The sequence below is a fragment of the Flavobacterium ajazii genome (genome assembly GCF_010614725.1).
GTDB lineage: Bacteria > Bacteroidota > Bacteroidia > Flavobacteriales > Flavobacteriaceae > Flavobacterium > Flavobacterium ajazii.
On record NZ_JAAEHL010000010.1, the window covers coordinates 57,672 to 173,014 of the forward strand.

Annotated in this window: 89 protein-coding genes and 3 tRNA genes (2 of these 92 cut by a window edge); 40 read left to right on the top strand and 52 right to left on the bottom strand. The window is 34.5% G+C overall.

Annotated features, from left to right (window positions below):
• The 3 genes from gap to GWR14_RS17545 all read right to left on the bottom strand — a co-directional run.
• Positions 1-330, bottom strand: partial view of a type I glyceraldehyde-3-phosphate dehydrogenase gene (gene gap / locus GWR14_RS17535; protein WP_163396584.1) — the 5' end (the start) only. Its footprint begins 675 nt before the window's first position; the window shows 330 of its 1,005 coding nt (coding positions 1-330); the start codon lies at positions 328-330; its stop codon lies beyond the left edge, outside the window.
• A gap of 75 nt (positions 331-405) precedes the next feature.
• Positions 406-1,392, bottom strand: coding sequence for a 6-phosphofructokinase (pfkA, locus tag GWR14_RS17540; RefSeq protein WP_163410384.1), 987 nt, complete (start codon positions 1,390-1,392; stop codon positions 406-408).
• 278 nt (positions 1,393-1,670) lie between these two features.
• Positions 1,671-6,149: a translocation/assembly module TamB domain-containing protein gene (locus tag GWR14_RS17545; RefSeq protein WP_246236343.1), complete on the bottom strand. Its 4,479-nt coding sequence runs from the start codon at positions 6,147-6,149 to the stop codon at positions 1,671-1,673.
• Positions 6,150-6,367: 218 nt separating this feature from the next.
• On the opposite strand from GWR14_RS17545, the gene tsaD reads away from it, so the two are divergent.
• The 8 genes from tsaD to GWR14_RS17585 all read left to right on the top strand — a co-directional run bounded on the left by tsaD (position 6,368) and on the right by GWR14_RS17585 (position 13,369).
• Entirely contained in the window at positions 6,368-7,390 is a 1,023-nt protein-coding gene (gene tsaD / locus GWR14_RS17550) for a tRNA (adenosine(37)-N6)-threonylcarbamoyltransferase complex transferase subunit TsaD (protein WP_163410386.1), read from the top strand.
• 2 nt (positions 7,391-7,392) lie between these two features.
• Positions 7,393-8,106 carry a 16S rRNA (uracil(1498)-N(3))-methyltransferase gene (locus GWR14_RS17555; protein WP_163410387.1) on the top strand — a complete coding sequence of 238 codons (714 nt, stop codon included), beginning with the start codon at positions 7,393-7,395 and terminating at the stop codon, positions 8,104-8,106.
• A 47-nt stretch (positions 8,107-8,153) separates the two neighbouring features.
• Positions 8,154-8,792 (top strand): DUF4159 domain-containing protein, encoded by a 639-nt coding sequence (locus GWR14_RS17560; protein ID WP_163410388.1) that lies wholly within the window; start codon positions 8,154-8,156, stop codon positions 8,790-8,792.
• Positions 8,793-8,802: 10 nt separating this feature from the next.
• Complete coding sequence (locus GWR14_RS17565; protein WP_163410389.1) at positions 8,803-9,297, top strand: TrmH family RNA methyltransferase; 495 nt, start codon at positions 8,803-8,805, stop codon at positions 9,295-9,297.
• 157 nt (positions 9,298-9,454) lie between these two features.
• Positions 9,455-10,414 carry a zinc metalloprotease gene (locus GWR14_RS17570; protein ID WP_163410390.1) on the top strand — a complete coding sequence of 320 codons (960 nt, stop codon included), beginning with the start codon at positions 9,455-9,457 and terminating at the stop codon, positions 10,412-10,414.
• Between the two features lie 107 nt (positions 10,415-10,521).
• The gene (locus GWR14_RS17575; protein ID WP_163410391.1) at positions 10,522-11,613 is read left to right on the top strand and encodes an AI-2E family transporter; all 1,092 of its coding nucleotides are present in this window, start codon (positions 10,522-10,524) and stop codon (positions 11,611-11,613) included.
• Positions 11,614-11,615: 2 nt separating this feature from the next.
• Complete coding sequence (locus GWR14_RS17580) at positions 11,616-12,803, top strand: THUMP-like domain-containing protein (RefSeq protein WP_163410392.1); 1,188 nt, start codon at positions 11,616-11,618, stop codon at positions 12,801-12,803.
• 2 nt (positions 12,804-12,805) lie between these two features.
• Positions 12,806-13,369, top strand: coding sequence for a hypothetical protein (locus GWR14_RS17585; protein ID WP_163410393.1), 564 nt, complete (start codon positions 12,806-12,808; stop codon positions 13,367-13,369).
• 1 nt (position 13,370) lies between these two features.
• On the opposite strand, the gene GWR14_RS17590 is transcribed toward GWR14_RS17585, so the two are convergent.
• The 5 genes from GWR14_RS17590 to GWR14_RS17610 all read right to left on the bottom strand — a co-directional run bounded on the left by GWR14_RS17590 (position 13,371) and on the right by GWR14_RS17610 (position 18,999).
• Positions 13,371-14,018, bottom strand: coding sequence for a M15 family metallopeptidase (locus GWR14_RS17590; protein WP_163410394.1), 648 nt, complete (start codon positions 14,016-14,018; stop codon positions 13,371-13,373).
• 142 nt (positions 14,019-14,160) lie between these two features.
• Positions 14,161-15,264 (bottom strand): fatty acid desaturase family protein, encoded by a 1,104-nt coding sequence (locus tag GWR14_RS17595; protein WP_163410395.1) that lies wholly within the window; start codon positions 15,262-15,264, stop codon positions 14,161-14,163.
• Positions 15,265-15,379: 115 nt separating this feature from the next.
• Positions 15,380-17,116, bottom strand: a complete 1,737-nt coding sequence (locus GWR14_RS17600; RefSeq protein WP_163410396.1) for a CocE/NonD family hydrolase — start codon at positions 17,114-17,116, stop codon at positions 15,380-15,382.
• A gap of 117 nt (positions 17,117-17,233) precedes the next feature.
• Positions 17,234-17,938 carry a LytR/AlgR family response regulator transcription factor gene (locus GWR14_RS17605; RefSeq protein ID WP_163410397.1) on the bottom strand — a complete coding sequence of 235 codons (705 nt, stop codon included), beginning with the start codon at positions 17,936-17,938 and terminating at the stop codon, positions 17,234-17,236.
• Entirely contained in the window at positions 17,935-18,999 is a 1,065-nt protein-coding gene (locus tag GWR14_RS17610; protein ID WP_223150983.1) for a sensor histidine kinase, read from the bottom strand. Before GWR14_RS17610 ends, GWR14_RS17605 begins: the two co-directional genes overlap by 4 nt.
• Before the next feature lie 195 nt (positions 19,000-19,194).
• Here GWR14_RS17610 and GWR14_RS17615 point away from each other — a divergent pair, with 195 nt between their 5' ends.
• The 3 genes from GWR14_RS17615 to GWR14_RS17625 all read left to right on the top strand — a co-directional run bounded on the left by GWR14_RS17615 (position 19,195) and on the right by GWR14_RS17625 (position 20,931).
• Positions 19,195-19,755, top strand: a complete 561-nt coding sequence (locus GWR14_RS17615) for a Crp/Fnr family transcriptional regulator (RefSeq protein WP_163410398.1) — start codon at positions 19,195-19,197, stop codon at positions 19,753-19,755.
• A 72-nt stretch (positions 19,756-19,827) separates the two neighbouring features.
• Positions 19,828-20,154 (top strand): DMT family transporter, encoded by a 327-nt coding sequence (locus GWR14_RS17620; RefSeq protein ID WP_163410399.1) that lies wholly within the window; start codon positions 19,828-19,830, stop codon positions 20,152-20,154.
• Positions 20,155-20,484: 330 nt separating this feature from the next.
• Positions 20,485-20,931 carry a GNAT family N-acetyltransferase gene (locus GWR14_RS17625; protein ID WP_163410400.1) on the top strand — a complete coding sequence of 149 codons (447 nt, stop codon included), beginning with the start codon at positions 20,485-20,487 and terminating at the stop codon, positions 20,929-20,931.
• Here GWR14_RS17625 and GWR14_RS17630 read toward each other — a convergent pair.
• Entirely contained in the window at positions 20,928-21,797 is an 870-nt protein-coding gene (locus GWR14_RS17630) for a LysR family transcriptional regulator (RefSeq protein ID WP_163410401.1), read from the bottom strand. The genes GWR14_RS17625 and GWR14_RS17630 overlap by 4 nt on opposite strands.
• A gap of 63 nt (positions 21,798-21,860) precedes the next feature.
• Between GWR14_RS17630 and GWR14_RS17635 the strand changes: the two genes are divergently transcribed.
• Together GWR14_RS17635 and GWR14_RS17640 are read left to right on the top strand one after the other, a co-directional pair.
• On the top strand, positions 21,861-22,382 hold the full coding sequence (locus tag GWR14_RS17635) for a GNAT family N-acetyltransferase (protein WP_163410402.1): 522 nt from the start codon (positions 21,861-21,863) through the stop codon (positions 22,380-22,382).
• A 2-nt stretch (positions 22,383-22,384) separates the two neighbouring features.
• Positions 22,385-23,272: a DMT family transporter gene (locus GWR14_RS17640; protein WP_163410403.1), complete on the top strand. Its 888-nt coding sequence runs from the start codon at positions 22,385-22,387 to the stop codon at positions 23,270-23,272.
• A 44-nt stretch (positions 23,273-23,316) separates the two neighbouring features.
• Here GWR14_RS17640 and GWR14_RS17645 read toward each other — a convergent pair whose 3' ends face one another.
• The 20 genes from GWR14_RS17645 to GWR14_RS17740 form a co-directional block, all read right to left on the bottom strand.
• Complete coding sequence (locus tag GWR14_RS17645; protein WP_163410404.1) at positions 23,317-23,694, bottom strand: helix-turn-helix transcriptional regulator; 378 nt, start codon at positions 23,692-23,694, stop codon at positions 23,317-23,319.
• A gap of 191 nt (positions 23,695-23,885) precedes the next feature.
• The gene (locus tag GWR14_RS17650) at positions 23,886-24,443 is read right to left on the bottom strand and encodes a Crp/Fnr family transcriptional regulator (RefSeq protein ID WP_163410405.1); all 558 of its coding nucleotides are present in this window, start codon (positions 24,441-24,443) and stop codon (positions 23,886-23,888) included.
• Positions 24,444-24,793: 350 nt separating this feature from the next.
• Positions 24,794-25,774, bottom strand: coding sequence for a M20/M25/M40 family metallo-hydrolase (locus GWR14_RS17655; protein ID WP_246236344.1), 981 nt, complete (start codon positions 25,772-25,774; stop codon positions 24,794-24,796).
• 26 nt (positions 25,775-25,800) lie between these two features.
• Positions 25,801-26,133, bottom strand: coding sequence for an L-rhamnose mutarotase (locus GWR14_RS17660; RefSeq protein WP_163410406.1), 333 nt, complete (start codon positions 26,131-26,133; stop codon positions 25,801-25,803).
• A gap of 5 nt (positions 26,134-26,138) precedes the next feature.
• A complete protein-coding gene (locus GWR14_RS17665) occupies positions 26,139-27,188 on the bottom strand; it encodes a sialidase family protein (RefSeq protein ID WP_163410407.1) in 1,050 nt (349 codons plus the stop codon).
• 94 nt (positions 27,189-27,282) lie between these two features.
• A complete protein-coding gene (locus GWR14_RS17670; RefSeq protein ID WP_163410408.1) occupies positions 27,283-28,614 on the bottom strand; it encodes a sugar MFS transporter in 1,332 nt (443 codons plus the stop codon).
• A 142-nt stretch (positions 28,615-28,756) separates the two neighbouring features.
• On the bottom strand, positions 28,757-30,325 hold the full coding sequence (locus tag GWR14_RS17675; protein ID WP_163410409.1) for a SusD/RagB family nutrient-binding outer membrane lipoprotein: 1,569 nt from the start codon (positions 30,323-30,325) through the stop codon (positions 28,757-28,759).
• Between the two features lie 11 nt (positions 30,326-30,336).
• A complete protein-coding gene (locus GWR14_RS17680; protein ID WP_163410410.1) occupies positions 30,337-33,447 on the bottom strand; it encodes a SusC/RagA family TonB-linked outer membrane protein in 3,111 nt (1,036 codons plus the stop codon).
• 250 nt (positions 33,448-33,697) lie between these two features.
• The gene (locus GWR14_RS17685) at positions 33,698-36,358 is read right to left on the bottom strand and encodes a glycoside hydrolase family 3 protein (RefSeq protein WP_163410411.1); all 2,661 of its coding nucleotides are present in this window, start codon (positions 36,356-36,358) and stop codon (positions 33,698-33,700) included.
• A gap of 12 nt (positions 36,359-36,370) precedes the next feature.
• Complete coding sequence (locus GWR14_RS17690; RefSeq protein ID WP_163410517.1) at positions 36,371-38,611, bottom strand: GH92 family glycosyl hydrolase; 2,241 nt, start codon at positions 38,609-38,611, stop codon at positions 36,371-36,373.
• An 11-nt stretch (positions 38,612-38,622) separates the two neighbouring features.
• Complete coding sequence (locus GWR14_RS17695; protein WP_163410412.1) at positions 38,623-40,107, bottom strand: alpha-L-fucosidase; 1,485 nt, start codon at positions 40,105-40,107, stop codon at positions 38,623-38,625.
• 36 nt (positions 40,108-40,143) lie between these two features.
• Positions 40,144-41,997: a glycoside hydrolase family 35 protein gene (locus GWR14_RS17700; protein ID WP_163410413.1), complete on the bottom strand. Its 1,854-nt coding sequence runs from the start codon at positions 41,995-41,997 to the stop codon at positions 40,144-40,146.
• 191 nt (positions 41,998-42,188) lie between these two features.
• On the bottom strand, positions 42,189-44,501 hold the full coding sequence (locus GWR14_RS17705) for a glycoside hydrolase family 20 protein (protein ID WP_163410414.1): 2,313 nt from the start codon (positions 44,499-44,501) through the stop codon (positions 42,189-42,191).
• A gap of 265 nt (positions 44,502-44,766) precedes the next feature.
• On the bottom strand, positions 44,767-45,792 hold the full coding sequence (locus GWR14_RS17710) for an isoaspartyl peptidase/L-asparaginase family protein (protein WP_163410415.1): 1,026 nt from the start codon (positions 45,790-45,792) through the stop codon (positions 44,767-44,769).
• A 33-nt stretch (positions 45,793-45,825) separates the two neighbouring features.
• A complete protein-coding gene (locus GWR14_RS17715) occupies positions 45,826-46,905 on the bottom strand; it encodes a putative glycoside hydrolase (protein ID WP_163410416.1) in 1,080 nt (359 codons plus the stop codon).
• 6 nt (positions 46,906-46,911) lie between these two features.
• Complete coding sequence (locus tag GWR14_RS17720; protein ID WP_163410417.1) at positions 46,912-48,081, bottom strand: glycoside hydrolase family 18 protein; 1,170 nt, start codon at positions 48,079-48,081, stop codon at positions 46,912-46,914.
• A 32-nt stretch (positions 48,082-48,113) separates the two neighbouring features.
• Positions 48,114-49,181: a carbohydrate-binding family 9-like protein gene (locus GWR14_RS17725; protein WP_163410418.1), complete on the bottom strand. Its 1,068-nt coding sequence runs from the start codon at positions 49,179-49,181 to the stop codon at positions 48,114-48,116.
• A gap of 3 nt (positions 49,182-49,184) precedes the next feature.
• Positions 49,185-50,150 carry a glycoside hydrolase family 130 protein gene (locus GWR14_RS17730; RefSeq protein WP_163410419.1) on the bottom strand — a complete coding sequence of 322 codons (966 nt, stop codon included), beginning with the start codon at positions 50,148-50,150 and terminating at the stop codon, positions 49,185-49,187.
• Between the two features lie 356 nt (positions 50,151-50,506).
• Entirely contained in the window at positions 50,507-52,384 is a 1,878-nt protein-coding gene (locus tag GWR14_RS17735) for a sodium:solute symporter family protein (protein ID WP_163410420.1), read from the bottom strand.
• Between the two features lie 37 nt (positions 52,385-52,421).
• Complete coding sequence (locus GWR14_RS17740; protein ID WP_163410421.1) at positions 52,422-54,665, bottom strand: GH92 family glycosyl hydrolase; 2,244 nt, start codon at positions 54,663-54,665, stop codon at positions 52,422-52,424.
• A 121-nt stretch (positions 54,666-54,786) separates the two neighbouring features.
• Here GWR14_RS17740 and GWR14_RS17745 point away from each other — a divergent pair, with 121 nt between their 5' ends.
• Positions 54,787-55,845 carry a sensor histidine kinase gene (locus GWR14_RS17745; RefSeq protein WP_163410422.1) on the top strand — a complete coding sequence of 353 codons (1,059 nt, stop codon included), beginning with the start codon at positions 54,787-54,789 and terminating at the stop codon, positions 55,843-55,845.
• A gap of 67 nt (positions 55,846-55,912) precedes the next feature.
• On the top strand, positions 55,913-56,626 hold the full coding sequence (locus GWR14_RS17750; protein WP_163410423.1) for a LytR/AlgR family response regulator transcription factor: 714 nt from the start codon (positions 55,913-55,915) through the stop codon (positions 56,624-56,626).
• Between the two features lie 333 nt (positions 56,627-56,959).
• Here GWR14_RS17750 and nagB read toward each other — a convergent pair whose 3' ends face one another.
• The 9 genes from nagB to GWR14_RS17795 all read right to left on the bottom strand — a co-directional run bounded on the left by nagB (position 56,960) and on the right by GWR14_RS17795 (position 75,359).
• Positions 56,960-58,873 carry a glucosamine-6-phosphate deaminase gene (nagB, locus tag GWR14_RS17755; RefSeq protein WP_163410424.1) on the bottom strand — a complete coding sequence of 638 codons (1,914 nt, stop codon included), beginning with the start codon at positions 58,871-58,873 and terminating at the stop codon, positions 56,960-56,962.
• A gap of 130 nt (positions 58,874-59,003) precedes the next feature.
• Positions 59,004-61,100 (bottom strand): alpha-L-fucosidase, encoded by a 2,097-nt coding sequence (locus GWR14_RS17760; RefSeq protein WP_163410425.1) that lies wholly within the window; start codon positions 61,098-61,100, stop codon positions 59,004-59,006.
• 269 nt (positions 61,101-61,369) lie between these two features.
• A complete protein-coding gene (locus GWR14_RS17765) occupies positions 61,370-63,601 on the bottom strand; it encodes a DUF6055 domain-containing protein (RefSeq protein ID WP_163410426.1) in 2,232 nt (743 codons plus the stop codon).
• 278 nt (positions 63,602-63,879) lie between these two features.
• Positions 63,880-66,687: a M16 family metallopeptidase gene (locus tag GWR14_RS17770; RefSeq protein ID WP_163410427.1), complete on the bottom strand. Its 2,808-nt coding sequence runs from the start codon at positions 66,685-66,687 to the stop codon at positions 63,880-63,882.
• A gap of 399 nt (positions 66,688-67,086) precedes the next feature.
• Positions 67,087-68,481, bottom strand: a complete 1,395-nt coding sequence (locus GWR14_RS17775; RefSeq protein WP_163410428.1) for a TlpA family protein disulfide reductase — start codon at positions 68,479-68,481, stop codon at positions 67,087-67,089.
• Positions 68,482-68,506: 25 nt separating this feature from the next.
• Entirely contained in the window at positions 68,507-69,907 is a 1,401-nt protein-coding gene (locus GWR14_RS17780) for a RagB/SusD family nutrient uptake outer membrane protein (RefSeq protein WP_163410429.1), read from the bottom strand.
• A gap of 4 nt (positions 69,908-69,911) precedes the next feature.
• Complete coding sequence (locus GWR14_RS17785) at positions 69,912-73,406, bottom strand: SusC/RagA family TonB-linked outer membrane protein (protein WP_163410430.1); 3,495 nt, start codon at positions 73,404-73,406, stop codon at positions 69,912-69,914.
• A gap of 142 nt (positions 73,407-73,548) precedes the next feature.
• Positions 73,549-74,736 carry a FecR family protein gene (locus GWR14_RS17790; RefSeq protein ID WP_163410431.1) on the bottom strand — a complete coding sequence of 396 codons (1,188 nt, stop codon included), beginning with the start codon at positions 74,734-74,736 and terminating at the stop codon, positions 73,549-73,551.
• A 68-nt stretch (positions 74,737-74,804) separates the two neighbouring features.
• Positions 74,805-75,359 (bottom strand): RNA polymerase sigma factor, encoded by a 555-nt coding sequence (locus tag GWR14_RS17795; RefSeq protein ID WP_163410432.1) that lies wholly within the window; start codon positions 75,357-75,359, stop codon positions 74,805-74,807.
• Positions 75,360-75,650: 291 nt separating this feature from the next.
• Between GWR14_RS17795 and GWR14_RS17800 the strand changes: the two genes are divergently transcribed.
• Entirely contained in the window at positions 75,651-76,427 is a 777-nt protein-coding gene (locus GWR14_RS17800) for a carbonic anhydrase family protein (RefSeq protein ID WP_163410433.1), read from the top strand.
• Between the two features lie 241 nt (positions 76,428-76,668).
• Here the strand turns inward: GWR14_RS17800 and GWR14_RS17805 are convergent.
• From GWR14_RS17805 to GWR14_RS17815, 3 genes are all read right to left on the bottom strand, one after another.
• Positions 76,669-76,742, bottom strand: a tRNA-Arg gene (locus tag GWR14_RS17805).
• A 14-nt stretch (positions 76,743-76,756) separates the two neighbouring features.
• Positions 76,757-76,831, bottom strand: a tRNA-Pro gene (locus GWR14_RS17810).
• A 13-nt stretch (positions 76,832-76,844) separates the two neighbouring features.
• Positions 76,845-76,928 (bottom strand) — tRNA-Ser (locus GWR14_RS17815).
• Between the two features lie 241 nt (positions 76,929-77,169).
• On the opposite strand from GWR14_RS17815, the gene GWR14_RS17820 reads away from it, so the two are divergent.
• The 4 genes from GWR14_RS17820 to GWR14_RS17835 all read left to right on the top strand — a co-directional run bounded on the left by GWR14_RS17820 (position 77,170) and on the right by GWR14_RS17835 (position 81,261).
• Positions 77,170-78,348 (top strand): acetyl-CoA C-acyltransferase, encoded by a 1,179-nt coding sequence (locus tag GWR14_RS17820; protein ID WP_163410434.1) that lies wholly within the window; start codon positions 77,170-77,172, stop codon positions 78,346-78,348.
• A 68-nt stretch (positions 78,349-78,416) separates the two neighbouring features.
• Positions 78,417-79,178: a C40 family peptidase gene (locus tag GWR14_RS17825; protein ID WP_163410435.1), complete on the top strand. Its 762-nt coding sequence runs from the start codon at positions 78,417-78,419 to the stop codon at positions 79,176-79,178.
• A 95-nt stretch (positions 79,179-79,273) separates the two neighbouring features.
• Positions 79,274-80,053, top strand: coding sequence for an ApaLI family restriction endonuclease (locus tag GWR14_RS17830; protein WP_163410436.1), 780 nt, complete (start codon positions 79,274-79,276; stop codon positions 80,051-80,053).
• Positions 80,050-81,261: a DNA-methyltransferase gene (locus GWR14_RS17835; RefSeq protein WP_163410437.1), complete on the top strand. Its 1,212-nt coding sequence runs from the start codon at positions 80,050-80,052 to the stop codon at positions 81,259-81,261. Before GWR14_RS17830 ends, GWR14_RS17835 begins: the two co-directional genes overlap by 4 nt.
• 59 nt (positions 81,262-81,320) lie before the next feature.
• Here the strand turns inward: GWR14_RS17835 and GWR14_RS17840 are convergent, their stop codons facing one another.
• On the bottom strand, positions 81,321-82,166 hold the full coding sequence (locus GWR14_RS17840) for an AraC family transcriptional regulator (RefSeq protein ID WP_163410438.1): 846 nt from the start codon (positions 82,164-82,166) through the stop codon (positions 81,321-81,323).
• Positions 82,167-82,282: 116 nt separating this feature from the next.
• Here GWR14_RS17840 and GWR14_RS17845 point away from each other — a divergent pair, with 116 nt between their 5' ends.
• The 4 genes from GWR14_RS17845 (at position 82,283) to GWR14_RS17860 (ending at position 85,149) form a co-directional block, all read left to right on the top strand.
• On the top strand, positions 82,283-83,269 hold the full coding sequence (locus tag GWR14_RS17845; RefSeq protein ID WP_163410439.1) for an aldo/keto reductase: 987 nt from the start codon (positions 82,283-82,285) through the stop codon (positions 83,267-83,269).
• A 437-nt stretch (positions 83,270-83,706) separates the two neighbouring features.
• Positions 83,707-84,312, top strand: a complete 606-nt coding sequence (locus GWR14_RS17850; RefSeq protein ID WP_163410440.1) for an NAD(P)H-dependent oxidoreductase — start codon at positions 83,707-83,709, stop codon at positions 84,310-84,312.
• A gap of 2 nt (positions 84,313-84,314) precedes the next feature.
• Complete coding sequence (locus GWR14_RS17855) at positions 84,315-84,593, top strand: putative quinol monooxygenase (protein ID WP_163410441.1); 279 nt, start codon at positions 84,315-84,317, stop codon at positions 84,591-84,593.
• Positions 84,594-84,684: 91 nt separating this feature from the next.
• Positions 84,685-85,149, top strand: coding sequence for a DUF3291 domain-containing protein (locus GWR14_RS17860; RefSeq protein ID WP_163410442.1), 465 nt, complete (start codon positions 84,685-84,687; stop codon positions 85,147-85,149).
• 115 nt (positions 85,150-85,264) lie between these two features.
• Here the strand turns inward: GWR14_RS17860 and GWR14_RS17865 are convergent, their stop codons facing one another.
• Positions 85,265-85,972, bottom strand: coding sequence for a class I SAM-dependent methyltransferase (locus GWR14_RS17865; RefSeq protein WP_163410443.1), 708 nt, complete (start codon positions 85,970-85,972; stop codon positions 85,265-85,267).
• A gap of 229 nt (positions 85,973-86,201) precedes the next feature.
• On the opposite strand from GWR14_RS17865, the gene GWR14_RS17870 reads away from it, so the two are divergent.
• The 3 genes from GWR14_RS17870 (at position 86,202) to GWR14_RS17880 (ending at position 89,656) form a co-directional block, all read left to right on the top strand.
• The gene (locus tag GWR14_RS17870) at positions 86,202-87,083 is read left to right on the top strand and encodes a LysR family transcriptional regulator (protein WP_163410444.1); all 882 of its coding nucleotides are present in this window, start codon (positions 86,202-86,204) and stop codon (positions 87,081-87,083) included.
• Between the two features lie 319 nt (positions 87,084-87,402).
• Positions 87,403-88,680, top strand: a complete 1,278-nt coding sequence (locus GWR14_RS17875; RefSeq protein WP_163410445.1) for a DUF2130 domain-containing protein — start codon at positions 87,403-87,405, stop codon at positions 88,678-88,680.
• 370 nt (positions 88,681-89,050) lie between these two features.
• Positions 89,051-89,656, top strand: a complete 606-nt coding sequence (locus GWR14_RS17880; protein WP_163410446.1) for a hypothetical protein — start codon at positions 89,051-89,053, stop codon at positions 89,654-89,656.
• A gap of 146 nt (positions 89,657-89,802) precedes the next feature.
• Here the strand turns inward: GWR14_RS17880 and moaA are convergent, their stop codons facing one another.
• The 9 genes from moaA to GWR14_RS17925 all read right to left on the bottom strand — a co-directional run bounded on the left by moaA (position 89,803) and on the right by GWR14_RS17925 (position 96,623).
• A complete protein-coding gene (gene moaA, locus GWR14_RS17885) occupies positions 89,803-90,810 on the bottom strand; it encodes a GTP 3',8-cyclase MoaA (protein WP_163410447.1) in 1,008 nt (335 codons plus the stop codon).
• Positions 90,797-91,711, bottom strand: a complete 915-nt coding sequence (gene moaCB, locus GWR14_RS17890; RefSeq protein ID WP_163410448.1) for a bifunctional molybdenum cofactor biosynthesis protein MoaC/MoaB — start codon at positions 91,709-91,711, stop codon at positions 90,797-90,799. The genes moaA and moaCB overlap by 14 nt, the downstream gene beginning before the upstream one ends.
• A gap of 1 nt (position 91,712) precedes the next feature.
• Entirely contained in the window at positions 91,713-92,144 is a 432-nt protein-coding gene (locus GWR14_RS17895) for a molybdenum cofactor biosynthesis protein MoaE (RefSeq protein ID WP_163410449.1), read from the bottom strand.
• 121 nt (positions 92,145-92,265) lie between these two features.
• Complete coding sequence (locus tag GWR14_RS17900) at positions 92,266-92,619, bottom strand: lysozyme inhibitor LprI family protein (RefSeq protein ID WP_163410450.1); 354 nt, start codon at positions 92,617-92,619, stop codon at positions 92,266-92,268.
• A gap of 20 nt (positions 92,620-92,639) precedes the next feature.
• Positions 92,640-93,716 carry a HesA/MoeB/ThiF family protein gene (gene moeB / locus GWR14_RS17905; RefSeq protein ID WP_163410451.1) on the bottom strand — a complete coding sequence of 359 codons (1,077 nt, stop codon included), beginning with the start codon at positions 93,714-93,716 and terminating at the stop codon, positions 92,640-92,642.
• A gap of 10 nt (positions 93,717-93,726) precedes the next feature.
• Positions 93,727-93,963: a MoaD/ThiS family protein gene (locus GWR14_RS17910; RefSeq protein ID WP_163410452.1), complete on the bottom strand. Its 237-nt coding sequence runs from the start codon at positions 93,961-93,963 to the stop codon at positions 93,727-93,729.
• Positions 93,964-93,965: 2 nt separating this feature from the next.
• The gene (gene cobA / locus GWR14_RS17915; RefSeq protein WP_163410453.1) at positions 93,966-94,754 is read right to left on the bottom strand and encodes a uroporphyrinogen-III C-methyltransferase; all 789 of its coding nucleotides are present in this window, start codon (positions 94,752-94,754) and stop codon (positions 93,966-93,968) included.
• 6 nt (positions 94,755-94,760) lie between these two features.
• Entirely contained in the window at positions 94,761-95,333 is a 573-nt protein-coding gene (locus GWR14_RS17920; RefSeq protein ID WP_163410454.1) for a molybdenum cofactor guanylyltransferase, read from the bottom strand.
• Between the two features lie 117 nt (positions 95,334-95,450).
• Complete coding sequence (locus GWR14_RS17925) at positions 95,451-96,623, bottom strand: molybdopterin molybdotransferase MoeA (RefSeq protein ID WP_163410455.1); 1,173 nt, start codon at positions 96,621-96,623, stop codon at positions 95,451-95,453.
• 597 nt (positions 96,624-97,220) lie between these two features.
• On the opposite strand from GWR14_RS17925, the gene GWR14_RS17930 reads away from it, so the two are divergent.
• The 13 genes from GWR14_RS17930 to GWR14_RS17990 form a co-directional block, all read left to right on the top strand.
• On the top strand, positions 97,221-97,418 hold the full coding sequence (locus GWR14_RS17930) for a hypothetical protein (RefSeq protein ID WP_163410456.1): 198 nt from the start codon (positions 97,221-97,223) through the stop codon (positions 97,416-97,418).
• Between the two features lie 137 nt (positions 97,419-97,555).
• Complete coding sequence (locus tag GWR14_RS17935; protein ID WP_163410457.1) at positions 97,556-100,708, top strand: SusC/RagA family TonB-linked outer membrane protein; 3,153 nt, start codon at positions 97,556-97,558, stop codon at positions 100,706-100,708.
• Between the two features lie 19 nt (positions 100,709-100,727).
• Positions 100,728-102,200, top strand: a complete 1,473-nt coding sequence (locus GWR14_RS17940; protein WP_163410458.1) for a RagB/SusD family nutrient uptake outer membrane protein — start codon at positions 100,728-100,730, stop codon at positions 102,198-102,200.
• A gap of 27 nt (positions 102,201-102,227) precedes the next feature.
• Entirely contained in the window at positions 102,228-104,144 is a 1,917-nt protein-coding gene (locus tag GWR14_RS17945; protein WP_163410459.1) for an arylsulfatase, read from the top strand.
• A 62-nt stretch (positions 104,145-104,206) separates the two neighbouring features.
• The gene (locus GWR14_RS17950; protein WP_163410460.1) at positions 104,207-104,758 is read left to right on the top strand and encodes a DUF1254 domain-containing protein; all 552 of its coding nucleotides are present in this window, start codon (positions 104,207-104,209) and stop codon (positions 104,756-104,758) included.
• Positions 104,759-104,955: 197 nt separating this feature from the next.
• Positions 104,956-105,549: a DUF1214 domain-containing protein gene (locus tag GWR14_RS17955; RefSeq protein WP_163410461.1), complete on the top strand. Its 594-nt coding sequence runs from the start codon at positions 104,956-104,958 to the stop codon at positions 105,547-105,549.
• Between the two features lie 224 nt (positions 105,550-105,773).
• Positions 105,774-107,669 (top strand): arylsulfatase, encoded by a 1,896-nt coding sequence (locus GWR14_RS17960; RefSeq protein WP_163410462.1) that lies wholly within the window; start codon positions 105,774-105,776, stop codon positions 107,667-107,669.
• A gap of 129 nt (positions 107,670-107,798) precedes the next feature.
• Complete coding sequence (locus tag GWR14_RS17965) at positions 107,799-107,960, top strand: hypothetical protein (protein ID WP_163410463.1); 162 nt, start codon at positions 107,799-107,801, stop codon at positions 107,958-107,960.
• Positions 107,961-108,110: 150 nt separating this feature from the next.
• Positions 108,111-109,172 carry a sterol desaturase family protein gene (locus GWR14_RS17970; protein WP_163410464.1) on the top strand — a complete coding sequence of 354 codons (1,062 nt, stop codon included), beginning with the start codon at positions 108,111-108,113 and terminating at the stop codon, positions 109,170-109,172.
• A gap of 4 nt (positions 109,173-109,176) precedes the next feature.
• On the top strand, positions 109,177-109,896 hold the full coding sequence (locus GWR14_RS17975) for a thioredoxin domain-containing protein (RefSeq protein ID WP_163410465.1): 720 nt from the start codon (positions 109,177-109,179) through the stop codon (positions 109,894-109,896).
• A gap of 327 nt (positions 109,897-110,223) precedes the next feature.
• Positions 110,224-111,843, top strand: a complete 1,620-nt coding sequence (locus tag GWR14_RS17980; RefSeq protein WP_163410466.1) for a sulfatase-like hydrolase/transferase — start codon at positions 110,224-110,226, stop codon at positions 111,841-111,843.
• Positions 111,844-112,040: 197 nt separating this feature from the next.
• Positions 112,041-115,097 (top strand): SusC/RagA family TonB-linked outer membrane protein, encoded by a 3,057-nt coding sequence (locus GWR14_RS17985; protein ID WP_163410467.1) that lies wholly within the window; start codon positions 112,041-112,043, stop codon positions 115,095-115,097.
• Between the two features lie 25 nt (positions 115,098-115,122).
• Positions 115,123-115,343: the 5' end (the start) of a RagB/SusD family nutrient uptake outer membrane protein gene (locus GWR14_RS17990; protein WP_163410468.1), read on the top strand. 1,315 nt of this gene lie beyond the right edge of the window; the window shows 221 of its 1,536 coding nt (coding positions 1-221); it begins with the start codon at positions 115,123-115,125; its stop codon lies off the right edge, out of view.

A 115,343-nucleotide genomic window follows, 5' to 3' on the forward strand; every position in this document is an offset into this window, starting at 1 on the left:
GTGCTCACTTGCAGTTTCGATAGTTGTGAAGATACCTGTACATTCTGCAACAACATCAACATCAACTTCATTCCATTTTAAGTCAGCAGGATTTCTTTCTGCAGTGATACGGATGTTTCTTCCGTTTACATACAATTTTCCTTCTTTTACTTCTACAGTTCCGTCGAAACGACCGTGAACTGAATCATATTTCAATAAATAAGCTAAGTGGTCTACATCTAATAAGTCATTGATTGCAACAACTTCTACGTTATCTCTATTGAAAGATTCTCTGAAAACGATTCTTCCAATACGTCCAAATCCGTTTATTCCTAATTTTACTTTTGACATTTTACTCGATTTTGTTTTTGTTTTTATTTAACTGATTTAAAGTTTAATTTTCTCACTATAAACTTCGTTTCTTTTTTATGTTGACATGATATCGGATACTCTTAGTAACTCCATATCAATTTCAGATTTACCTTTAATTGCCTGTTCCAACGGGGTCAAAGTTACTTTGTCCTGTTGTAATCCAACCATATAATTCGACTTTCCATCTATTAATGATTCAACAGCTTTTACTCCTAAACGACTCGCCAAAACACGGTCGAAACATGACGGAGATCCACCACGCTGCATGTGTCCCAAAACAGAAACCCTTACATCGTATTCAGGCAGATTAGCTTCAACATAATCTTTTAATTCGAATACGTTTTTACCAATTTTATCGCCTTCTGCAATAACCACTATACTTGATGATTTTCCTGAAGCTTTACTTTTTTGAAGAGAATCTAAAAGTCTTTCCAGACCTAAATCTTCTTCAGGAATAAGAATTTCTTCGGCTCCTGCACCGATACCTGCATTAAGAGCAATATGACCTGCGTCTCTACCCATAACCTCTACAAAAAACAATCGGTTATGTGAACTGGCAGTGTCTCTAATTTTATCAATACAATCTACAACTGTATTTAAGGCGGTATCATAACCTAAAGTATGACTTGTTCCAAAAATATCATTATCAATTGTACCTGGAATTCCCATTACAGGAAAACCATATTCTGAATTAAAAATCAATCCTCCGGTAAAACTTCCATCCCCTCCAATAACGACAAGAGCATCTACTCCTGCTTTTACCAGATTATCGTGAGCTTTTTTTCTACCTTCCGGTGTTTTAAATTCAAGTGAACGGGCAGATTTTAAAATCGTCCCTCCTTTATTTACAATGTTATTTACACTTCGGGGTCCCATTTCCTTGAAGTCACCTTCAATCATTCCTTGATACCCTCTATAAATTCCCAAACATTCTATGTTATGATAAGCACACGTTCGAACAACTGAACGTATTGCTGCATTCATTCCCGGTGAATCTCCTCCTGAAGTAAGAACACCTACTTTTTTTATCGTTTTTGGCATTATTTAAGTATTAAAGTGTAAATTTAGCAAACATTCAGCAGTTTTCTGTTAATGATTATAACAAATTAGTAAAAAAACTTAATTCAAACGTTTTCGGTTAATAAGTTTTTTAAACCTAAAAAATTCATTTAAAATAATAAAAGAGACTTTTTTTAATTAATAATGTAAAATTAACATTCTATAAATGAAGTGTTATAAATCTTTAAACTTTTTAATATTTAAATAAAACTATGAAATAAAATCAAAACCTATCTGAAATGATTCAAAAATTATAAATTTTAAAAATCATTATCATCAGGAATCACACCTTCATTATTACCTTTTTGTTGTTGCTTTTTTTCCTCTTCTTTTTTCTTTTCTTCAGATTTCTTTCTATCCTCAGCTTCTTTTTTCTTATTCGTAAAATTTAAGTAATCAGGGTTCAGGCTGGAATCCGGGATATCATTAGAACTCTTGGTAACTTTCCCTATTTTATGCTTCTTAAATATCTTGTTAACCAATTCACTAAAAGTATCAAAATCCACTTCATATGAAATACCAACACCCTGCGTATATCCAATTCCCTGTCCTATATAATTAATATCATTTTCTTTATTAAATAAACGTAAGTTGGCAGTACCATCTTCATTGATTCTATATTGTACTTCTATATTTCCAACAATTGCTGATTCATTAATACCTCCAACAGGAACTCCAACTTTTCCGTTAATAGTGATTTTTTCATTAATTTGAGATGAAACGGTTGCCTCAACCCTACCATCTGCCTCTTGCCCTATCCTTCTGTCAGCTGATACATAATTAAAATTGAGATTGAATTTTTCACTATCCGATTGAATTATACCTCCTAATAAACTCATTGCTGTTTCTGACAAAGTACCTGAAAAATCTCCCTGACTAAAACCATCTGTACTCATAAAAGAACCTGTAGACAATAAATACAAAGCCTGAGTCTGACGAATATCTTTATCATCCAGTTTATATTGTATCTCAGATTTTAAAACACTGCTTACAGAAGGAAACTGAATATCAAAATTAGGTTCAGGATTTGTTAAATCTCCCCTCAAACCAATAACAACTTCCACAGGCACTTTTTTATTAAAAGAAGAATTTTCCAATAAAACAGCAGGATTTGCTATTGTTGTATATACTGCTTCCAGGTTCAATTGCGCTTTCATTGGGTTACCTTCCCAAATAATTGATCCGCCTTTTCTAACAGCAAACTTTTTATCTATTAAGCCACCATATTTAAAATTATAGGTTCCTTCATAAGCCTGAAAATCTCCCCACATATTAAATTTGCCAAGCGTATTTATCTGAAACAGCAATGATCCATGACCTCTGCCTTTCATACCATGTCCTGAATCCCTGTCCAGAATAACCTCTATTTGTGCATCTGGAGTAATATCAAAATCAAACTCTAATTCCAGACCTTTATAGTCTCTTGTTCTTTCGGCAATTCCTTTCGATAAATTAAATTTTTCTTTTGGAGTCACAAAATGGATGAAATTTTTATCCCCATCACTTTGTACATTACTAATTGGGATTTTTATCTCTGTTCCTTTCTCAGATTTTGCATCTACTTTAATAAACAAAGCTTCAGTCGGACCTTTTACACTTGCAGTCCCATTGATAAACGCTGTCCCAAAATAAGCTGCATCTTCGCTATCTTTTGTATCTAAAGCGAGTAATCGTTTTGAAGTTATCGTTAAGTCTAATTTCCAGTCTCCAAAATTCTTATGTTCAATACTTCCGTTTAACAGACCTTTAGTTTTAAATTTAGTATCTGTCAACTGGTTATTTCTAAATAAAAACTTTTCATTTGTCAAATCAACAACAGTACGATTATTCAACTCATAATCCGTATTCAGATAAGTAACGGTCATTCCTGCCTTTTCAACATAAAGCCTTCCATTTACATCCGGTTTTTTAAGATTCCCCACTATTGCTGCATTTCCGGATACACTTCCTCGTATATTAGACAAAACATCTCCTCCAATTGTACTCAGTGCTGCCAGATTGAAATTATCAAGCTTTAAGTTTAAATCCAGAAAAGTTTCTTTGTTTTGAATAGCAAAACTTCCTTCTGCTTTAAATGATTCTGCAAAATTATTTTTAACTGAAGAATTTATAGTAAATTTTTTAAATGTTTCATCCCCTGAAATATCAAATTTTAAAGTTCCCAAATCAATTTTATTCAGATTCAAATTGTCAATTTCAATAGTAGCGGTAGGCTGATAGATATTTTTATTCTGTTTAAAACTTATATTACCATTCAGATTACCATTAACTACAAATTTATCATTCAAAGGGGTTATCTTATTAATATCCACATCTTCAAAATTCATAACCAAATCCTTATAATTTGTCCCTTTTATGACTCCATTCAGATCTATTTTTTGGTTTTCATGGGATAATACAATGTTATCAATCGTGAAATTTTTAAATCTCTGATCAAAAACTACCTGATTATCATCTTCTTCATCTTCATTCAAATACCATAAATAGTCCTTAAATTTCATCTCAGACTTATGAATACCTACTATATTGTTTTTATTTTTATCAATAGTATGATATAAGTTCAGGTTAAAATAATCCTCTCCTTTGTTTCCTCCTTTAAACTCAGAACGAACAAATAATGTATCTTTTGATGTTACATTAATCAGGTTAAAATCGCGAATTTTATAGTATGGCGTTTTAATACTGTCCAGCTCTATAAATGCATTATATAACGGATTTTTATTATCAATATTAATCCTGATATTATCGAATGTATTTTTTTCAGCTGTTATTTTTTTAGAATTAAACCTAAACTTGAATTCATGTTTATCAGCATCAATTCTTCCACGCAAAACAGTACTCGAATCAATTTCAATATTTGGATACAGCATTTCGACCACCTTATTATAAACATGAAAATTAAAACGCAAAAATTGTCCTTTTGCAACTTTGTAAGGCTTGTAATTTGTATAAAGACTCCCGACTGAATTCATAACAAGTTTACCTAGTTGATCAAACTGAAATTTACCCACAATTTTTCCGTCTACGACATCAGTCGAATTAACTGTTATGGTACGCAATCTATCTGAATCAAAGCTTGAATTTATCGTTACTTCATCAAAAACATATGTTGATTTCGGATTTTGATATACAGCATCTTTTATATAAATATTTCCATGCAGGTTTTGAAGGGAATTACCACTTAATTCAACAACTGCGTCCCCGGTAAAGTTAGAGATTGAATCATTTACAAGTTTCAGCTTTCGCAAATCAGAATTCTCTACATTAATGTGAAAATCATATTTATTTTCACGCTTGCTTAAATCAACCAATCCGTCAAAATCCAGATTCAGATTTGGATCGTTAATAGCTACTTTTCCTTTATAATAAGGCAGTTTAAAATTACCGTTTACAACAATATTATTATAAGTGTATTTATTATAATCCAGTTTCGAAATATCTCCCTTTATGACTGTATTCAAATACTTCTTAGAAAAACCAACTCCGTCAACATCTAAATTTAAGGTCGTTTTGCCAATATCTTTTCGCTGTAAAAATGTTCCGATATCAAAATTATTAAGAACAATATTCCCTGAATAGGAAGCTTTGTCAATAAAATCAATATTATTCATATGCAGATCGACCTCTCCGTTTCCTAAGTCGGTAGCCATTTTGAACTTCGATTCCAAATCTGTTGTTGATACTTTTATAGCACCTACAATATTGAATTTACCTATTTTTTTGAGATCCTTTGGAAGGCTTTTCCCTAAAACACCTGGCAGTAGAACTACTAAATTATCATAGCTCGCAACCAGTTTATCAAATTTCCCATCCATGGAAAACTTTTGAGTCTTGCTTCCCAAAAGGTTTTTGAAATTGATATTCCCAACAATCCTTGTTCCGTTTGTATCACTTAATCTTAAACGCTTCAGATTAAGATTATTCAACGGACCTTCAATTTTGGTTTTAACCTTAAAATGCTGATTTTTACCTAAGCCATCATAGAAATAGCGAATATCGTTTGAAGCTAATGAAGCCGAATCTAATGCGACATCGAACCTAACTTTATCCGTGAATTCTAAAAAATCTTTGACTTTATAATTTAAAATCGCCTTTCCATAAATGGTAGACCTTTTGGTTGTTATAGCTAAATTTTCGAGTTTTATCTGTTTTTTGGTATAACTAAACTTAGAACTCAGATTTGAAACATACAAACCTCTATGATCTAAGAAAGAGAATCTATGAATATTGGTATTAATTTCAGAACCATATATTTTAAATTCACTGATATAAGTATTCAGTTTTTTAAAATCTATAATTTTCGGAGTCCTTTTATTTTCGTCAATTGCAGAAAATGAACCTTGAGAAATATATGCATTTTTAGCTGTTAAGAGAAAGTGTTTATTCGATTTGATAGGTTTTCCCGATTCAAATAATCGTATAAAAACGTTGATATTATTTTCATCTTCATTTTTATACGTTTTCAGATTAAAAATCAAACCCGTCAGGCGGACATCTCCAAAAATAAGGTCTCCATCTAACAACCGGGTTATACTTAAAATATCAGTGGTAATAATATCCGAATAAATCAGCGTTTTTTTATGATGGTCTAAAATCAATACTTTTTTGAGTTTAACTCCACCAAAAATATTTATGGCTACTTTGTCAATACTGATATTGGTTTTAAAATCAGTATTCAGTGTTTCGGTAATATATTTTGCAATTTTGGTCTGTACAACAGGCAGGGATAAAACAATCACCAGTACAAACAATAGTAAGATTAACCCAATTAGGGTTTTAGATATTGCTTTTTGTACTTTTTTGATAACTGTTTTAATTTTAATTCTTTTTAAATTTATTTTGAACGGACAAAGAACGACTGTTTTGATAAAAATTCTTTAATTTTGACTCCTTCTTTACAATCAAAAAAAGTTAAAAATTTGATTTGTCAAATATAATTCAAAATTTGTGCCTTTATATGCAAAATTCAGAGGTTTTTATTCTTGCCATTGAAAGTTCCTGCGATGATACTGCCGCTGCAGTTTTACATAACGACAAAGTATTATCAAATGTTGTAGCAAATCAGTTAATCCACAATCAATATGGAGGTGTCGTTCCGGAACTAGCTTCGAGAGCCCATCAGCAAAATATTGTACCTGTAATTGACGCTGCACTTCGAAAAGCAAATGTACAAAAAGAGCAGTTAAGCGCCATTGCGTTTACTCAGGGACCAGGTCTCATGGGATCGTTACTGGTAGGGAGTTCTTTTGGAAAATCATTGTCATTAGCTTTAAATATTCCTCTGATTGCTGTAAACCATATGCACGCTCATATTTTAGCGCATTTTATTGATGAAGAAGGATTTGACAAACCAGAATTTCCGTTTTTAGCCTTAACAATAAGCGGAGGACATACACAAATTGTAAAAGTCAACGGCTTTTTTGACATGGAAATTATAGGCGAAACAACCGATGATGCTGTTGGAGAAGCTTTTGACAAAAGCGCTAAAATTCTTGGACTTCCCTATCCTGGAGGACCTTTGATTGACAAATATGCTAAAGAAGGAAACCCAAAAGCTTTTCCATTTACAAAACCAAAAGTTCCCGGGCTGGATTTTAGTTTCTCCGGATTAAAAACGGCTATTTTATATTTCATTCAAAAAAACAAACAGGAAAACCCAAATTTCATCGAAGAAAACCTGAATGACATTTGTGCTTCTATTCAGTATACTATTATTGAAATTTTGATGGATAAAATCAAACTGGCTGTAAAAGAAACCGGAATCAAACAAATTGCCATTGGCGGAGGAGTTTCTGCAAATTCCGGAATTCGAAATACATTGAAAGCAACCGAAAGCAAATACGGGTGGAAAACTTTTATTCCGAAATTTGAATACACAACAGACAATGCCGCAATGATTGGAATTGTCGGATATCAAAAATATTTATCAAAACGTTTTGAAGATGCTTCGGTGGTATCTAAAGCACGAATTCAATTTTAACCATGCAGTTATTTTTCAATCCTAATATAGACGAAACAACCGAAAGCTTTTCTTTTGACAAGGAAGAAAGCCGGCATATCATTAAGGTTTTACGTAAAAAAGATTCAGACATTCTGCATGTAACCAATGGTTTCGGATTATTGTTTGAAACCCGTATTACTTTGGCCTCAGATAACAAATGTACTGTTGAAGTTATTGCTATAAAAATTGCCGAAAAGTCTAAATTTCATTTGCATTTAGCCGTTGCTCCTACTAAAATGAATGATCGTTTTGAATGGTTTCTTGAAAAAGCAACAGAAATCGGCATTCAGGAAATCACACCTGTTTTCTGCGATCGTTCTGAGCGAAAAGTAATCAACAAAGACCGATTCGAAAAAATCATTTTATCGGCAATGAAACAATGTAACGAAACGTTTCTGCCAAAATTAAATGAAGCGATTTCGTTCAAAGAATTCATACAACAACAGCAAAACGGTTTACAGTTAATTGCACATTGCGAAGAAACTGAAAAAAAATCACTGAAACAGATTTTAAAACCAAATGAAGATGTTACTATTTTGATTGGACCTGAAGGTGATTTTTCTGAAAAAGAAATTGCGCTGGCATTAGAAAATAATTACAAACCTGTAACTTTAGGAAATACACGTTTAAGAACCGAAACTGCGGCAGTTGTAGCCTGTCACAGCGTTGTTTTCTTTAATGAAATATCAAATTAATAATACGTTAAGACGTACTTCTGTACATCTCTACAAGATGATTTATTATGAAAAATTATTTTTACCTGTTGCTTCTTTTTTCACTCACTTCCTTTTCGCAAGAAATCGCTTTACTTAAATATAATGGCGGCGGTGATTGGTATGCAAACCCAACTTCATTGCCTAATTTAATACGTTTTTGTAATTCAAACATCAATACACAGATAAAAACGAAACCCTCTACAGTAGAACCGGGCAATCCTGATTTGCTTTCTTATCCTTTTGTACACATGACCGGTCATGGGAATGTTGTTTTCAGTGATTCTGATATAACAAATCTTAGAAATTATCTAAATGGAGGCGGTTTTCTACACATTGATGACAATTACGGAATGGATCAATACATTCGAAAAGAGATCAAAAAAATATTCCCTAATAACAATTTAGTCGAAATCCCGGCTAACCATCCTATTTTTCAGAAACCTTTTCCTTTTCCGAACGGGCTGCCAAAAATTCACGAACATGATGCTAAAAGACCTCAGGCATTTGGCATTTTTGTGGAAAATAAACTGGTTTTGCTTTATACTTACGAATGTGACTTGGGCGATGGCTGGGAAGATGCAGAAGTAAATAACGACCCTTTAGAAGTTCATCAAAAAGCACTAAAAATGGGAGCCAACATTATTAATTATATCTTCACCAATTAATTTCTAAAAAGTGCAGCTTACCCACGAAGAAAATCAATTTGAAAGAAAAACGTTTCCGATAACCCTTGTTTGTGATCATATTTACTTTCAGCAAAATATTGGCTCTCTTTTCAGGATTAGTGAAGCTTTTGGTGTTGAAAAAATTATCTTTTTAGGAAAAGATATTCCGCTAACTCCCCGAAAAATAAACAAAACATCAAGAAGCACCCACCTTCATGTTCCGCATTCTGTTATTGAAGAAACAACAGAATTAATTGATTATTTAACCCTAAATAATTTTGAAATTATTGCTTTAGAAATTACAAATAACAGCAAACCTCTAAAAGAAGTTATTATTCCTGAAAATAAAAAAATTGCACTTTTGATTGGTAGTGAAATTTCGGGAATCTCAAATGAACTTTTAAAAATTTCGAATCAAATTGTTCATATTAACATGTTTGGAAACAACAGCAGTATGAATGTTGCGCAGGCTGCAAGTATCTGTTTGTACGAATTAACTTCTTAATTTAAATTTTAACATTTTTATAAGAAGTAGACTACATAAGGGATTGTAAAATTCTGACAAATAAATTATTATAAAAATTTGGCTACATTTATTTTTTGTTATAAAATTGCGTTATTATTTGATTATTAACAAATTTTATAACAAAACCCCTTTTATCATGAAAAAAATTCTTTTATCTACAGTTACAGCACTTATGCTGTTTTCTTGTCAAAATGAGCAGGCAGAATCATCTGATTCAAATCTAAACGTGTCTGCGAGACGCGGATGTGCAACGCAGGAAGTCTTTGAAGCACAATTAAAAGCTAATCCTGCATTGGCTATTAAAATGAACGAAATTGAAGCTTTCACAGCAAAACATTCTCTTAGCAACTTTACAGGCCGCTTAGTTAACGGTAAAATCGAAATCCCGGTTGTAGTAAATGTTTTGTACAGAACTGCTGCACAAAACATTTCTAACGCTCAGATTCAATCACAAATTGATGTTTTAAACAAAGATTTTAATGCCTTAAATTCAGATTATAACAGCGTTCCGGCACTCTTTTCTGGTGTTAAAGCTAATATTGGAATTACATTTGTTTTGGATCAGGTAATCCGAAAATCTACTACCAAAACTTCATGGGGTACAAATGATGCCATGAAAAAAACAGCTCAGGGAGGTCTTGCTCCTACTTCTCCAACAACTAAACTGAATATTTGGACTTGTAATATTGGTAATAATATTTTAGGTTATGCACAATTTCCCGGCGGATCTTCTTCTACAGACGGAGTTGTCATTGACCCTCGCTATTTTGGTTTGTCCGGTACTGCAAATGCTCCGTTCAATTTAGGAAGAACAGCTACACACGAAGTAGGTCATTGGATGAATCTGCGTCACATTTGGGGAGATGCAACATGCGGAAGTGATTTAGTAGCCGATACACCTACTCACAACGAAGAAAATTACGGAGTTCCTGCATATCCTCACTACAGTACTTGTTCAGGAACACCTGTAGAAATGACAATGAATTACATGGATTATGTTGATGACATAGCAATGTATATGTTTACAAACGGACAAAAAAACAGAATATCAGCTATATTCACAACTGGAGGTGCAAGGGCTTCATTTGCCCAATAATTGTTAACCAAACCAACATTTAAAGCGAGATGCCATTCATCTCGCTTTTTTTGTTTAAAACCAAATTTCAAAATGCTTTTCCTATATTTATAGTCTAAATTTCAAACATGATAACGTCAAAAACTATTTCGAACGGAATTCTAAGAGCATTAGCCACAATCTTAATAATCGGCATCGTTTTATATTTTTTATATGAAATACAAACTGTGATTGTATACCTCTGTATTTCATTGATATTATGCCTGATAGCAAACCCATTAGTTCTGTTTTTAAAAAACAAATTAAAATTTAGCAATTCACTGGCAGCCACCACAACAATTGTAATTTTCATTTTCTTAATCGTTGGTTTTATTTTATTGTTTGTGCCTTTAATTATTTCCCAGGCCAATAATTTAGCACTTTTAGACACAGATCATCTGCAATCCCAATTTATAGAGACAGAAAGAAATATTGAAACTTATTTCAACATCCAGCATATTGATTTAAATAAAGTTCTTAAAGAGTCAAAAATCACTAGCGCATTTAGTTTTGGCTATTTTACAAGCTTTATCAACTCTATTATGGGGTTCATGGCTAATATGGGAATGGGATTGGTTTCTGTTTTCTTTATTACATTTTTCTTTATTAAAGATCAGGAGTCATTTAAAGCAAGTGCCAGAAGAATCCTTCCTGACACAAATGAAGACAAAATTTTAAATTCAATTACAAAAATCAATCATCTGTTAACCCGGTATTTTATTGGCTTATTACTGCAATTAACTGTAGTTTTTATTCTATATCTGATTGTCTTGATTATTTTCGGAAATAAAAATGCTTTTGTAATTGCTTTTTTATGTGCCATTTTGAATGTCATTCCATACATCGGTCCGATTATCGGAACTATTTTGGCAGCAATATTAACTATGATTAGTCTGATCGGAAGTGATTTTCAGTCAGAAATTTTACCGACAACAATATACGTTGTGATTGGTTTTCTACTCGTCCAGGCCATTGACAATAATATTAGTCAGCCTATAATTTCATCAAAAAGTGTAAATTCGCACCCACTGGAAATATTCCTGATTACTTTAATTAGCGGAATTACCTTTGGAATTGTCGGGATGATTATCGCTATTCCGGTTTATACAATGTTGAAAGTAATCCTGAAAGAATTTTTTCCAGACAATAAAATTGTTTCCGTCATAACAGAAAAAATCTAGCATTGAATACTTCAATCTTAAACAAAAGCATACAAGATTTTATATCTCAAAATACAGGTGCCTCAATTACAAAATTAGCACTTCAGAAAAATCCTTTTCCTGAGACTGACTGGATTTTGATTCTAAATCAAATTGAAGCCAGAACGAAAGCCAAAGAAAAATTGCCTACCTGGTTTGCTACAGAAAAAATCATTTACCCGAGCAAAATTTCGGTTGAACAAACTTCTTCAGAAAAAACAGCTGCTTACAAAGCTTCTCTAATTGAAGGGAAATCGTTAATTGATCTTACAGGAGGTTTTGGCGTTGATGATTATTATTTTTCTAAAAAAATTAAAATCGTTGCGCATTGTGAAATAAACGAAGAGTTATCTGCAATTGTAAAACATAATTTTGAACAATTAGGAGTAAAAAATTGTTTCTTTTATGCTGATGATTCTACAAATATATTAAACGAATCAGAACCCGACTTTAAATGGGACTGGATTTACATTGATCCTTCCCGTAGAAATGATGCCAAGGGAAAGGTTTTTATGCTAAAAGACTGCTTGCCAAATGTTCCTGAATCACTGGATTTTTATTTTGAAAAATCAGATTCTATTTTAATTAAAACAGCTCCATTACTCGATATTTCGGCAGGTTTATCTGAATTGAAATTCGTAAAAAACATTCATATTATTGCTTTGGAAAACGAAGTCAAAGAACTGCTTTTTGAAATTCATAATAATTACAAAGGCGGAATAACTATAAAAACGGCCAATATTTTAAAAGACAAAACTGAGACATTTGAATTTATCCTCGGAGAGCAGGATGAATATGTGTCTTATCATTTACCACAAAAATTTCTGTACGAACCCAACTCAGCCATCATGAAATCGGGCGGTTTTGATGAAATCAGTACTTCTTTCGGAATAAACAAACTTCATAAACACTCCCATTTATATACTTCGGAAGAATTGATTGATTTTCCCGGAAGATCGTTTGAAATTGAAAAAGTGATTTCATACGGCAAAAATGATATGAAAGCAGCACTTTTAAATCAGCAGGCCAATATTACAACCCGAAATTTTCCTGAGACTGTAGAAAACATTCGTAAAAAATGGAAAATAAAAAATGGTGGAAATTTGTACTGTTTTTTTACAACAGATAAAAATGATAACAAAATAGTTTTAATTTGCAGAAAAATAACTTAAAAATGAAACACTTAATCGCATTCGCTTTTTTTCTATTAACCTTTACCTCATTTGCCCAAAAAGATTGTGAGTACAGCACTAATGTAAAAGATTCAATCGGTACTTACAAAGTTACTCCTGAATATCTGATTACCGAGAAAAACTTTGGAAATACCTCTAATTATATCTTTTTTTCTTTGGCACAAACCGATGGCCTGCCTACTTTAAATTTACTATCTATTCAAAAAAGCAAAGATTTTATAAAAGCGAACTGTTTTGATAAAAATTCAAAAGTTTTTTTACAATTACAGAACGGTAAAGTGGTGACCTTAATCCACATCAATCAGGAAAACTGCGGAACACTCCTTCATGAGAAAGAATATAACAACAGAATCAATACCGGAATTTTTATGTTTATGAAAGATAATTTTGAAGAACTAAAAAAATCTCCTGTTACCATAATGCGAATTAAATACCTGACTGATGTTGAAGACTACATTGTAAGAGGTGAAATTGTTTCTGAAATGAATGGAAAAACCTATAAGCCAGCTACTTATTTTATGGAAAATATCAGGTGCGTAGAATAAATCATTCGCAATTCCATTTTTGATTAGAAACATTGTCTTTTAAACCAGTCTTCAGATTATAATGCCACCATTCTGAATCAAACGAATTAAAACCATTTTTAATCATTACACTTTTAAGAAACTTTCTGTTTGATAATATCGATTTAGAAAGTTTGGTATAGTTATGACCAGCCTGAATTCCGAAAAAATCAAAAGGAGTTCCCATATCAGCCTCTTTTCCTTTGGCATCGACTATAGAAATATCAACGGCTCCTCCTCTATTGTGGATGGAGCCTTTTTTTGGATCTGCCACATACTCCGGATTTGATACTATTTCCCACATTTTTTTCTGAATCGATAACGGCCTGTAGCAATCGTAAAGTTTAATTTTAAAACCTTTTTTCTTAAAATCATTATTTGCGGCTATTAAAGCCTTGACGGTCTTTAAACGTAAAAAACATTCGGCACAATCGTACACTTTGGCCTTTAAAAAATTATCTTCGGTAGCATATTTCATATCGTAAATAAAATCTGAGCTATAGTCTTTTAAATTTACAAAAGTCGTATCTGCAATAACAGCTTCAGATTTATAAACCTCATTCTGAGCATTAGAAGAAATTATTCCAAAAAGAGAAATTAGAAAAAACAAAGACTTGTTGAATTGCAGCATGAAATAAGATTTTAAATTGACCAGACTTTCTTAAAAGGTAAATATAAGAATAAAAAAATGTCCAATTTCAACGATTTAAAAACAAAAAGCCGGAAGAAAAATTTCCGGCTATGAGTATTGAGTATTAAAAGTATTTTTTGAATTAGATTTCACCAGTCATCAGAATGTTTTCGCGAATACCTTTATCTTTCAGCATTCTGAAATGCGAACGTACAGCATGATGAAACGGATATGAGGTATAAGGGAGATTATATTCGGCTGCATAACGCATTATAATGGGTGTGATATAAGGATAATAAGTATGACCGACAGCCGGAAAAAGGTGATGGGCTACATGATGCGTAAAACCTCCATATAAAAAATTTGCCAGTTTACTATTGGTACTAAAATCTTTGGTAACAATCATTTGATGCATCGCCCATGTCGCAGAGAGATTTCCTTCATCGTCTGTTGTCGGAAAATGCGCATCTTCATCAACATGTGTAGATACTAAAGCTACGACCCCCAAAACACTCCCGCATAAATGCATAGCAAACCATGCTCCTAAAACTGTATACCAGAGCTGATTTAACAACAGCATCGGAATAAAAAGCATGTAGGTAAGATTTATAATTTTTGCTGCGAACAGCTTATAGATTTCACGTATCGGAATCTTTTCAACCACTTTTTTTACATAGTTATCTTTTGTTCCAAAAAAATCCTTGAAATCCCTGATATAAATCCAGTTGAGGCTATAAAGAGGATAAATGAGCCACATATAAATATGCTGGTATTTATGATAATTAAATAGCGGACTATTTGGAAAAATCCTGATAATATCGCTTTGTTTGATATCTACATCCCAATCCGGAACATTTGGATAAGCATGATGAAGATTAATGTGACGGCGTGTCCAAAGCCAGTGGTTGCTACCAAAAAGTTCCAGTACATACATAAATCGCTGATTATGTACCGGTTTTTTAAACAGCGCTCCATGGGCTGCATCATGAAAAGCATTTATAAAAAGTACTATCATGGTAACACCGCACAAAATATAAAAGAGAAATAAAAATGGAGTACTGTTTCCAAACAGTAAAATACAGGTATAAAATAAAAAAAAGAGAACTACAAGTCCAATGGACTTCACAATGTTTAAGCGATACAATGAGGAGTTTTGCAAAACAGTTTCGTTTACTTCTGCACGTAACTTTTTAAAAAAATCATCAGTACCGGCTTTTACATAAACCGGGCGTTTTAATTTTTCCATATTGTTTTATTTTGCTGAAATTTGTACTATCAAATTTAATAAAAAAAAGTTAAAACACACATTAACAAAAGATTACATCATAAAGAATATTTTAGTATTTTAATGCACACGCTTCTTACTTCCAAACCGGAATTTCTATAAAACTATCATTATACCATTTTATTTTTAGAGACTCTTTTGCGTCTTTAATGGTTTCTTCACTCACTTCTTTACCGGTTCCGTAATTCAATTCTGAAAAGGCATTTTTGTTTACATTCAAAGTAATCAGTAATCTGCTTCCTTTGCTTAATTGTTTACTTATTAGATGTGTATTCGAAAAATAAAATGACTCTGTTTTCTCAGGTTTCAACAAGATTCTCTTCGTAATATCTTTAGCATAACTTGCCCTGCCTATGAAGTATGCTAAATGAAAATAAGAGCCATCAGGCATTACTTCATACAAAGTCACTCCCATATCGAGGTCTTTTTTATTACAGCTGAATTTTATTTCTCCTAAAAAAGGACCGTTTACCAACAACGGTTCTTTTAATGGATCACTAATAAAAACAGAACCATTAGTCGTATCAATTTCTTTTCTAATGATTGGATCAGGATAATAATCATTATTACTAATTTCCCGATTTCCAAAATCAACTTCCTGAGGTAAATAATTCTTTTTAGCCGGCTTTTTTGAATTCAAAGAATAGAATTTCCCGGATTTTATATTTGTCAGATAAAATTTTAGATAGTCATTGCTCATTTTTTCAATAGAAGGTGCACACCTCCATTCATTGGCTCCCATCACCTGATAATTAATTTTATCTTTCAAAATTTCCGGTTTTGATCCGTTTTTTAAAATATAATTAAACCACTGATACGTTATTTCAGAAGTGTTAATTAGTGCGTTTGCATCAACTTTATACCCATTCAATACAGCTGAGCCTCCTCTTTGAGTTCCAAAATGACCATATGGTCCAATGATTAGATATGAATTGGTATTAGGATTATACTTTTGAAGTTCTCTTAAATAATATAAACTCGAATTTTGAGAATCGTTGTAATAACCATCAATTACTAAAACCGGAATATTGATCTGAGCAAAATCTTTTTCATAAGGAGCCATTTTTTGCCAATATTCATCAAAAGACGGATGCTTAATCCATCTTTGAAAATGTCTGTTTGGGCAATTATCTATACTGTCCATTTTACTGTAAGCAACGCCAGAATACCACCATTTAAATTGCATTCGTCTAAAACGCTGCCTGTCATTTCCAGCAACTGTATCCAGATATTTATTGTTCCCAACATAAAAAGACCATTCGTAATTAGGATTTATAAACACATTATTTTCCATTGGCAATCCCATTCCGGGTCTGTTTGCAACATAAGGAACTATGGTTTTTAATGCCGGATGCATCTTTTTACAGGCCGCCCATTGTGTAAAACCATTATAACTCCCACCATACATTCCAACGCTTCCGTTGCACCAGCTTTGTTTACTAATCCAGTCGATCACATCGTAGACATCATTGCTGTCATTTTCGTACGGAAATATTTCATTAGGACTAAATCGCTTTCCTCTGGAATAAGCAATTACTCCAACATAATCATTGTCAACAGCTTTTTTTAAGGATTTAAGATCATTATCAGAAACATAAATAGTGTATTGAAGTATCACAGGTTTTGGAATAGAAACTTCTTTTTTTCGAACTACAATTGCAGAAATCAAAGCACCATCACGAGTTTTAATCATCACACTGTCCTGAATATCGTAAGCATTTTTTAAATTTTCTGATGCTGTCAATTTTCTTTGCTGAGAAAAAATATTGGGAATGATTAAAATAAGAAATACAAAGTTTAAAACTGATTTCATAAAATTGATTTGTTTAGTTATTTATAAAAAATAGAAGCCCTGAAACAATATGAAAACCAATAATTAATTATGTTTTCAATTGTCTTAAAAAAGATATTTTATGCAAAAAAAGTGTGTTTAAATTCCGTTACTGTTTTTAAACTTTACGGTCTGGCGTTTAGAAACCTTTAGCAATTGACCCGTTTTTAGTTTTATTTCCAGTCCGTCTTCGGTTGTATTTATTTCATCGATATATTTGATATTTACAATTTCTGTTCTGTTTATTCTAAAAAAAACTGCTTCGTCGAGAATCTCTTCCCATTGTCGGAGCGAACGTCTTTGTAATGCTTTTTTATCCTGAAAAAAAAGTCGTGTGTAATTTTCAACTGATTCAATTAAATAAATTTCATCCGCTTGTATAAAGAATCGTTTCTCACCATCTTTAATAAAAATTTTTCGGTCAGGCGCAATTGAATTAGACTTTACTTTAGCATTTCTTATTTTTTCAATTGCTTTTAAAAATCGTTCTTCCCGGATTGGCTTCATCAGATAATCCAGAGCATTGACCTCAAATGCCTGAACCGCATATTGATCGTATGCCGTAACAAAAAGTACTTCGGGTATATAATTCAATGATTCAAATAAATCAAAACCAGATTGTTCAGGCATCTGAATATCTAAAAAAATCAAATCGGGCAATTTTGTTTCAATCAATACTTTTGCATCGTCGGCATTTTCTGCTTCGCCAATTACGATAAAATCTTCATATTCCTGCAATGCCATTTTTAATTCTTCTCTTGCTGAACGCTCATCATCTACGATAATAACTTTTATTTTTTTCATCTTAATGGCAGTAAAATAGTTGCTAAAACCGTTTCATTTTCTAATTCTTTTATTTCAAAAAAAGCCGCTGAATTGTATTGCAACGCTAATCGTTCTTTGAGATTTACCAGTCCAATTCCGGAATTTTTAATTTCCTGACCTAATTTGCCTGAATTATGAACTGCAATTTTTAGAAAGCCTTCTTTTTCTTCTACGTTTACAGTAATAAATCCGCCATTTTTTCTTTTCTCGATTCCGTGTTTTATAGCATTTTCTACCAATAATTGAATGCTAAAAGGCAAAATCAAGTGACTTGATAAATCAACTTCAGCTTCGATTTTTACTTCGAGACGATCTTCAAATCTTATTTTTTCCAGTTCGAGATAATCCCTGACAAGATTGATTTCTTCGTCTAAAACTATCAGTTGTCCTTTTGAATTATCTAACGAATTTCGAAGCAATTCAGACAAAAGATCAATTGCACGCCGAGCTGATTTCGGATTTTCTAAAACCAGATATTTGATGTTATTTAGTGAATTAAAAAAGAAATGCGGATTAAGTTGTGTGCTAAGATTACGCAATTGAGCCTCTTTTACTATAAGCGACAATTGAGCGTTCTCTTTTACTGTTTGTATTTCCAGTCTTGAATAATGATAAAGATGATACGCCAGAATCCAAATTGACATAAGTCTCGTTCCTGTAATAAAAAGCTGCAATTGTACCGATTTGAAAAATACCAAAAAAGAAACTGCATTTTCTCCAAAAACAAACAAACGAATTATATAAAGCTTACTTGCTATCAAAAACATATATAAAACTGAAAGCACCAAAACACTCAAAATCAGTTTTGAAATCAGTTTTTTCAGATTCAATTTATGCCATCCTCTTTTTAAAGCAAAATTTCTGTAAAAATGAGTTAATCCAATTCCGATAGAGACATCAAGGATTAAATCTGCTATGCCCATTTTCCATAAAAAATGCCCCGTTAGAAAAGCAGCAATCCTCCAGTATAAAGAAGCTGTAATCCATCCAATTAGCTGAATTTTCCAATAGGTTGCTATTTTCTTTTTAAGTATCTTCAAAACAAAATCATTAATGTTTTAGTAAAGATATTTCTCTAATACAGATTGGACAAATAAAAGTACATGAAAGAAAAATTTTAGGGGATGAATGAAAAAATTAATCTCATAAAAAGTAAAATACAATATTTTTAATTGAAATTTTCTGTTCAAAGCTTCAACTATTATCTTTATTCCAAATTCATAAAAACTGAACGTATGGATATTTCCATTATTCTTTATCTCATATATAAACTTCCTGAACAGTCAAAATTGGCTTTGCAAAATAACGTCTCCGAAATTGCTTTCCAAAAAGGGCATATTTTACTAAAAGCCAACAAAATAGAATCGAATATTTATTTTATAAAAAAAGGATTGGTCAGAGCTTTTATTGAACGTGATAACGAAGTTACGTTTTGGTTTGGAAAAGAAGGCGAAACTGTTATTTCGATGAAAAGTTATGTCGAAGAACAGCCTGGATATGAGAGTATCGAACTTTTGGAAGACTGCGAATTGTACGAACTCAAAACCGAAAATCTCAAAAAACTCTTTAGCGAAGACGTTCATATCGCCAATTGGGGACGAAAATTTGCCGAAAAAGAATTAATAAAAACCGAAGAACGTCTCATTTCTAAACAATTCAAAAATGCTTCTGAACGTTATCTGGAATTAATGAAAGACCATCCTGAATTACTGCAAAGAATACAATTGGGACATATTGCTTCTTATTTAGGAATTACGCAAGTCAGTTTGAGCAGAATTAGAGGAGAATTAAAATAAATTCATTTTTTATCATTTGTTAAATTTTTTCTGCTTTTCATAAAGGAACTTTGCACCACAAAATTTAACTTTATGAACTGGATTATTTTAATCATTGCAGGCTTATTTGAAGTAGCCTTTGCATCGTGTCTTGGAAAAGCAAAAACAACCACAGGAACTGAAATGTATTATTGGTATATTGGATTTTTTATTTCTTTAACCGTTAGTATGCTATTATTAATGAAAGCAACTGAAACGCTTCCTCTTGGAACAGCCTATGCGGTATGGACAGGAATTGGCGCTGTCGGAACTGTATTGGTCGGAATCTTTGTTTTTAAAGAACCTGCGGCGTTTTGGAGATTGTTTTTCTTAGCGACTTTAGTTGGCTCTATAGTTGGTTTAAAGGCGGTTTCGCATTAAAATATATTTTTTTGTTTCAGGTTTCAAGTTTCACGTTACTCAACTTAACCTGAAAACTGATACTATTAAAATTGTTACACTCAACTTTGTCAAAGTTTCGAACTTTAACAAAGTTTTTTTGTTTTTAAACACATAGAAATTCTCCTCAATCTTGTCAGGAATGACAGATTCTTGGTGAATTTTGAGTTTCGATTTGGATTTTGGAATTTCAAATTTGGAATTTCAAAAACAAACTAATGCATTTTCAGCATCACATGATAAAAAAATAGCATTTTAAAACATTATTCCCTATCCTATCTTTGTCAAAAAATTAAAGCATAAAAATCAAAAATGACATTCACCCATTCCATTAAATCTTTTGACGAATTAACCAATCACGAATTGTATAATTTACTTCGATTAAGAAGTGACATTTTTGTGGTCGAACAAAACTGTGCGTATCTGGATTTAGACAATAAAGACCAAAAGAGTTTTCATCTTTTATATTATGTTGATAACGAACTGGCAGGTGTTACCCGTTTGCTTCCGGCTGGTTTATCCTATGATGAAATTTCTATTGGAAGAGTTGTAATTGCACGTTCTCACAGAGGATTAGGTTTAGGAAGAAAACTAATGGAAGCTTCATTAGAAGGCTGTGAAGAAAAATTTGGGAAAGCTCCGATTCGAATCAGTGCGCAATATCATTTATTAAAATTTTATCAGTCACTCGGATTTATAGAACAAGGCGAAGTTTACGATGAAGACGGAATTCCGCATATTGAAATGCTTCGGGCTTAACTTTTAGGAATAATAAATTTTAAAACATTGGCCAGCACCGGATTATGGTCTTCTGTTCTCCAATTGATATATAAATCAGTTTCTAAAGGCAATTTGATAAATCGGATTCCGGGAATTTCATGAAAAAGATACGAATCAGGCAAAATCGCAATTCCGAGTCCTTTTCGAACCAAAGCAATAATTGCAGATCCAAATTCAGAATGAAGATATACCTCCGGAGCATTTTCTAAAGAATTGAATAATCTCTGAATAAGATCGCTGTAACTGCTTCCTTCATCATTGGTTGGTAAAATAAACTTTTGAGAAGCAAGTGTTTCTTTGGTCAGGTCTTCAGGAGTCTGGTACGGATGATCCTCAGGAACTACAATTGCCAAATGGTCTGTATGGATTTTTTGAGATTGAATGTCTTTAGCGTTATTGATATCTCTGGTAATTGCCAGGTCGATTTTATAATTACGGAGAAAATCCTGTTGATTCTCATAAAGAACCTGAACCAATTTGATTTTAAGTTTCGGAAAAGAATCAGAAATACGGGATAAAATATCAGGCATGATAGAAGCCGAAATAGAATCGGGATGAGAAATGGTAATCGTACCGCTCTCTCCTAATTGAATCTGGCGGGCAGATTGATGAATAAATTCGAGTTTATTCAGTTCGACTTCCCATTTTTCTTTTAGGAATTGACCGGCAGCAGTAAGTTTGACATTTCGTTTGTTACGTTCAAACAACTGAACACCTAGATGATTCTCAAGTGACTGAATCTGACGACTAAGTGCTGATTGCGTAATATTCATTTTTCCGGCAGTATTCCAGAAATGAAGTTCACGGGCCAGAGCCAAAAAATATTTAATCTGCTGTAAATCCATTGATGCAATTTACGCATTTATTAAAGACAAAAAATAGCTTTTAACGCATTAAAGAAATAAAAAATGAATCCTTTAAAAATAACCAAAGCAACAATTGACGATGTTTTAAAAATTCAATTAATTGGTAAACAAACTTTTGAAGAAACTTTTTCAGATGTAAACAGCGAAGAAAACATGAAAAAATATCTCGAAGAAAGTTTTGCAACATCAAAACTAATTGCTGAATTGAACAATTCTTCTTCCTATTTTTATTTAGCTGTTTTAGACGAAAAAGTCGTTGGTTACCTAAAATTGAATACAGCGAATGCTCAAACTGAAAAGGAAGATTTAAATGCATTAGAGATTGAACGCATTTATGTAGCTAAAGAATTTCACGGCAAAAAAGTCGCACAGGCATTATACACACAGGCAGAAATAATTGCTGAAGAAATTAAAGCAACTTATATGTGGCTGGGCGTTTGGGAAAAGAATTTCAGAGCTGTAAGTTTCTATACCAAAAACGGTTTTGTACAATTTGACACGCATATCTTCAGATTAGGTAACGACGAACAAACTGATTTAATGATGAAAAAAGTATTGCTTTAAAAATGGAAAGAAAACAGCTTTTATTAATTCTGCTTATCATTGGTACAGCTTTTTGGGGAATTTCTTATTCGGTTACCAAAATGGCTATTGGAAATTATTCTCCTAATACCTTTTTATTTTATCGTTTTCTGCTGGCTGTAATTGTATTGAGCATGATTTTTTGGAAATATGTCAAAAACACCAATCGGGAAGATGTTAAAACAGGTGCAATATTAGCTGTGCCGATGTTTTTAGGGATCCAGCTGCAAACCGTTGGGCTTAAATATACAGATGCTTCACAATGTTCTTTTATTGCCGGTTTGACCGTTATCATTATTCCGTTACTAAAATTAGCAATTTACAGAACCAATACCTCTTTAAAAATCTGGATTGCTGCTTTGACTGCTTTAACAGGTTTATTTATTATTGCTATACAAGATAAATTCACTATCAATCTTGGCGATTTATTTACTATTGCCGGGGCTTTTGGTTTTGCCGTTTACTTAATTTCAGTTGAAAAACATTCCGCTTCAAAAAACCTTTTGTATTCAATTGTTCCAATGTTTGCGTTTTGTGCCTTGTTTACTTTTGGTCTGGCACTTACAGACAATACATCAGAATGGTTTCCTAAAAATCATACTTTTTGGTTAGGCGTAATTTACTGTGCTTTGTTCTCGACGGCTTATATGTACACCGTTTCCAACATTTCCCAGCGTTATTTATCTGCAGAACGTGTGGCTGTTATTTATTTGTTTGAACCTGTTTTTGGTGCTATTGGTGCTTTTTTTATTCTGGGTGAAAATCTTTCATGGAGATTACTTCTGGGCGGAAGCCTCATTTTTGCAGCAACTATTATTTCTGAAGTAAATTTTAGAAGTAAAAAAATAAGCATGTTCAGAAAGAGTGTTTAATCCTTGTCCTTTGCTGCATCTCATTTTTTGAATTATACCATTAATTATAGCGTACCAAATTTATTTTTGTAGAGTTTTAATTCTGAATCTGTTTTATTTAGTAATAATTCCAGAAGTATTACTTTGTCTTCATATAATTTTATTAAGACGTTATTATTATCAAAATTAATCTCCGCTTTACCCTTTAAATCTTTAACTTTTTTTAAATAAATTTTGGTATCGAAACTAATTATATCCTGAATATTACAATCAAATATATGTGCTATTTTTTCTAATTTTCCTAAACTTAAATCTGTTTTTCCTTTTTCGATCTTACTATAGCCGGCCTGAGTTATTCCCATTTCTTCGGCCATATAATCCTGAGTATAATTTCTTAACTCTCTGATAATTTTGATGTTATTTTTTATAGTGTATGCTGTCATGAGAGTTAAAATATAATTAGTTAAAATACAATATGATCATTTTTGTCTTATAATCCGATCTATGGAAATCGTTTAAAGACATTGAAATGGTTGAATTTTATCTTCGTTAATGGAGTTTCTTTTAATACTAAAGCAAAGAAAAAGTTTAAAAATATTTTAATTGATAACATTTGTTATCGGTTTTTTTGCAGCTATTTTAATCTGCTTAAATGAACAGAAGTAATATTAAGATAAGATGCTATATAATGCTGCGGTATACGCTGAAGTATTTTAGGAAATTTTTTATTCATAGTATTATATCTTTCTAAAGGAGTCTGACCGTAGAGTGCTTTTATTTTATCATTAATCATAAAAAAATAATCCTCAGCTATTAATCTTCCCAGTCTTTCTCCATATCTAAGTTTTGTATATATACTCTCATGCATTTCCAGAGAGATTGTAATAACAATTGTATCTTCTAATGCCTGAATAGCGTAATGAGAAGGAGTGCGTTTTAAAAAGCTTTCGTAATCAGTTGCAAAGGTATTTTCTGTTGAAAAATGAAATGTTTTTTCATTTCCACGTTGATCTATAAAATAAGTCCTGAGCAGTCCTTTTACCACAAAATAAATGTTTTTGCAGACCGTATTTTGAAAAAGAACAATTTCTTTCTTGTTAATAGTATCAATTTTAAGCATTTGAGAACAATGCTCCCATTCAGCTTCATCAAGCTCTATATAGTTCAAAATTAATTCACGTATACTTTCCATATTATAATCCATATATACTGTATTCTCAGATTTCTTTTCAAAAATAATACGGTAGAATAATATAATTTATTATGGTGATTTAATAAAAATTTGAAATCTGTAATTGAATATCCTACAGCTCCTCTCCTGTCAAATTGCTTAATAAAATTGGGACCGGATTTAGAAATAATCCACTTATAAAACTTGTCAGTCAATAAGAAACTTAAAATAACTCTTCATTCCCAAAACAAGAAAGTTTTCAAAATCTATCATTTTGAAAACTTAACTCTAATAGTAGCAAACTGTATGTAAAAAAATCAAGCCATTTAGTTAAAGCCTTTACTCATCATACCTGTCTTTCTTTACTTTTGTCAATCCTGGTTAATGAAATATAAAGTCATTGGATCATTTGCAATTGCCAATAAAACATTATAAATATATTTTGCCACCAATGCTCCTCCTTCACTATTAATTAAATCGATATCATCCTCCGGAGTATGGTATTGCGGATGACCTCCTGTGTGAAATCCAACAGCAGCTATTGAAGACTTGTAAAACGACACATGATCTGATCCTCCCACTTCACCTGCGTGTACAACCGGGTTAAGACCACTGTTAATTCCTAATTTTTTCATTAATTCAACACCTCCAGGAAAAGTCCCGGCACCTCCCATGTAAAGTTGTTTCTCCTGGTTTAATCTCCCTACCATATCCATATTCAGCATTACCTTTATGGCATTTTTATCAACCGGTAAATGATTAACAAAATATTTTGATCCTAATAGTCCTTCTTCTTCTCCACTGAAAGAAATAAAAATGATGCTTCTTTTAGGTCTGATCTTCGTTACTGTTAATTTTTCCAATATGCACAGCAAAGCCGAAACCCCGGATGCATTATCATCTGCCCCGTTATGAATTGCTGTAACCTCTTTCTTTTTACTGCCTGAGTTTTGTCCGCCCCATCCCCAATGATCATAATGAGCTCCTATTACTATATACTCATTTTTAAGTTTTTCATCGGAGCCTTCAAGATATCCTAAAACATTCTGAGTCGAAACACTATCGGATTTCATCTTGTTTATTCCGTCTTTCACAAAAAGCGTAAAAGGCTGATAATAACTGTTATCAAATTTTTTCAAACCGTACTTCTTAAAATACTTTTTGATATAAGCCGCAGCTTCATTATTTCCTTTGGTTCCCGGAAAACGCCCTTCTAATTTATCTGAAGAAAGGTATTTATCATGTTTATAGAATGTTTCCGCCACACTATTTTTTTGGGCATTTGCAGCAATACCTAAAAATAATATACTATTGAGGATGATCTTAATTTGTATACACTTAAAAAATTTCATAATTAAATTATTTGATAAAGGAAAGACTATTTGAGTTCGAAAATCTTATCCATTAAAATCCACTTTTCTCCGGGTTTGGCTTGAGGAAGTGCTTTTTGAAATTTCCACATTAAAGTTTCCCATTCCTGAACTTTTGGATTTTCTGCATCCTTTTTTTCTTTTATTTCGAATGAAAAATCAGAATTGGCCTCAATAATCATAAACAAGCGGTCAGCAACATTATAAATCTCAAGATTGATAATTCCTGAATCTAAAATGCTTTTCTGTATTTCGGGCCAGACGTTTTTATGAAATTCGATATATTCGGCAATTAAATCCGGGTCATTTTTTAGATCTAAGGCAAGGCAGAATTTTTGCATCTTTTTTATTTTAAATCAAAAGTTGTGTGTTTAATAAATTTACGATTATAAGTATATAAAATATGTACTTTTTTATCTGAGGTCTGAATAATGGCAGGATAACTGAATTCTCCTTCCTTTTGGTTTTCTAAATCAAACAATTTCTTCCAGTTTACACCATCTTTTGAATATTCTACATCGAGTACATTTCTTCCGTTAAACCAGTCTTTCCCCATTTTCAAAGGATTATTTACCAATAAGAATGATTTATTCGATAAAGTTACTGCATCTACTCCCGAATTCGAATTGACAACGTTTATACTATCCGTTTTCTGCCAGGTTTTGCCATTATCCTCAGACCAGCTTGAAATTAATTTATTGTGCCTGCTTCTTGATAAAATCTGAATCTCTTTATCTGAATGAATTAAAAACGTTGGTTGAATGATATCGAAATTTTTCTTATCATTAATATCAGTTATTGTCCAGCTATCTGTTGCTTCAGTATAAGTTTCTATGAATACTCTCCACTTATTATCATCAATACTTTCGGTACTGCTTCCGCATAAAATAACACCCGGAGCAGTTTCAACTGGTTTATTTCGAATTGGTCCTAATATGCCTTTTGGAAGGTATTTTGCCTGACTCCAGGTGTTTCCGTTATCTTTAGAAACTATCATGGCTCCAAACCATTCTCTCGGATTTTTTCCAACTTTATAAAACAAATATAAATTTTGAGCTTTACTTTTAAATAAAACCGGATTCCAGCAAGGCAGCGTATCCCCATCCTTAATTAATGGCTCAATAATTTTTTTAGGCGCTGACCATTTTTTTTCTTTATAGGAAGAAATATAAATACTAACATCTTTTGCGCCTTCATATTTTCCGCCAAACCATGCAGCCAAAAGAGTGTTAGGATCTGTTTCGACCAATGTTGAAGCATGGCTTGCTGCTGTAACAGGATTTTCTGCAATGTAATTTTGAGTGATATTAACTGCTTTTGTTTGTGCTTTCAATCCGTTAGCGGCAAAAAAAATCGCCAATAGAAATGTTATAGTATATTTTGTTTTTGATATCATTTAATTCTTTTTTTAATTTTTAGATGAAAGAAGCAAGATGATAGACCTAATTAAAATCTTATTTCTTGCTTCCTTCGTCTAATACATCTTAAGTCTAACTATTCTTCAAACCGACTTTGTGACCAGAAATAGCATAGTAAAGGATAATAATGTAACAAGGAAGTAAAATCCAATAACCTGCTGTAGAAGCTTCTGCTGTTGCCAGAGTTTCATTTAATCCCTGTCCTACTAAATCGGCTTTATTTAAATCTACAAATTTTCCATATAATGGAGGAATTACAGCTCCTCCGGAAATTGCCATAATCAGCAATGCTGAAGCGGTCTTTGTAAACCTGCCTAAGCCTTTTAAGGTTAAAGGCCAAATTGCCGGCCAAACCAAAGCATTTGCAATTCCTAATCCTGCAACAAAAAGAATAGAAATAAATCCTGAAGAAAATACAATACATAATGAAAGTATAATCCCTAAAACTGCACTCGCTTTCAGCGCAAGAGCCTGGCTAATATATTTCGGAATTAAAACTACTCCGAGTCCATACGTTATTACCATTGCTAATAGTGTGAAAGTTGTAAAAAACTTAGCATCTGTAGCAGGAAAACCTAAGGCTATACCGTATGCAATAATTGTATCACCCGCAATTACCTCAACTCCTACATACATAAAGAGCGTTAAAACGCCAAGCCATAAATGCGGAAACTGAAAAATACTGGTTTTGGTAGTCTGTCCTTCTTTGGTTTCTTTTATTGGTTCTGCCTCTACATTTGGCAAAGGTGCTTTACGAATTAAAACCCCCAACACAAACAGAATTACTGCCATTGTGATATAAGGCGCTACAACACTATCGGCCATTGTATTTAATAATGCTGTTTTTTCTGTTTCATTTACTACGCTTAATTTTGCCTGTATTTCATCTATCCCTGATAATAAAATGGAGCCAAAAATTAGTGAGCCTAAAGCACCGGCAATTTTATTACAGATTCCCATAATTGAAATTCTTTTTGCAGCACTTTCGATTGGTCCTAAAATAGTAATATAAGGATTAGAAGCTGTTTGCAATAAAGTCATTCCTGCTCCCTGAATAAAAATTCCTGTCAGAAACATCCAGTATGTTCTGGCTTCTGCCGCTGGAATAAAGATTAAAGCTCCAAATCCCATGATAAACAATCCTAGAGACATTCCTTTTTTATATCCAATCTTTGCTAAAACATAAGATGAAGGAAGTGCCATTACGACAAAAGAAATATAAGACGCTGATGCTACTAATAGTGACTGTGCTGATGTAAGCTCGTTTATGGTTTTCATAAACGGAATCAAGGCTCCGTTAATCCATGTTACAAATCCAAAAATAAAGAACAGACTTGCTATAATTATTATCGGAATTAAGGTTGGTTTACTTTGTGAGATTTTTGTGGTATTTGAATTAAGCATTTTTTATTTATTTAATATTTTGAATGATTTATTAAAATGGAAAATCATCATAATTGCTAATGTACCTATAAAACAAAAGGAGAGTTTCCTCTCCTTTTGAATTTTAAGTAAAGATTATATGACTCTTTACTCTACTAAATAATTATTTTGTATCCCACCAAACTCTCGTGGCTCCGGTATCAGGACCTCCAAGAAGTGTTATTGCATTAGCAACAGCTGCTGCATTGGTACTATATTCATCAGGTAAATATGTTAAACGTCTCATTACCCCTTTACCAATTGTAGGATCTAAAGTCGTGATCAATGGATACAATATAGCCGCATCTGTTCTGCGTAAATCAGACCATGCTTCCCATGATTCCGGGAAAAGTCCCAAATATTTTTGAACCGCAATTTGCTTCTTTTGATCACTTGCACTGGCTGCCCAGGCTACAGGCACATTAACCGGAGGTGTAGGATCTGAGTACATACTACCGAATGTTGGTACAGCACCAGTTGTAGTACCTGCTATATAAGCATTGATAGCAGTATTATCTGTAACACCCCACTGCTGCATTGATAAACGAATACCATCTTCATAAAGAGTTTTTGCTGCTCCCGACATATTCCAACCCAACAAAACTCCTTCTGAACGGCTAAAATTAGATTCTGAAGCCATCATTACTTCTATATTTTTTGTAACGTTATCAGAAAATGTAGTTACTTGATTTGTTCCGCTCAAATCTTTGCTCCAGGATATCGATGTTCCAATTCCGTTTGGAAGGCCAACATACTGACCTACATAAGCAGAAGTATTATCAGTAACAGGAGAAAACCAGATTTGCATTCTTGGATCATTATATCCTTTAAGCATACTTTCCATATCAGCTGTCATACAAAACCCCCAATATTTCATAATATCAACAAAATTATTATAAGTATCTTTAGTTACTTTATAATAAGCACTATCATCATTTGACTGCATAACACCTGCCGCTACAGCAGCTTCTGCCTGAATTTTTGCTCTTGAAGCATCTTTATCTGAAATTCTTAAAGCTAAACGCAGTCTTAATGAATTAGCAAATTTTCTCCATTTTTCAACATTTCCACTGTATATAGCATCATAATCTTTAAATACACCAACGGTAGTCTGCGATGTAGTACTCAAAGTTGTGTTAGCAGCTTCTAAAAGTTTGAAAAAATCAGCATACATGTCTTCCTGTGAATCATAAGCTACCGTTGAACCTCCAATTCCAGCCTGAGAATAAGGAACCGGTCCCCATTCATCTGTAAATCTATGAAACATATATACTTTCCAGATATCTAAAATAGCTGTAGCTTCTGCATTGCCATTAGCAGCTTTATAACTATTTAGCAAAGATGGAACCGCCAGAGTATAAAATCTCAACCAGCCTCTGCTTCTCCATCCATCATTGATTCCGTTAACATCAGTAGCAGCCCCGCCTGTATAACCCATATAATGTGTAAAAATCATTGAATGTAATGCTGTTGCCAGTCCATATGTTCCATAATCATCACCAGGAAGACTCCATGAAGCATTTCCTATTCCTTTATATAAGGCATTTGCGAAGGCAGGCCCTGCCATAGTAGCATCTAACTGATCAGATGTAAGCGTATTTGGATTTGTATTAGTTTCATCAAAATCCGAAGTACATCCTGTTATCTGAAACAGAAAAACGATTGCAAAAAATTTGATTATATTATTTTTCATGTTTTATTTTTTTAAAAGTTGAATTTCGCATTAAATCCAAAATCTCTGGTAGTTGGAATATTGTAAGATTCTATTCCCTGAAGGTTTCCAACACTTACACCTTGTTCCGGATCAAAGTATTTAGCTTTATTAACAAAGAAAAACAGGTTTCTTCCAACGATAGATAAATCAATACCTGTAAATGGAGAATTTCTTAGTAATTTACTTGGTAATGAATACCCTAAAACTACTTCTCTCAATCTGATATTTGTTGCATCGTAAACAAAGTCTTCTGCAGATCTAGGGTCTCTGCTTGCAACTTGTGTCCAATAATTTTCAGCTGTAATTGATGTTGTATTTGGCGAATAAGTACCATTTCCGTTATCAACAACTCCATCAACTACAAAACCATCTCTTCCGTTCAGGGTAATATCACTTACTCCTGCTCCGGTCATTCTTGCCTGAGAATAAGAAATTACATTACCGCCAATACGAAAATCAACCAGGAAACTAAGACTAAAATCTTTGTATTTGAATTTATTTTGCAAACCGGCAGTCCAGTCAGGGTTAAAATTCCCGGCAAGAACACTAAATCCTGAAGTAAACAATGGTAAACCGGTCGTTCCATCAACAATAATTTGTCCGTCAGCATTACGCTGGTAACCACGAATATACAAATCCCCATAATCACCTCCTTTTTTTACAATAGTTTGTGCCAATCTTTCGTAACCTGTAGCAAGATTTAGTTCCGTTCGATCTTCAAAAATACTCAAAACTTTAGTTCTGTAAGTAGCGAAGTTAGCAGTTGCATCCCATGAAAACTTATTACCTTCTACAATATTAGCATTTAAAACTACCTCAATACCTTTGTTTTGAATTTCTCCACCATTTACTACCTGTTTATCAAAACCTGATGATGGAGGTAAATTGATTGTAAAAATCTGATCTTTTGTATTGGTTTGGAACCAAGTGAAATCTAAACCAATTTTATTATTGAAAAGACGTGTATTCACACCAAACTCCATAGAAGAAGAAATTTCCGGTTTAAGATTAGGGTTACTAAGTAAAGTAGAAGATTGTACTACTCCTCCGTTAAAACCATAATAACTAAGCTGATCAGCTAAAAGATATGGGTTTGTATCATTTCCTACCTGTGCATAAGACCCTCTTACTTTTAAGAATGAAAGAACATCAGATTTAATATCAACCATATCCGTAATTATCCCCGTTAGACCAACAGAAGGATAGAAGAAAGATCTGTTGTCTGCAGGTAAAGCAGATGACCAGTCATTACGAGCTGTAAGATCTAAATATAAATAATCTTTATAAGAAAGCTGTGACGATCCGTACAATGAATTAATTTTCTTTTTACTATAATCAGGAGTAACCGTAGTTGACTGAAGGTTAGTAAGTGTAAAAAAGTTTCTTTTGGTTAAAGTCCCTCCACTGCTTAATCCCTCACGTTTTTGAACTAAAGCATTTCCTCCGGCATTAACATTTAATTTAAAATCTCCGAATTGTTTTTTATAAGCCAAAAGGAAATCAGTATTTAATTCTGTATTATCTGAAATTGACTCAGAATAGCTGCCGTAATCCTGATTAAGTATTGCAACTGATGCATAACGGGCAACTTTAGCTTTGTTTGTAGCCTGATCGATACCAGTTCTTACCATTAAACTTAAGTCTTTTGTAATGTCATAAGTTAATGACGTAAAAGCAATAATTCTGTTTCTTTCGTCTGCTCTTAAATTTCTTTTAGCAAGCCAGAAAGGATTTGCTCCAAGAGTACTTAAACTATTATCACCATTAATATAATTATATCTTATTTGTCCTGCATCATCAATATATTCGAAATCTTTATACTGATCATAACGTAAATTTCTTGGCATAGTATAAAGTGCTTCACCAATCCCTCCTTCACCTGCACCTACTGCATTTTCAATTTTTTGAGTGATGTAATTTACTTTAGTATCTAATTTAAACTTATCAGTCAGATTACTTGTTAATCGCAAATTAAAATTATGTCTTTTCAAATCATTCCCCATTACAATACCTTTAGCATCTGTACTTGTATAAGAGAAATACCCCTGGGTTTTATCATTTCCCATTGATGCTGTCAGGTTATTTGATAAACTGTAACCTGTCTTAAAAAAATCTGTTGCATTATTTGGCTGTGGAGTAAATGCATAAGTAGCAGGTCCTGCGTAATTAGGATTATCCACAAGCTGCCATGCTGCAACTTGCTGTCCTTCCATTTTAGGTCCCCAACTGTTTACAGAAGCAGCATTATAAACTCCTCCATTCCCCTGACCGTATACATCTTGCTGATTTAATAAATTATATGCAGAAGAAGCCATAAAGTTTGAAGATACAGAAATATTAGCTTTACCATTCTTAGATCCTTTTTTAGTAGTAATAACAATAACTCCATTACTTGCACGTGAACCGTATAATGCTGCGGCAGAAGGACCTTTCAATACGTTCATAGATTCAATATCCTCCGGATTAATGTTTGAGATACCATCAAAGCTGGTTGTTCCTCCAATATCTGTAGCAGGCGAAGTAACAGTATTATCCATAGGGATACCATCAATTACAAATAGTGGCTGGTTATTTCCTGTAAGTGATCGGTTACCTCTAAGCGTAATTCTGGAAGAACCACCTACTCCGGTACCAGTAGTAGAGAAATTAAGACCAGCAACTTTACCAGAAAGGGAGTTTGCTACATTCAGTGATCTCGCCTGAGAAAGCTCCTGGGTAGAAACTGTCTGAGCTGAATAACTTAAAGACTTTTTCTCTCTTTTAATCCCCAAAGCAGTTACTACTACTTCAGATAATTGTTGATTGCTGGCACCTAAGGTAACATTAATAGTCGTTAATCCTCCAACAGGCACTTCTTTAGTAGCACTACCTACATAAGTAAATACCAAAATTGCTGATTGATTTGGAACCGTGATACTGTATTTTCCATCAAAGTCTGATGATGTACTACTTTTTGTTCCTTTAACAACAACATTTGCTCCCGGGATTGGCATTCCGCTCGCGTCTGTGATTGTTCCCGTTACTGCTGACGTTTGAGCCTGAAGGTTCTGAAACCCAAACAGGAAAAACAAGAACAGTAATTTTAGTACGTTTTGATTCATAGTTTAATTGTTTTTTGAGTTAATAACATGTTAAATTTAGGAATCCGTTTCGTTAACAAAATATAATTTCGACAAATGACCATTTTGAAAAGGTGTTGGGGAATTTTTTATTCATTCCCCCTTGTTTTACTATTAAATTCCTTACTTTTTCATACTGACACATTATATATACCTACGTTTTACCAGTTTATTAAACAAATCCAAAAAAAAACACTTAAAAAGCTACACATCTTATACTCCAATAGTTTCTTTAGTTCGAAACTTTGAATGTAGTCTTTAGCAAATCAGTAGAGTTTCCTCCTACCATCACTTCAAAATCTCCTGGCTCAACAACTCTTTTCATCTGACGGTTCCAAAGTGACAGTTCATCAGCAGTAAGAGTGAATGCTACAGTTTTAGTCTCACCTTTTTTAATATTCAATCTTTTGAAACCTTTTAACGTTTTTTCTGGTGTCGTTGTGCTGCTGTAAACATCATTAATGTACAATTGCACCACTTCGTCTCCGTCTCTGTCTCCGACGTTTTTAACATCTACAGAAACTTTAACTTCTCCGTTTGGTTTAATTTCAGTTGTATTCAGTTTTAAATTAGAATACTCAAACTTCGTATAACTCAATCCGTAACCGAATGAATATAACGGGTGTTCGCTTTCTGCTACATATTTATGGATTGCAGATGGTTTTTGATTATAATATATAGGTAACTGCCCAACCGATTTTGGAACTGTAATTGGTAATCTTCCTCCTGGGTTGTAATCACCAAATAAAACATCAGCAACTGCTCTGCCTCCTAATTCTCCTGGGAACCATCCTTCAAGTACGGCTGGAATGTTTTCAGCAATCCAATTGGTAGATAGCGGACGACCGTTTAATAACACACAAACTACTGGAGTTCCTGTTTTTTGAATTTCTTCAATTAATTGCTGTTGTATTCCGAATAAGTCTAAAGAAGCCACATCTCTGTTTTCTTCTACTAATTCGTTCGATTCTCCTAAAACTACAATCGCAACATCTGCTTTTTTAGCGGCTTCGATTGCTGGCTGTAAGTTTACTTTTTCTAAATTCCAACGGAAATGAGCTCTGGCACCCCAGCCTCCTTCCCACATTTCAATGCGGACTTTGTATTTTTTACCTTTTTCGATATTTTTAGGAGTCGTCACCATACTTGTCGCTCCTTTTGTCCAGTTGTCGATAACCAATTGGTCATCGATGTACATTCTGATTCCGTCATCTGAACTTAAACCTAACCAACCGTCTAATGCTTGTTCTGATTTTAAGAATCCTGTCCATCTGATAGAAAAATCATCAACATTCACTCCATCACCAGGTGCCCAAGGCCAGTCAAACTCTAACTGACTGTCGATACGAGTCAATGCCGGAGTTCCCTCTAGATTTCTGTTGTTGAAATATTCTCCTTTTAATCCGTTTTGAGATTCGTCTGGTGTGAATAAATATTTAGATGGAATAATCTGTCCTTTTACGATCAATGGAACTCCTTCTTCATAAACTACATTAGCAGTTTTACCAACCAATTCTTTAACTCCTTCATAAACCGTCATTCCGACACTGTTTTTTGGAGCATATCCTCCTAATCTTGAAGCATTTGCATTTGGTCCGATAACCGCAATATTTTTCAAGTTTTTACTTAATGGTAACGTATTATTGTCGTTTTTCAATAAAACCATCGATTTTTGAGCCGCTTCTAGAGCAACCTGCTGATTTTCTGGAGTATGAAAACGCTCTTTAATCAGATTTTTTTCTGTGTATGGATTTTCAAATAATCCTAATAAGAATTTTAAACGTAAAACTGCTCCCGCTGCACGGTCGATATTTTCCGTTGTTAATTTCTTTTCATTTACTAATTCAATGACAGTACTTTGCCAAAATTCGTTTGAAAAATCATAGAATTGCATATCAACACCCGCTGAAACCGCTTCTCTAATAGCATCTTTTGGAGAATCAGCCACTTTGTGAGTGGTCTGAATGTATTTAATAGCTCCCAAATCTGAAACTACAAGTCCTTTAAATCCCCATTCTTTTCTCAAAACATCTGTCAATAACCAATGATTGGCTGCACAAGGAATTCCGTCTAACTCAGAATACGCACACATCGTTCCTAAAGCACCGCCTTTTCTAAATGCTTTTTCAAATGATGGCAGGTGATCTTCTCTTGCAGAACGTTCTCCAACTAAAATAGGTGAAGAATTTCCTCCTGCCTGCGGAATACCATGAACAGCAAAGTGTTTTGGTTCTGCAATAATCGAACGATCTGATTTTAAATCGTCTCCCTGCAATCCTTTAATAAAAGCCAAACCAATTTCGCTGTTTAAGAAAGCATCTTCACCAAAAGTTTCCGCAACACGTCCCCATCTTGGCTCGCGTCCTAAATCTAAATTGGGTCCAAAACCAAAATGAACTCCATGTGCTCTGGCTTCCATACCAATAACTTTACCTACTTTGTCCATTGTAGCAACATCCCAAGTTGCGCCAAGACCAATATTCATTGGAAAAGCCGTACTTCCTTCGTCTAAATAACCGTGAAGCATTTCACACATAATCAAAGCGGGAATTCCCCAGCGGTTTCCTTTGATTACATTGGTTTGCAAATCATTAATCATTTTCGCCGAACGCGGATAAAGGTCATGAATCGCTCCAATTCCTAATTTCCCGATTTTTTCAGCCGATTTAGCTTTAGCAAAATCTTCTTTATCTTTAAAAAAATCTCCTCTGTACATATCCATCTGACGCACTTTTTCTTCAAGCGTCATACGGCTTAACAAGTCTTGAACTCTTTCTTCTACTGGTAATTTGGCATCCTGATACGGATACTTTTTCTGGGCGTGGGTCTGGTTTAAAAAACCAACAGCCATTACAAAAATAATGGCCGTTTTTCTCATTCTTAATTGTAACATAGTTGTGTGTGTTTAGTTTTGAATCACTTTAAGTTTTGTTCCATTCACAAAATCTTCATGTGAAATAAAAAAGCTGTTAAGTGTTTTTCCGTTTAGCTCAATCGAATTGATTTTTCCACCATTATTTTCCTGTCTTTCAATTACGATGCTTTCATTTTTATAATATCTTGGATCTAATTTGATCGTTATTCTATGAAACATTGGTGTCGTAATCGTATAAATCGGATCTCCCGGAGATATTGGATAAACTCCCATCATCGAATACACTAACCAAGCCGACATTGTTCCCGTATCATCATTTCCTGGTAATCCTTTTGGTTCATTTTTGAAATATTCGTGAACCAATTTCTTTACCATTTCCTGAGCTTTGTATTCTTCACCTTTCACATAATTGAATAAATACGGGTTGGCAATGTCTGGTTCGTTTGCCATATCAAATTGTTTGATATCAAAAATTTTCTGCAATTGTGCCGAAAATGCTTGATCACCGCCCATTAATTTCTTCAATCCGTTAATGTCGTGAGGAACCATGAAATTATACTGCCACGCATTTCCTTCGATAAAACCAACATTTTCTTCAAAATTAGCTCCAGACGCAGGATCAAATGGCTCGTACCATTTTCCGTCAGCCGTTCTTGGACGAAGCAGATTGAAGTTTTTGTCAAATAATTTTCGGTAGGATAAAGAGCGTTCTTTAAAACGTTTCACATTGGCTTTATCCCCGAATTCGTTGGCCATAAGCGAAATTGCATAGTCTGAAATATTGTATTCCTGCGTCGTCGAAACCGGTCCTTTATTGTCTGTTGTCAAATAGCCTTTTTTGATATAATCTTTCAATCCCGGACGAAGCGGATTATTTTCAACATTATCTGCTCCTTTCAACATCGCATAATACGCTTTCGGAACATCAAAATCGCGAATCCCTCTCATGTACGTATCTGTAATTACAATACTTGCAGGATCTCCCACCATGGTAAAAGTCTCTGTCGAATTCAATTCCCATTTGGGTAACCAGCCGTTTTCATCGAACATGTCAAGCATACTTTTTACCATATCAGATTGCTGCTTTGGATACACCAATGACATCAACTGATGTAAATTTCTATACGTATCCCATAATGAAAATACGGTATAACGGGTACCTTTGGTTTTACCAATCTTAGTTCTTTTGATTACTGGATACTCTCCGTTTACATCATTTAAAATATTTGGATGAATCAAAGTGTGATATAAAGCCGTGTAGAAAATCGTGTTCTCGTCTTTTGTACCGCCTTCAACTGTAATTTTAGAAAGTTCTTCGTTCCATTCGTTGTATGTTTCTTTGTAAACTGCATCAAAGGATTTTGTTCCAACTTCTTTGTCTAAGTTTTCTCTAGCATTTGCGATACTTACGTATGAAATACCAATTTTAACTTCAACGGTTTCTTCTTTATCAAATTTATAGGTAAAATAACTTCCAATACTATCGCCAACAACGGTTTTGATGGTATTATCCATCATTCTGGCTTTTCCGTTGTACCCCATCCACTGTGCTTCTACACCATTGTATTTGGCAGGCTTTTTCCAAACTCCGAATTTATTGGCTGGTTTAGAAAATTTAGCTACGAAATATACCGGATAAGCATCTTCTGGACTATTATAACAAAAAGAGCCAACAGAACGCATTCCTTCAATTTCTGTAGAAGAAACTACTTTTACCATTGCTCCTTCCTCATTAGTTAATCCTAAACCAAGATTTAGCAAAATATTAGACTGCCCTTTCGGGAAAGTGAATTTGCTCACTCCAACTCGTTTTGAAGCAGTGAATTCTCCTTTTACTTTGTACTTGTCAATATTTACGCTGTAATACGCTGCTTTTGCTACTTCGTTAGAATAAGTAGAACCGTATTTCAAATGATCGATTTCTACATTTCCAGTTGTTGGCATTAGTAAAATAACACCTAATTCTGGACAGCCTACACCGCTTAAATTCACCTGACTAAATCCTGTCAAAAAGGTATTCTCATTCACATACGGATTCGAAAGCCATTGGCTGTCTTTTTCCATTGGCGTATTTTTTACTCCCGCCACGTTAAACGGACTAATACTTGCCATACCGCGCGGTGCAATTGGTCCAGGATAAGCCGCTCCATAATTGGAAGTCCCAATAAACGGATTGACAAAATCGGCAGGTTCCTGCGCAAAAATAGTAATGCTAAAAAACAGCATGTAAAAAATACATGCTGTTTGAATTTTATTTGTATTTAAAACCATAGGTTTCATTCTTATCTGTTGATCGCTTCGATTTTTAAAGTCCACGCTTCTTTTGCAGGAAGATTGTTTCTTAAGCTTTCTGGAATTACTACTTTAAATCCGTTTCCTTCTTTTGTCCATTTTAAAGAAGTTTTAGAACCTAACATTGTAATTTTTGTTCCTTTTTTAGGGCTGATCGATTTTACTGTAACTTCTGCAGGAATTTTATCTTCTCCTTTTTGGGCTAAATAAAATGCGAATACATTTCCTTCTTTATTTTGTGTAAAACAAATGTTTTCTTCTTTGTAAGGTTCGATTGGTTTTGTGTTGTAAATCGCTGTGCTGTTTACTTTCATCCAGTCACCATAAGCCTGTAATAAATCGTAAGCCCCTTTATCCCATTCTCCTTCTGGACTTGGCGCAACGTTTAATAATAAGTTACCGCCTTTAGCAACAATATCAATCAACATGTGAATACCTTCTCTTCCAGTCATGTAAGTCGCTCCCGGAGAATAAGACCATCCACCGCCAGCTGGAATACATGATTCCCAAGGATAAGGCAATGTTTTAGCAGGAACACGCCCTTCTGGAGTTAAGTAGTTTTGATTTTTACCGTGAACGGCTCTATCAACCACAATTAAACCTGGTTGCTTTTGACGCGCTTTGATTACCAATTCATCCATTTTTGGATCTTGATCTACCACTCTGTGTTTAATGAAACCGTTTTTAGATTCGTTTTCAGTAAATTTCTCGTCGTAGTTTTCTTTGATGTTCACTTGGTCTCTTTTTCTAACCCATCCACCATCTAACCATAAAATATCAACTTTACCGTAGTTGGTTAAGATTTCTAAGATTTGGTTGTGTGTGAAATCAACATATTTCTGCCATTTTTCTGGGTATAAAGCTGGATCGTAGTTTACGTTTCTGTCGAATGGAGGAAAATAAGGATCCCAGTAGTTTTCGTTATGCCAGTCTGGTTTAGAGAAATAAGCTCCAGTTGAAATGCCTTCTCCTCTAAAAGAGTTGAAAATTTCTTTTAAAACATCTGCTTTAGGATTCGTATGAAAAGGAACATCTTTACTCGTGATTTTGTAATCAGAATATTTAGTATCATACATATTGAAACCGTCATGGTGTTTTGTAGTGAAAACCATGTATTTCATTCCCGCATATTTAGCCGCTTTAGCCCATTTTGCAGGATCAAATTTTACAGGATTAAAAGTTTTTCTTAATCCTTCGTAATCTTTAATATAATCATTATAATTAGATGGATTGCTTCCTTTTTTACGTTCACACCATCCATAATCTTCAGGGCAGATAGACCAAGACTCTACAATTCCCCATTGGCTGTAAGTTCCCCAGTGCATCAGCAGACCAAATTTTTTGCCTTGCCATTCGTCTAAGTTTTTTAATACTGCCGGATCTGTTTCTGGTACGTATCTTTCATCTTCGTAAATGGCCTGAGAGAACATTTGTACCGAAAATAAAAGGGCGATCATGAATATTCCTTTTTTCATCTTTACTCTAATTTATAATTTATTGTTTTTTGTTTTTTAGTTTAATTTATCAAGTATCGGCTGATCTGTAAAAGTTAATTCTGTTTGAGTATTTTCATTAAGCTGCTCCAATACAACAAAATTGTTTACACCTTTGTTCAACCAACAACCTGGTACATAAAGCGTTTTCTGTGGTCCAACTTTCCAGTAGCGGCCAAGATTGTGTCCGTTAACAAATACAATTCCTTTTCCCCAATTGGTCATATCAAGAAAAGTATCGGCTGGTTTATCGATATTTACTGCAGCTTCATATAAACCTGGACGCCCAGGTTTTATCGTTTCATTTTTAATAGCAGGAACTTCACTCATCGGCATTTTATACATTTCCCATCCACCACTAATTTCATATTCATTAATGAACACTGGAGAAATAATTCCTTTCGTATTATGTACTATTTCGGCTCCGTAATTAATACGTCCCATATTTTCAACCAAAATTTCTAAAATACCGTTAAACGGAATAGAAACGGTCAATTCGTAATTTTTGAAAACTCTATTCAACTCACCCACCTTAACTCCATTTACATAAACGGTAGCAAAGTCTCTCAATCCCTCAATCTTCAACTTGCCAGAAGAAATTGGCTGCGTAAATCGTTTACGATATAAAACATATCCATGTCCCTGACCTAATTTCTCAAAAGTTAAAGGCTGGTCATTTACAACTGCTTTTTCTTTTTTGATCCAGCTTAAAACATCCATACTCGATTTAATAGGCTGATTAGGGTATTTTGTAACTGGTATTTTCTCTGGAATCGGTGCTAATTTGGTTTTAGAATACTTTTGCATTACATCACGAATAGCCATGAATTTTGGTGTTGCCCAACCTGCTTCGCTAATAGGAGCATCATAATCATAGCTTGTAATATCCGGCTGAATATCACTTTCTTCATTATAATTTGCACCCGAAGTAAATCCAAAATTAGTACCGCCGTGTACCATATAATAATTAAAAGAAACACCTGCATCCAAGTACTTTTTAGTTTGACTTGCAATCTCCTCAGATCCAATTTTAATAAATGGTTCTGCCCAATGATCCAGCCAGCCAGAATAAAACTCTGCCACCATGTAAGGTCCTTGTCCTTTATGGAATTTATCCACCTGCTTTTTTAAGTTTTCTATATTTGATTCTCCATTTGCAGTTGGAAACACGCCATCAACAGCACCACCTTCAAACAACCAAGTACCATCAGACGTAAAAAAAGGCTCTGGGAATCCTGTTTCTTTAAGCATGTTGTAAATCGCAGTTTTGTATGCTTTATGATCCTCAGCATTAATATCGGTTCTTTGAGAAACATACGAACCAAATTCATTTTCAGCCTGAACCATAATAATTGGACCTCCCTGGTTAGCAAAATTTCCTTTTACCACTGCGTACAAATGTTCCAGATACGTTTTGCAAGCTTCTAAAAAGGCTTTGTTATTGGTACGAATTACCAAATCTTTATTATTTTGTAACCACCAAGGGTAGCCTCCAAATTCCCATTCACCACATGCATACGGACCTGGTCTAAGAATTACATATAGTCCTTCACTTTTAGCAACACGTAAAAACTCAGCTAAATCTCTATTTCCCGTTTTAAAATCCCATACCCCTGGCTCAACTTCATGATAGTTCCAAAACACATAGGTAGCCACAGTATTCATTCCCATTGCTTTAAGCATTTGCAGTCTATGTCTCCAATATTCTTTTGGAATACGTTCATAGTGCATTTCACCCGAATGTATTTTTATAATTTTCCCATCTTGCTTAAATTCTCCATTAGATATAGAAAATCCTTTTGTTTGAGCCTTTGTGAAAAATGGCATCAAACAAATCAATAATACTCCGAGCTTAAATAATGTCTTATTCATTTTTTTTCAGATTATGCATTTATAAACTTAAAATGACAAACTTGACTTTAAAGCTTTGTCAAAGTTTAAAACTTTGACAAAGCTGTCACAAGCATTTCACGTTAAGCTATGTGTTAGAAACTAGTTTCTTTCTAAACTCTTTTACCAAGTTTCAAAAGAAAAAAATCTATGTTTCTATGTGTTAAAAAAAATTAATTCACCAAAATCTCATCCACAAACAACCAAGAACTTTCTCCTTTTGGACTTTTCTTTAAGTTGCCTCCAATTACTTTTACAAAACGTGCATTTTGTTTTTGGAAATTAATTTTGAAATCTTTCAACTCTGGAACTGGATTTGCGGCATACGGACGCATTATTTTTCCAACTTGCGTATATTTAGCTCCATCATTAGAAATTAAAACTTTTACCTGAATTGGAAAATTAACTCCTGCTCCCTGGCTTTCTAAAGTTCCAACAATTACTTGTTCTATACTTTCTACTTTTCCAAGATCTACAACAAGTTCCATATCGTTTACCAGCCAAGCCTGCCATTGTCCATCGTGGAAATTTTTACTTCCTCTGATGCTGTTGACCATCGTATTAGCATCTCCTTTATAATTTTCGTTATAAGGTGTTAGATATTTTACTTTCTGAGCAAATGCTTTATGGAAAACAATAGTATCTGTGAATGTTTTTCCAACTGGTTTATCATCCTGAAATAAAGAAGCTTTTAAAACCGTTGTTTCTTTGATTTCAATTGGAGTTGTATATTTTATTGCATGATGATCAATGTTTTTATCTCCTAAAACATAACGGATATCTGGATTAGGGAACTCATTTTTCAACTCCACTTTGACTTGTTTATTTCCTAAATCAGCTGTTGAAGAAGCGGTTACCAAATAAGCGCTTTTCGCATAATTTAATCCCTGATAATCGTAACGTTTAAACATTGAGAATAATCTTGAAGTAAAATCGTTCCAATTACGCTTTTCTTTCGGACTCCATAATGTTTCTGATAGTGCTGCTAATCTTGGGAAAATCATATATTCAGAATCTTTTGGTCCTTTAATATGTTCTGCCCATAAATTGGCTTGTCCGCCTAAAATATGTGCAGCTTCCTGTGGTGTCATTGTTGCAACTACAGGATCAAATTTGTACACCTCGCTTAACGGATTATAAGCATCAAAAGCCAAAGGCTCTTCGTTTTGAGGTCCCTGGTAAAAGTTGAAATAACAAGGAGACTCTGGAGTCATAATTACATCATGACCTTGTTTAGCCGCTTCTGCACCAATCTTCTCTCCTCTCCAACACATAATTGTAGCACTTGGATTTAATCCGCCTTCTAAAACTTCATCCCAGCCGATTAGTTTTTTACCTTTAGAATTAACGTATTTCTCGATGCGTTTTACGAAATAACTTTGTAATTCTGCTACACTTTTTAAGTGCTCGTCTTTAATTCTTTTTTGACAGTGCGGACATTTTGCCCAATTGGTTTTAGTCGCTTCATCTCCTCCAATATGAACATATTTTGAAGGGAAAATTTCCATTACTTCGTCTAAAACATTCTGTAAAAACTCAAACGTCGTTTCTTTTCCGGCACAGTAGATATCTGTCAAAGGCCATACACCTCCCGAAGGAACTCCAATTCTCTGATCGAAACAAGCTAATTCTGGATAAGAAGCAATGGCACTGCTTACGTGCGCCGGCATTTCGATTTCAGGAATTACTTCAATTCCTTTTGTAGCTGCGTATTTTACAATTTCTTTTAATTCTTCTTGTGTAAAAAATCCGCCATAAGTTCCTTTTTCGTCAGGATTTGTAGTCAATCGGGCATTCCAGCTTCTGTTTTCCTGATCTACTCTCCAGGCACCAACTTCTGTTAGTTTTGGATATTTTTTGATTTCGATTCTCCAGCCTTGATCGTCCACTAAATGCATGTGCAGAACATTCATTTTATGTGCTGCCAAACGGTCGATTGTAGCTAAAACATAATTTTTATCGAAGAAATGACGTGATAAATCCAGCATTAAACCTCTCCATTTAAAACGAGGTTCATCATTAATAGTCAAACTTGGAATTTCCCATTTTGCAGAAGTAATCGCAAACTGACTTTCAATTGCTTCTGGAAGTAATTGTCTGATGCTTTCTAAAGCATATAGAAAACCGTTGTTTCCTTTTGCAGCAATCGTAATATTAGTTGGATTTACATCTAAAACGTAAGCTTCATTCTTTAAGTTTGGATCTGTTTTCAACAAAATATAATTACTCGCGGGAGCTTTTGTAGTCACTTCTGGTCTCCATCCTGCAGCAGTCCCAAATTTAGAAGCCAAAGCATCGGCTGCACTTTTCTGAAAATCACCATTAACAACAAACTTAGTATCTTTTGTAAATTCAAAAACACCTGTTTTAATTAGCGTCTGCGTAGGTTTCGGAATAATACGAATATCATTTTCCGTGTAAATTTTCTGCGCGTCAGCCGAGAAAATTGAAGTGATTAGCGTTAATAGGAATAATAATTTTTTCATTCTTTGTTTTTTGGTTTCTTTATGTGCTTATTTCTTAAACACATAGAGACATAGTTTTTTAAAGCTTAAAAAGGCGTTTCACTTTGCATGAATGCACATAGAAACTGGTTTCCTTTTTTCATGTTTGTTTTTCTAACTTCAGTTTTGTCATTTCTAATCTTTGTCGATCAACTAGTGCGATTTCTCCTTTCAGTCGAAATGACAAAACTGTGTCGAAAAAACTTTGTCAAAGTTTGAAACTTTGACAAAGTTCTAAACGTAATAATTATTTATCCCAGGACATTTTAAATTTCGCATCTTCCATTCTGTGACCTTTCACGTCATCAGAAACAGCGTAATTAAATCCTGATCTTAGACTGTAACCTGCATATTCGCCGTTTTTATTTAAAGCAATAAAGCCAACTTGCAGATATTCCATGTCTTTGTGGTTTTTATGTTTGTTGTAAATACGTTCTGTGATTTCTTTGCAGGCATCATAAGGCGATTTTCCCTGACGCATTAATTCGACCACCATGGCACTTCCTGCAGTTCTAATAACCGCTTCGCCCAAGCCTGTTGCAGCAGCTGCACCTACTTCGTTATCTAGGAAAAGACCCGCGCCGATTATTGGGGAGTCACCGACGCGGCCGTGCATTTTCCAGGCTGCACCGCTCGTGGTACAACCACCAGAAAGATTACCTTCCTGGTCTAACATTAGCATGCTTATGGTATCGTGATTTTCTATATTAATGACTGGTTTGTATTTAGAATCTTCCAGCCATTTTTTCCAGTCTTTTTCAGATTCCGGAGTCAATAAATTTTCTTCTTTAAAACCTTCAGACAAAGCAAACTGCAATGCTCCCTGTCCTGCCAGCATAACGTGAGGTGTATTTTGTAACACTCTTTTTGCAACAGAAATTGGGTGTTTGATTCCCTGAAGGAAACAAACAGACCCGCAATTACTGTTGTGATCCATGATACAGGCATCAAGAGTCACTTTCCCTTCGCGATCCGGATATCCTCCATAACCAACACTGCGGACATTCGGATCGGCTTCAGGTATTTTCATTCCGGCTTCGATTGCATCCAAAGCCGATTTTCCGGATTTCAATGCTTTCCATGTTTCCTGATTGGCAGGCAAACCATGATTCCATGTCGAAATTACAACTGGTTTTTTTACTTTTTTCGAAGAAAATTCTAATACTCCTTCTTTTTCATCTTCTTTCTCTGCAAATCCGCTAAGGCCAACAACAGAAGTTACCGCTGCTGCGCCTAAAGCTGCTTTTTTTATAAAATCTCTTCTGTTTGACATGCTTTTTACTTTTAAATGAAATTTTACAAAATATTATTTTAAACTTGCTTTTGTTTCTTTGATTGTCTTCAAATTACTTTCAGACAATGCATTTCCATCAAAAAATGAAACTCCTGCTGCTCCATTTTCTTTTGCTTCTAAGATTGCTTGTTTTAATTCTTTATCGTTTTTCAATCCCGGAATATAAATTCCTGTATTGATTTTCGTTTTCTTATCTTCTAAGTCCTGAACACCTTGTTTTGTGGCATATCCAACCCAGTCAATTTCTTCATTGTAAAAACTGTGGTAAATCATTGGATATACTTCGTCAATATTCCATTTATCCCAACGCTGACGTACCATATGATCAGCCATTTCCGGATAAGGGAAAACTGCTGCCGTTAATTTTTTATTGTGTTTGTGAGCAATTTTATAAGCATCGTCAACAACAGCTTTTATGGCATTTAAACGGAAGTTTTTCCACTCCATATCGATAGAAGTATTATGGCTTTCTTTTGGATTTTTATGATGCATTTTTTCGAATGCTTTTACACATTCGTCACAATAACAAAAATCAAACTGAGGCAATTCTACATCCTGAACCAGGTTGTATTTTGGCAATAAACTGATTGGTAAAAAGATATCCGGGAAACGAATGTAATCTAAATGTACACTTTCGATTCCTTCAACTTTTGCGAGTTCTTCAACTAAATGTAAAACGTGTTCTCTTGATTCTTTTCTGGTTGGGCATAACCATTGGTAATAGTCTACGTAAGGACGGTTATCAAAACAGGATTTTCCTTCTTTACTTACCTGGTACCATTCCGGATGCTGTAAAGCAACTGAATCTCCGGGTCTGTTCATTGCCATAATCCAGGCGTGAACTTTTAGACCTTCTTTAGTCGCAAGCGGTACTAATCTTCTTAAAAGATTTGGATCAGTTGTCGTATTGATTAATACTTCGTCGATGCCGCCATCTTTATATTTTTTGAATTCTTTCGTATAATCTGCATCTGATTTTTTGGAATCAGCCGTTGTCCAGACTCCAAATTTAAAAGTGGTGATTTCTTCTTTTTTGGTACAAGAAAAAATACTGAATACTAATAAAAAGAGTACTAATTTTGGTAGTTTCATAGCGGTTTATTTTGTTTTGTTAGCCTTACTCATACTTTCATACAATGTATTTAGTAACTCCTGATTATTATCTAAACTATATTCCCAAAACATGGCACCTCCTAGTTTTTTTTGTTGAATAAAGGCTGCCTTTAAAGCTATATCTTTTGGTGTTTCATAAGAGATAAAAATATTGTCCTGCACATTCCACAAATAAGATGCTTTTGCCGAATCATCGTAAAATTCCTGAAATTTTCCAGATTGTACCTCTTTTGCAATTTCCCACGAAGCAACAATTGCACTTCCTGTTTGAGCAGATTGGTATAAACCATTATTTTCAGTTGATACTTTTTCCCACTTTCTTCCATAAAAAGGAATTCCGATAATAAGTTTATTAGCAGGAACACCTTCTTTTAGCAATTTATCTACAGATTCGCTTATACTGTTTCCTCCAAATTTTTCTCCTTTTGAAGGATATAAATTGGCGTGATGTCCCGTTTGATAAAACCAGCCGTTATAAAAATCATAACACATCACATTAATATAATCCAGATATTGATGCGCTTTTCCTAAATTAGTGTGATTGATATATTCCTGATCTGATGCTGCTGCGATTGTTAACAAATAATGTTTGTTATCTATTTTAGTTTCAATTTCTAATTGCTTACGTAATTCGCCCAATAAAAGTGTGAAATTTTCTTTGTCTGAAGGTCTGAAAACATTATCCTCTGCACGTTGTCCGGGAAATTCCCAATCGATATCAATACCGTCAAAACCATAAGTTTTCATTAGTTTAACAGCACTTTTAGCAAACTTTTCTCTTGATTCGGCATAAGCAGCTATATTTGAAAATTGATCTGACCAAACCCAGCCGCCAATAGAATACAATACTTTTAAATGCGGATTTTGTTTCTTCAGCCCAATTGTGCTTTCGATTTTAGTTTTATCGGTAGCCAGTTCAAACTGAACATTACCATCAACAATATTGGCAAAGGCGTAATTAAGATGGGTTAACTTACCTGCATCAATTTTTGCCGGATCAAAATTCTCGTAACCGGCTACATACCCAATAATTTTAAAATCCTCATTAGATGCACTTTGCTTTTTGTTTAATGATGAACAAGCCAAAAATATGCTGCTTATTAAGATTAACCAGACTGATTTTATTGTGATATTGTAATGTTTAAAATAAATCATTGATAATGTGGTATTATTTTTCTAATTATTTTTTATTCTAAAAACCGGCCATCTTCTTTTATAATCAGGATTTTATTAGAAAAAGGGCTTTTTACTGAGATATTGTATCCGGCAGAATGATTTTCTAAGATAGGCTTTAAAATTTTATTATCAACGCTTATGACTTCTTTTGTGAGACTGGTTAATGATTTTGCCCAGACTTTATTTTTTTGATAATACTCTTTTTGAGCTCTGTACAAATTGTAAAGTTCCCATTTTACCTTTTCATCCTGTGGAATCGTAAAACTGTCTTTTCCTTCTTTTGAAGAAAAATAAACATAGCCCCATTTTTCAGGTTCATGCATGTTAATTACCCCTTGTGGAGACCAAACCCAATTGTACTCAGGAAGAAATTTTCCGTCAGCGTCTTTTTTACGTTCATATTTACCATCAACAAGTGAATGCTGCCAGTTTACTCTTGAGAAATTAACTCTCCAGAATTTATCTGCGGGCACATTATTTTCGTTGTAGGATTTTTTATAAGATGCCCAGGGAATTGCCATTTCTAAAACCCATCCTTCATCAGTATCATTTGGGTTATTAAGCGTTCCTTTGATTTTTACCGCTGATTTCAGACCCGGAATATTCCAGTCATTTAAAACAACATTATCATTTTCTCTGTAAGGTTTTGATAAAAACAAATCCCAGGCTGTATTTAATGCATTTATCTCTAATTCATAATAATTAAAAGTGTCGCCGTCGGGATCAATAAAAACTTCAAAATCGTTATTGTAAAAAATAATGGTATCACGTTGTTTTAAATCTGCCCAAATATGCGGTTCATCAATTTTTGCTAATATGTAAAAATTGGTTTCATCCCAGAGCATTTTAACTTTTGTTGCATATTTTGGCTTCACATCATTTTCTATATCCTCGAAAAGAGCTGTCCAGTCTGCTTTTGACCAGGAAACATCAGATTCATCACCATCAATCACAATTGGATTCGTAGTTTTAGATGCTACATAAGTTTTAGGTGTTACAGAGTTTTTCTTCGATTGTGCCAAACCCACAACCGAAAGAAACCCCATAACAACTGTTAACCATTGAATTTTTAAATACATGTTCTATAAACTATTATTTTTTGTAAACTGAATCACTTCGCTCAATTTTCCGAAAGCTATTGCTACTGCTGTATCTGCAGCGCCATAATAAACGGTTAATTTATCTTCATCAGTATCATGCAAAGCAGCACAAGGAAAAACTACGTTTGGCACATCTCCTACCATTTCATAAATTTCTGCAGGTCCTAATAAATAAGGCTGTGTTCTGTATTTTACGATGTCCGGCGAATCGACATCAAGCAGCGCAGACCCCATTGCATAACGGAAACCGTTGCAGGTATTGATAACTCCGTGGTAAATCATCAACCAGCCCTCGGCTGTTAAAATTGGAATGGGACCTGCTCCTACTTTTGTACACTGCCAGGCACTTTGCTCAAAGGGACTTGGTTTCATTACTAATCTGTGTTCTCCCCAGTATTTCATATCCGGACTGTAGCTGATCCAGATGTCTCCAAATGGTGTATGCCCGTTATCACTTGGACGGCTTAACATGGCATATTTTCCGTTTATTTTTTGTGGAAATAAAACGCCGTTTCGGTTGAATGGTAAAAAGGCATTTTCGCATTGAAAAAACTCTTTAAAATCGAAAGTATATCCAATTCCGATAGTTGGTCCATTGTAGCCATTACACCAGGTAATCCAGTAACGATCTTCAATGAAAACCACACGTGGGTCATATTTATAAGCAGATTCGATCATATCCGTATTTCCAGACTGCATTACGATTGGTTCGTGGTTGATTTTCCAATCGATTCCATTTTTACTGAATCCGGCAAAAATATTCATCTGAACCGCTTTATTATCACATCTGAAAACTCCTGCATAACCATCTCCAAAAGGAACCACAGCACTATTAAAAATACTGTTTGATGACGGAATTGCATATCTGTCGATAATCGGGTTTTCAGAATATCTCCACATTACATCATTACTGTTTTCAGGTCTGTCTTGCCAAGGAATACTGCTCATTTTTTTATTTTTTTATTTATTGTTTTTTGTTTTATTTTCTTTTTAAACACATAGAAACATAGTATTGAAACTGCATAAAAGGCGTTTCACTTGCATTAATACACATAGCTATGTGTTAGAAACTAGTTTCTTTTTGTATTCTTTTTTATACACACTTAAAACTATGTTTCTATGTGTTTAATTTTTTCCTCAATCTTGTCATTTCGACGAAAGGAGAAAACTCAATAGAAATTCTGCAATCTAAATCGTCAATCTTTGTCTAATTTCGTGTGTGGTCTTCGACTTCGCTCAGACTGACAAACTTTGGAGAAATTCTCTACTCTAAAATCTTACTTCTTTATTCTTTTCTCTATATTCTATTCTTCAATCTTCCTAACTCTATCCAACCAGGTAAATTTCAGGATCGTAGTCGTTACTAAAAACACAATCAAGGCCGTAATTGCTTTTGGATAATCTCTAATAATGAAGAATATCGGAAGCAAGATCATACTCGACTGCCAGATAATTCCAATTGCACAGTTCATCATATCCAGCCAGAAATCATTATTTTTTTCGAAAGACTGATCTTCCGCTTTTAGTGCTGCATAAACCGGATTCCAAAATCCCCAAGGTCTTACGTTTGAATAGAATGATTTTAAAACTCCCATTTCTGTCGGCTGACTTAGGTAAGTTCCTAAAAGACATCCTAAAATTGAGAATCCAAATATTAATGGGAAAAGGTAAATAGCCTGTACCTGTGCTAAATCATATAAGAAAGAACCTTCAGTTAAATTAGCTTTGTTCATTCCTAAAATAAACTGTAAAGAAGCAATGATTAATCCGGCGAACATTCCCCAGAAATAGCCCCAGCCGTTAAAACGCCACCAAATCCATTTTAGAAAATTGGCTGCTACATAACCACCATATAAAGCACTTGTAATCCAAAGTGTTAAAGAGTTGATTGAGTCTGCAAAAAATCCCATAAAAACGCCTAACCCCACTACAAGGAAAGAAGAAATCTGACTTACTTTAATATAATGTTGATTTGTAGCAACTGGTTTAAAGTATTTTTTATAAATATCGTTTACAATATAAGCCGGTCCTGCATTTACGAAAGCTGAAAATCCCGACATAAAAGCCGCTAATAAACCTGCTAAAAGGATTCCTTTAATTCCAACCGGGATATATAAATTAACCACTTTTGGCATTAATAATTCTAAATCGGCTCCGGTTAAACCTGTGTTTGCATTTAATTCCGGTGCTAAGTTTACCAACGCAATTACCACGATTCCGGTAATTAACAAGTATCTTGGAATGAATAAAATCAAGTTGGTGAAACCACTCATATAAGCCGCTTCTTTTACTGATTTTGTTGAAAGAACACGCTGTAAATCATAACTTGGAGTTGGCCCGGCCACACTCGCAAAAAACCCTTTGAATAATGTCATCCCGATGAAAGCCCCAAACATTTTATAACCTTCAGAATCAATTAAATTATTGAAGGTTTGAAATTTATCACTCCATTGGGTTTCAAACTGCCATCCGAAGAAAACATTTTTCCATTCCGGTGTAATAATCGAATTAATCTGAATATCGGTATAATTAATGAATGCATATCCTGCAATTAAAACTCCGGCAACGATCATAATTAAATACTGTACTACTTCTGTCGCAACAACCGAAAACATTCCGCCTTTTACAGTATAAATTGTAGTTAAAAAAATGATTAACAAGGCATAAGAACGCTCTGATGTCAATAGAATCATATCGCCATAATGAAGCGTTAAATCCCACGGAAGAATAATAGTTACAAATTTTCCGATTCCTTCGAAGAAATAGGCAATGAAACCAATCGTAGAAATAATAGCAAAAATCGCTACAATAATATGCGATGCTTTTCCGGCTTTGTCACTTCCAAAACGTGTTAAAATCCATTCTGAACCCGTCATTACTTTTGATCTTCTTATCCAGACCGCGAGAAACATCATGACGAAAATCTGATTCCATATCGGCCACAGCCACATGAACATAAAGCTTTTTACTCCATACAGAAATAAAACACCAATCATCCATGAGGTTCCCGAAACATCAAACATGCCAGATCCATTGCTAAGGCCCAGGAAATACCATTTGATTGTTTTACCTCCAAGGAAATAATCGTCTAATCCTTTTGATGCTTTTCTTGAAATCCAAATTCCGATACTCACCGAAAGCAGAATGTATGCTACAATGATTGATACGTCTATAATATCCATTTACTATTTATCTATTTATTGATTAGTTACGTTATTTTTATTTTTTGACACCCCAGTTTTTATTAGGCTGAGCTCCCATTACAAAATGAAGCTTTCCTCCTTTTAAAATCTGCTCGTGTGTGATTACTGTTTGATTGAATTCAACTCCGTTTAAAGTTGCTGACTGGATGTAAAAATTTTTATCTGAAACATTCTCTGCTTCTATCACGAACGTTTTACCTCCTTCAAGATTAATGGTTGCTTTTTCGAAAATCGGGCTTCCAATTTCATATTCGCCAGAGGCCGGATTCATCGGGTATAATCCCATTGAACTGAAAACATACCACGCCGACATTTGTCCGCAGTCTTCGTTTCCGCTCAATCCATTTGGTGTGGTATTGTATTGTGTATCTAAAATATGACGTACCCAATATTGTGTTCTCCACGGCTGACCTGCAGCATTAAACATATAAGCAATGTGGTGGCTTGGTTCGTTTCCGTGCGCATATTGCCCAATTAATCCTGAAATATCTGCCGAAACATTGTTTCCTGTAATCTCCGAACTTTCTGTAAACAATTGTTCTAAACGTTTGGTGAAAATTTCATTACTTCCGTGAAGCTTAATAAAATCTTCTACGTTATGAGGTACAAACCAGCTGTGCTGCCAGGCATTTCCTTCGGTATAATCGGTATGTTCCCTGTGGTTAGAATGTTTCGGATCGAAAGGTTCGTTCCATGATTTTCCGTCTTCAGATTTTCCTCTCATGAATCCTGTTTTCGGATCAAATAAATATTGATAAGCCTGAGATCGTTTTAAGAAAAACTGATAATCTTCATTTTTCCCTAACGCTTTTGCCATCTGCGCTACGCACCAATCGTCATAAGCATATTCGAGCGTAATCGTAACCGATTCATCTAATAAATTATAAGGTATATAACCGTATTTTTTGTAGAAGTTTAAACCACGCTCGTCCTGCATCATGGTGGTTTTCATTGCTTCAAAAGCTTTTTCGGCATCGAAGCCTTTTATACCTTTTAAATAAGCATCAACAATTACCGGAATGGAATGGTAACCTGTCATAGTATTCGTTTCGTTGGCGTATAAAGTCCAAACCGGTAATATTTTTTTTGTATCGTAATACGCTAACATTGAATTGACAATATCCGAAGCTTTATCCGGCGCAAGTAAAGTCAACAAAGGATTTTCTGCTCTAAAAGTATCCCATAGTGATAAAGTTGAATAGGCAGTATGATCTTTTGCCGTAACAATCTGATCGTCCTCTCTTCTATACTGCCCATTTTTATCACTATAGGTTACAGGGGCAACTTGTGCATGATACATCGCAGTATAAAAAATCGTTTTTAACGAATCTACTGGTGTTTCAACTTTAATTTTGCTTAGTGCTTTATTCCAAACAGAAGAAGCTTCTGATTTTGTATTATCGAAATTTGCTTTTTCTCCGTCTAAATTATCTTTGGCATTGGCCACACTTACAGATGACAAAGCTACTTTTACCAATAATTCATCTGAGTTTTTCGGATCAAAAAATAATTGTGCTGAAGTATTTTCAGCTTCTGCTTTTTTCAAATTAACAATTTGTTTATCAGCCGTTAAAACTGATTCTGTAATTGGTTTTGAAAACTTCGCTACAAAAAATACTTTCTGGTTTAATGCCCAGCCTTTACTGTATCTGTAACCACTAATAGTATATTCGTCTTCAATTGTAATTCCGGTCTTTAAAGCTTTGTCCCAATTTATGGCAAATCCTAAATCGACAACCACAGATTGTTTGTCGCCTTTTGTAAACGTATATTTATGATACGCCGTTCTTTGTGAAGATGTAAGTTCTACATTGATCTTAGGATCTTCAAGAAAAACCTGGTAAGAACCCGGTGTTGCTTTTTCGTTAGCATGACTGTAAAATGATTTATAAGGTAATTGATCTCTTGAAGTTGTTTTTAATGTTAAATCGACTTTTTTATTGACTGGCATAAATAAAATGTCAGCCAAATCTCCAATTCCGGTTCCGCTTAAGTGTAAATGACTAAAACCAGCCACAACAGAATCTGAATAATGATATCCGGAACACCAGTCCCAGCTTGAAATTCCGTTATCCGGACTTACTTGTAACATTCCGAAGGGAACAGTCGCTCCCGGATACGTATGTCCATGTCCGCCAGTACCTATAAAAGGATCAACATGGCTCACAAAAATATTTTTTTGATTGCTATTTTTGTTTACATTTATTTTACAACTTGCAACCAGAATTACAAATAAAAGACACAGTAAAAAATTCTTCATATAAAACAACCTTAATTTAACTTTAAATTTAAATAAATCTGACTTTTATTAAAACTAATTTAGACGGACAACGTATAAACTTAGATAAACATCAAAAAAAGTCACAAAATGCACTTTTATTATGAATTTCAATTCTAACAAACTATATCGGATACCATTGCGTTATCATGTGTTTTTCTGGCTAACGTATTTCTTATTTAATACTTTTAGATGGGGAAGCTATTTTAATGATTATGTCTATTCATTAAAAACAAATTTGCTGGGTTTTCCAATTCATATGACTTTGTGTTATTTGAATATTTTAGTTTTCATGCCTTTTTTGGTTTACCGAAAAAAATATGTTCTGTATGTATTGTCTGTTTTAGCAACTATTTTTTTAATGGTAGTTATCAAATTCAATCTTACCTATTTATTAATTACGCACAATGTCTGGCCTGAAGGCCCTGAAACTATTCAAAAGCTCACACTCAATTATACCATCGATATGATGATGGGCGAATTGTATGTAATGACTTTTGTAACTGCAATTAAAATAACTTTAGATTTCAAGAAAGAACAAAGAAGAGTAACCGATTTAGAGAAATCACAATTAGAAACTGAATTACTTTTTCTTAAATCTCAAATTTCTCCACATTTCTTTTTTAACACCCTGAATAATATTTATTCGTTATCTGTAGAGAAATCAAACAAAACACCCAAAATTGTCCTTAAGCTTTCTGAGTTAATGCGCTATATGCTTTACGATACGAAAGGCAAAAAACAGTCTTTGGAAAATGAAATTTTATGCATTCAAAATTACCTTGATCTGGAGCGAATCAGAAACGATGAAAGGCTTGAAGTAAATATGGCCGTTTCCGGAGATATACATGATAAAGAGATTTCTCCGGTGATCTTACTTACTTTTATTGAAAACGCCTTTAAACATGGTGTGAATAAAAACACAGGAAAAGTAAAGATTGATATTAATTTTAAAGTTAAAAATGATTTTCTTCATTTTACGATTTCAAATCCAACACCGGAAATTACAGAGCATAAAGACAATTTTAACAAGTCAAGTGGTATAGGAATTGAAAATGTCAAAAAAAGACTTGAATTAGGCTATAATAAAAATGATTACAAGCTTTCTTTTAAAAATAAAAAGAATATTTTTGTCGTAAAGCTTGTGATTAAAGTTACCTAAAATAAATTACTCCCCTTATTAATTTTACCTGCTAAAGTATTTCGCTCAAATAACTAAGATTATAGAAATGAAAATAAATTGTTTGATTATAGACGATGAGCCATTGGCAATTAATATTATTAAAAATTACTTAGAGCCACTTGAAAATTTTGAGGTAACAAATACTTTCAGTAATCCGATTGAAGGCCTGAATTTTATAAAAAACAACAATGTTGATGTCATTTTTCTGGACATAAACATGCCGGTTCTGGATGGAATTAATTTTATAAAAAGCCTTGAGAATCCTCCTTTAATTGTAATCACAAGTGCCTATAGCCAGTTTGCAATAGAAACTTATGAACTGGACGTTTTAGATTATTTAGTGAAACCAATTGAGTTTCCGAGATTAATGAAAACGTTAAATAAGATAAGTAAAAGGATTGAGAAAAAAGATAATGTAACTCTGGACAGCAATCCGGATAGCCCTTTTATATTCGTTAAAATTGATAAAAAGAGAATGAAGAAGATTTTCTTCAACGAAATTCTGGTTATCGAAAGTCTTAAAGATTATCTAAAAATAAACACTTTGACAGGCAAATACATAATTCACAGCACCTTGTCTGATTTTACAGATTTGTTACCCGAAAAAAACTTCCTGAGAATACACCGTTCCTATACGATTGCAATTGATAAAATCGATGCCGTTGAAGGAAACAGTATCGAGATTGAAGGACTGAGATATGTTATTGGAAGATCATACATCGATCATGTGAAACAGCGCATTTTGAATTCTTCGATTTAAATACAGTGAAAAGTTAGATGTAAAAAGTTAGAATGTTAGAAGTCTGACTTTGTGAAACCTTTGTCAAAGTTTGAAACTTTGACAAAGGTTTTTTGCTTTTAGCCGAAGTACAGTTTCTCATTTCTTGTACCTCGAAATGACAAAAATGGTGAATAACTTTGCGCCCTTCGACTTTGCTCAGGGTGACAAAGCCAGAAAAAAACTTCTAACATCTAACTTTTTACATCTAACTTTTATAAAAACAAAAAAAATGCAGCTAAAATGCTGCATTTTTAACGTTGGTAACTAACCAAAATAAACCACATGAATAGTCTATTTTATTTTAAGATTATCTTAGAAAAAATATCTCTTGAAAGCTTCAATTGCAGAGTAATCTGCTAAACCTAAAGCGTGATATTTTTCTGCAGTTAATCTGTTTCTGTCTTCTGCTCTGATCCAGAATTCACGGCTGTCATCGCCCTGGAACATTACACCGTCTTTTTGAGACTGGTGGAAGAAAATCGCGTGACGCTTTTTAAGCACCTGGTCCGGACTCATTGGAACTGCCATTTCAATTTGGTAAGGTTCCCATTCGTGCCAAGCTCCTCTGTAAAGCCAAACCCAGCAATCATCCATGAAACTTTTGTGTTTTAATCTCTTCAAAGCTTCGAATAAACTGTCCAGACAAACTTTGTGTGTTCCGTGCGGATCTGCTAAATCTCCGGCTGCATAAATCTGGTGTGGTTTGATTCTTTCGATGATATCACACATAATCTGGATATCTGCTTCGCCAAGATTGTTTTTCTTAACCGTTCCTGTTTCATAAAATGGCAGATCCAGAAAATTTACATTAGAATCCGGTACACTTAAATATCTGGTTGCTCCTAAAGATTCGCTTCTTCTGATTAAACCTTTCAGTTTTCTTACTTCGAGCAAATCAATGTCATTACTCTTTTTATTTTTTAAGAAGTTAATAATTGTATCAGCTTCTGCAGAATCAGGATTTAACGCTTTTGTAATTTCAGCAAATTTTAAAGCTTCCTCATTTGAAACGGCAATATTTCCTGAAGTCTGGTACGCAATATGTACATCATGTCCCTGCTCTACCAATCTGTCAAAAGTTCCTCCCATCGAGATAACGTCGTCATCCGGATGCGGACTAAAGATGATAATTCTCTTTTTCTCCGGAGTTGCACGTTCCGGTCTGTACGTATCATCTGCGTTTGGTTTTCCACCCGGCCATCCTGTAATAGTTTGCTGCATTTTGTTGAACATTTTAATATTCAAATCGTATGCAGTTCCTTCTTCAGACAACACACTTGACATTCCGTTATCATTATAATCTTTATCTGTCAGTTTCAGAAAAGGCTTTTTAGTCAATTCACTTAACCAAACTACTGCTTTCAGTTTCAATTCTTCCGTCCAGATTACTGATTTTACTAACCATGGTGTTTTTACTCTCGTTAATTCTGATGAAGCTTCCGTATCCAAAACAAATGTTGTGTTGCTATGCTGCTGCAAATACGTAGCCGGAACGCGAGATGAAATTTCACCTTCGATTGTTTTCTTTATAATAGATGCTTTGCTGATTCCCCATCCAAGAAGTACAATTCTTTTGGCATTTTTTACGGTACCAATTCCCATTGTAATCGCTTTTTTAGGTACATTGTCAATTCCTAAAAACGATGATGCCGCATCTACTCTGGTTAAGTGATCAAGTGTAATACTTCTGGTTCCTGAATTAACGTGGGATCCCGGTTCGTTAAACCCAATATGTCCTGTTCTTCCAATTCCCAAAAGCTGAAAATCTAATCCACCGTATGATTTAATCTTCATCTCATAATCAATACAATATTGCTGAAGATCTTCATTACTGATGTTTCCGTCAGGAATATTAATATTTTGAGGTAAAATGTTAACATGATTAAAAAGATGCTCATGCATAAAGTACCAGTAACTTTGAATATTATTTTTATCCATCGGATAATACTCATCTAAGTTAAAAGTTACCACGTTTGCAAAACTTAACCTCTCTTCTTTATGAAGCCTTACTAACTCTTCATATACTTTTATTGGTGATGATCCGGTCGCTAATCCTAAAACGCAAGGTTCGTTTAACTCTTCTTTTCTCTGAATTATATTAGCTATCTCTTGTGCTACCAATACAGAAGCTTCCTGAGATGAATCGAAAATTACATTATGAATCTTCTCAAAACGAGTTTCTTCAAATTTTCCTGCCTCTTTGAAATTTATACTTTCTTTAATCATTTCCCTGTTGTTCTAATTAATTTAGCATAAAATTAAGAATTACTCAATCTAACAAATCAAAAATTCGACAAATAACCTGTTAGCTTCGTTAGAAAACATAGTTTGAAACTTTAAACAAATTAAAGATCAATTACTGTTCAATAATATTTATTTCTGCAATAGAAACAGTCGATCCCTTTCCTACTGTCGATGTAGCAACGAAACGAATATATCGGGCTTTTGCTTTCTTAAATGTCTTAATCTGCTCAATCGGATTGTGTTTTATATTCGAAAATTCACCCTGAGACTGCAACGTCCATTTTACATTATCAGTACTGGAATAAAACTCATAGTTCGAAATCAAATTGAGATTGTTTCCAACCTGTTGTGGCAGATAAGTAAAACCTTTTAGACTTAAAACAGTCCCCATATCGATTTTGATTTCCTGAGGCAGCTTATTTTGGTCATTGCCAAAGCTCCAGTCTGTATCTGGGTTTCCGTCGATAATCCGATCTGCCGATTTTAAATCTCCGCTTGAAGCGGTAAGTATTTTCCAATTTTCTTTTGAAGCTCCATATTTTGCCGTTTTTACAGCACTGCTTATATTTTCTGCAACATCAATAGCAACTGCTTTTATGGTAACCGCTTTGTTGTATTTAAATACTCCTTTATATAAAGTACTTTTTTTCGTTGGATTTTTTCCGTCAAGCGAATAATAAACAGGATTTCCATCTTCAGATTTTATGGTTACCTCACCATTTTTATCACGATGAATTTCCGGCATACGTACATAAGTCGGCGCGTTATAAGCCTGAATATTTGAAATAACGATATTAGCTTTTGAATCGGTTATATTAATTCTTAATGCTGATGCTTTAACCCTCTCGATTCTGAGAATTCTTTTGTAACCAATAGTTGTTTCGTTTGCAACCGTTTTCCAGTTTCCATCAACTTTAGCTTCAACATTAAAAGCTTTTACACGTTGGCCAAGCGTTATATATTCCTGAAGCAAAACCCGGTTGATAGCTGTAGGTTTTTCAAATTGAAAAGTTATAGAAGCTGTTTTTACATTATCATCTGTTGCCCAGTAGGTGTTTTTATCTCCGTCTGTTACATTTTTTGCTGCAAATTCAGTACTGTTTCCTCTTACGTTATCAGCAGAAGCTTTGGTTCCTTTTAATAGCTCGGTTTTAAAATCGGCTTTTATAGTTGCAACCAATTCTTTTAATCTTGCTTCGTCATTTTCATGAACCAAACCTCTTCTGTCGACCGGAAGATTCAATAATAAAGTCGCATTTCGTCCAATTGATTCATAATAAATATCGACCATTTCATCTAGCGAACGCACTTTATCGTCTTCAACCGAATGATAAAACCATCCCGGTCTGATGGAAACATCGGCTTCGCCCGGAACCCATTTTTCGCCGTCTTCATGTCCCGACATAAATTCGGTATAATGAACTTTGCCTGCCAATTCATCTTTCTGACGTAAAAGTGACCAGTTGGTTTTTCCGGCACGACCTTCTTCATTTCCAATCCATCTGGCTTCTGAAGGGCCAACTCCCCAAACCAGCGTTTTAGGTGCCAGCTGGTAAATCAATTTATAGGTTTCGTCCCAATTGTAATATTCAAGCGTATTGATTTTTCGGGTTTCATTGGCGCCGCCATAATAACCATCTCCTCCATTAGCACCATCAAACCACATTTCAAATACATCTCCATAATTGGTCAATAATTCTTTTAACTGATTTCTGAAATAGGTTATATATTCAGGTTTGCCATATTCAGCATGGTTTCTGTCCCATGGAGAAAGATACAATCCTAACTTTAAATTATACTCTTTGCATGCTTCCGCCAATTCTTTTACTACATCTCCTTTTCCATTTTTCCATGGAGAATTTTTCACGGAGCGTTCTGTGTAGGCAGACGGCCACAAACAAAAACCATCATGATGTTTGGCTACCAAAATGATTCCTTTCATTCCGGCTGCCTTCACAATACGTGCCCATTGTCGAACATCTAAATTGGCTGGATTGAATAATTGCGGAGACTCATCGCCATAACCCCATTCTTTATTGGTAAAAGTATTTAGCGAAAAATGCACAAAAGCATAAAATTCCATTTCCTGCCAGTCAATTTGTTTTTGTGTCGGAAGCGGACCAAAAGACTCCAGCGGATTTACCAATACCTGACTTTTGACTGAAGGAATTAGAACAATAAAACATAATACAAGAAAAAGCTTTTTCATCATCACTGAAATTAATATTTGGTTAAACCATTCATTAAAATATAAATTTAAGCAAATACAGAAACCATAATATATAATTTCGACCAACAACTATTATAAAACAGTATTGGGGAAATTTCAAAATAAAAAATAAGAGAACCTGTCTAATTAGCAGATTATTAAAGTAACTATAAATGAATGTTTTCTAAAGTAAAAATAGCCTGCAAAAAAGTATTCTGCAGGCTATTCAAAATTGAGAGTGTCCCTTTTTGATTATAATTTACGCTTTTCTATTGTTTTATAAATGATTTATTGACAATTGTATTTCCTGTTTGAATTCGTAATAGATAAACACCATTACTCAAATGGCTGCAATTAAACGGAATTTCAATTCTGCCTACTTCATAGGTCTGATTGGTAATAACATTTAATTGATGTCCATTCATATCAAACAATGAAATTGTGACCTTTTGTTTTTCGGTTTGCAGAAAGGTTATATTGATATTTCCTGATGCCGGATTAGGATAAATACTCAAATCCTCTTCAGACTCAAGAGCTGTCGTCCTGGCTGTAAGTGAAGTTACCGTACATGTTGGCGTTGTACTAAAAGCCATTTGTGAAGCCGAAAAATTTGTAAATGCTGCATTTATATCAACATTGGAAGTATCACTGGCTCCTTTGCCATCGCAATCTGTCCTCCCATTTCTCCAGTAAGGAAATTGCAGATAAACTCCCGGAGTAGAACAACTGCCTATTTCTGCATCGCCACCTACTACGACTGAACTTCCAAAATTTCCGGCAAACAGCATCGCATTTCCTTTGATATTGGCTGTATTTGAAACCGATCCTCCTTCCATCCAGGCGTTACCTTCAACAATAGCACTATTGGATAACGTTGCATTGTAAACACAAGCATTTCCCCTTACAATTACATTCCCGTTTATTGTTCCCCCATCAACCATTGCATAATCTTCTATACGGGCATTACCTGAAATAGTACCAGCTCTGACCACTGCGTAAGGACCAACATAAACTGTTGATGCAACATTCGCATTGTTAGACACCCATCCTCCTCCATTTGTGTGTAAATGTCCGTTGGTTTTAAGAAAACTTCTAAAATTAGCCGAAGGCTGAAATCCTTCTGGAGTTGCATTTGCAATTTTAAGTTCATAAGGGTACCTTCTCTGTTTAGGATATCCGACATCCATATTGTAATTGACATGAACTTTCGGTGCTGAGAAAACGACAAGAAAAATATTTGATTCAGTGGACGTATTAAGTGCAAAAGAAGCTTCGCCGTCAGTTTTGTACATTGGACTGTAACGAGATATAGTACCATCTGCCTTTGTAGTAACAAAACCATATCTCCAGCCTGCCTGGGTTGGATTAACCTCTGCATGTCCTTTAAATTTAATTGTCACTTTCTTTTGAGTTCCACTGCATGTCGGGTATAATGGAATCACATTCATTCCATAATCCTGAGGAGCCCAGTCATTATTGGTATAATACTGATCTGTTGTACCTGTAACTTTAGTCAACAGCGTATATTGCCTGCTGGTATAACGCGGCATATAGGTTTTTATGCTATTGTAAACGCTTCTGATTGTCTTTCCAAAATTACTGGTAGTATTTATTTGGGAATTCCATTGAATAGGATAGTCGAATGCAGGCTGTCGTTGGGCATACCCCCATAGATAATCATCTAGCTGATCTTGTGTAAAACCTTTTAATCTCTTAATTGTTTGAAGCGGATGTTCTTCATTGATCGATTCTGCCCACATTCTTCTTGTAAAATCAAATCCTTCCTTTTCCTGAACATAATACATCAAATGAAAGTTTGTATAATGATGCCGATTAGAAGACCACATAAAATGTTTTGTCTGTATCCATCTGGTTAAAGTACCATCGATTTCTGCCCATTGCGGATAAGCCTGAGCCCTCATAAAATTGGCATGTCCTTCAAAAAACGGACCGCCCCAATCGTATCCTGCAAATGCAGTTCCATTACCCGGATTTTCCTGAATTCGCATCATCATCTGCAGTGTATGAGCAAATTCATGAGACAATGCCCCACCATCCCTTGTAGCTTCAGGATGAACAAACATGGCTCCAATTGTATTACTAAATGAACTTGCCTGAGCAAACGCCTGTAACCGTGGATCTGTAGAATTCCAGGTATTCATCATCATAATAATGATCTTATACTTTCCGAAGTTTGTCGTTGGAGCATTATTGACAAAATGTAAATCGGTTATATAACGTTTAAAACTGGTTTCAAGCGTATCCGCTACAGATTTTGGGGTAAACCTTAATGCGGCATCAGAATAAGCAGCCGGATTAGTACCCACCTTATCTCCCCAATAGACTACAAAGTTCGTAGACTCATATTTTCTGGAGCTGGACACTTTATTGTAAAACTCATTGTTCGGATCACTCCATTCTGTGGGAGTAAAAAGCGTTTTCTGAGCAGTTGCAAAATGACTACACAGAAATACGAAAACTAATAGTAACAGTTTTTTCATAATTATTATTTTAATAGGTTAAGAAATAGTATTGTTCTGTAAATATAAAGCATCAAATTATAGTCTTTATAAGACAATATTACCACTAATTAATACTATTTTACCTATTTTAAAAACAATATAAAACTGTTACACAGGTAGTTATCAAACTACAATATATATTCAAAACCGAATATACTCTATGAACATAATATCTTAAGAAAAAACTTCCCATTAAAATTCTTGATGAATTGTAATGGGAAGTTAACGCTAAAACTGAATTCAAAGAATAAGCTTTTTTACACTTTAAGTTTAGGTTTAAATACTATTTCATAAGATTTACCTCCTTTAAGAATTTCTGCCGCTATAAGCTGAATATCTTTTTTAGTCATTTTATTTACTATATCCTCAAAATTTTTAGGATCATTTATATCCTCACCATATCTGTAATATTTAGTAATAAGCTGCATATCATAGGAGTTTTTATCTTTGGACTGTTCTTTTTCTTTTAAAAGATTCGTTCTTATTTTGTTTAAATCTTCATCATTGATATTTCCTTTTGTAATTTTTTCAAATTCATCATTGACAATAGCAACCAATTTGTCAGCCATATCAGGATTACAGTCAAAACTAAAAGAAACATAAGCTCTGGATTTAGGTTCTCTCGAAAAACCTGCAGAAGCACTTGGACTGTATGCTCCGCCTTCGGCCTCTCGTACAGTTGCAGTAATACGTAACTGAAGAATTTTCCCTAAAACACTACTGTAAATTGTATTTTTGATACTATAAGGCATCTCTTTTCTGTATACCATATTGACAACAGCTTTAGGATCTTTCATTTCTATAAAAATATCCTTATCAATTCTTCCTGAAAGCCATTCGGATTCCTTATCAAGATACTTTTCCTTTCTGTTTTCAGTTTTAATACCTGCAATATATTTTTCAAGAAGAGGCTTCAACTGGGCTTCCTCCACATCTCCTGCTATAAAAAAGTCAAAGTCTGAAATAGCCGCAAATCTTTCTTTATAAATTTGTTTTATTTTTTCAAATGATACAGCATCAGCATATTCCTGATTAAAAATAGCTTCTCTTGGATTATTTTTTCCATAAAGAGCCAATGTTAAGCTGTCTCCCATTTTTTCACTTACGTCTTTACTTCTTCTTGCAATGTAATTGTTTATATTACTCTGCATTACTTTAAATGATTCTGCATCAAAACGAGGTTTTACAAAATAAAGATGAATCAGCTGCAGCATCGTTTCAACATCTTTGGTATTGGAACGTCCAGAAACAGATTCATTGATATCACTTAGCCCTAAAGAAACTGACGCTGTTTTGCCTGCCAATACTTTTTTCAGTTCTGTAGCATTAAATTCTCCAAGACCTGACATCTGAACTAAATTAGAAACAAAACCTGCAGAAGGTAAATCAGCATCTTTTAACAGTGATATTCCCCCATCGCTGATTGCATTTAGGCTAACCTGATTTTTCTCTTTATTAACAAACCTATAATGTACTTTAACACCGTTACTCAAATAAAAAGTAGAAGCTCCTGTTTTCTTATCAGTCTTTACAGAAGTAATAGTACCTGGTTTAATTTCGATACCAGACATCAGTGTTTTTCCTGCAAGCTCTTCTTTATACGGTTCAATTGAACTGCTGTTTTCTAATGATGTTATAATTTGATTTGCCTGGTCTTCAGATAAATTTTGCTGTCCTTCTACTCCAGTAACAATTAAAAATCTGTTTTCCTTAGTGTAAAATCCTTTTATAACAGCATGAAGCTCTTCATTAGTAATTCCGGCTAATACTTCTTTTGCAATAACATATTCTTTATCAATATCAGTAATCACAGCATTTGTCAGGAAATTTTCCTGTATCTGATTTTCAATACTTGCATGACTTTTTTGATTTTTTGCCGCAATTTGGTTTTCATAAGACGTCCTGATGTTTTCTTTGGCTCTTTCAATTTCAGATGCTGTATAACCAAATTTCACTGCCCGGATTATTTCTGTTAAAACCTGACTGAAGGCTTCTTGCTGTTGATTTGGTTTAGGAGTAATAACAGTATTAAATACTTTTTTTGTTCTTGACAAAGGTGAATCTAATACGCGTGCACTAAGAAATGAAACTGTAGGTTTCTGTGCTAATTCTGATATTCTTTCTGACAATATGCTCAAAGCTATAGATTCTAAAAGCCCTCGTTTTAAATCTCCTGTTGTTTCTTCTTTCAATACATTATGACGAATCCCTAAACTTATTGAAGCTGAAGAAATTTCAGGATCGGTTCCAAGTACATATTGCATTTTTTCGTTGTAGGGAATATCCACAACAAATCGCTGTTTAGCATTTTTAACCGCCTGAATACCTGAAAATTTTTCCTGAATCTTTTTTTCAACTTCTTTGACATCAATATCCCCTATGATAGCGATAGCCTGTAAATCTGTCCTATACCAGTCATGATAAAAATCACGAAGTACCTTGTAATCAAAATTTTCAACAACAGACATTAATCCTATTGGCATCCTCTGAGCATACTTAGAATTGTTATAACTAACTGGTACTGATTTTTCAAAAAGTCTCATTTTTCCGTTTTGCCTGGTACGCCATTCTTCTTTTATCACCCCTCTTTCGGCATCAATTTCTTCGTTGGTCAGCAATAATTTATTCGACCAATCTCTTAAAACGGTTAAACAAATGTCTACCAGACCGTCCTTTGTTGGAATATTATTCATATTATAAACCGTTTCATCAAAAGAAGTGTAGGCATTGATATCTTTTCCAAAAACAGCTCCGTTTTTTTGAAGCGTATTTAAAATACCTTTCCCCGGGAAACTCTCCGTACCGTTAAAAGCCATGTGTTCTAAAAAATGGGCAAGTCCCTGTTGGTCATCATTCTCCAGAATAGAACCAACATTCTGAATAATATAATAACTCGCAGCACCTTTAACTACATCGGTTTTTTTTATATAATAAGTCATCCCGTTGCCAAGAACCCCTTTTATAATACTTTTATCAGTAGGCAGTGATTCGTTTAAACTGTTTTCCTGAGCCTTAACCGTCAAAGAAGACACGCAGACTAACAGAGATAATATAATTTGTTTCATTTTTTATTGATACAATTTGATTGATTACTTTCTTTTTCTTCTGGTTATAAGAGGCTGTTTAAAATTACTTTTAATATTTTTTTAAAGGGCTGTATAAACAACCCTTTACCATCATTTACTGTTGCTTACTAATTCAAAATAATAAATAATGAAAATTTTAAAGCTTGCTTCTTTTCAAAAAAACCAAACTCAAAAATATGATAAAAGCTCAGCCTTTCTGCTGAGATATATTCTAAAGGCGAATCATGACTTAACTGAATTTTTCCGTACAAATTAAAAACTCAGCACAGCAGGAAAATAATTTCTTATTTGGATTTTAATTTATAGGTACAGCAGCTTTATCAGCTTAATCTTTGTATTGATTAAGCCGATAACTGAAGTCTGCCAATTTCTTTAGTATTAAATATTCAGCCCGTTAAGCAAATCTCTTAGTTTTGCTTCCGAAGGTCTTGGTGCGTTTGATGAGATTATATTTCCCTGAGGATCGATCAAAATAAAGCGCGGGATGCCTTTAATAAAATAATCCTGAATAAACTTAGAATTCCAGGCATCATCAGCTATAACCTGAATACCTCCCATCTTTTTTTCGGCTATCATTTTTTTCCATTTTTCTATATCAGCTCGTTTGTCTATAGAAATACTTAAAAATTGAATATTCTTTCCTCTATATTCTTCTTCAATTTTACCAAGATGTGGAATTTCTACTTTACAAGGACCACACCAGGTTGCCCAGACGTCTATATAAATATACTTCCCTTTCAAATCATCTAAAGAAACCTTGCCTCCGCTATAACTATCGTAACCAACAAATTTTGGTGACACATTTCCTTTAGTAAGAGGGAGAAGTTTTTGATAAATCTCGCTTATAGCTTTATTGTTGGTCTGATCTGTTGATGAATTGATGAAGATTTTGTAATACTCCTGAACATCGCTGGTATATGCAATTGCATTTCTTGCATGGTCGTAAAGAAGTATATTTTTTATATCCTGATTTTTTGAACTTGAAACCGCTGTGATATAAGAAAGATAATAATTATCGTGTTTGTCTCTTTCTGCAATTTCTTTACCCAATTTTCTGTAGTGCCCCAATACAATATTCTTGTAAGCGTTTGAGTAATAAAAATCTTCTGAATTATCGTAATCAAATGTTTTTAAATCAGGCATAAAATCTGCTGATATTTTAAAATCAGGGTTTTTCTCATAATGAGCAGGATCACTTTCATATTTAATCATCTCAAGAATATACTCATAATTAATATTTCTTTTTTCTTTATTTTTAAAATTCTCCGAAATATTTACCTGACTAAGAAGCAGAGAATCTTTCGACGCTTTTGCTTTGGTCATCATACGCTTAAAATCTGTTTCACTAAGTGCATAACGAATTTTCATATCCTCTGTAACTCCCCAATTCTTACTTGCTTTTTTCTGAATATAAGAATTGACCGGTCCTCCCTGACCTGAAAATTTTAAACTTTTTTTAAAATCTTTGGCATCAAATGAAGTATTTAAATTTGATCCGGGCTCCAGAAATAATTTAGCAGAAAAATCTTCATGCTGCAAAGTGTAAAAACCTTCTTTTAGTTTTAATGTCTCTGTAAATTTACCTTCTGGTGAAAGTTTTATTTCTGAAACAAGCTGGTTCTGAAAATCATATATTTTGATTTGATCCTCAATCTTATTATTAATCACACCCGAAAAAACAATAAAGTCGTTCTTCTTTTGGGCAATACCCAAAAGAGAACTTAACATTAAAGTTAAAACAAGTAATGTTTTTATTTTATATAATATTTTCATTTATGTTAAAATTATTATCGTTAAATTAATTACGGTCGTTTTCTCCAATTTCCGGGTTTGCCAAAATGTATTTAGTAGCAACTGGCACAGCCCATTTTTTACTATTAGCCTTAAGCTCTGCAGTCTGACCATTATACTTGTGAGTTAAATTTATATCGGCATTGTGAAACTGATTTAATCTTTTAATATCGAAAAATCTTAAACTCTGCCCTACTAACTCTAATCGTCTTTGAGTTAAGACCATATTGATAACTTCGCTTTGGCTTGTACTTGTCAAGGCTATATAATCACTTGCCGGGATACGATTTTGTCGTAAATAATTAATATCGGCTAAAGCGGCATCTAAGTGATTTAATCTGGCATTACATTCCGCTCTTACCAGTAAAGTTTCCGGTACAGAAAATCCACAAAATCTAAATGTTGTAAAATAGGAAGTAGCAAACGCGTAATCACTGCCTGCAATACCAAATAAAGTGCTTAAAAGTCCAAATTGTCGTTTTCTTTGGTCTTTGCTTTCATATAGATTATATAATTCTGGCGTTACTATTAATGTTCTATAAGGCATTGCAGATTTTTTTAACCATATTACTTCCGGGTTATTTTGGGGTTGCGGCATATTAATAATACTAAAGGAAGTATTTGCAAGAGTGTTATAATTAAGTAACTTATTATTAAGAGCAAGAGTCATATCTGCATACTTTAATGCCATTTCATAGTCCCCCATGTATAAATATACCCGGGCTAAAAATGCATAAGCTGTTACTTTAGCCGGCCTGTGTTTTAGAGTTGTATTGGCCTGCGAATCTGGCAGGTATTGAACGGAAGAAGTTATATTTTCTATAACATGATCATAAATTTGCTTTACCGTTGCACGTGGTAATTTTACACCTTCTAAATCAGTAGTGTTTCTAAATGGAACCGCCAATACACTAGAGGCAGTAGCAGGATTATAATGTGTGGCATATAAATTTACTAAAGCAAAATAAGCATAGGCATTGTGAATTTTTGCTTCTGCCAGCAGCGCTAATTTCTCTTCCGTACTGCCCTGCGCATTCATTATTTCTTCAGAGACAAGATTGGTAACATATATTTGACCATATAATTTTTGCCAATCCACATCTTCCTGATCTGCGTTGAAAAAATTATCATTCCATAAGAACATATTCTGTTCATTATCATTCAGTACTGAAGTTGCATTTGGATTATTGTATTGATATTCATCAGCCATTAAATCAGTATTGGCAGGTGAAACTACAAAACCAGGTGATTTAGAAGTAGCAGTGATTGTAGACTGATCAAGCAACAATCTGTAATCTGAAACTTTTTGAGGAATAATAATCCCTTTAGGTTTTATATCCAGCCACTCCTCTCTGTTACATGCCGTTAATGATATAAGGCAAATAAATACTATATATATTTTTTTCATTTCGTTAAAAGTTTGCTTTAATATTAAATGTATAAGATGCTGGCATTCTGTAATACATGCTTTCCGGATCAACATTCCATTTATTAAAAGTAAAAACAGCCAGATTATCAGCTTGAAAACCAAGCTCAAATTGTTGAATACCTATTGCCTTTAATGCAGTACTGTTAAGATTGTATCCTAAAGCTATTTGCTTTAATCGGATATGACTTGCATCATCAATAAACTGATTTGCGTTTGCGTAATAATTATATCCGGCTTTAGCTAAATCATTTGCCAGCGCAGGTAATCTTGGTATAGTAGTATTGTTTTCATCCCCCGGATTTTGCCATCTTTTATCGTAATCCTGATGTATATGTCCACTATTAAGGCCATAACGGATATCATAATAATCTAAAACATCCCTATTCTTAAATACATAATCAAACTTATAGGTAGTAAGAATTCGAAGATTAAGATTTTTATAATTAAAATTATTAATCCAGCCTCCATAATATTTAGGTGTTAAAGAACCATTGTATACCAAAGCATTTACATCTGTAATCAGTTCACTAACCCCCTGTTCATTTCTGCCATTCACATCAATTACGTCTCCATTTTGATTTAATGTCAATGGGTATCCGTTTGAATCTAAACCGATATAGTTATAACTAAACAAATATCGTAATGGTTTCCCTTCTAATGGTTCACCGTCTAAGTAGGTATTAATGGTTTGGGTAGGTACATCAACTTTCGTTACTTCATTTTTATTATAACTAAAGTTTAAGGTTGTTTCATATTTAAAATTTTTATTCTTGACGATTCGGCCAGTTAACTGCATATCTACACCTTTATTGGTCATAACTCCGGCATTAACAAGAGCCGAATTAAAACCTAAAGTAGAGGATATAGAAACCGTCGATAATAAATCAATACTCTTTTTGTAATAGTATTCAATGTTCCCGCTTAATCTGTTATCAAAAAATCCAAAGTCTAACCCCAGGTTTTGTACAAAGGTCTTCTCTAATCTTAACGATGGATTTTTTACAGTAGAAACAAAAGCATATTGATTATTAGTTTGAGAATCTCTTGATAGTCCTGCCTGTAAAAACGGGCTTGTACTATTATCTACGTTTCCGTTACTGCCATACGTTCCTCTAAGACTTAAAAGATTAATATTCTTTATTGATTTCATAAATGGCTCTTCATGCAGGTTCCATTTAAGTCCAACTGAATACAATGGAATATTTCTATACTCCCTGCTTCCGCCAAACAGGTTTGCATCATCAAGTCTTATACTTCCGGAAAGAATGTATTTTTTTTTGAATGAATAAGCTGCATTACCAAAATAAGATATAAATCGGTTCTCAACTTCAGTTATTGTTGTCGGATCATTAAAAGTACCAGTTCCGGAAGGAGAAACATTTACTATGGTACCAAACGGAATATTAGCATAGGTTAGGGATTCCGGATCAAATCCAAATTTTGATGTCCCAAAAGTATTACTTGTCTCTTGTCTGATTTCATAACCTGCAACAGAAGTAATATTATGTGTTCTGTCGTTAAATGATTTGTCTAAATTAAGCTGGAACCTTCCGGAATGTGTTTTATTTTGTCCAAATTGGTTCGCCAAAACACTTCCTTTTGGTATTGTACTTACATATTTAGCTTGTGCTGTATTATAAGCCGTATAAGTATTAACTAAATTTCTTACATAATAAGTTTCTTCATTAAATAAGTTATTCACGTTATTCTGCCCCCATTCATACTGATATTTACCCTGAATATTTAAATAATCAGTAATGTCATATTTTAATTCCGATTGCAAACGAATTAATGTTGTTTTAGTATCATTGTTTTTATTATCATATTCCTGCTTCAGGTTGTAATCCCATGAATAAGGATAGTTACTGGCTGTTGCAGCATTATAAAAGCCATAACGCTGTGGCAAATATTCTCCATTACTTCCCAGTATATCCTGATATTGGGGTAAACCTCTGTAATCAGAAAACGTTAATCCGTTGTTTTTTTGACCGTAAGTATTAAAGTTAAAATTTAAATTCAGCTGTAATTTTTTTGAAAGATTAGTACTGTTGTTCAGGTTAACAATAATTTCATCCCGATCGTTATTTTTAAAATAATTTAAATTTTCGTTTTTATTATAGGTAAGTGAAGCACGATAGGTACTGCGTGTTCCCCCTCCTGATATACTGGCGTTATGTTGGGTCCAGATGCTATTGGACATAAATAAGTCTTCAAACTCGTTTCTATTGTCTTTAGTCAACAAACCATTAATAATACCATCTGCCTGGCTTTGTGTAATAGCTCCATTGTTTAGCTTTAAATAAGTATCCATGCCTTTACTTAACATTGGCGGTCTGTAATTGGTTGGATAGGTAACCCATCTATTGTCAGCTCTGTGTTTTTCGAATTGCAGATAACTGGATGTAGGAGCGTATTTTAAATCATCCAGATCGTATCTTGACGTAATTTTAGTTATGGATGATAAACTAACTGTTGGTGTTTCTTTACTACTCCCCTTTTTAGTCACAATTACGATTACACCATTAGCTGCTCTGATCCCCCATATAGAAGCCGCAGCAGCATCTTTAAGGATTGATATACTTTTTACATCATTGGGATTAATAGAGTTTAAATCCTGAGAAACCGGAAAACCATCAACAATAATTAAAGGCTCATCATTAGCATTAATCGTACTTAATCCTCGTATAGTTACCCCGTCTGTATTATCAAATAAAACACCGGAAACCTCTCCTTCAATTTTTGAAATAATATCCTGGGATATCTTAAAATCCAGAACATCTTCATTGATTTTCTGAAATGATCCGGTTGCTCTTTCTTTCGAAATGTTTTGATATCCGGTAGATACTATTTGCAAAACATCAAGCTCTGTAACATTTTCTGATAGCGTTTGATTTATTACTTTTTGAGAATTAACTTTTACTTCAATGGTTTTAAAACCCACATAACTAAATACGATTACATCCTGAGGTGAAGATGCTTCTAATTTATACATACCGTCAAAGTCAGTTGTAGTACCAGTCGTGTTACCTTTTATATGGACCGTTACTCCCGGAAGCGGCATTCCTGATTTATCAGTTACCTTTCCCATAATCGTTATTTTCTGGGCAGGGGTTACTCTTTTTTTGATTAAAATCGTGTTTTTACCTGACTGTAAATATTCATAATCAGTATTGTCAAGTACTTTTTCTAAAATTTCATCTACAGTTAATTTACCTTTTTGTATTAAAACTGAAGGTAACTTGTGATTTAGATCCTGTTCGTAGACAAAATGATAATTGGTTTGCTTTTTAATTAAGTCGAAAACTTCATCAATTGTGCGGCTTTTACTCGACTCTACCATTATTTTTACTTGTCCTAAAGTATTGGCAGGACTAAATGCAAAAAGCATAGAACTCATTAGAAGCAGAAATGTTCGCATAAGTAATACGGTCAGCCGTTTCCATAATAGGGAACCGGCCAAATTTAAATTAAAATTCATAAATTTGTTTTTGGTTAGTTGGACATTGGTTTAATTAATCATTTATTTATCGAAGAGAGACGAAGTTTTTCACCGCCAAATGATTCAACTTCGTTCTCTTTTTTTGTTTACTTTTTAATGTTTTTACCCTGTTAATTTATTTTTACTGTAAAATAACTGTTTTACCATTAATAGTGAATTTTGATATAGCACCTAACTTTTTAAATGTTTCTAAAATTTCTACTATACCCTGATTTTTTTCAAACAAGCCATTAAATCCTTGATTTTGTAATGCTTGATTTTTAAAAACAACATCGATATCATACCACCTTGATAGTATCAATGTTATTTCTTTTAATGATTTTCTTTGAAAACTAAATACACCGTCTTTCCATGCGATATCGTCATAGACATCCACCGATTTGGTCTGCATGGTATTAGATAATTTATTTAGAACAGTCTGCTGATTAGGCACCATTTGTACAATTTTTTCGTTATTTGACAATTCTACTTTACCTTCTACCAAAGTGGTTAGGATATTAGCCTCATCAGCATAGGCTTTGATATTAAATTGTGTACCCAGCACTTCAACATTTTGGCCTTTTACTTTCACGTTAAAATGAGAACCATTGTGGGCTGTACTTGGTGACACTTCGAAATAAGCTTCTCCATAGACCAACTCTACATTACGGGGTTTTCCGTTAAGGAAACGATTCGGAAATTTGAGCTGCGACTCGGAGTTAAGCCAAATTTTAGTACCATCAGCCAACTGCAGTGAGAATTGTCCGGCACGTGGAATAGTCAGGTAATTGTATTCAATTTTAATATCGCTGTCTTTGTAAGCTACGTTTTTATCATTGGCAGAGATTCCGTCAGCATTATACGTATTCCCTTGCCCCAGAACAATAGTCTTACCATTACCTAATACCAAAGTAGCCCTATCAGTTCCTGGCTGGATTGGTGCTGACTGCACTATTACCGGCACTGACTGAGTATCTGCTGTACTGCTGTAAAAATAAAATCCCAGACCTAAAAGGACTAACAGGATTGCTGCATATCTCAGGAAATTAAAATTGAGTTTAAATACTCCCGGTTCTGAATCAGATAAATCGGTATGCGGAAAATTACTCAGTTTCGGATGTATATTTTTCCAGGCTTTGTTCTTATCAATAATCTTCTGAAATCCTAACTGACGTGATTTTTTATAAAGTTTTACATACTCTATAAAGAAAAGTTCATTATCCGGACTCTCATTAATCCAGTTCTGAAGTGTATCAAAATCTTTCTGATCCAGCTCTTTAGAGAGATAAGACCCTATTAATGATACTATAGTAGAATTTAAATTATCCATAATTAAGCTATTGTTAATTATATGATAAAAAAAGAATAAAAATGGGTGACAAAAAATTAAGTTATTTTTTATTTTAACATTAATAATGCAATCAAAAGCGGAGAATTGCGTAGTTTCTTCAATGCTCTCCCATATTGTGTTTTTACAGTATTTACAGAAATACCGTACAATTCAGCAACTTCTTTGTATTTTTTATCATCAAGTACAATCGCCTTAAAGATTTCTTTACTTTGGTGTGGCAGTTTGTCAATTTCTTGTTTCAAACGCATTAATTCCTGATCTGGTGATATACCAAAAGGCATTTCGTCTTCTATCAATTTATTAATTACTTCATCTAATTCTTCAAAAACGAATTTTGAATGTTTTCGCATTTCTAAAACACTATTGTTTCTAACGGATCTATGTAAATAAGCACTCAGTGAATCCTCAATTTTCAGATAACGTTTTTCATTCCAAAAATCAACGAATATATCCTGAACAATGTCCTGCGCGATATCATAGGAATCACAATATCTCATAGAATGCATACAAAGTGTATCATAATACTCATCAAAAAGTATCTTGTAGGCTGAAGCATCTCCTTTTTTTAGTTTTACTAAGATTTCGGAATCGGTTTGCTTCATGGATGCGAAGGGTTAATGTGGCATTATTGGCTTTAGAGAATCAAGGTGCTAATATACCTATTTCGGATTAATAAAATCTAATTAATCTTAGGGTTCCTTTATTGCCTGAAAAAGATAAGTTAAAAAAATTAACCGATTTGGACAACTAATACAGTTAAGTGCGAATTTAAATTTAAGAAGCTGTTTAAAAGTAGGGAAACACCACCTCTTGCTGTTTTATATAAAATTTAAATAATACACGGACATGCTGAACACCGTTTTACAAAGTAAGCAGATTAAATTAAAATAAAAATGAACAATCAATTTAAATCAACTGTAATGCTTTGCTTTGCTACACTGTTGATTTCCTGCAACAATGGAACAAAAACCCAAAAATCAAATTCAATTTCTACTCCAACAGAAAATTTAAAGCCTGTAATTTCACATGTAATGACCAAGGAGGAACAAACCAGACTTACGCCTGACGCTATTTTAGAAGAGTTTATAGAAGGAAATAAGCGTTTTCAAAGCGGCACAACCACTGTTCGTGACCATAGCAAGCAAGCCCGAAAATCAGCACCAGGACAGTTTCCAAAAGCTGTTGTATTGAGCTGTGTGGACAGCCGTGTACCGGTCGAGGATGTTTTTGATCAGGGGCTTGGAGATATTTTTGTGGGAAGAGTAGCCGGAAATTTTGTAAACGAAGATTTATTGGGCAGTATGGAATTTGCCTGTAAAATTTCGGGCGCAAAATTGGTTTTGGTAATGGGACATCAGCATTGCGGAGCTATTAAAGGAGCAATAGACGATGTCAAACTCGGAAATATTACAGCCATGCTTTCCAAAATAAAACCTGCCGTCACAATGAGCCAGGACTTTAAAGGAAAAAAGACCTCTAAAAATGATGAATTTGTAAAACATGTTTCAGAAAACAATGTATTTTATACTATAGCCCAAATTCGTAAAAAGAGTCCTATCCTTAAAGAAATGGAAGATAAAGGAGAGATAAAAATTGTTGGGGTATTTTATAATTTGACAGATGGTACGCTTGAGTTTTTAAATAATAAGCATTCGAAAATTATTTATTGATTTCTGTCTAAACACAAAAAAGATTTTCAGTATACTATTTCGAACGCAAAATTTGAGACAGTCTCTTTTTTTTGTGATCCCAGAAGGATTGCAACTAGTAGGTTGCAAACCCGCATCAATTCTATGTTTTCATTATTTCAAAAACCGTTTGCCACGGTTTTGCCACGCTTTTTTCATCGATTTTAAAAACTACGAAATTATAGAAAACAAAAAGACCCACTCGGTATGAGTGGGTCTTCTGTGATCGCAGAAGGATTCGAACCTTCGACCGCCTGCTTAGAAGGCAGGTGCTCTATCCAGCTGAGCTATGCGACCATTATTACAAAGTGTCGGGGTGGCAGGATTCGAACCTGCGGCCTCCTGCTCCCAAAGCAGGCGCGATAACCGGGCTACGCTACACCCCGAGGCAAAATTAAGCGGAGAGACAGGGACTCGAACCCTGGCGACGGTCACCCGTCGACAGATTAGCAATCTGCTCCATTACCGCTCTGGCACCTCTCCTTGCTCAAGGAATTGCTTCCCGTTTTGCGGTTGCAAATGTAAGACAACATTCGATATCTCACAACTATTTTTTCTGTTTTTTTTATCTTTTTTTAATATTTTTTCAAAAACACTTCACAATCAAACGAATAGAATTAACAAAAAATTCATCTTAAATTTAAAATTCGCCCTACTTAATACAAAATTTGAATTTGTTCAAATAAACAGTAAATTTGCTTTACTAACTAATATTAAACAGAACATGAACAAAAGAGTTGTTATCGTTTCTGCCGTTAGAACACCTATCGGAAGTTTCATGGGAGGTTTATCTACCGTACCCGCACCAAAATTAGGAGCTGCTGCCATAAAAGGGGCTCTCCAAAAAATCAATCTTGACCCTAAATTGGTCGATGAAGTTTTCATGGGTAATGTAATTCAGGCTGGCGTTGGACAGGCTCCTGCTCGTCAGGCAGCTTTATTTGCAGGCTTGTCTGAAGAAGTTGCTGCTACCACAGTAAACAAAGTGTGTGCCTCAGGAATGAAAGCCGTAATGTTCGCTGCTCAGGCAATTGCCTGCGGAGATGCTGAAATCGTAGTAGCGGGCGGAATGGAAAGCATGAGCCTAATTCCACATTATGTGCAGATGCGTGCCGGAAATAAATTTGGTCCTGCTACCCTTCTTGACGGTATGCAGAAAGATGGCTTAACAGATGCTTACGACAACAACGCAATGGGAGTTTGCGCTGATGCATGTGCAACTGAATACAACATCAGCCGTGAAGAACAAGATGCTTTTGCAATCCAGTCTTACGAAAGAAGTGCTAAAGCCTGGGATGCCGGAAAATTTGACAACGAAGTTGTTCCTGTAGAAGTACCGCAAAGACGCGGTGAGGCAATTATATTTTCAAAAGACGAAGAATACACTAATGTAAAATTAGATAAAATCCCATCTTTAAGCCCAGTTTTCACAAAAGACGGAACTGTAACTGCTGCAAACGCCTCAACAATCAATGACGGGGCTGCTGCTTTGATTTTAATGTCTGAAGAAAAAGCAAATTCATTAGGTTTAAAACCTCTGGCTTACATAAAAGGCTATGCTGATGCTGCTCAAGAGCCAAAATGGTTTACCACAAGTCCTGCAAAAGCGCTACCAAAAGCTTTGAATAAAGCTGGAATTTCAATCTCGGATGTTGATTTCTTCGAATTTAACGAAGCTTTTTCTGTAGTTGGCTTAGCCAATTCAAAAATATTAAATCTCGATAATGATAAAGTAAATGTAAACGGCGGAGCGGTTTCGTTAGGACATCCTCTCGGAGCTTCAGGGGCACGTATCATTGTTACATTACTGAATGTTTTAGAACAAAACAATGCAAAAACCGGAGCTGCTGCTATTTGCAATGGCGGCGGCGGTGCATCAGCAATTGTTATCGAAAGAACATAAACAATATCTCAAAAAATCAGGAGTTTTAAATATAACTCCTGATTTTTCAACTTTATAAATTTCCTTAGATGTTTGGAATTTGCAATCTAGCCATAGTACCCGTTCGAGCTGAAGCCAGTGACAGAAGTGAAATCGTTACACAGCTTTTGTTCGGAGAACATATCGAAATCTTAGAACGTCAGAATCAGTGGGCGCGAATCAGGATTCAGTTTGATGATTACGAAGGCTGGGTAGACTCTAAACAATATCAGGAAATCACCAAAGAGCAGTTTAATCAGTTAAGCAAAGAAGCCATCATTTTAAACGCCGATTTAATTGATTACATCACAGCTCCGAATAATTTACTGCTTCCAATTCCGCTTGGAGCTTCTTTATCTTTTTTAAATAGCAACGAAATCAATATTTCAAATTTTGATTTTGAAGGAACCAAAACCAGTGGCATAAAACCTAAAAGTGCTTTAATAAAAACTGCTTTTATGTATTTAAATGCTCCGTATTTATGGGGCGGAAAAACGCCTTTTGGCATTGATTGTTCCGGTTTTACTCAGATGGTTTACAAATTAAACGGTTATAAAATTCATCGCGACGCTTCGCAGCAAGCCAATGATGGTGAACCATTGAGTTTTATTGAAGAAAGTGAACCGGGTGATTTGGCTTTTTTTGATAACGACGAAGGAAGAATCATCCATGTCGGAATCATAATGGAAAACAATTATATCATCCATGCAAGCGGAAAAGTGCGCATTGATCGTTTGGACCATTTAGGAATTTACAATCCCGAATTTAAAAAACATACGCATAATCTTAGGGTCATAAAAAAAATTATTTAAGTTTTTACCATTTCTTTGTAAAACTAAACATAATAGCTATGTAAGTATAGAAAAAGATGAAAAGATCGTAAATTTAACAAAATAAAAAATACAACTTGAAACTATATAATCTAAAAAAAAGTGAACTCGTTAATTTCTGTACAGCAATTGGCATAGATACAAAAGGTAAATCAAAAGAAATTCTACTTGAAGAAGCTGAAATATTTGGAGCTCAAGAAATTGAAGACGCAAAGAAAAATGGTACTGACTATGAAATGCTTTATTCAAAAATTGAGGAACTATCAGATTTATATACTAAAACCCTAAGTATAAAAATTGAAGAAAGAAAAAAAGAAATGCTGGAAGATGATAATTCACATTATCTAATATATCGTGTTTTAGGTATCTCAAATAAAGACGGCCAATTAATTGACGAATATCAAAATGCTGGAAGATTTTTATATAAATATGCTGGTTCATTTTTAGAAGAAGCAGCTATACTTTGTTTCCGATTTAACAACCTAAAGGGAAAAAGAACACTCATTAAAAATAATATTAGCTCAAAACCAAAAACATTTGAAATTGATTTTTTAGACAGAAATAATGCTATAGAAATTAAATGGAAAGATGCTACAACTGACGGAGATCATATTAGTAAAGAACACACAAGAGTAGAGTGTATAACCAATCATAAATATCTACCTATTAGGGTAATGTTTTATTATCCACAACGTTCTTCTGCATGTAAGATACAAAAAGTACTAGCAGGATATTACAAAAGTGTTAAAGGACAATATTATGCAGGAGATGAAGCTTGGAATTTTGTAAAAAATTATACAAGCTATGATTTACTAAAAATTTTGACAGATATCGCAGATAAAAAGGAAATTAAATGAAAGTAGATCTAATTTACAAAGGAAATTGTATAGAAAAATTAATTGAACTAAAATCAAATTCAGTAGACCTTGTTTATTTTGATCCACCTTTCTTTACTCAAAAAAAACATTCTTTAGTTAGTCGAGATGAAAGAAAAAAATACGAATTTGACGATAATTGGAACTCATTAGAAGATTATTTAAGTTTAATAAATTCATGCCTCATTGAATGTAGAAGAATTTTAAAAGATTCAGGTTCAGTATTTCTTCATTGTGATAAAATTGCATCACACTATATTCGAGTTGAATTAGACAAAGTATTTGGAATGAAAAACTTTAGAAGTGAAATTATTTGGAGCTATAAAAGATGGTCAAACTCCAAAAAAGGACTTTTGAACTCTCATCAAAATATTTACTTCTACTCTAAAAGCGATGATTTCAAATTTAATCAATATTATACTGATTATGCATTAACTACTAATATTGATCAAATACTACAAGATCGAGAAAAAACATCGAACGGAAAATCTGTATATAAAACTGACGGAAAAGGAAATATTGTATTAGGCAAAGAAAAAAAAGGCGTACCATTATCTGATACTTGGGAAATACCATACTTAAATCCAAAAGCTAAAGAAAGATCTGGCTATCCAACACAAAAACCTGTTTTGCTTTTAAAGGAAATTATTAAAATAGTAACAGATGAAGGTGATCTAGTTGTAGATCCTTTTTGTGGTAGTGGAACGACTTGCGTAGCAGCTAAATCAATGAATAGAAAATTTATTGGAATTGATATTTCTAACGATGCTGTAGAATTAGCCAACACAAGACTAGAAGAAATGGTTATAACAGATTCCGCCCTACTCAATAAAGGCTCTGAAAGTTATTTAGAGAAATCTGAATATGAATTATCGCTTCTAAAAAGTATTGAGGCTTTTCCAGTTCAAAGAAACTCAGGTATTGATGGTTTTCTAAAAAATCATTTTAACGAGAAACCAGTTCCTGTAAAAATTCAAGGAAAATATGATACAATTAATGATTCAATTACAAAACTTGAAAAAGCTTGTCAAGGGAAAGAATATGATTTAAAAATAGTGATCCAAACAAGAGAAGAAACCAATGATAATAGATTATTTGAATTAGTTTCTGACGTTAAAATTATAAAATCAGGAAAACTAAGAATTAATGAGTTGTTAATAAATAATAACATTATCAACAATCAAATATAATTTTAAAAATAAGGAAAATAAAAAGATTCTTAATTTAAAGTCCGTTTTTTATTATAAAATCAAGCACTCAATCGAATCGTCTTTCTAAATTCTGAAGGACTATACCCTTTCTGCTTTCTAAAAAACTTATTAAAGTGGCTTTCATCCGTAAAACCAAATTCATATGCAATTTCGTTGATACGCTTATCACTGAACTGTAGACGATGCTCAATCAGTTTGGTTTTGTAATTACTTATGTATTGCTGCATGGTTTCACTGGCATGTTTCTTAAAATAACGACCTAAATACGTATTCGAAATTCCAAAATAATCACTTATAGATTCTGCTTTTATTTTTTCGGGATAATAAATGTTATTCTGAATATATTGCAGAATATCCATCGCTTTTGCCTCCGTATCAATATTAACCTGCTCCGGAAGATATTTTGCAATATTTCTCGCCACGATAATAATCAGTGTATTGACCAATTGCTGAATTAGTTCCTGATTGTAAATATCCTTATCCTTCTTTTCTCTGCAAATCGCTTCAATCATCACTTTTACCAGACATTTATCCGGATCATTTTTAAGAATACAACCCGGCTGATGATTGGCATTTTGAAGAATATATTCCAATCGCTGGATATTCTCATTCTGCAGACTTGAATTTTTCAAATAAATATCATTGAATCTCAAAAAGAAAAATTTCGTTTCTGTTTCGATTGTGAAATTATGACAATCCTCGGGTGTCAATAAAAATAAATGACCCGGATCATAAGTGAAAATATTTTTGTTGATACACTGCGAACCTGTGCCTTCCAAAATATAAACTAGTTCAAAGAAATTATGACGGTCTCCCACATCCGGATATTCACTCAGCGTTTCAAAAGAAACCGTAAAAGGCTCATATAAATTTTCTTTTTTCATGATTTAATTTTATTTGAAGATGCAAATATACCTAAAAAAGACAAAAATATACCAAACAACAATCATAAAAACAGTATAATTTTGCTTCATCAATTTAAAACAAAAAAATCACAATCATGGAATATAGAAAATTAGGCAGCTCAGAGCTTGAATTATCAACGATTACTTATGGTGCTTTTGCGATTGGCGGAACCATGTGGGCAGGAACAGATAAAAAAGATTCAATCGACTCGGTTCACGCTTCAATCGATCACGGTGTTACAACAATCGACACCGCTCCTTTTTACGGATTTGGTTTAAGCGAAGAAATGATTGGAGAAGCTATCAAAAGTCACGATCGTTCAAAACTGCAGTTATTGACTAAATTCGGTTTGGTTTGGGACGGAAGCAACAACGGAAAAGGCGATTATTTTTTTGATGCTGATGACAACGGTAAAAAAGTTCCGATTTACAAATATTCATCCAAAGAAAATGTAATCAAAGAAATTGAAGAAAGCCTGAAACGTCTTCAAACAGATTATATCGATTTACTGCAAATTCACTGGCCTGACATTACAACACCGATTTCTGAAACAATGGAAGCCGTTGAAACCCTAATCCAACAAGGAAAAATCAGAGCTTTCGGAGTAAGTAATTACAATGTTGCACAAATTCAGGAAGCACAAAAAACAGTTCAGGTAGTTTCTGATCAGGTTGCTTACAGTATGCTAAACCGTAAGATTGAGGATGAATTAATTCCGTTTACCCTTGCAGAAAACATCGGAATCATTGCTTACAGTCCAATGGAAAGAGGTTTATTGACCGGAAAATACTTCACAGACAGTAAATTAAAAGAAAACGACCACAGGAACGGTTATTTCGGAAAATTCGATTTACAGCAGGTAAAAACTTTAATTGAAGAATTGAGCTCATTAGCAAATTCAAAACACATTTCAATTTCACAATTAGTACTGCGCTGGACAACTTTACAAAAGGGAATTTCAATAGTTTTAGCCGGAGCAAGAAATGCAGAACAAGCCATTTCAAATGCCAAAACAATGGATTTCGATTTATCAGCTTCAGAATTGGAATTTATCAATCAGGCTATTGCTAAAATAAAATAATTCTCTTTTTTAAACACATAGAAACATAGTTTTGCTTTGTCTATAAAGGCGTTTCACTCACATAAACACAAATAGTCTGCGCAATCTTGTCATTCCGACTGAAAGGAGGAATAACACTAGAAATTCCACAATGCATATCTCCAATCTTTGTCGATTCCTGAGTGTGATTTGCTTCGCCAGTTCGCTTCGCTCGGGTCTCGTTCCTCGAAATGACAAACATTAAGAACTATGTGTTAGAAACAAGTTTCTTTCAATTCCCTTTCTAAAAAAAATCTATGTTTCTATGTGTTAAAACAAATTCACGACAATTAAAATAATTTGGGTGTGTCCCTAAGGGCCGGGCTATCCGTTCCAATCTTTTATGCCAAACCCTGGCAAAAAAGGATTTCCACTCCTATCCCTCACACATCCATTTTCAAAAGAAGTAAACAATTAAAATGAAAAAGATATTTATAATTAACGGCGGACAAAAATTCGCGCACTCAGGAGGACAGTTCAATCAAACCGTTCAGGACTGGACAATTGAATTTCTTTCTAAAAACAACAATTACGAAATAAAAACAACTCATATAGAAGACCAGATCGATCTTCAAAAAGAAGTAGAAAAATTCGTTTGGGCAGATTTAATCATCTATCATACACCCGTTTGGTGGTTTCAATTACCAAACCTTTTCAAAAAATACATTGATGATGTTTTCACTCAGGGACACAACAACGGAATCTACAAAAGCGACGGAAGAAGCCGCGTAAATCCCGATATCAATTATGGAACCGGCGGACTTTTACACGGACGAAAATACATGCTAACCACGAGCTGGAATGCACCTGCAACTGCTTTTACACTTCCGGGAGAATTCTTCGAAGAAACTTCTGTTGATGATGGTGTAATGTTTGGTTTCCACAAAATGAATAAATTCACAGGCATGGAATGCGTAAACGGATTCCATTTCCATGACGTAGAAAAAGGTGCCACACCGGAAAATATCGTTATCTTTAAACAGAATTACACTAAACATTTAGAACAAACTTTTAAAAACTTATAATTATGATTTCGATTACAGCAATTTTAAAAAGTAAACCCGAATATTTGAGCGAAATTAAAAATTTGGTGACACATTTAGTTACCGAAACCAGAAAAGAACAAGCCTGCGTTCGTTACGATTTACACGCTTCAGACAATGTTTTTATTATTTGGGAAGAATGGAAAGATCAGGCTGGTTTAGATTTACATAACAGTCAGTCTTATCTTCAGGATTTCATCAAAAAAACCGAAAGTTTAGTTTCAAGCCCAATTCAGGTGTACAAAACAGCTCAGATTTTATAAAGGTTTTCTAGCCACGACCCGAGCGATAGCGAATAGTCGAAGCGATTCTTGACAAAAAAGCTAAATTCCCTCTTAATCAAAAACACAAACCATGAGTCATTATCATCTTGCAGAAATTAATATTGCCAAAATGAAAGGAGTCGATATCAACGACCCAATAATGAAAGAATTTGTAGATAATTTAGACACCGTAAACACCTTAGCCGAAGAAAGCGAAGGTTTTGTCTGGAGATTAAAAGACGATACCGACAGCTACAATGCTACAAGTCTGAACCCTTACAATGATGAGCAGATTATCATCAATGTATCGGTTTGGGAAAACATTGAAACATTGGAACACTATATGTATAAAACTTTTCATAGCGAATTTTTAAGACGTCGCAAAGAATGGTTTCAGAAATTCGGAAAAGCACATACCGCAATGTGGTGGATTCCAAAAGGTGAAATTCCAACTATGGAAGAAGCCGTAGAAAAATTAGATTATCTGCAGAAAAATGGCACCTCAGAATTAGTCTTCGATCTTAGAAACAAATATCCGATGCCCGTTGAGGTATAAATTTATTCGCCACGAATTGCTTCGCCTATTCGCTATCGCTCGAGTCACGAATTTTATTTTTTAAAATCTATGCTCAGAGCATCGAAATAATTCGTCAATTCGTGGCTATAAAACTTTACTTGATACCTCCAAAAGCTCCAAAACACATGTTTTTATGTAAAATTTCAACTTTTGAGAAACCAACATTCTTCATCAAATCCAATTGATAATTCATAGATCTTGGCGAATCTTCTTTTTCAATATAATCCAAAACTTTCTGACGGTACTCTGCCCCTCCTATTCCTTCCAAATATTCACCATAACGCTGCCAGGTATACTCATTCAATAAATCAGTATCTTGTGTAATTAAGTCCGAAATCATTAAACAGCCGCCTGGTTTCAATAACCTGAACAATTTAGCGAAAGTCGTTTCCCAATCATTATCATCACGCAAATGATGCAAAACAGCACCAGCCAAAATAATATCAAAACTGTTTTCTTCTAAAGCTGCTTCCCGAATATCGCCTTGCTTAATTTCAACTTTCCCATTTGTTGCTGCCGAAACCCTTTCAAAAGCACGATTCAACATTGGCAAGCTCAAATCAACTAACGTGCAATTTAAGTCTGGCACTTTAGACAACATCATTAAAGTATAATTTCCTGCACCACAGCCCACATCCAAAACTTTTTTAGCATTCGGAACAATGCGTTTTGAGGCTTCGGTTATTAATTCTAAAGAAATAGTAGCGTCAATTGTCGCAACCTGACCCGTTTCTAAATTTGAAAATCGTTCGACATCATTGTCAAATCGTTCTTTTATTTCTTCTATAGTTGATTTTTTCATGGTCTTTGTTTTTTGGTTTTTAATCTCTCGCAGATCAAGCAGATTGAGCTGATCTTTTTGCTATTATATGATCAGAGATTATTGTAATTATAGATGATTCATCTTAAATTAATAATCTGCTTCATCTGCCAAATCTGCGAGAGAACTATTTTTATTTTTTCAAAGCTACCTTATTAGCATATACTTTAAAAATACTATTTTTATCATTTAATAATACTTAAAAAGTATAATGGAATTACGTCACTTAAAATATTTCCTCGCTGTAGCCGAAGAACTGAACTTTACCAAAGCCTCAGAAAAACTCTTTATTTCGCAACCACCTTTAAGCCGACAAATAGCCGAATTAGAAAACGAACTTCAGGCAAAGCTTTTTATTCGAAACAATAAAAAAGTAGAACTCACTGAAGCTGGAAAATACTTTAAAGAAGAAACTACAGTACTTTTTCAGAATTTGGAACGCATTTCTGCGAAAACAAAAAAGATTGCAGAGAACGTCTCAGGCGAATTCAGAATTGCTTACATCAGTTCGATTTATTCTTCTATTATTTCAGATTTAATAAAGCATTTAAAAGCACAATTCCCGTATGTCAATTTTAAACTTTTTGAAATTTCAACCACAAAACAAATTGACGCTCTAGAACAGGGAAAAATCGAAATGGGAATTATCCGATCGCCCATTCAATCACCAAAAATAAAATCTGATTTATGGTTTAAAGACGGATTTTCATTGGTTTACAATAAAAAAAACATTCAAATAAAATCAGAAAAAGAAATTACAGACTTAAAAGATGAAACATTTGTTTTCTTTAATAAAGATTACGCACCGCATTATCATGAAGTTTTATTAGAACTTTGTGCTTTTTATGGCTTTACGCCTAAGATTATTCATGAAGCGAATAATATTAATTCAATAGTACAATTGGTCAAAAATGGGTTGGGAATTTCGATTGTACCTTCAAATATTGCAAAAAACAATTCTGATCCGGAGATTGGATTTATTGAATTAAAAAAAGTAAACCTATTTACAAATGTTTCTTTGATAACTTCAAAAGACGATTATTCTGAAATCACACAATCTGCTGTTGCTTTTTTATTGCTACAAAAGCGCTAAGGTGCTTATTTTTTTAATCTCGCAAAGTCACAGAGTCGCAAAGTTTTATTTACCAAATACAAAAAAGAATATGTTTCACGCAGATTCAGCAGATTTGAGCAGATTTTTTTTAAAATCATCTACAGAATCTGCTTAAATCTTATAAAATCTGCGTGAAATAAAAACTTTTCGACTCTGTAGCTTTGTGAGAAACATATTCAAAATCTATCATGACCATAAAAAAAATTCGTTACAAATTAGTACAGTAATCCTCACCTTAAAAACAGAACTTTTAAATATCTTAGCAAATTCAAATTCTACAATAAAACTTCAATATAAAATGGCCGAGCAATCTTCAATTCAGTGTCCAAACTGCGGAACTCCTATCGACGTAAATGATGTATTAAAACATCAGCTTGAAGATAGCATCCGTAAAGAATTTCAACAAAAAGCCAATATTCAAAACCGTGAATTAGAGCTTAAAAACGAACAATTCGAAAAAGCAAAAGCCGAATTTGAAGCGAAGAAGAAACAGGAAAATGAACTTTTTGCCGAGCGTTTGGAACGTGAAAAAAAAGCAGCGGAAAAAGAAATTGGCGAAAAGCTGAAAACCAAGCTCGAAGAAGAAAACAAAGACCGTTTGTTATTGATGGAAAAAGAGCTCTCTGAAAAGTCTGAAAAAATAAGGGAATTAAATAAAATGGAAGGTGAAATTGCCAAATTACAGCGTGAAAAACTGGAAATGAAAGAAGCCATCCAGGCCGAAGCCGAAAAGCAATTAAATGCCCAACTGACACTGGAACGTGAAAAAATCAGAAAACAGGAAGACGATAAAAACGAACTGAAATTCAAAGAACTTCAGAAACAGCTCGAAGAACAAAAAAAGCTAACTGAAGAAATGAAACGCAAACAGGAACAAGGCTCCATGCAATTGCAGGGCGAAGTCATGGAATTAGCCATAGAAGAATGGCTCGCCAACAACTTTCCTCTCGACAGCATAGACGAAGTTAAAAAAGGGGCTAACGGTGCCGACTGCCTTCAGATTGTCAATACTCGTGAACATCAAAACTGCGGTTCTATTTATTACGAAAGCAAACGTACCAAAGCGTTTCAGCCATCCTGGATTGAAAAATTCAAAAACGATATCAGAACCAAAAGAGCGAATATCGGCGTTTTAGTTACCGAAGTAATGCCGGCCGGAATGGAACGAATGGGCATGCGTGACGGGATCTGGATTTGTACGTATGACGAATTTAAAGGACTAAGTGCTGTTTTGCGTCAGTCAATAATTCAGGTAAGCCAGGCGGTTCAGGCACAGGAAAACAAAGGCGATAAAATGTCGATGCTATACGATTTCTTAACCAGCAATGAATTCCGTTTGCAAGTAGAAGGAATTGTAGAAGGTTTTACCCAAATGCAAAGTGATCTGGATGCTGAAAAAAGAGCGATGCAGAGAATCTGGAAACAGCGCGAAAAACAAATCGAAAAAGTAGTCCACAACACCTTAGGAATGTACGGTTCAATTCGCGGAATTGCAGGAAATGCAGTTCAGACCGTTCGGGCCCTCGAACTCGATTTTATTGAAGACGATAATGACGATCCTAAAGAATTAGAATAATTTTTTACCTATTAAATATTAGGAGCTTATTCCAGCTGTACGCTATATCTTTTATGGTCTCGTCCCAAAAACGACCATAAAAGGATGCCGCTACCATCTGGGCTAGGGCAATCGTACTATTAAGATATTTAGAAAGTCTCAACGTATTAATTATACAGTAATTTACCTCATTTTCCATGTAGAATTGTTAAGAAATTTTGATTTTTATTTATACTCAAAAATTCAAACAATTCTTTTTCAATTACTTATTACTATTTTTTAAGTAAAAACTTAACATTAGAAAACTTGTTTTATAATTATCTTTACTTAACTGTGAGATAACAATTTAGTTACATTACAGAGATAATCATCATCTAAATGCATCTATAATATGGAAAACAAGACCGAAGAAACAAATCCTGAGAAAATTGATTCTCCAGCAACTGAAACTACACAACCTGCTGCTGAACCAGCAAAAGCTGAAAATACACCTGCTAAAAAAGCACCTGCACGTAAACCAACGCCAGTCAAAACTTCAACAGCTAAACCTGCAGCAACCACAACTCCAATTAAACCTGTCGTAAAAACTACCACAGCAGCAAAACCAACTGTTAGGAGAGCACCTGCAAAAAAAGTATTAGCTCCAGCCACAAAAACAGAAGATAAAACTATAGTTACTGAAACACCAGTTACTGAATTGAAAGAAGAGAATACTAACGAAGCGGTTAAAGTTGAAAAAACTGAAAAGGATAAAGCCGCTAAAAAAGCCAAAAAAGTGAAAGACAAAGAAAAGGAAAAGGAGAAAAAGAAATTAGCTAAGAAAAAAGAAAAAGCTAAAAAAGACAAGAAGAAAGAGAAAGCTAAAAAAGCAAAACTAAAAGCGAAGGCTAAGAAAAAAGAAAAAGCAAAAAAAGCAAAGGAAAAAGCTAAAGCTAAAAAGATAGCCAAAAAGAAAGCAAAGTCTCAAAAAAAGGCAAAAGCTAAAAGGAAAAAATAATTTTGAAGAAAGGTTTGACTTGAATAAAGTTGAGCCTTTTTTTGTTCTCACACTTGTCATTGCGGGGAACGAAGCAACCTCATTAGTATTGGCAAATATATTGTGGATCTTCTGAATGTGATTGCTTCGTTCCTCGCAATGACTAATCACCCCCCGATCGCAATCATACTTCGATTATCAAAATGTTTGGCAGGATCATTCATTTCAGAAATGGTCACCATTCCGGCGCGAACTTTCTTTTTATTTTGAACAGATTGAGAAATCAATTCTGTAATTGATTCGCCATTTCTGAAAGCTGTCAGCAAATCAGTTTCGGAATTCGAAAAAAGACAGTTTTTAATTTTTCCGTTTGCCGTCAGACGGATTCGGTTGCAGCTGTCACAAAACGGATTCGTAATCGAACTTATAATTCCGAAATCGCCCTGAAAACCTTTGATTTTATAGGTTCTGGCCGTGAAGTTTTTCTCATCATCAAGCTTTTGTATTTTATCCAAAGTAAAACTGTTTTCAGCCTGCAATAAAATTTCATTTTGTGATACCATTTTGCTTCTGTCCCACTCGTTTCCGGCAAAAGGCATAAATTCAATAAAACGAACAGAAATTGGTAAAGACTCTGTTAAATTGATAAAATCTGTAATTTCGTTATCATTAAAACCTTTCATCAAAACAACATTTACTTTCACCTGAAAATCATGATTCAGCAATAAATGTAAATTATCAATCACTTTTTCAAATTGATTTCGAAGCGTTATCGAATGAAATTTTGAGGAAACCAGCGTATCTAAACTCAAATTGATTTTTTTGATTCCTGCTTGCTTTAAAACTTCAATATGACGATCGATTAAAATGCCGTTGGTGGTAATTGAAAGTGACATTTCTAAAGCCGATAATTTTGAAACAATTTCAGGAAAATCCTTTCTTAACAAAGGTTCTCCTCCGGTAAGTCTAATTTTATCAACACCATTTTCTACGAAAGTTTGAGCAATAGCAAAAATCTCTTCAGCCGTCATTAAACTGGCTTTTGGAGACAATGCAATTCCGTCAGCAGGCATGCAATACGTACAACGTAAATTGCATTTCTCCAACAACGAAATACGCAAATAATTGTGTTTTCGCCCAAAATCATCCGTTAAAATGGTTTTAGAGGGTGTCATGATTTTTTCCTTTTAAAATATGAAAAACGTGCATCACATGCGGAAAAACAGCATCCATGGATTCTCTTGCTCCGTTTGTTGATCCCGGCAAGGCCAAAACCAGGCTTTTTCCTAATGTACCTGCAACTGTTCTGGATAACATCGCATATGGCATACGCTGTTGTCCGTAATCGCGAATCGCTTCTTCGATTCCCGGAATTCTGCTTTCTAATATCGGTGAAAGCGCTTCGGGTGTTACATCTCTTGGCGACAATCCGGTTCCACCAGTAAAAATAACCAGCTGATTCTCTTTCGCGAAAGCCTTCGTTTTTTCCTGAATAATTTCTAACTCATCCGGAATAATCTCGTAATGAGATGTTTCAACTCCATAAGATTCTAACTTTTCTACAATGATTTTTCCGGATCGGTCTTCTTTATCACCGGCAAATATCGAGTCGGAACAAACAAAAACTGCTGCTTTTATAGCATACGGAAATTTATTTTTGAAAGACGATTTGCCTCCTTCTTTATTGATTAATTTTATAGTTGAGATTTCGATTTCTTTATCAATTGGCTTCAGCATATCGTACATCGTTAATGCTACAATTGAAGCACCGTGCATCGCCTCTACCTCTACTCCGGTTTTGTAAACTGTTTTTACATTAAAGATAATATGAATCGTTAAATCCTCAATTTTATATTCAACCGAAGTATATTCAATTGGTAACGGATGACAATCCGGAATCGACAAATGTGTATTTTTTACGGCAAACAATCCGGCTGTTTTGGCCATTTCAAGCACATTTCCCTTAGGCACCAGATTATTGACTACAGCATCAATTGTTTCCTGTTTACTGACTTTGACAATGGCTGTAGCAGTTGCTTTTCTTAAAGTGTTTATTTTATGCGTAATATCTACCATTTTAGGTGTTTTGTTTCCATGTGAATGTATCGTTTTCAAACATTTCCTTGCCAAAAATCGGCACATCTGTTTTAATCCAGTTTACAATGGCCTCTGTGGCTTCATAAACCTGCTTGCGTCTCGTTGCCGAAACAAAAACAAACAGACAGATTTCGCCCGCTTTTACTACACCCAGACTGTGATAAATGTGCATACACGTCAAATCAAATTTAGCAAAAGCTTTTTCACGAATGGTATGTAAGGCTTCATTTGCCATATCAGTGTAAGCCGAATAATCGATTGCTATAACCGTATTATCATGAATCACATCGGCGCGAACCTGACCCAGAAAAATATTGTGTGCCCCAATTGTATGTTTGGATTGATGTTTGGCAATTGACTCCGCAATAAATTCTGGAGAAATTGGTCCTTCTACAAATACATTTTTACTCATTTTTAATATTTTTATTTGCCACGAATTCACGAATTATTACTTAATACGTGCCCTTTTAAATTTCTCGAATTTTATTCTTTGAATTCGTCGTTAATTTATCTTTGAATTATTAATAAGAAATTTAAAAACCATTCATTAAGCTTTTTAACTCTTTGGTTCTGTTTATTGTAGTTTGCATTAAACAATCTGTATGCATTTTATTTGCAATAACGCCACCTTCCCCTTCAGGATAACTCTTAAATTTGCAATTTGAATCTCTAAATTTTATCCAGTCTTTTTGAGAAGCAATTAAATTAGCCTGATCTTTTTTACCTAATTTGGCTTTAAGTTTATTGTAGACTAAATTTAATTCTTTATCTGTTTTTTCATAGGCCAAATACAATTCTGTTTCACCCGTAGCATCAACAGCTTTTTGTGAAAATGAAATTTCTGTAAAACAGAAAAATAAAAACAATACAAAGAATATCTTTTTCATCTTAATTAGTTTATGCAAACTTAAATAGTAATTTTTTCCTGTAATAATTCTTTCATTGCCAAAACACCTCCAACAATACTTTTTATATTTTTAAATTCTTTTTTCTGAAGTAGCTCTACAGCCATTTTACTTCGAATTCCGGATTGACAGAAAACATAAATTGTTTGGTTTGTATTTAGCTTTTCAATTTCATTTTCCAGATTCATTAATGGAATTTGAATGCTGTTTTTGAATGTTATTTTTGGAAGTTCATTTTCATTACGAACATCTAAAAACAAAACTTTCTGATTATCAATTTGATTCAAAACAGCTTCAGCCAAAATCTCCTCGACAGCATTGTCTTTCTGAGAATATTTTTCTTCAAAAGTATTTCTGTCTATTAGAAAAGAATCACTTTTTTCAAAATCATATTTCTGCTGTTCATTATTCAGGATATTATAAACCAATATTTTTTCACTTAAAACTTCTCCATTTTCCAAAATGATTTTTATGACTTCATTAGCCTGCAGCATTCCAATAATTCCAACCGAAATTCCGATAACTCCCGCATCCATACAATTTACAGACGAACTATTTTCATCAGGATATAAACATCTGTAGGTTGGGCCATTTTGATAATTAAAAACTGAAACCTGTCCCTGAAACCTGAAAATTGATCCGTAGACCATTGGTTTATTCGTAATCAGACAGGCATCATTTATCAGGTATTTTATTTGAAGATTATCAGTTGCATCAACAATAATATCATATTTTTCGAATAAAGCAATCGCATTATTACCGGAAAGTTTTTCAGCAATGGCATTTACTTTAACATCTGGATTTAATGCTGCCATCATGGCTTTGGCTTCCTCAACCTTATATTTTCCAACAGAGGAACTTTTATAAATTACCTGACGCTGCAAATTTGAAAGTTCTACAACATCATCATCCACAATTCCGATTTCGCCAATGCCTGCAGCTCCCAGATAAGGCAATATTACAGCTCCCAGACCTCCGGCACCTATGATTAAAACTTTGGATTTTAATAATTTGTACTGGCCTGTTTCTCCAATTTCGGGAAGAATTATTTGTCGGTTATAACGTGAAAATGCATTCATAAATTGTAAATTATCCTCCCGCAAAAGGAGGCAATAAAGCAACAATATCGCTTGTTTTCAAAGTATAATCTGTTGTTTTTGAAACTATTTTCTGATTGACTGCAACACTGAATGGCAACGATTTGAACTTGTATTTTTCTTCTAAATCCTGCAATAAATCCTGCAGTGAAATATTCGAAGAAACCACATTTTCAAAAGCGCATTGTGTTCTTTCGGCAACAGCTCCAAAATATTTAACTTCAATCATTATTATAAATTTAAATTCTGAAATATAAATTCGTCTTCAAAATGTTCCTGAAAATAAGAGGTCAGTTTTGAAGTATTTTTTACCACTTCTCCAATCACAATAATTGCCGGTGATGAAATATTTTTTTCAGCGACTAATTTAGTAATCGAACTAATGTTACCCACTACTTTTTGTTCTGAATTTTTAGTTCCGTTTTGGATAATAGCAATCGGCAGATCATCTGTACGATTGGCTTTATAAATGTCAACTATTTCATTTAGTTTGTGCATTCCCATTAAAATAACCACTGTCGCAGCCGATTTTGAAGCCAAATGCACATCTTTTGACAATTCATGACTGGAAGTTGTACCTGTAATTACCCAAAAACTCTCTGCTACTTTGCGTTGTGTCAGACTGATTCCTACTGAAGCAGGAACGCCTAAAGCGGATGAAATTCCGGGAACCACAGCAGTTTCCAGACCAAATTTTTCTGAATATTCAATTTCTTCACTTCCTCTTCCAAAAATAAACGGATCTCCTCCTTTCAAACGAACTACATGTCCGTAACGATTTGCCATCGAAACTATCAATTCGTTAATCTGATCTTGTGTGTAGGCATGACATCCCAAACGTTTCCCAACAAAAACAATCTCTGCCTGAGCTGCGTATTGCAGTAATTCTTCATTGACAAGTGCATCATACAAAACTACGTCGGCATTTTCTAACGCTTTTATTGCTTTTAGCGTAATCAATTCTACATCTCCCGGCCCTGCGCCTACTACTGTTAACTTTGGTGTCCTTAAGTTTTGCATAATCTATTAACTTAAATTGATATTCAGGTCGTTTAATTCGTCAGCCGAATTAATATTCGTTAAATGAAAGTTTTCGCTTTCTTCTATTTTTATGATCTGATGAGGCACTTTCGATAGAAAATCCATCATTTTCAGTTCATTATTGTCAATCGCTTCTTTTATAACCGGAACTATTTTTTTCGAATAAATTCCAATTAAAGGATGAATCCTGCTTTCTGTCGCAAATACAGTAATCTGAGCTTCCTGATTGTGTTTTGAAATCAATTCAGTTAATAATTCCGAAGAAATTAACGGAATATCACAACTCAAAATCAGGTTGAATTCGGTTTCAGAATTCTTCAGTGCTGTATAAATTCCGCCCAAAGGTCCTTTGTCTTTAACTATATCAGCTTTTTTTTGATATGGCAGATAATCATATTCTTTTGTATTCGTTATAAACTGAATTGCTGACGTAACCGGCAAAACAGCCTGAATTATATGCTCAATAAATGGTTTTCCCTGAAACAGAACCAAACCTTTCTCAGACTTCATTCGGGAACTTTTCCCACCGCAAAGAATAAATGCTGTCAGTTTTTCCATGATTAATTTATTTTGTTTCAGGTTTCAGGTTTCCTGTATGTTTTTATTTATATACTGCCTTTCAATATTTTACATTAAAATCTATTCTCTATACTCTTTCTTCTATTTTCTAAAACTTTAATCAATCGGCAATAACGTCACTAATTGCTCTTTTTTAAGGTTTTCGACATCATTTGGTACAATTAACAAACAATTTGCTATAGCAAAAGTGTTAAGCATTGCCGAGCTCTGACCGTCCAAAACCGTTACATGGGTTTCATCATACAAAGCTTTTAAGAACAATGTTTTTCCTGACGTATTTGAAATCCCTGCATTTAATTTTCTAACTAATTTTGGTAAATGAATATCCGAAAATCCCATTCGGTTTCTTATAGCCGGATACACGTAAACATAAAAATTAGTCAGTGATGAAGCCGGATTTCCTGGTAAAGCAAAAACCAAAGTTTCTTTTTTAGAACCAAAAAACATTGGTTTTCCCGGTTTTTGATTGATTTTATAAAAATGTTCTTCTACTCCGTTTTTAAGCAATGCTTCTTTTACAAAATCATAATCTCCAACTGAAATTCCGCCTGAAATTAAAACCACATCATGTTTTTGCAATATCGCTTTTAATGCTTTTTTGGTTGCTTTAAGATCATCTTTTACCTTAAAGACCTTTATTTTTTTTATGCCAATTGTCTCAAGCGCAGCCTCCAGCATTACTGAATTGCTTTCGTAAATTTTTCCTTTCGGCAGTTTTTTACCAGGTTTAACCAATTCATTTCCGGTTACCAAAATGGCAACTTTCGGCTTTTTGTAAACTGTAATTTCTGTAATTCCCAAACAAGCCAAAAAACCAATTGCAGCGGGTGTGATTAACGTATTAGCTTCAAAAACCACTTCATCTTTATCGATCTGCTCCCCTTTTGCACGAACGTTTGCAAACTGCTCCGGCATTTTGGCAATCAATATCGATTTTTCGTTAGCCATTACATGTTCCTGCATTACAACCGTGTCGGCATCATGAGGTACAAAAGCTCCCGTAAAAATCCTTACTGCTTCATTTCCTTTCAGTTTTATATTAGAATGATCTCCAGCCTGAGAGCTGCTTATCACATCATATTGATGCTTTATGCTGTGAATGAAAGCATAACCATCCATAGCCGACTGTCGAAACGGAGGCATCGCAATTGGCGAGTAAACCGTTTCTGCCAACACATATCCCAGTGCTTTTTTCACTGCTATTTTTTGTAATGGCATTTTTGAACTGTTTTCAGCTACGATTGCTAAAGCTTCATTAACTTGTATCATTTTTACAAATATAAAACTAAGTATAAATACTTATGACAAATATAAGTATTTTTTACTAGTATGGTTAAAAAATTTAAATTTATTTTTCTCTCTATAAAATTACTCTAATTATTTTAAAATCATGGTTTAAATCACATCCTCTTTTTTCCTTTAATATTTCATTTTGAAATTAAAAAAGATGCTTCCTGCCATTTTTAAGCTCTTTTACAATCTCGAAACAGCTCTGAAAAAATATAAATCAAGGTATAAAGTATTACATTTCATCAGGTAACTGAAAAATATTTTTAACATTTATTTTAAAATACAAAAACAACAATCACCTGTAAATCAATAAAATAAGAATTAAAAAATATAATCAAACACTAATTCTAAAATTATTCTTAAAAAAAAATCAATAAATTTTTGGATATTATTATATTAAAATTAACTTTGTCTATAGGATTAGTAGAGTTTAAAATTGTATTTAAAACCAAAAAAACTATATTTTGAAAACAACAGAAAGCATATCTTATTTCTTTCCTTCTAAAAAAAATACTTATAACACGTCTTGTTGTTGTATGTGCTTCTGTTGCTAATTCCAAAAGCAAATCAATGTTTATGTTCAATTTTCCACTCCATATTGAAATAAACAATCCTTATAAAAACATAAAACCTTTAGTCATCAATGCGAAATCTGTCTGGTACAATTTATTTGTATCAAAAAGGGCATTGAAACTATATCCTTTAAACAAAGAAAATATCCAATTAACAACTAAAAATTACCAAAATGAAAAAGATGCACAACAGTTGCTGTAAATAAGAAAAAAAGCCATTTCTGCGGCAACAGAAATGGCAAGGCTAAAGAATATTTATCGCTAAATAAAGGAACATTGAGAGAGTTGAAAAATTAACTTTCAGGGCTCCTTGTTAATTACTTAAACCAATACAAAGAAATGAAAAAAAATATAAATCTCATTTTATGGGGGGCAATTTTATTGATTTCCCTGCAAATTCAGGCACAAAACACACAATTTATAATAAATTCCACTTTAAACGGAACTGTATTAGACAAACAAACACAACTTCCATTACCGGGAGTAAACGTTCAGATTAAAGGAACAACACACGGCGTAACAACAGATATTGACGGTAAATTCTTTTTTGAAACAGGCCAAAAATTCCCATACACTTTACTAGTCAGCTTAATAGGATACAAAAGAACACAAGTTATAGCAGACGGAAGTCCTATTACAATTGAACTGGAAGAAGATGTCCAGCAGCTTAAAGAACTGGTAGTTGTAGGATACGGAACTCAGAGCAAAAAAAACATAACAGGATCTGTTTCTTCGATACCAAAAGCCAATTTAAATCAGGTAACCTCATCGGCAGATAATTTATTAAGAGGTGCCGTTGCCGGAGTTGTGGTTACACAGAGTTCTGGTCAGCCGGGAGCTTCTTCAAGTATTAGAATTCGTGGAGGTAACTCTATTACCGGAGGTAACGAACCTTTATATGTTATTGACGGAATTTTGGTTTATAATGACAACAATAACGGTTCCGCAGGTGTAGCGCTTTCAGGAGCAGGTGTAAATGTATTATCTACTTTGAATCCTTCTGATATTGAATCAATTGAAGTTCTGAAAGATGCTTCAGCAACTGCAATCTACGGATCTCGCGGTGCAAACGGTGTTATTTTGATTACTACTAAAAAAGGTAAAAAGGGACAAGATAATGTTACCTACCAAGGCTATTTCGGATTTCAGAATGTTACCAAAAAAATAGATTTGTTAAATGCCAGCGAATGGGCTACTTTACGAAATGATATTCAGATTGGTCTTGGACAGACACCTACTTTTACATCTCAGCAGATTGAAGATTTTAAAACAACCGGAAATTATGACTGGCAGGATGCCGCTTTTAGAAAAGGAGCTCCGATTCAAAATCATCAACTGAGTTTTTCAGGTGGAAACGAGACTTCAAGATATTCGGTTTCAACCAATTATTTCAAACAGGACGGAATCGTCATTGGATCTGATTTCAGAAGGCTTTCATTACGGGTTAACTACGAAAAAGATGTGACCGATTTGTTCCGTTTTGGAGTTACTGCCACTATAACCAATTCAGATTTTAATGGAATGAGTGCCAATAGTTCCAGTGCTTCCCTGACAGCTCCGAATACACTTGCAGGAGTACTTTTGATTGCACCTGTTGTACCGATAAAAAATGCTGACGGTTCCTTTAATGTTACCAACAATCCTTATGTAGCATCAATCAACGGTTATATTTCAAATCCGATCAACGATTTGGAAAACATTACCAATGAAACAAAAATCAACAGAACATTAAGCTCTTTATGGGGAGAATACAAACTGGCAAAAAAACTGGCTATCAAATCAACTGTAAATGCTGATGTTATCAGTACAAAACAAAATTACTATGCACCATCAAACACTACAAACGGTATTGAAACTAAAGGATATGCGTCTGTAGGAAATAAACTGGTTAGTTCTGTTTTAAATGAAAACACTTTAAACTACAACACATCTTTCGGAGAAGATAAACACCAACTTTCTGCTCTGGCCGGATATACTATCCAATATTCTAAAGGAGAAGTAGCAACGGCGGGTGCAACCAACTTTGTGAATGATTTGAACGGATACAACGCGTTACAGGACGGAACTGCTATAAAACCAACAAGTGATGCCTTTGAAAGCGTTTTACAATCATGGTTGGGAAGAGTGAATTATTCTTATTTAAATCGCTATAATTTCTCTTTTTCTGCCCGTGCTGACGGATCATCAAGATTTGGTTCTGATTCTAAATGGGGATTCTTCCCTTCTGCAGGTTTTTCATGGAATGTTACCGAAGAAAATTTTGCTAAAAACATCAAAGGTGTAGATAATATCAAACTAAGACTAAGTGTCGGAACAACCGGAAACCAGGAAATTGGAGATTACCTTTCATTAGCCTCTTTAGGTTCTGTGAACTATTCTTTCGGAGGAACTATTTACACCGGATTTGCTCCTACCCGATTATCAAACCCAAATTTGAAATGGGAAAAAACAACACAATACAACACAGGTCTTGACTTTGACTTCTTTAACAAAAAAATCAGCCTTGTTTTAGATGCATACTACAAAAAAACAAGTGATTTGCTTGTGAATGTGCCAATTCCATTGAACTCAGGTTATACATCTGTTTTGCAGAACATCGGAGCAGTTGAAAATAAAGGATTCGAGATTGGAATTATCACAGAAAACATCAAAACAGACAGCTTCTTGTGGAATACTAATTTCAATTATTCCATCAATAAAAATAAAGTACTGGAAATCGGTAATGGCGTACAGCAGTTTTTTCCAACAGCACCAAGCGGTGTACTGAATTTACAACAGCCGGTTATTGTAAAAGTAGGACAGCCTTTGGGAACATTCTGGGGGTACAGAACAGATGGTATTTTCCAAAATCAGGACGAAATCAATACACAGCCAACCTTAAATGGTATTGCAAATACAAAACCGGGAGACAGAAGATACAAAGATATCAGCGGTCCAAATGGAGTGCCAGACGGAATAATTTCTGCTGCATACGATAAAGTAAACTTAGGAAGTGCACAGCCAAAATTTGTAGCGAGTTTAAACAATACTCTCGTTTATAAAGATTTCGACCTAAACTTCTTTTTTCAGGGTGCTTTTGGAGGTAAAATCTACAATGCAATCAACCAGCAGTTAGAAATTCCTACTTTAGGTAATAATGCTGCAGGTGCCCTATCAGAGCACTGGACAACAACCAACCCAAGCGATGTGATTCCAAGAGCAGCGAACTCTCCTGCAACTGTAGTATCTGACCGCTATATCGAAGATGGTTCTTATATCCGTTTGAAAACAGTAACACTTGGATATACTTTACCAAAAAGCATTGCTTCAAAAATCAAAACCAAAGCCATCAAATTTTATGTATCTGCACAAAATTTAGCTACCTGGACCAAGTACCGCGGTTTTGATCCTGAAATAAGCTCATACGGCCAAAGCAATTTATTGCCGGGAATCGATTACGGAGCTTATCCAACTTCAAGAACATTTATAAGTGGTGTTAACGTCACTTTTTAATTAAAAAATAGTATTTAAGATGAAAAAAATATTCCTACTCCTGATAAGTGTGAGCCTGTTGGCATCGTGCACCGATTTAGATGTTGCACCAACATCATTTGTTACCAAAGAGAATTTTTATAATACTGACGATGATGCCATTGCGAGTGTTACCGCTGTTTATGCTTCCTTAAGTTATGACGGTACTGAGCAAAGTCTTTTTGGAAGAAACCTTTACTTCCTAACCGATATGGGAACTGATTATGCTGCGGCAGGAGCATCAGCCATTAATCAAAATGTACGTGCCATTAGTGCTTTGACATATGATGCTAACACTGACAGGGTTCAGGTCGCATGGCGTCAAATTTACAGCGGAATCAACAGAGCCAATGTTGCCATTGACAACATTCCTAAAGTACAGGGCACAGAAACTTTGAAAACCAGATTAATAAACGAATCCAAGTTTATCAGAGCATTGCTTTATTTTCACGCTGTTCGCTTATGGGGAGGTGTTCCATTAGTTTTGCATGAGCCTACATCATTGGCTATCGAAGATTTAAAAGTAAGCAGAGCTAGTGTAGATGAAGTATATACACAAATTATTAAAGATTTGACTGATGCCGAAGCTTTACCTTCAACCTACACAGGAACCAATGTTGGCCGTGCTACATCAGGAGCCGCAAAAGCTATTTTGGCAAAAGTATACCTGACCAGAAAAGATTGGCCAAATGCCATTTTGAAAGCCAAAGAAGTCATTAACGGAGGTTACGGCTATGGCCTTTTCACCAACTTTTCGGATATTTTTAATAAAACAACCAAAAACGGAAAAGAACATATTTTCTCTGTTCAGTTTGAGCCAAATCAGGCCGGAAACGGAAGCAGTGGAAGTACTTTTATGAGAACTTCTTTTGCAGGGTTTGCTGCTGTTGAGCCAGCAGATATTATTTCGGATGTAAGTTTATTTTATGATATCTATACCACCGGAGATACACGCAGAGATGCAACTTATGCGAAACAATTGCTTAACCCTGCAACCGGTTTATTATACACTTTTCCTAAACCTATTTTCAGAAAATACCTGGATGTTACCATTTTATCCAATGGAGCAAATGTGTCTATCAACTTTCCGATTATTCGCTATGCTGATATTTTGATAACATTAGCAGAAGCTATAAACGAACAGGAAAATGCTCCGACAGCAGAAGCTTATGAAGCAATCAACAAAGTGAGAAGAAGAGCTTTTGGAAAACCAATCGATACTCCTGATGCAACAGTTGATTTAGCTTTATTAACAAAAGCGCAGTTTAAGGAAGCCATTTTTACAGAACGTACCAAAGAATTTGTTCAGGAAGGACAACGCTGGTTTGATCTGGTTCGCTGGGGAAGACTGGTTTCTGAAGTAAAAAAAGTACCCGGAAAATCAGCAGTATCAGAAAGAAATAATTTATACCCTATTCCACAAAGCGAAAGAGACCAGAATCTCGATGGTCTTCCACAAAATGACGGATATTAATAACCAACCATAAAAAAAATTATAATCATGAAAAATTTCAAAAAAAACATTACAGTCAAAAGCCCGCAAAAAGGGCTTTTGATTACTGCATTGCTTCTTGCTCAGCTGGGCTTTGCACAAAATCAGCCAAATGCAGATTTTAAAGGAACTGTCGGTAAAACATTAGCCGAATCAAAAGAATACTGGCCAGATCCGGTAAAAGCTCCCGCAGGTGCTCCAAACGTAGTCTGGATTTTACTGGATGATGTAGGATTTGGTGCCACAAGTGCTTTTGGAGGGCTAATTGAAACACCTACTTTTGATGCTTTGGCGAATAACGGATTACGTTATACCAATTTTCACACCACAGCAATATGCGCCCCTACCCGTGCGGCTTTATTAACAGGAAGAAACTCTGGAAGAGTTCACGTTAGCGGTTTCTCTCATACTATTTTATCAGCAGGCTTCCCTGGCTGGGACGGAAGAATTCCATCTGATAAAGGAACGATTGCAGAGATTTTAAGAGAGAACGGCTATAACACTTTTGCAGTGGGTAAATATGGTGTTACGCCGGATGAAGATGCTACCGATGCAGGACCATTTGACAGATGGCCAACCGGAAAAGGTTTCGATCATTTCTACGGTTTCTTAGGTTCACAAACCGATCAGTACAACCCTGATTTGGTAGAAGACCAGACTCATATAAAAGGCGATGGACGTCATTTAAACGAATTAATTACGGATAAAGCGATCAGTTATATACAAAAACAGCAAAAAGCAGCACCGGGAAAACCGTTCTTTTTATACTATGCACCGGGAGCCGCGCATGCACCGCATCAGGTAGCTAAAGAATGGAGCGATAAATACAAAGGAAAATTTGACGAAGGCTGGGATGTTTACCGCGAAAAAGTACTGGCTAACCAAAAGAAACTGGGCGTAATTCCTGCCAATGCCGTATTACCGGAACGTAATCCACTTATTGGGGAATGGAAAAAATTATCTCCGGACCAAAAGAAGGTTTATGCCAGATTTATGGAGGTTTACGCAGGATTCCTTTCGTATACAGATGCTGAAATAGGAAGAGTCGTAAATTATCTGAAAGAAACAAACCAGTTAGACAATACCGTGATTTTTGTTGCTATTGGAGATAATGGCGCCAGTAAAGAAGGTACTACGCAAGGTACTATCAACCAAAGTATTTTTGCTCAGGGAGCTTCTGACGAAAAAAATCTTCAGGATAATTTAGCCAATATCGGCGAAATCGGAACGCCTCAGGGTCTTAACACCAATTACCCTTTAGGATGGGCTCAGGCTACCAATGCCCCATTTAAAAACTGGAAACAGGACGCACAATCTGAAGGAGGAACCCGCAATCCTTTGATTGTTTTTTATCCAAAAGGAATTAAAGATAAAGGTGGAATCAGAAATCAGTACAGCCACGTGAATGATATTCTTCCTACGACCCTTGATATTGCAGGAATCAAAGCACCGGAATATATCAAAGGAATTAAACAGGATATCATTCAGGGATCTTCTTTGTACACTTCTTTAAATGATGCCAAAGCAGAATCTCTTCACAAAGTACAATACTATTACATTTTTGGAAACAGAGCCATTTACAAAGATGGCTGGAAAGCAGCAGCAGCTCATCCGGATCCGTTTACTTTGTTGAAAGCCGCAGGCAAAAACGGAGTGCCACAAGCAAGCAATTTTGATAATGATGTTTGGGAACTGTACAACTTAAACGAAGATTTTAACGAGCGTAATAATCTGGCTAAAAAGCATCCTGAAAAATTAGAGGAACTTAAAAAACTGTTTGATGAGCAGGCCAAAGAAAACAACGTGTACCCATTAATTGACTGGCAGGATGTATTGGGCAGAAAAATACACAATACCGGTGCTGATAAAGGCAAAAACCTTCAGGAGCTGATTAAAGAAGCTACCAAAGGAGGAAGCAATAATTAATAAATAACCATAAAATCAGGGCTATTGCTTTTTTAATAGTCCTGATTCTAAAAAAGTAAATTATGGCAGCAACTAAACCACTTATCAAAAAAGGCATTTTTGCCCTGATCCTTGTAGTAATTGCGGTAACTTTTTACTACTTAACCATTTGGGCAACGCCATATTATGTGCAAAACAGATTTGCCTCAAAAAGTGCAGATTATGTTAACACGCCCCGCTTTGGCGATCAGCCAAATGCAGAAAACAGCAGAGTGATTCCGTTACCGAATCCTGATTTTTTATATTCTACTATCAATTATGATTTAAAAGAAAATGTCCTGAAAATATCCGGAATTGTACCGGATTCTACTTATTGGTCCATATCGGCCTATCAGGAAAACACCACCAATTATTTTGTTGAGAATGAGGAAAAGGTAAAAGCAAAATTCGAATATTATCTGGCTCCCGAAGGAAGTACTTCTGAAGCATTAAAAAATATTCCGAAAGAAAAAATCATTTACAGTCCGACCCAAAAAGGCTTAATTCTGTTTCGTTATTTGGTTTCTAAAGCGTATCCGGTAAAAGAGCTATCCGAATTGCAGCATGGTGTTACAGTTGAGAAATTAGTGAACTAATTCATTTTTTATATCAATTAAGTTTAAACACATAGACACATAGTTTTTTACTTTTCTAAAAGGATATAAAAGAGAAACATATTTCTCAACACATAGCTTTGTGTTTTAAAATAAGTGAAACGCCTTTTTTCATTACAGCACTATGACTCTATGTGTTAAAAAATTGCATACAATATTAAACTTAAAATCAAATCAAAATGGCTTTAAATCAAAAAGTAAAAAAGATAGCATTAGGATTGGGATTAATTCTTTTGGCTGTAGTATTAGGAAGCGGAATTGGTATCTATAACATTTCATCAGGAAAAAGCGATTCACAACGCACCATAGGAAACTGGAAAACAGTTGATAAAGACAAAGATCTCAATACTGCCGATTTGTTAACCATTGCTCAGGTAGCGGTTTACGGACCTTATGCATTGACTAAAAAAGAAGTAATCTATCTGAGTACAAGCACAGACAGTGAAGGAAACGAATTAGATCCTAAAGCGGATTATGTAATTACAGGTAAAAAATTAGACGCAAAATACTGGAGCATTACAGCTTATGACGAAAATGGCTTTTTAATTAAAAATCCGATCAATAAATACAGTTACAATCTTGAGGATGTCAAATATCAGGCTGACAGCACTTCGTATAAAATCAATTTGTCAGGCACAGAAAAAGCTGAAAACTGGCTTCCGATTAATAATGTTAAAAAAACAAGTTTAATTATTCGTTTGTACCTGCCTTCAGATAAACTTAGGGAGAACCTGACTGTTCATACACTGCCTGTTATCGAAAAAGTAAAGTAAATAGCTTTAAAGATAATCGAAAAGGGTGTCAGGCTGAGCGGAGTCGAAGCCCGTTCAATTGGCTAGCCTTCGACTCCGCTCAGGATGACAATAGTTTTAATTAGAAATTTTGGATATTAAAACTCGACTATATCCATATAATTAATTAAATATAATTCAAAATAAGAACATTTAATCCTGAAAGGTACCATCAAATTCAGGTTATACTATTTAAAATATATAAAATGAAAAACGTAAAAAACACTTCCATTATAAAAGTTACTTTTTTATTGGTATTCCAATTAGGATTAAATGCTGTTTCGGCACAAAACCAGCCTGATCCGGAATATAAGGGAGTAATTGCAAAAACACTGGCCGAATCTAAGGAATACTGGCCGGAACCGGTTAAAGCACCAAAAGGCGCTCCAAATGTAATCTGGATTTTACTTGACGATGTAGGATTTGGAGCATCGAGCGCATTTGGAGGCTTGGTAAATACGCCGACATTTGATGACCTGGCCAATAACGGACTCCGTTTTACCAACTTCCACACTGCAGGAGTCTGCGCACCTACCCGTGCGGCATTGCTTACAGGACGCAATCATCACACGGCTCACATGGGACTTTTTCCACATAAGTTTATGAGAGCAGGTTTTCCGGGATATGATGCTAAAATTCCGTCATCAAAAGGAACAATTGCCGAATTTTTAAGAGAAAATGGCTACAGTACCTATGCAGTCGGAAAATGGCATTTAACGCCTGACGAAGAAACTACAGATTTAGGTCCGTTCGACCGCTGGCCTTTAGGAAAAGGGTTTGATCATTTCTATGGGTTCCTTGGCGGAGCAACCGATCAGTATAAGCCTGATTTAGTAGAAGACAACAAAGCGGTAAAACCGGACGGACGTCATTTAAACACGCAACTTGCCGACAAGGCTATCAGCTATCTGCAATACCAGCAAAAAACAGCACCCTCAAAGCCTTTCTTTTTGTATTTGACTCCGGGTGCTACGCACTCACCTCATCAGGTAGATCAGGAATGGATCGACAAATACAAAGGGAAATTTGACAAAGGATGGGACTGGTACAGAGAAGTTGTTTTTGACAACCAAAAGAAACTCGGAATCATTCCGCAGGATGCCAAACTTCCAAAACGCAATGAAAGAGTGAAAGAATGGGAGAAACTTTCGGCTGAGGAAAAAAGAATCAACGCCCGCTTTTTTGAAGGCTATGCCGGTTTCTTCGAACAGACCGATTACGAAATCGGACGTATTGTTTCTTACTTAAAAAAGAGCAACCAGTTTGACAACACCATTATTTTCCTTGTTATTGGCGATAATGGTGCCAGCAAAGAAGGTTCCTATAATGGTTCTGTAAATAATGAATTTGGAGGAAATACCGCCACCAACGAAGCAGAACAAATTGCGGAACTTTCTAAAAATTTCGATAAAATCGGAACCAAAGATGCCTACACCAATTATCCGGCAGGATGGGCTCAGGCTGCTAATACACCTTTTAAATTCTGGAAAGCAGATGCACATGCCGAAGGCGGGACCCGAAACCCTTTGATTGTTTCCTATCCAAACGGAATCAAAAACAACACAGGAATCCGTACACAATATGGTCATGTAATTGATCTTTTACCGACCACGCTCGCATTGACCGGAATCAACAAATTACCTGAATCGATCAGAGGAATCAAACAGGATTCACTTCAGGGGAAAAATTTAACTTCGGCAATTTATGATACTAATGCACCTTCAGTACATCAGACACAATATTACTTTTTATTTGGTGAAGGCGCTATATATCACGATGGCTGGAAGGCTTCATTTGCTTACCGTCCTGATTTCATAGACCTGTTTACTGATTTTAACACCAAAAACAAACCCGTAGCCAACAACGCCGGAAAAGAAGTCTGGGAACTTTACAATGTTGACAAAGACTTTAATGAAATCAATGATCTGGCTAAAAAGAATCCCGAAAAACTAAAAGAACTGGTTCAGTTATTCGATCAGCAGGCGAAAGAAAATAATGTGTACCCGCTAATCAACTGGAGTGATGTTCAGGATAAGTTTAAAACATTTTTAAAACAAAACAGACCACAACAGCCTCAGCCTAACGATACTTCAAAAAATTAATGATATGAAACGGATAACCCCAGAATTCATCTTAAAAAAGATTCTTATCGGAATGATTCTTTTTGGGCTTCCACTAGGTCTCTTGACAGGAGTTTTAGCAATAATTTATCAATTTTTAAAATAAAAATCATGGCTGAAGTAAACGAAGAAATTTTCGAAATAATAACACCGGATGGCAATGAGAACGAGCAGGTTTATTTCAATATATATGAATACGAAGTAATAGATGCACTGATAATAACCGGAAAAGAACAAACCAAAAAATATACGATATATCCGGTTCTGAACTAAATATTTAAACTAAAAAACACACATATGAAACTAATAGATTTTCAAATTATAGGAAAAAAGATTGTCGTAGGAACAATTCTCTTTTTTGTACCACTGGCAATTTTGGCAGGAGGTTTAGCATTAATCAATCAATTTTTAAAATAAGAAATCATGGCAACAGTTCAAAATTCAAACAAAAATCTGACGAGAGATTTAAGTATCAGTCTTTTTATTTACACGCTGCCTGTACTGGCAATTTACCTGTATTTTAAATTAAGCAACAACCTGGTAAGCGAATCACATATTACGTTGCCGACTTTTCTGGAGTTTGCAAAACCTGCATTCGAAAACATCCGCACCTGGGGATTAACGGTTTTTATGATTGTGTTGGGAATTATTGAATTTACAGCTGGTCTCTATGATGATGAATGGACAGGCGAAGAACGTAAAATTGATATTGTCTGCTTTTTAGCTCCAAAATTAATTTTACCTCCTGTAATTGCTTTTTTTAGTCTTACAGTACTTCCGGTTTTGATTCCGAATCTTGAAAACGCACTTTCATGGGTTCCGTTTTGGGGAGGTTTTTTCTTAATCGCTGTTGCGGATGATTTAACGCAATACTGGTACCATCGTCTGCATCATCAGGTTCCGTTTTTATGGCGTTTTCACAGAACGCACCACTCTGCTCCGTACATGGGGATGGCAATGCTTTCGAGACAAAATTTTATCTACACGATCTTTTTCTCTCAAATATATTTAACAGCCACTTTAACCTTTTTAGGTTTAGGACTGCCTGCTTTATTTGTTCTGGTAATAAAAAGCATCATCACCTTAACGGCACATTCAAGCATTGCCTGGGATAAACCGTTTTACAAATACAAAGTTTTACATCCAATTGCATGGGTTTTAGAAAGATTAATCTCTACTCCTGCCACACACCATGCACATCACGCAGACACCAGCGGTGACGGAATTGGACACTTTAAAGGCAACTTCGGAAACATGTTTTTTATATGGGATGTCATCTTCGGAACAGGTTTAATTACGCGTCAATTTCCAAAATCATACGGAATCAAATCGTACAAACAGGAAGAATGGTATGCACAGTTTCTTTGGCCGATATTCAAATCTAAAAAAGAAGGAAGCGCACTGGCAGAAGGTGTTCTTTCTGTACCATTAAAACAAACTCCGGTTGTTGAAAATCAGCCTGCACTTGAAACCGTTCAATCCTAAATTTATGAAAAATATACTATTTAAAAACAGTATCTCTGCCCTAACCCTATTTGTAACGATTATTGGGTTTGCGCAGGATAAAAGTTCAAATACAGTCTCACTGGATGTTTATTACAGTAAAATCCAGAATGAGAAGAATCCCCAAATCATCGATGCCAGAGGTCCTGAGGAATTTGCACTGAATCACATTAACGGAGCGGTAAATTTTAATCTGGAATCAAAAGATTATGCTCAGCAAATAGCAAAATTAGATAAAACCAGACCTGTTTTTACCTATTCTATCGGAGCCGGAAGAAGTGTCTGGCTCGCTGATGATTTATTAAAAAAAGGTTTTAAGGAAGCCTACAGTTTAGAAGGCGGAATCGCCAACTGGATTGGTAACGGAAAACCTTTTTATGTAAACTCCAAAAGCAAACTAACTTTGAATGAATACAATAAAATTATTGCTGATAATAATACCGTTTTGGTAGATATCGGTTCTAAATATTGTGCGCCATGCAAAAAAGTAAAACCTGTTCTGGAAACCATCAAAGCCGAATACGGTGAGAAAGTAAAAATTGTAGAAATAGAACTGGAAGAAAGCCCGCAGGTAATTGCCGAGCTCAAAACCGTAAAAGTATTCCCTACCTTGATTTTATACCAAAACGGTCAGATTATTTTCAAAAAAGAGGGATTCTCTGATTTGAAAAAAGATGTTGATGTTATTCTGGCTCAGAATAATTAAACATAAAGTGTTTTTCTTAAAAAATAATTTAAACACATAGAAACATAGTTTTTGAAACTTTAAAAGGCGTTTCACTAGCATAAATTCACATAGTTTAATCGATTAGCTATGTGTGAAAATCTAGATTTTTTCTAACCCTTTCATAATTAGTAAAAAATTCTATGTTTCTATGTGTTAAAACCTATAAACAGTAAAGGTAATGAAGTTTGTTTGTTTTGTTTTTTTGCTATCCTGCAAGGTGTCCCATCCTTGCAGGTTTTTGCCAGCTTAAACTATCAAATCCTGCTATATACCAAAAAACTCCTCTCATACTAAATATCACAACATATGGCAATATCCAAAAAAACTAAAAGAATTGTTTTTGCATTTCTGATTGTACTCCTTATTGCTGCTGTATTTTTGTTTTGGCCCATCAATACAGACGGCACACTAATCAAAGCTGACGAAAAATTAGCCGAAGGAAAGGCCGCATTTCTGTCCAAAAAAGACACTTCCAATACTTCTGAAAAAAAACCGAACATTATTATTCTCCTTGCTGATGATTTAGGTAAATACGATATTTCACTATACGGAGGAAAATCAACCCCGACCCCACAAATTGATTCTCTGGCGGCTTCGGGAGTGACTTTTACAGAGGGTTATGTTTCTTCTTCCATTTGTTCACCTTCGCGCGCGGGATTGCTTACCGGGCGTTATCAGGAACGATTTGGTCACGAGTTTCAGCCCGGAGACCGATATCCAAAAAACAATCTGGAATATTACGCATTCAAATATTTAATTAATACAGACAGCTGGAGATTAAACCCAAAAATTGAATACCCAAATGATGCTTCAATCGCGACTCAGGGTTTGCCTCAGTCTGAAATTACCTTTGCCGATCTGGCGAAAAGAAAAGGATACAGTACTGCAATTATCGGAAAATGGCATTTGGGACACAACAAAGGGTTCTTTCCTTTAGAGAGAGGCTTCGATTACCATTACGGATTTTATCAGGCATTTTCTCTTTTTACTCCAGAAGATGACAATCCGGATATCATCAATCATCATCATAAAGATTTTACCGACAAAGTGATTTGGGGCAATGGCCGTGTTGGAATTGGACAAATCCGTCGCGATACAACTATCATAAAAGACAAGACATATCTAACCGAAACATTTGCCGATGAAGCCGAAGCTTTCATTGATAAAAATAAAACAAAACCATTTTTATTATATGTTCCGTTTAATGCGCCTCATACCCCTTTTCAGGTTCGCAAGAAGTATTACGACCGTTTTCCAAATGTAAAAGACGAAAACAAACGAGTTTATTTTGCTATGATCAGTGCTTTGGATGATGCTATTGGAAGAATCATTGCCAAAGTAAAAAAAGAAGGTCTAGAAGAAAATACATTAATCGTTTTTGCGAGTGACAATGGTGGCGCCGATTATACTTTTGCCACTACCAACGCTCCATTAAAAGGTGGTAAATTCTCCCATTTTGAAGGCGGAATCAATGTGCCTTTTGCACTTTCGTGGAAAGGAAAAATCAAACCGAATACGGTTTACAAAACACCGGTAAGTTCGCTGGATATTTTCAGCACTATTGCAGCTGCTATTCATTCTGATTTACCAAAAGACCGTGTTTATGATGGGGTCGATTTAGTCACTACGGTCAATAACAATAAAATTGCACACCAAAATCTATACTGGCGTTCCGGAGACGCAAAAGCCATCAGAAGCGGTGACTGGAAACTGATCATTAGCGGAAAAACACATGAAAAATGGCTTTACGACTTATCAAAAGACAAATCTGAAAAAACAGATTTAGCGCAAAAAAATCCGGCAAAAGTAAAAGAACTTCTGGCTGCATTACAAAACTGGGAAAAAGGTCTTGTAAAACCTTTATGGCCCAATTTAATGCATTATGAATTCGATTTTGGCACTCAAAAATACTTTGTCGATTTGTAATATTTAATAGATCGACAAAACTAAAAAGCATTTATAAACCTTAAAATAAAAAGAATGAAAAGACTCTGTTACTAATAAAAAAGCCACTTCTGGTGGAACAGAAATGGCAAGGCTTAAAAAGAATATTCATATCAAATAAGGAATGCAAAAATCTGGAAAATCGCTGCATCCTTTCTTTATCAAACCAAAACAAAGTAATGAAAAAAAATTTATATCTATTTTCATTTCTCAGCATATTTATGCTTTCGCTGGGAATTAATGCGCAGGAAACTACTCCCCTTATCCAGTCTAAACTGGAAGGAACTGTAGTCGACCAAATTACAAATGAACCCATAATTGGGGCTTCAATAAACATAAAAGGAACAACACACGGTGTACAAACGGATTTAGACGGAAAATTTTATTTCCAGACAGGACAAAAATATCCGTACACTTTAATCATAAGTTTTCTGGGTTACAAAACAAAAGAATTAGTTGTTGACGGGAGTCCGGTTCGTATTCCATTATCTGCCGATGTACAGGAACTCACAGACGTTCTGATTGTGGGTTACGGTACGCAAAAGAAAAAGGATTACACCGGTTCCCTTTCCTCTATTTCTGCCGAAATAAAGACATTGCCTGTTTTATCAGTAGACAGGATTCTTCAGGGCGGAATTCCGGGTGCTCAGGTTACACAATCAAGCGGACAGCCAGGTGCCGGAACTTCAGTTCGAATCCGTGGAGGAACTTCAATAATTGCAGGTAATGAACCGCTTTATGTAATTGATGGTTTTCCTGTATATAATGGTGATGGAGCCACTGATTCCGGTGTGACCAGCGGACCAGCCATAAATCCGCTATCCAGCCTTAACCCTAGCGAAATTGAATCAATCGACGTATTAAAAGATGCATCTGCCACAGCTATTTATGGATCCCGTGGTGCAAATGGAGTTATTTTAATTACAACAAAAAGAGGTAAAAAAAGTCAATTTGCCGTTACTTATGACGGTTATTATGGGGTTCAGAAAGTAATTAGCACGATTCCGATGTTAAATGCAGAACAGTGGGGATATTTGAAAAATGATGCTTTAATGGATTCCGGTAAAGCTCCATTATACACCCAGGAACAACTTGATCAATTGGGTGAAGGTACAAACTGGCAGGAAGAAGCATACACAGATGCTCCTATACAAAGCCATACAATTTCAATTACTTCCGGTACGGAACAGACAAGACTTTTGTTTTCAGGGAATTATTTTAAACAAGACGGTGTTCTTATAAACTCAGGTTTTGACCGTTACTCCGGGAGACTGAACATTGATCATGATTTAAATTCGAAATTCAAACTTGGATTAAATCTGAGCGGAAGTAAAACTCATGCAGATGTAGCCCCTGATGGTGTTGTTCAAAATATCCTTGCTATGGTTCCTGTTGTTCCTGTCCGCGATGCGAATGGACAATTCACCGTAAACAGCAGTTATGGTGCAGCAGTGGCAAATCCGATAGCCACAATGACGCAACAAATAAATGAAACCAGCACAACACGATTTTTATTGAACGGTTTCGGAGAATATAAAATAATTGAAGGACTTACAGCCAAAGTATCACTGGGAACCGATATTATTGAAAACAAACAAAACAGATACATCCCCTCTACACTTTATGAAAGTCCTGCCGGCGGAAGTGCTTCAAAAGGATCGTTATCATCCCTCAACTGGCTGAACGAAAACACAATAAGCTATAAAAAGAAGTTTGGCGAAAAACATGCGTTTGATATCCTTGCCGGGTACACACAACAAAAAACGACTTCAGAAGTATTTCGTGCTGGCTCTTCAAATTTTGCCAGCGATGAATTTACCTATAATAATCTGGGATCGGGCACTGTAATAACTGCTCCTGCATCTTCTGCTACCGAATGGTCTCTTCAGTCCTATCTTGCCAGAATTAACTACGGATTTGATGACCGCTATCTTTTTACTTTTACAGCCAGAGCTGATGGTTCTTCCAGATTTGGTTCAGATAACAAGTGGGGTACTTTTCCTTCAGGAGCTTTCGCATGGAATGTTTCAAACGAAAAATTCCTAAAGGGAGTTGAACAAATTAGTTCATTAAAACTTCGTTTAAGTGCAGGTTTAACCGGAAATCAGGAGATAAATCCTTATCAGTCAATAGCCAGGCTTTCTTATTATCCATATGTGTTTGCCAATACACTCGTACCGGGTTTTGCTCCTAACAGTTTTGAAAACTCTGATCTGGGCTGGGAAACAACAACACAATATAACTTAGGCCTTGATATATCCTTATTCAATAATCGAGTAAACCTAACCGGGGATATTTATTATAAAAAAACCGAAGATTTATTGTTAGAAGTACCAATTCCATATAGCTCTGGACTGGAAAGTGCTTTTCAAAATTTAGGAGCGGTTGAGAATAAAGGAATTGAATTAGCCTTGAAAACACTAAATTTTACGGGCGACTTTGAATGGACTACTAACTTAATTTATTCAGCCAACAGAAACAAAGTATTAAGTCTCGGCAACGGCACTGACTTTTTTATTCCCGTTAACCCGGCAACGACCACAACACCATCTGGAATTGTAAAGGTTGGAGAACCTTTGGGATCGTTCTACATGTACAAATTTGATGGTCTGTATCAGGAAGGAGATGATTTTAGCGCTTCTCCATTAGCAAATACAAAAGCCGGAAGTCAGAAATTTAAGGATTTAAATAATGACGGTAAAATTACACAGGCAGACGACAGGACAGTTGTCGGAAATTCAGAACCAATTTTTTTGGCTAGTCTGACCAATACATTCCGTTACAAAAATTTTGATTTGGTTATTTTCATTAACTCTTCTTATGGAAATAAAATTTTCAACAGGTCAGCAGCAGATTATGAGTTGGGCACAGGTTTTACAGGAGCTTATGCCACATTACTCAACCGATGGACTCCAACCAATACGAATACCAATATCCATCGTGCAGTTGAAGATCCTTCTGCCGTATTATCTGATCGTTATGTGGAAGACGGCTCTTATATCCGATTTAAAAACATCTCTTTAGGCTACACTTTACCTAAGAAAGTAGCAACCTTTTTAAGTCTTAGCAGTGCACGCGTTTATATCGCCGGTCAAAATCTGATCACATTCACAAATTATTCAGGTTATGATCCCGAAGTAAACCGAAATGGTCAATCAGCACTTAATTCGGGAGTTGACGTGGGCGTTTATCTGGGAACTAAAACAGTTTTAGGCGGTGTTAGTGTTACTTTCTAAAATTTAATAATTAAAAATATTCAAAATGAAAAACATACATTTTTTGCTTATTGCTGTTTCACTTGGTTTAGCAGCATGTACTTCGCTCGAAGAAGATCCGCAATCCTTTATTTCACCCGGTCAGTTTTACAAAACATCCGGTGATGCTGTTGCCGCAGTCAATTCAATCTATTTTCACTTAAATCAAAATGATATTGTAGGTCAGCCTATCTATAATTCGCTGTATAATACCGGAATGGATTTTAT

Bases quoted from the DNA above. Each gene is read 5' to 3' on its own strand.
- GWR14_RS17570 (WP_163410390.1), top strand. From the start codon at position 9,455: ATGAAAAAAATTCTTTTATCTACAGTTACAGCACTTATGCTGTTTTCT.
- GWR14_RS17840 (WP_163410438.1), bottom strand. From the start codon at position 82,166: ATGAAAAAAGAAAATTTATATGAGCCTTTTACGGTTTCTTTTGAAACG.
- GWR14_RS17695 (WP_163410412.1), bottom strand. From the start codon at position 40,107: ATGAAAAAAGGAATATTCATGATCGCCCTTTTATTTTCGGTACAAATG.
- GWR14_RS17650 (WP_163410405.1), bottom strand. From the start codon at position 24,443: ATGGAAAGTATACGTGAATTAATTTTGAACTATATAGAGCTTGATGAA.
- GWR14_RS17655 (WP_246236344.1), bottom strand. From the start codon at position 25,774: ATGAAATTTTTTAAGTGTATACAAATTAAGATCATCCTCAATAGTATA.
- GWR14_RS17965 (WP_163410463.1), top strand. From the start codon at position 107,799: ATGGCTGAAGTAAACGAAGAAATTTTCGAAATAATAACACCGGATGGC.
- moaCB (WP_163410448.1), bottom strand. From the start codon at position 91,711: ATGGTAGATATTACGCATAAAATAAACACTTTAAGAAAAGCAACTGCT.
- GWR14_RS17935 (WP_163410457.1), top strand. From the start codon at position 97,556: ATGAAAAAAAATATAAATCTCATTTTATGGGGGGCAATTTTATTGATT.
- nagB (WP_163410424.1), bottom strand. From the start codon at position 58,873: ATGATTAAAGAAAGTATAAATTTCAAAGAGGCAGGAAAATTTGAAGAA.
- GWR14_RS17645 (WP_163410404.1), bottom strand. From the start codon at position 23,694: ATGACAGCATACACTATAAAAAATAACATCAAAATTATCAGAGAGTTA.
- GWR14_RS17955 (WP_163410461.1), top strand. From the start codon at position 104,956: ATGGCTTTAAATCAAAAAGTAAAAAAGATAGCATTAGGATTGGGATTA.
- GWR14_RS17760 (WP_163410425.1), bottom strand. From the start codon at position 61,100: ATGAAAAAGCTTTTTCTTGTATTATGTTTTATTGTTCTAATTCCTTCA.
- GWR14_RS17585 (WP_163410393.1), top strand. From the start codon at position 12,806: ATGAAACACTTAATCGCATTCGCTTTTTTTCTATTAACCTTTACCTCA.
- GWR14_RS17825 (WP_163410435.1), top strand. From the start codon at position 78,417: ATGTTTGGAATTTGCAATCTAGCCATAGTACCCGTTCGAGCTGAAGCC.
- GWR14_RS17560 (WP_163410388.1), top strand. From the start codon at position 8,154: ATGAAAAATTATTTTTACCTGTTGCTTCTTTTTTCACTCACTTCCTTT.
- GWR14_RS17850 (WP_163410440.1), top strand. From the start codon at position 83,707: ATGAAAAAGATATTTATAATTAACGGCGGACAAAAATTCGCGCACTCA.
- GWR14_RS17725 (WP_163410418.1), bottom strand. From the start codon at position 49,181: ATGTATTTAAAAATTCAATGGTTAACAGTTGTTATGGGGTTTCTTTCG.
- GWR14_RS17625 (WP_163410400.1), top strand. From the start codon at position 20,485: ATGACATTCACCCATTCCATTAAATCTTTTGACGAATTAACCAATCAC.
- moeB (WP_163410451.1), bottom strand. From the start codon at position 93,716: ATGAATGCATTTTCACGTTATAACCGACAAATAATTCTTCCCGAAATT.
- GWR14_RS17705 (WP_163410414.1), bottom strand. From the start codon at position 44,501: ATGAAAAAATTATTATTCCTATTAACGCTAATCACTTCAATTTTCTCG.
- GWR14_RS17970 (WP_163410464.1), top strand. From the start codon at position 108,111: ATGGCAACAGTTCAAAATTCAAACAAAAATCTGACGAGAGATTTAAGT.
- GWR14_RS17720 (WP_163410417.1), bottom strand. From the start codon at position 48,081: ATGATTTATTTTAAACATTACAATATCACAATAAAATCAGTCTGGTTA.
- GWR14_RS17855 (WP_163410441.1), top strand. From the start codon at position 84,315: ATGATTTCGATTACAGCAATTTTAAAAAGTAAACCCGAATATTTGAGC.
- GWR14_RS17730 (WP_163410419.1), bottom strand. From the start codon at position 50,150: ATGAGCAGTATTCCTTGGCAAGACAGACCTGAAAACAGTAATGATGTA.
- GWR14_RS17980 (WP_163410466.1), top strand. From the start codon at position 110,224: ATGGCAATATCCAAAAAAACTAAAAGAATTGTTTTTGCATTTCTGATT.
- GWR14_RS17945 (WP_163410459.1), top strand. From the start codon at position 102,228: ATGAAAAATTTCAAAAAAAACATTACAGTCAAAAGCCCGCAAAAAGGG.
- GWR14_RS17590 (WP_163410394.1), bottom strand. From the start codon at position 14,018: ATGCTGCAATTCAACAAGTCTTTGTTTTTTCTAATTTCTCTTTTTGGA.
- GWR14_RS17845 (WP_163410439.1), top strand. From the start codon at position 82,283: ATGGAATATAGAAAATTAGGCAGCTCAGAGCTTGAATTATCAACGATT.
- GWR14_RS17835 (WP_163410437.1), top strand. From the start codon at position 80,050: ATGAAAGTAGATCTAATTTACAAAGGAAATTGTATAGAAAAATTAATT.
- GWR14_RS17765 (WP_163410426.1), bottom strand. From the start codon at position 63,601: ATGAAAAAACTGTTACTATTAGTTTTCGTATTTCTGTGTAGTCATTTT.
- GWR14_RS17930 (WP_163410456.1), top strand. From the start codon at position 97,221: ATGTTCAATTTTCCACTCCATATTGAAATAAACAATCCTTATAAAAAC.
- GWR14_RS17865 (WP_163410443.1), bottom strand. From the start codon at position 85,972: ATGAAAAAATCAACTATAGAAGAAATAAAAGAACGATTTGACAATGAT.
- GWR14_RS17630 (WP_163410401.1), bottom strand. From the start codon at position 21,797: ATGGATTTACAGCAGATTAAATATTTTTTGGCTCTGGCCCGTGAACTT.
- GWR14_RS17640 (WP_163410403.1), top strand. From the start codon at position 22,385: ATGGAAAGAAAACAGCTTTTATTAATTCTGCTTATCATTGGTACAGCT.
- GWR14_RS17660 (WP_163410406.1), bottom strand. From the start codon at position 26,133: ATGCAAAAATTCTGCCTTGCCTTAGATCTAAAAAATGACCCGGATTTA.
- GWR14_RS17920 (WP_163410454.1), bottom strand. From the start codon at position 95,333: ATGGAAAAACTGACAGCATTTATTCTTTGCGGTGGGAAAAGTTCCCGA.
- GWR14_RS17870 (WP_163410444.1), top strand. From the start codon at position 86,202: ATGGAATTACGTCACTTAAAATATTTCCTCGCTGTAGCCGAAGAACTG.
- GWR14_RS17910 (WP_163410452.1), bottom strand. From the start codon at position 93,963: ATGATTGAAGTTAAATATTTTGGAGCTGTTGCCGAAAGAACACAATGC.
- GWR14_RS17750 (WP_163410423.1), top strand. From the start codon at position 55,913: ATGAAAATAAATTGTTTGATTATAGACGATGAGCCATTGGCAATTAAT.
- GWR14_RS17985 (WP_163410467.1), top strand. From the start codon at position 112,041: ATGAAAAAAAATTTATATCTATTTTCATTTCTCAGCATATTTATGCTT.
- GWR14_RS17635 (WP_163410402.1), top strand. From the start codon at position 21,861: ATGAATCCTTTAAAAATAACCAAAGCAACAATTGACGATGTTTTAAAA.
- GWR14_RS17795 (WP_163410432.1), bottom strand. From the start codon at position 75,359: ATGAAGCAAACCGATTCCGAAATCTTAGTAAAACTAAAAAAAGGAGAT.
- GWR14_RS17785 (WP_163410430.1), bottom strand. From the start codon at position 73,406: ATGAATTTTAATTTAAATTTGGCCGGTTCCCTATTATGGAAACGGCTG.
- tsaD (WP_163410386.1), top strand. From the start codon at position 6,368: ATGCAAAATTCAGAGGTTTTTATTCTTGCCATTGAAAGTTCCTGCGAT.
- GWR14_RS17800 (WP_163410433.1), top strand. From the start codon at position 75,651: ATGAACAATCAATTTAAATCAACTGTAATGCTTTGCTTTGCTACACTG.
- GWR14_RS17710 (WP_163410415.1), bottom strand. From the start codon at position 45,792: ATGTCAAACAGAAGAGATTTTATAAAAAAAGCAGCTTTAGGCGCAGCA.
- pfkA (WP_163410384.1), bottom strand. From the start codon at position 1,392: ATGCCAAAAACGATAAAAAAAGTAGGTGTTCTTACTTCAGGAGGAGAT.
- GWR14_RS17685 (WP_163410411.1), bottom strand. From the start codon at position 36,358: ATGTTACAATTAAGAATGAGAAAAACGGCCATTATTTTTGTAATGGCT.
- GWR14_RS17875 (WP_163410445.1), top strand. From the start codon at position 87,403: ATGGCCGAGCAATCTTCAATTCAGTGTCCAAACTGCGGAACTCCTATC.
- GWR14_RS17860 (WP_163410442.1), top strand. From the start codon at position 84,685: ATGAGTCATTATCATCTTGCAGAAATTAATATTGCCAAAATGAAAGGA.
- GWR14_RS17880 (WP_163410446.1), top strand. From the start codon at position 89,051: ATGGAAAACAAGACCGAAGAAACAAATCCTGAGAAAATTGATTCTCCA.
- GWR14_RS17615 (WP_163410398.1), top strand. From the start codon at position 19,195: ATGGATATTTCCATTATTCTTTATCTCATATATAAACTTCCTGAACAG.
- GWR14_RS17690 (WP_163410517.1), bottom strand. From the start codon at position 38,611: ATGGTTTTAAATACAAATAAAATTCAAACAGCATGTATTTTTTACATG.
- GWR14_RS17790 (WP_163410431.1), bottom strand. From the start codon at position 74,736: ATGGATAATTTAAATTCTACTATAGTATCATTAATAGGGTCTTATCTC.
- moaA (WP_163410447.1), bottom strand. From the start codon at position 90,810: ATGACACCCTCTAAAACCATTTTAACGGATGATTTTGGGCGAAAACAC.
- GWR14_RS17675 (WP_163410409.1), bottom strand. From the start codon at position 30,325: ATGAAAAATAATATAATCAAATTTTTTGCAATCGTTTTTCTGTTTCAG.
- GWR14_RS17775 (WP_163410428.1), bottom strand. From the start codon at position 68,481: ATGAAAATATTATATAAAATAAAAACATTACTTGTTTTAACTTTAATG.
- GWR14_RS17740 (WP_163410421.1), bottom strand. From the start codon at position 54,665: ATGAAGAATTTTTTACTGTGTCTTTTATTTGTAATTCTGGTTGCAAGT.
- GWR14_RS17770 (WP_163410427.1), bottom strand. From the start codon at position 66,687: ATGAAACAAATTATATTATCTCTGTTAGTCTGCGTGTCTTCTTTGACG.
- GWR14_RS17595 (WP_163410395.1), bottom strand. From the start codon at position 15,264: ATGGAAAAATTAAAACGCCCGGTTTATGTAAAAGCCGGTACTGATGAT.
- GWR14_RS17670 (WP_163410408.1), bottom strand. From the start codon at position 28,614: ATGCTTAATTCAAATACCACAAAAATCTCACAAAGTAAACCAACCTTA.
- GWR14_RS17950 (WP_163410460.1), top strand. From the start codon at position 104,207: ATGGCAGCAACTAAACCACTTATCAAAAAAGGCATTTTTGCCCTGATC.
- GWR14_RS17960 (WP_163410462.1), top strand. From the start codon at position 105,774: ATGAAAAACGTAAAAAACACTTCCATTATAAAAGTTACTTTTTTATTG.
- GWR14_RS17555 (WP_163410387.1), top strand. From the start codon at position 7,393: ATGCAGTTATTTTTCAATCCTAATATAGACGAAACAACCGAAAGCTTT.
- GWR14_RS17925 (WP_163410455.1), bottom strand. From the start codon at position 96,623: ATGATACAAGTTAATGAAGCTTTAGCAATCGTAGCTGAAAACAGTTCA.
- GWR14_RS17900 (WP_163410450.1), bottom strand. From the start codon at position 92,619: ATGAAAAAGATATTCTTTGTATTGTTTTTATTTTTCTGTTTTACAGAA.
- GWR14_RS17820 (WP_163410434.1), top strand. From the start codon at position 77,170: ATGAACAAAAGAGTTGTTATCGTTTCTGCCGTTAGAACACCTATCGGA.
- GWR14_RS17780 (WP_163410429.1), bottom strand. From the start codon at position 69,907: ATGAAAAAAATATATATAGTATTTATTTGCCTTATATCATTAACGGCA.
- GWR14_RS17620 (WP_163410399.1), top strand. From the start codon at position 19,828: ATGAACTGGATTATTTTAATCATTGCAGGCTTATTTGAAGTAGCCTTT.
- GWR14_RS17605 (WP_163410397.1), bottom strand. From the start codon at position 17,938: ATGAAAAAAATAAAAGTTATTATCGTAGATGATGAGCGTTCAGCAAGA.
- GWR14_RS17940 (WP_163410458.1), top strand. From the start codon at position 100,728: ATGAAAAAAATATTCCTACTCCTGATAAGTGTGAGCCTGTTGGCATCG.
- cobA (WP_163410453.1), bottom strand. From the start codon at position 94,754: ATGCAAAACTTAAGGACACCAAAGTTAACAGTAGTAGGCGCAGGGCCG.
- GWR14_RS17895 (WP_163410449.1), bottom strand. From the start codon at position 92,144: ATGAGTAAAAATGTATTTGTAGAAGGACCAATTTCTCCAGAATTTATT.
- GWR14_RS17665 (WP_163410407.1), bottom strand. From the start codon at position 27,188: ATGATATCAAAAACAAAATATACTATAACATTTCTATTGGCGATTTTT.
- GWR14_RS17715 (WP_163410416.1), bottom strand. From the start codon at position 46,905: ATGAAACTACCAAAATTAGTACTCTTTTTATTAGTATTCAGTATTTTT.
- GWR14_RS17700 (WP_163410413.1), bottom strand. From the start codon at position 41,997: ATGAATAAGACATTATTTAAGCTCGGAGTATTATTGATTTGTTTGATG.
- GWR14_RS17680 (WP_163410410.1), bottom strand. From the start codon at position 33,447: ATGAATCAAAACGTACTAAAATTACTGTTCTTGTTTTTCCTGTTTGGG.
- GWR14_RS17745 (WP_163410422.1), top strand. From the start codon at position 54,787: ATGAATTTCAATTCTAACAAACTATATCGGATACCATTGCGTTATCAT.
- GWR14_RS17735 (WP_163410420.1), bottom strand. From the start codon at position 52,384: ATGGATATTATAGACGTATCAATCATTGTAGCATACATTCTGCTTTCG.
- GWR14_RS17600 (WP_163410396.1), bottom strand. From the start codon at position 17,116: ATGAAATCAGTTTTAAACTTTGTATTTCTTATTTTAATCATTCCCAAT.
- GWR14_RS17575 (WP_163410391.1), top strand. From the start codon at position 10,522: ATGATAACGTCAAAAACTATTTCGAACGGAATTCTAAGAGCATTAGCC.
- GWR14_RS17975 (WP_163410465.1), top strand. From the start codon at position 109,177: ATGAAAAATATACTATTTAAAAACAGTATCTCTGCCCTAACCCTATTT.